General features: G+C 73.6%; 95 protein-coding genes and 1 riboswitch (2 of these 96 only partly in view). Of the genes, 52 read left to right on the top strand and 43 right to left on the bottom strand.

Annotation, left to right across the window (positions count from 1 at the left end; translation table 11 throughout):
• Positions 1 to 415: the 5' portion of a TetR/AcrR family transcriptional regulator gene (locus tag HD597_RS13270; protein WP_253742326.1), read on the bottom strand. 218 nt of this gene lie to the left of the window's left edge; the window shows 415 of its 633 coding nt (coding positions 1-415); its start codon is at positions 413 to 415; its stop codon lies beyond the left edge, outside the window.
• 90 nt (positions 416 to 505) lie between these two features.
• On the opposite strand from HD597_RS13270, the gene HD597_RS13265 reads away from it, so the two are divergent.
• The 3 genes from HD597_RS13265 (at position 506) to HD597_RS13255 (ending at position 2536) form a co-directional block, all read left to right on the top strand.
• Complete coding sequence (locus HD597_RS13265) at positions 506 to 1594, top strand: aldo/keto reductase (protein WP_253742325.1); 1089 nt, start codon at positions 506 to 508, stop codon at positions 1592 to 1594.
• Positions 1595 to 1645: 51 nt separating this feature from the next.
• The gene (locus HD597_RS13260; RefSeq protein ID WP_253742324.1) at positions 1646 to 2023 is read left to right on the top strand and encodes a hypothetical protein; all 378 of its coding nucleotides are present in this window, start codon (positions 1646 to 1648) and stop codon (positions 2021 to 2023) included.
• Between the two features lie 171 nt (positions 2024 to 2194).
• Positions 2195 to 2536 carry a TraR/DksA family transcriptional regulator gene (locus HD597_RS13255; RefSeq protein ID WP_253742323.1) on the top strand — a complete coding sequence of 114 codons (342 nt, stop codon included), beginning with the start codon at positions 2195 to 2197 and terminating at the stop codon, positions 2534 to 2536.
• On the opposite strand, the gene HD597_RS13250 is transcribed toward HD597_RS13255, so the two are convergent.
• The 3 genes from HD597_RS13250 to HD597_RS13240 form a co-directional block, all read right to left on the bottom strand.
• The gene (locus HD597_RS13250) at positions 2533 to 2970 is read right to left on the bottom strand and encodes a helix-turn-helix domain-containing protein (RefSeq protein WP_253742322.1); all 438 of its coding nucleotides are present in this window, start codon (positions 2968 to 2970) and stop codon (positions 2533 to 2535) included. The genes HD597_RS13255 and HD597_RS13250 overlap by 4 nt on opposite strands.
• 54 nt (positions 2971 to 3024) lie before the next feature.
• On the bottom strand, positions 3025 to 3831 hold the full coding sequence (locus tag HD597_RS13245; RefSeq protein ID WP_253742321.1) for a class I SAM-dependent methyltransferase: 807 nt from the start codon (positions 3829 to 3831) through the stop codon (positions 3025 to 3027).
• A 98-nt stretch (positions 3832 to 3929) separates the two neighbouring features.
• Complete coding sequence (locus tag HD597_RS13240) at positions 3930 to 4613, bottom strand: hemerythrin domain-containing protein (protein WP_253742320.1); 684 nt, start codon at positions 4611 to 4613, stop codon at positions 3930 to 3932.
• A gap of 177 nt (positions 4614 to 4790) precedes the next feature.
• On the opposite strand from HD597_RS13240, the gene HD597_RS13235 reads away from it, so the two are divergent.
• The gene (locus HD597_RS13235) at positions 4791 to 5243 is read left to right on the top strand and encodes a DUF6220 domain-containing protein (protein ID WP_253742319.1); all 453 of its coding nucleotides are present in this window, start codon (positions 4791 to 4793) and stop codon (positions 5241 to 5243) included.
• A 2-nt stretch (positions 5244 to 5245) separates the two neighbouring features.
• On the top strand, positions 5246 to 7543 hold the full coding sequence (locus HD597_RS65795; protein ID WP_253742318.1) for a multicopper oxidase family protein: 2298 nt from the start codon (positions 5246 to 5248) through the stop codon (positions 7541 to 7543).
• Between the two features lie 74 nt (positions 7544 to 7617).
• Here HD597_RS65795 and HD597_RS13225 read toward each other — a convergent pair whose 3' ends face one another.
• Genes HD597_RS13225 through HD597_RS13205 form a run of 3 tightly spaced genes read right to left on the bottom strand, consistent with a single transcriptional unit; the run spans position 7618 to position 14455 of the window.
• Positions 7618 to 11451, bottom strand: coding sequence for an ATP-binding protein (locus HD597_RS13225; RefSeq protein ID WP_308210604.1), 3834 nt, complete (start codon positions 11449 to 11451; stop codon positions 7618 to 7620).
• 53 nt (positions 11452 to 11504) lie between these two features.
• Positions 11505 to 12140, bottom strand: a complete 636-nt coding sequence (locus tag HD597_RS13210) for a response regulator transcription factor (protein WP_253742316.1) — start codon at positions 12138 to 12140, stop codon at positions 11505 to 11507.
• Complete coding sequence (locus tag HD597_RS13205; RefSeq protein ID WP_253742315.1) at positions 12137 to 14455, bottom strand: histidine kinase; 2319 nt, start codon at positions 14453 to 14455, stop codon at positions 12137 to 12139. The genes HD597_RS13210 and HD597_RS13205 overlap by 4 nt, the downstream gene beginning before the upstream one ends.
• Before the next feature lie 112 nt (positions 14456 to 14567).
• Here HD597_RS13205 and HD597_RS13200 point away from each other — a divergent pair, with 112 nt between their 5' ends.
• The 4 genes from HD597_RS13200 (at position 14568) to HD597_RS13185 (ending at position 18442) form a co-directional block, all read left to right on the top strand.
• Positions 14568 to 15140 carry a hypothetical protein gene (locus HD597_RS13200; protein ID WP_253742314.1) on the top strand — a complete coding sequence of 191 codons (573 nt, stop codon included), beginning with the start codon at positions 14568 to 14570 and terminating at the stop codon, positions 15138 to 15140.
• Between the two features lie 63 nt (positions 15141 to 15203).
• Positions 15204 to 16280: a threonine aldolase family protein gene (locus tag HD597_RS13195; RefSeq protein ID WP_253742313.1), complete on the top strand. Its 1077-nt coding sequence runs from the start codon at positions 15204 to 15206 to the stop codon at positions 16278 to 16280.
• A gap of 104 nt (positions 16281 to 16384) precedes the next feature.
• Entirely contained in the window at positions 16385 to 17260 is an 876-nt protein-coding gene (gene sigJ / locus HD597_RS13190) for an RNA polymerase sigma factor SigJ (protein ID WP_253742312.1), read from the top strand.
• Between the two features lie 57 nt (positions 17261 to 17317).
• Complete coding sequence (locus HD597_RS13185) at positions 17318 to 18442, top strand: NAD(P)/FAD-dependent oxidoreductase (RefSeq protein ID WP_253742311.1); 1125 nt, start codon at positions 17318 to 17320, stop codon at positions 18440 to 18442.
• A 58-nt stretch (positions 18443 to 18500) separates the two neighbouring features.
• Here the strand turns inward: HD597_RS13185 and HD597_RS13180 are convergent, their stop codons facing one another.
• Positions 18501 to 19901, bottom strand: coding sequence for an aldehyde dehydrogenase family protein (locus tag HD597_RS13180; RefSeq protein ID WP_253742310.1), 1401 nt, complete (start codon positions 19899 to 19901; stop codon positions 18501 to 18503).
• A 9-nt stretch (positions 19902 to 19910) separates the two neighbouring features.
• On the bottom strand, positions 19911 to 21470 hold the full coding sequence (locus HD597_RS13175) for a GMC family oxidoreductase (protein WP_253742309.1): 1560 nt from the start codon (positions 21468 to 21470) through the stop codon (positions 19911 to 19913).
• 123 nt (positions 21471 to 21593) lie between these two features.
• On the opposite strand from HD597_RS13175, the gene HD597_RS13170 reads away from it, so the two are divergent.
• On the top strand, positions 21594 to 22058 hold the full coding sequence (locus HD597_RS13170) for a GbsR/MarR family transcriptional regulator (RefSeq protein WP_253742308.1): 465 nt from the start codon (positions 21594 to 21596) through the stop codon (positions 22056 to 22058).
• On the opposite strand, the gene HD597_RS13165 is transcribed toward HD597_RS13170, so the two are convergent.
• Positions 22055 to 22561 carry an Lrp/AsnC family transcriptional regulator gene (locus HD597_RS13165; RefSeq protein WP_253742307.1) on the bottom strand — a complete coding sequence of 169 codons (507 nt, stop codon included), beginning with the start codon at positions 22559 to 22561 and terminating at the stop codon, positions 22055 to 22057. The genes HD597_RS13170 and HD597_RS13165 overlap by 4 nt on opposite strands.
• A 116-nt stretch (positions 22562 to 22677) precedes the next feature.
• Between HD597_RS13165 and HD597_RS13160 the strand changes: the two genes are divergently transcribed.
• Genes HD597_RS13160 through HD597_RS13145 form a run of 4 tightly spaced genes read left to right on the top strand, consistent with a single transcriptional unit; the run spans position 22678 to position 27395 of the window.
• Positions 22678 to 23736, top strand: a complete 1059-nt coding sequence (locus HD597_RS13160) for a histidinol-phosphate transaminase (protein ID WP_253742306.1) — start codon at positions 22678 to 22680, stop codon at positions 23734 to 23736.
• A gap of 8 nt (positions 23737 to 23744) precedes the next feature.
• Positions 23745 to 24851, top strand: coding sequence for a pyruvate dehydrogenase (acetyl-transferring) E1 component subunit alpha (gene pdhA / locus HD597_RS13155; RefSeq protein WP_253742305.1), 1107 nt, complete (start codon positions 23745 to 23747; stop codon positions 24849 to 24851).
• Between the two features lies 1 nt (position 24852).
• Complete coding sequence (locus tag HD597_RS13150; protein WP_253742304.1) at positions 24853 to 25869, top strand: alpha-ketoacid dehydrogenase subunit beta; 1017 nt, start codon at positions 24853 to 24855, stop codon at positions 25867 to 25869.
• Positions 25866 to 27395, top strand: a complete 1530-nt coding sequence (locus tag HD597_RS13145; protein ID WP_253742303.1) for a dihydrolipoamide acetyltransferase family protein — start codon at positions 25866 to 25868, stop codon at positions 27393 to 27395. The genes HD597_RS13150 and HD597_RS13145 overlap by 4 nt, the downstream gene beginning before the upstream one ends.
• 8 nt (positions 27396 to 27403) lie before the next feature.
• Here HD597_RS13145 and HD597_RS13140 read toward each other — a convergent pair whose 3' ends face one another.
• On the bottom strand, positions 27404 to 27772 hold the full coding sequence (locus HD597_RS13140; protein ID WP_253742302.1) for a bleomycin resistance protein: 369 nt from the start codon (positions 27770 to 27772) through the stop codon (positions 27404 to 27406).
• A gap of 220 nt (positions 27773 to 27992) precedes the next feature.
• Here HD597_RS13140 and HD597_RS13135 point away from each other — a divergent pair, with 220 nt between their 5' ends.
• Together HD597_RS13135 and corA are read left to right on the top strand one after the other, a co-directional pair.
• Entirely contained in the window at positions 27993 to 29624 is a 1632-nt protein-coding gene (locus HD597_RS13135; protein ID WP_253742301.1) for an ATP-binding cassette domain-containing protein, read from the top strand.
• Between the two features lie 91 nt (positions 29625 to 29715).
• Positions 29716 to 30708, top strand: a complete 993-nt coding sequence (gene corA / locus HD597_RS13130) for a magnesium/cobalt transporter CorA (RefSeq protein ID WP_253742300.1) — start codon at positions 29716 to 29718, stop codon at positions 30706 to 30708.
• Between the two features lie 10 nt (positions 30709 to 30718).
• On the opposite strand, the gene HD597_RS13125 is transcribed toward corA, so the two are convergent.
• The 3 genes from HD597_RS13125 to HD597_RS13115 form a co-directional block, all read right to left on the bottom strand.
• Positions 30719 to 31846 carry a sensor histidine kinase gene (locus tag HD597_RS13125; protein ID WP_253742299.1) on the bottom strand — a complete coding sequence of 376 codons (1128 nt, stop codon included), beginning with the start codon at positions 31844 to 31846 and terminating at the stop codon, positions 30719 to 30721.
• Positions 31847 to 32033: 187 nt separating this feature from the next.
• Positions 32034 to 33185: a hypothetical protein gene (locus HD597_RS13120; protein ID WP_253742298.1), complete on the bottom strand. Its 1152-nt coding sequence runs from the start codon at positions 33183 to 33185 to the stop codon at positions 32034 to 32036.
• Between the two features lie 127 nt (positions 33186 to 33312).
• Entirely contained in the window at positions 33313 to 35133 is a 1821-nt protein-coding gene (locus tag HD597_RS13115; protein ID WP_253742297.1) for a glycoside hydrolase family 35 protein, read from the bottom strand.
• A 74-nt stretch (positions 35134 to 35207) separates the two neighbouring features.
• Here HD597_RS13115 and HD597_RS13110 point away from each other — a divergent pair, with 74 nt between their 5' ends.
• The 8 genes from HD597_RS13110 to HD597_RS13075 all read left to right on the top strand — a co-directional run bounded on the left by HD597_RS13110 (position 35208) and on the right by HD597_RS13075 (position 44523).
• Positions 35208 to 36224: a LacI family DNA-binding transcriptional regulator gene (locus tag HD597_RS13110; protein ID WP_253742296.1), complete on the top strand. Its 1017-nt coding sequence runs from the start codon at positions 35208 to 35210 to the stop codon at positions 36222 to 36224.
• Positions 36225 to 36334: 110 nt separating this feature from the next.
• Complete coding sequence (locus HD597_RS13105; protein WP_253742295.1) at positions 36335 to 37660, top strand: carbohydrate ABC transporter substrate-binding protein; 1326 nt, start codon at positions 36335 to 36337, stop codon at positions 37658 to 37660.
• A gap of 3 nt (positions 37661 to 37663) precedes the next feature.
• Positions 37664 to 38569 carry a carbohydrate ABC transporter permease gene (locus tag HD597_RS13100; protein WP_253742294.1) on the top strand — a complete coding sequence of 302 codons (906 nt, stop codon included), beginning with the start codon at positions 37664 to 37666 and terminating at the stop codon, positions 38567 to 38569.
• 10 nt (positions 38570 to 38579) lie between these two features.
• The gene (locus HD597_RS13095; RefSeq protein ID WP_253742293.1) at positions 38580 to 39446 is read left to right on the top strand and encodes a carbohydrate ABC transporter permease; all 867 of its coding nucleotides are present in this window, start codon (positions 38580 to 38582) and stop codon (positions 39444 to 39446) included.
• A gap of 7 nt (positions 39447 to 39453) precedes the next feature.
• A complete protein-coding gene (locus HD597_RS13090; RefSeq protein ID WP_253742292.1) occupies positions 39454 to 39633 on the top strand; it encodes a DUF6903 family protein in 180 nt (59 codons plus the stop codon).
• Positions 39630 to 41123 (top strand): alpha-L-fucosidase, encoded by a 1494-nt coding sequence (locus HD597_RS13085; RefSeq protein ID WP_253742291.1) that lies wholly within the window; start codon positions 39630 to 39632, stop codon positions 41121 to 41123. The genes HD597_RS13090 and HD597_RS13085 overlap by 4 nt, the downstream gene beginning before the upstream one ends.
• Positions 41120 to 42217, top strand: coding sequence for a hypothetical protein (locus HD597_RS13080; RefSeq protein WP_253742290.1), 1098 nt, complete (start codon positions 41120 to 41122; stop codon positions 42215 to 42217). The genes HD597_RS13085 and HD597_RS13080 overlap by 4 nt, the downstream gene beginning before the upstream one ends.
• Positions 42214 to 44523, top strand: coding sequence for a discoidin domain-containing protein (locus tag HD597_RS13075; RefSeq protein WP_253742289.1), 2310 nt, complete (start codon positions 42214 to 42216; stop codon positions 44521 to 44523). Before HD597_RS13080 ends, HD597_RS13075 begins: the two co-directional genes overlap by 4 nt.
• A 90-nt stretch (positions 44524 to 44613) precedes the next feature.
• Here HD597_RS13075 and HD597_RS13070 read toward each other — a convergent pair whose 3' ends face one another.
• A complete protein-coding gene (locus tag HD597_RS13070; RefSeq protein WP_253742288.1) occupies positions 44614 to 46269 on the bottom strand; it encodes a peroxidase family protein in 1656 nt (551 codons plus the stop codon).
• An 83-nt stretch (positions 46270 to 46352) separates the two neighbouring features.
• The gene (locus HD597_RS65790; protein ID WP_253742287.1) at positions 46353 to 49100 is read right to left on the bottom strand and encodes a CHAT domain-containing protein; all 2748 of its coding nucleotides are present in this window, start codon (positions 49098 to 49100) and stop codon (positions 46353 to 46355) included.
• A 105-nt stretch (positions 49101 to 49205) separates the two neighbouring features.
• On the opposite strand from HD597_RS65790, the gene HD597_RS13060 reads away from it, so the two are divergent.
• Genes HD597_RS13060 through HD597_RS13050 form a run of 3 tightly spaced genes read left to right on the top strand, consistent with a single transcriptional unit; the run spans position 49206 to position 51617 of the window.
• Complete coding sequence (locus HD597_RS13060; RefSeq protein ID WP_253742286.1) at positions 49206 to 50534, top strand: S8/S53 family peptidase; 1329 nt, start codon at positions 49206 to 49208, stop codon at positions 50532 to 50534.
• Positions 50535 to 50563: 29 nt separating this feature from the next.
• Entirely contained in the window at positions 50564 to 51160 is a 597-nt protein-coding gene (locus tag HD597_RS13055) for an RNA polymerase sigma factor (protein ID WP_253742285.1), read from the top strand.
• Positions 51153 to 51617: a PDZ domain-containing protein gene (locus HD597_RS13050; RefSeq protein ID WP_253742284.1), complete on the top strand. Its 465-nt coding sequence runs from the start codon at positions 51153 to 51155 to the stop codon at positions 51615 to 51617. The genes HD597_RS13055 and HD597_RS13050 overlap by 8 nt, the downstream gene beginning before the upstream one ends.
• Positions 51618 to 51639: 22 nt before the next feature.
• Here HD597_RS13050 and HD597_RS13045 read toward each other — a convergent pair whose 3' ends face one another.
• Complete coding sequence (locus HD597_RS13045) at positions 51640 to 52254, bottom strand: TetR/AcrR family transcriptional regulator (protein ID WP_253742283.1); 615 nt, start codon at positions 52252 to 52254, stop codon at positions 51640 to 51642.
• 89 nt (positions 52255 to 52343) lie between these two features.
• On the opposite strand from HD597_RS13045, the gene HD597_RS13040 reads away from it, so the two are divergent.
• Positions 52344 to 53549: a cytochrome P450 gene (locus HD597_RS13040; RefSeq protein WP_253742282.1), complete on the top strand. Its 1206-nt coding sequence runs from the start codon at positions 52344 to 52346 to the stop codon at positions 53547 to 53549.
• Here HD597_RS13040 and HD597_RS13035 read toward each other — a convergent pair.
• On the bottom strand, positions 53539 to 54582 hold the full coding sequence (locus HD597_RS13035; protein ID WP_253742281.1) for a hypothetical protein: 1044 nt from the start codon (positions 54580 to 54582) through the stop codon (positions 53539 to 53541). The genes HD597_RS13040 and HD597_RS13035 overlap by 11 nt on opposite strands.
• 287 nt (positions 54583 to 54869) lie before the next feature.
• Between HD597_RS13035 and HD597_RS13030 the strand changes: the two genes are divergently transcribed.
• Genes HD597_RS13030 through HD597_RS13005 form a run of 6 tightly spaced genes read left to right on the top strand, consistent with a single transcriptional unit; the run spans position 54870 to position 61075 of the window.
• Positions 54870 to 55061, top strand: coding sequence for a CbtB domain-containing protein (locus HD597_RS13030; protein ID WP_185103800.1), 192 nt, complete (start codon positions 54870 to 54872; stop codon positions 55059 to 55061).
• 11 nt (positions 55062 to 55072) lie between these two features.
• Positions 55073 to 56008 (top strand): CbtA family protein, encoded by a 936-nt coding sequence (locus tag HD597_RS13025; protein ID WP_253742280.1) that lies wholly within the window; start codon positions 55073 to 55075, stop codon positions 56006 to 56008.
• Between the two features lie 5 nt (positions 56009 to 56013).
• Complete coding sequence (locus HD597_RS13020) at positions 56014 to 56664, top strand: histidine phosphatase family protein (RefSeq protein ID WP_308210603.1); 651 nt, start codon at positions 56014 to 56016, stop codon at positions 56662 to 56664.
• Between the two features lie 3 nt (positions 56665 to 56667).
• Positions 56668 to 59064 (top strand): VWA domain-containing protein, encoded by a 2397-nt coding sequence (locus tag HD597_RS13015; protein WP_253742278.1) that lies wholly within the window; start codon positions 56668 to 56670, stop codon positions 59062 to 59064.
• A 2-nt stretch (positions 59065 to 59066) separates the two neighbouring features.
• A complete protein-coding gene (cobO, locus tag HD597_RS13010) occupies positions 59067 to 59669 on the top strand; it encodes a cob(I)yrinic acid a,c-diamide adenosyltransferase (protein WP_253759341.1) in 603 nt (200 codons plus the stop codon).
• A complete protein-coding gene (locus HD597_RS13005; RefSeq protein ID WP_253742277.1) occupies positions 59663 to 61075 on the top strand; it encodes a cobyrinic acid a,c-diamide synthase CobB in 1413 nt (470 codons plus the stop codon). Before cobO ends, HD597_RS13005 begins: the two co-directional genes overlap by 7 nt.
• Here the strand turns inward: HD597_RS13005 and cobN are convergent.
• Positions 61030 to 65106: a cobaltochelatase subunit CobN gene (gene cobN / locus HD597_RS13000; RefSeq protein ID WP_253742276.1), complete on the bottom strand. Its 4077-nt coding sequence runs from the start codon at positions 65104 to 65106 to the stop codon at positions 61030 to 61032. The genes HD597_RS13005 and cobN overlap by 46 nt on opposite strands.
• A gap of 31 nt (positions 65107 to 65137) precedes the next feature.
• Positions 65138 to 65339: riboswitch (cobalamin riboswitch) on the bottom strand.
• 17 nt (positions 65340 to 65356) lie between these two features.
• On the opposite strand from cobN, the gene cobG reads away from it, so the two are divergent.
• From cobG to cobJ, 3 genes are read left to right on the top strand one after another with little or no spacing between them, the layout of a single operon-like run.
• Positions 65357 to 66700, top strand: a complete 1344-nt coding sequence (gene cobG / locus HD597_RS12995) for a precorrin-3B synthase (protein ID WP_253742275.1) — start codon at positions 65357 to 65359, stop codon at positions 66698 to 66700.
• Between the two features lie 37 nt (positions 66701 to 66737).
• Positions 66738 to 67385, top strand: coding sequence for a precorrin-8X methylmutase (locus HD597_RS12990; protein WP_425572332.1), 648 nt, complete (start codon positions 66738 to 66740; stop codon positions 67383 to 67385).
• Positions 67386 to 67390: 5 nt separating this feature from the next.
• Positions 67391 to 68893 (top strand): precorrin-3B C(17)-methyltransferase, encoded by a 1503-nt coding sequence (gene cobJ, locus HD597_RS12985; protein WP_253759339.1) that lies wholly within the window; start codon positions 67391 to 67393, stop codon positions 68891 to 68893.
• Here the strand turns inward: cobJ and HD597_RS12980 are convergent.
• The 5 genes from HD597_RS12980 to HD597_RS12960 all read right to left on the bottom strand — a co-directional run bounded on the left by HD597_RS12980 (position 68884) and on the right by HD597_RS12960 (position 73122).
• Complete coding sequence (locus tag HD597_RS12980) at positions 68884 to 69828, bottom strand: cobalt-precorrin-6A reductase (RefSeq protein WP_253742273.1); 945 nt, start codon at positions 69826 to 69828, stop codon at positions 68884 to 68886. The genes cobJ and HD597_RS12980 overlap by 10 nt on opposite strands.
• 115 nt (positions 69829 to 69943) lie before the next feature.
• Positions 69944 to 70699, bottom strand: coding sequence for a precorrin-4 C(11)-methyltransferase (gene cobM / locus HD597_RS12975; RefSeq protein WP_253742272.1), 756 nt, complete (start codon positions 70697 to 70699; stop codon positions 69944 to 69946).
• Positions 70696 to 71907 (bottom strand): precorrin-6y C5,15-methyltransferase (decarboxylating) subunit CbiE, encoded by a 1212-nt coding sequence (cbiE, locus tag HD597_RS12970; protein ID WP_253742271.1) that lies wholly within the window; start codon positions 71905 to 71907, stop codon positions 70696 to 70698. Before cbiE ends, cobM begins: the two co-directional genes overlap by 4 nt.
• Positions 71904 to 72293, bottom strand: a complete 390-nt coding sequence (locus HD597_RS12965; protein WP_253742270.1) for a pyridoxamine 5'-phosphate oxidase family protein — start codon at positions 72291 to 72293, stop codon at positions 71904 to 71906. The genes cbiE and HD597_RS12965 overlap by 4 nt, the downstream gene beginning before the upstream one ends.
• Before the next feature lie 91 nt (positions 72294 to 72384).
• Positions 72385 to 73122 (bottom strand): TetR/AcrR family transcriptional regulator, encoded by a 738-nt coding sequence (locus HD597_RS12960; protein WP_253742269.1) that lies wholly within the window; start codon positions 73120 to 73122, stop codon positions 72385 to 72387.
• A gap of 511 nt (positions 73123 to 73633) precedes the next feature.
• Here HD597_RS12960 and HD597_RS12955 point away from each other — a divergent pair.
• Complete coding sequence (locus HD597_RS12955) at positions 73634 to 75877, top strand: arylsulfatase (RefSeq protein WP_253742268.1); 2244 nt, start codon at positions 73634 to 73636, stop codon at positions 75875 to 75877.
• Positions 75878 to 75983: 106 nt separating this feature from the next.
• On the opposite strand, the gene HD597_RS12950 is transcribed toward HD597_RS12955, so the two are convergent.
• From HD597_RS12950 to HD597_RS12935, 4 genes are all read right to left on the bottom strand, one after another.
• Positions 75984 to 76925: a ThuA domain-containing protein gene (locus HD597_RS12950; RefSeq protein ID WP_253742267.1), complete on the bottom strand. Its 942-nt coding sequence runs from the start codon at positions 76923 to 76925 to the stop codon at positions 75984 to 75986.
• Positions 76926 to 77055: 130 nt separating this feature from the next.
• Complete coding sequence (locus HD597_RS12945; protein ID WP_253742266.1) at positions 77056 to 77976, bottom strand: citryl-CoA lyase; 921 nt, start codon at positions 77974 to 77976, stop codon at positions 77056 to 77058.
• A complete protein-coding gene (locus HD597_RS12940) occupies positions 77973 to 79130 on the bottom strand; it encodes a CaiB/BaiF CoA transferase family protein (protein ID WP_253742265.1) in 1158 nt (385 codons plus the stop codon). Before HD597_RS12940 ends, HD597_RS12945 begins: the two co-directional genes overlap by 4 nt.
• A 15-nt stretch (positions 79131 to 79145) precedes the next feature.
• A complete protein-coding gene (locus HD597_RS12935; protein WP_253742264.1) occupies positions 79146 to 79931 on the bottom strand; it encodes an IclR family transcriptional regulator in 786 nt (261 codons plus the stop codon).
• Positions 79932 to 80086: 155 nt separating this feature from the next.
• Here HD597_RS12935 and HD597_RS12930 point away from each other — a divergent pair, with 155 nt between their 5' ends.
• The 7 genes from HD597_RS12930 to HD597_RS12900 all read left to right on the top strand — a co-directional run bounded on the left by HD597_RS12930 (position 80087) and on the right by HD597_RS12900 (position 89952).
• Positions 80087 to 81535, top strand: a complete 1449-nt coding sequence (locus HD597_RS12930) for an aldehyde dehydrogenase family protein (RefSeq protein WP_253742263.1) — start codon at positions 80087 to 80089, stop codon at positions 81533 to 81535.
• Positions 81532 to 83247, top strand: coding sequence for a thiamine pyrophosphate-binding protein (locus tag HD597_RS12925; protein ID WP_253742262.1), 1716 nt, complete (start codon positions 81532 to 81534; stop codon positions 83245 to 83247). Before HD597_RS12930 ends, HD597_RS12925 begins: the two co-directional genes overlap by 4 nt.
• Positions 83248 to 83357: 110 nt before the next feature.
• Positions 83358 to 84500 carry an ABC transporter substrate-binding protein gene (locus tag HD597_RS12920; RefSeq protein WP_253742261.1) on the top strand — a complete coding sequence of 381 codons (1143 nt, stop codon included), beginning with the start codon at positions 83358 to 83360 and terminating at the stop codon, positions 84498 to 84500.
• A gap of 1 nt (position 84501) precedes the next feature.
• Positions 84502 to 85371 carry a branched-chain amino acid ABC transporter permease gene (locus tag HD597_RS12915; RefSeq protein ID WP_253742260.1) on the top strand — a complete coding sequence of 290 codons (870 nt, stop codon included), beginning with the start codon at positions 84502 to 84504 and terminating at the stop codon, positions 85369 to 85371.
• Entirely contained in the window at positions 85368 to 87173 is a 1806-nt protein-coding gene (locus HD597_RS12910; protein WP_253742259.1) for a branched-chain amino acid ABC transporter ATP-binding protein/permease, read from the top strand. Before HD597_RS12915 ends, HD597_RS12910 begins: the two co-directional genes overlap by 4 nt.
• A complete protein-coding gene (locus HD597_RS12905) occupies positions 87170 to 87871 on the top strand; it encodes an ABC transporter ATP-binding protein (RefSeq protein ID WP_253742258.1) in 702 nt (233 codons plus the stop codon). Before HD597_RS12910 ends, HD597_RS12905 begins: the two co-directional genes overlap by 4 nt.
• Before the next feature lie 14 nt (positions 87872 to 87885).
• Positions 87886 to 89952, top strand: coding sequence for an outer membrane protein assembly factor BamB family protein (locus HD597_RS12900; RefSeq protein WP_253742257.1), 2067 nt, complete (start codon positions 87886 to 87888; stop codon positions 89950 to 89952).
• On the opposite strand, the gene HD597_RS12895 is transcribed toward HD597_RS12900, so the two are convergent.
• The 4 genes from HD597_RS12895 to HD597_RS12880 all read right to left on the bottom strand — a co-directional run bounded on the left by HD597_RS12895 (position 89942) and on the right by HD597_RS12880 (position 94772).
• Positions 89942 to 90727, bottom strand: coding sequence for an N-acyl homoserine lactonase family protein (locus HD597_RS12895; protein ID WP_253742256.1), 786 nt, complete (start codon positions 90725 to 90727; stop codon positions 89942 to 89944). The two genes, HD597_RS12900 and HD597_RS12895, sit on opposite strands and share 11 nt — an antisense overlap.
• Positions 90724 to 92028: an MFS transporter gene (locus HD597_RS12890; protein WP_308210601.1), complete on the bottom strand. Its 1305-nt coding sequence runs from the start codon at positions 92026 to 92028 to the stop codon at positions 90724 to 90726. The genes HD597_RS12895 and HD597_RS12890 overlap by 4 nt, the downstream gene beginning before the upstream one ends.
• A 96-nt stretch (positions 92029 to 92124) precedes the next feature.
• The gene (locus tag HD597_RS12885) at positions 92125 to 93891 is read right to left on the bottom strand and encodes a bifunctional sugar phosphate isomerase/epimerase/4-hydroxyphenylpyruvate dioxygenase family protein (RefSeq protein ID WP_253742254.1); all 1767 of its coding nucleotides are present in this window, start codon (positions 93889 to 93891) and stop codon (positions 92125 to 92127) included.
• A 35-nt stretch (positions 93892 to 93926) separates the two neighbouring features.
• Positions 93927 to 94772: a shikimate dehydrogenase gene (locus HD597_RS12880; protein WP_253742253.1), complete on the bottom strand. Its 846-nt coding sequence runs from the start codon at positions 94770 to 94772 to the stop codon at positions 93927 to 93929.
• Positions 94773 to 94923: 151 nt separating this feature from the next.
• On the opposite strand from HD597_RS12880, the gene HD597_RS12875 reads away from it, so the two are divergent.
• Positions 94924 to 97014: an oxidoreductase gene (locus tag HD597_RS12875; RefSeq protein ID WP_253759337.1), complete on the top strand. Its 2091-nt coding sequence runs from the start codon at positions 94924 to 94926 to the stop codon at positions 97012 to 97014.
• A gap of 99 nt (positions 97015 to 97113) precedes the next feature.
• Here the strand turns inward: HD597_RS12875 and HD597_RS12870 are convergent, their stop codons facing one another.
• From HD597_RS12870 to HD597_RS12860, 3 genes are all read right to left on the bottom strand, one after another.
• Complete coding sequence (locus HD597_RS12870; protein ID WP_253742252.1) at positions 97114 to 97506, bottom strand: hypothetical protein; 393 nt, start codon at positions 97504 to 97506, stop codon at positions 97114 to 97116.
• Complete coding sequence (locus HD597_RS12865) at positions 97503 to 97871, bottom strand: SgcJ/EcaC family oxidoreductase (protein ID WP_253742251.1); 369 nt, start codon at positions 97869 to 97871, stop codon at positions 97503 to 97505. Before HD597_RS12865 ends, HD597_RS12870 begins: the two co-directional genes overlap by 4 nt.
• 121 nt (positions 97872 to 97992) lie before the next feature.
• The gene (locus HD597_RS12860) at positions 97993 to 98595 is read right to left on the bottom strand and encodes a PadR family transcriptional regulator (RefSeq protein ID WP_253742250.1); all 603 of its coding nucleotides are present in this window, start codon (positions 98593 to 98595) and stop codon (positions 97993 to 97995) included.
• 97 nt (positions 98596 to 98692) lie between these two features.
• On the opposite strand from HD597_RS12860, the gene HD597_RS12855 reads away from it, so the two are divergent.
• Complete coding sequence (locus HD597_RS12855) at positions 98693 to 99289, top strand: NAD(P)-dependent oxidoreductase (protein ID WP_253742249.1); 597 nt, start codon at positions 98693 to 98695, stop codon at positions 99287 to 99289.
• Positions 99290 to 99452: 163 nt separating this feature from the next.
• On the opposite strand, the gene HD597_RS12850 is transcribed toward HD597_RS12855, so the two are convergent.
• The 3 genes from HD597_RS12850 to HD597_RS12840 form a co-directional block, all read right to left on the bottom strand.
• The gene (locus HD597_RS12850; RefSeq protein WP_253742248.1) at positions 99453 to 101045 is read right to left on the bottom strand and encodes a DUF6055 domain-containing protein; all 1593 of its coding nucleotides are present in this window, start codon (positions 101043 to 101045) and stop codon (positions 99453 to 99455) included.
• Positions 101046 to 101253: 208 nt separating this feature from the next.
• On the bottom strand, positions 101254 to 102525 hold the full coding sequence (locus tag HD597_RS12845; RefSeq protein ID WP_253742247.1) for an MFS transporter: 1272 nt from the start codon (positions 102523 to 102525) through the stop codon (positions 101254 to 101256).
• Between the two features lie 43 nt (positions 102526 to 102568).
• Positions 102569 to 103453, bottom strand: a complete 885-nt coding sequence (locus HD597_RS12840; protein ID WP_253742246.1) for an NmrA family NAD(P)-binding protein — start codon at positions 103451 to 103453, stop codon at positions 102569 to 102571.
• Between the two features lie 264 nt (positions 103454 to 103717).
• Between HD597_RS12840 and HD597_RS12835 the strand changes: the two genes are divergently transcribed.
• Both HD597_RS12835 and cobF read left to right on the top strand, forming a co-directional pair.
• Entirely contained in the window at positions 103718 to 104491 is a 774-nt protein-coding gene (locus HD597_RS12835; protein ID WP_253742245.1) for an RNA polymerase sigma factor SigF, read from the top strand.
• Positions 104492 to 104554: 63 nt separating this feature from the next.
• A complete protein-coding gene (gene cobF, locus HD597_RS12830; protein WP_253742244.1) occupies positions 104555 to 105298 on the top strand; it encodes a precorrin-6A synthase (deacetylating) in 744 nt (247 codons plus the stop codon).
• A gap of 22 nt (positions 105299 to 105320) precedes the next feature.
• Here cobF and HD597_RS12825 read toward each other — a convergent pair whose 3' ends face one another.
• On the bottom strand, positions 105321 to 105818 hold the full coding sequence (locus HD597_RS12825) for a GbsR/MarR family transcriptional regulator (protein ID WP_253742243.1): 498 nt from the start codon (positions 105816 to 105818) through the stop codon (positions 105321 to 105323).
• Positions 105819 to 105881: 63 nt separating this feature from the next.
• Between HD597_RS12825 and HD597_RS12820 the strand changes: the two genes are divergently transcribed.
• Positions 105882 to 106724, top strand: a complete 843-nt coding sequence (locus HD597_RS12820; protein WP_253742242.1) for a class I SAM-dependent methyltransferase — start codon at positions 105882 to 105884, stop codon at positions 106722 to 106724.
• A gap of 68 nt (positions 106725 to 106792) precedes the next feature.
• Positions 106793 to 107617 (top strand): hypothetical protein, encoded by an 825-nt coding sequence (locus HD597_RS12815; protein ID WP_253742241.1) that lies wholly within the window; start codon positions 106793 to 106795, stop codon positions 107615 to 107617.
• A 92-nt stretch (positions 107618 to 107709) separates the two neighbouring features.
• Here HD597_RS12815 and HD597_RS12810 read toward each other — a convergent pair whose 3' ends face one another.
• From HD597_RS12810 to HD597_RS12795, 4 genes are all read right to left on the bottom strand, one after another.
• The gene (locus HD597_RS12810; RefSeq protein ID WP_253742240.1) at positions 107710 to 109422 is read right to left on the bottom strand and encodes an N-acyl-D-amino-acid deacylase family protein; all 1713 of its coding nucleotides are present in this window, start codon (positions 109420 to 109422) and stop codon (positions 107710 to 107712) included.
• A gap of 112 nt (positions 109423 to 109534) precedes the next feature.
• Positions 109535 to 111487, bottom strand: coding sequence for an ABC transporter ATP-binding protein (locus HD597_RS12805; RefSeq protein WP_308210600.1), 1953 nt, complete (start codon positions 111485 to 111487; stop codon positions 109535 to 109537).
• On the bottom strand, positions 111484 to 113220 hold the full coding sequence (locus HD597_RS12800; RefSeq protein ID WP_253742239.1) for an ABC transporter ATP-binding protein: 1737 nt from the start codon (positions 113218 to 113220) through the stop codon (positions 111484 to 111486). Before HD597_RS12800 ends, HD597_RS12805 begins: the two co-directional genes overlap by 4 nt.
• The gene (locus HD597_RS12795; protein WP_253742238.1) at positions 113220 to 113843 is read right to left on the bottom strand and encodes a TetR/AcrR family transcriptional regulator; all 624 of its coding nucleotides are present in this window, start codon (positions 113841 to 113843) and stop codon (positions 113220 to 113222) included. Before HD597_RS12795 ends, HD597_RS12800 begins: the two co-directional genes overlap by 1 nt.
• A gap of 98 nt (positions 113844 to 113941) precedes the next feature.
• Between HD597_RS12795 and HD597_RS64405 the strand changes: the two genes are divergently transcribed.
• On the top strand, positions 113942 to 115343 hold the start of the coding sequence (locus tag HD597_RS64405; RefSeq protein ID WP_276082898.1) for a methyltransferase. The gene runs 1442 nt beyond the window's last position; only the first 1402 of its 2844 coding nucleotides appear in the window; it begins with the start codon at positions 113942 to 113944; its stop codon lies off the right edge, out of view.

Genomic DNA, 115343 nt, shown 5'->3' with positions numbered 1-115343 from the left:
CGGCGGCGATCTCGGACTGCCAGCGCCCCATCAGCTCGGTGACCACCGCCTGGGCTCCGGGCGTGCGGTCGCCGAGGTGCGAGGTGACGGCGTTGAGCGGGCACAGGCGGCCCTGCCGCCGGTAGCGGTCGACGACCTTGTCGCGCCAGGCGTCCCAGGCCGGCCAGGAGGTCAGCTCGTCGAGCTGCGGCCGCTGGTCCTCCAGCACCCGGCCGGCCTCGAACCGGGCCACGGCCAGCAGCAGCTCCTCCCGCCCGCCGGGGAAGTAGTGGAAGAGCTGGCTCTTGCTGGTCGAGGTCGCGGACAGCACGTCGTCGAGGGTCGTGGCGGCCACGCCGTGCTCGCGGATGAGCTCGCCCGCGCCTTCGAGGATGCGCTGCCGCGTCGCGGCTCCCTTGCGGGTCAGCGTCTGCATGGTCGGCCTCCGCCCCTGATCGGACTCGTGTGACCCACCCTACCCACTTTTGGACTTGCGGGTCCATTTTTCCGGGCGCAAGCTGACCGCATGTCCATGGATCAGTACTTCCTGCTGGGCCGCTCCGGCCTGCGCGTCAGCCGCCTCGCCCTCGGCACGATGAACTTCGGCACCGGCGGCTTCCACGCCGCGTACGGCAGGACCGAGGACGAGGCCCGCCCCATATTCCGCCGCTACCTCGAAGCCGGGGGCAACTTCATCGACACCGCCGACTTCTACACCGCCGGGGAGAGCGAGACCATCCTCGGCAACCTCGTCGCCGAGGCCGGGGTGCGTGACCGCGTGGTGCTCGCCACCAAGTTCACCAACAGCGTGGACCCCGGCGATCCGAACGCCGGGGGCAACGGCCGCAAGCACATGATCAGGGCGCTCGAGGCGTCGCTCCGCCGCCTGCGCACCGATCACGTCGATCTGTTCCTGCTGCACACCTGGGACCGGATCACCCCGGTCGAGGAGGTCATGCGCACGTTCGACGACCTCACCAGAGCCGGCAAGATCCGGTACGCGGGCCTGTCGGACGTGCCGGGCTGGTACGCGGCCCGGGCCCAGACCCTGGCCGAGGCGCACGCGCTCGCCCCGCTGGTCAGCCTGCAGCTCCCCTACTCCCTGGTGGACCGGGCGATCGAGCGCGAGCACGTCCCCATGGGCCAGACCCTGGGCCTCGGCATCACCGCGTGGAGCCCGCTCGGCAGCGGCTTCCTCACCGGCAAGTACCGCCGGTCCGGCCAGGGCGTGACCGGCGAGGGCCGGCTGAGCGGCGCGGGCGGCGCGTGGACCGACAGGGAATGGCGGCTCCTGGCGACCCTGGAGCAGGTCGCCGCCGAGACCGGCAGGCCGATGGCCCAGGTCGCGCTCAACTGGGTCGCCACCCGGCCCGGCGTGGCCTCGGCGATCATGGGGGCGAGCAGCGTCGGCCAGCTCGACGCCAACCTGTCGGCCCTCGACTTCGAGCTGCCCGCCGGGCTGCGCGCCCGGCTGGACGAGGCGAGCGAGGTGCCCGCGGAGTCGGTGTACCGGATGTTCACCCCGGGTTACCAGAGCCGGCTGGTCAACCCGGGCGCCAAGGTCGCCGACAAGCCCGCCGGGTACGTCCCCGCCGTACGGAACTGGGCGGCCTGACCCCGAAGTACCGAAGTGCCCTTTGTGGGGTTCTGGGCTATGGTCGCCCGTATGACGGGACCGTGGAGAACACCACGAAGGTCCATCGCGTTCTCCGGCGTGATGGGCCTGGTCCTGCTGTCCCTGCTGCTCGTCGGAGCCTCATGGGGCTCCGGCAGCGGGGGCGCCGGCCTGCGGGCCGGCATGCCGTACTGGCCGGCGTGGAGCCTGGACGACCCGGGCGCCGAGCTCTCCACCCTGCCGCCCCAGGCCACCGGCGTGCGCGAGCACCACGTGCTGTCGCTGTGGCCGCCGCTGCGGGGCGAGCGGCAGGCCGAAGCCGGCCATCTGGCGCTGCTGCCGTCGCCCGGCCACGACGAGGCCGCGATCCGCGACCCTCAGCAGTTCGCCCACCTCGCCACGGGGTCACGCAGCCCGCCGCTGATCTAGCCGCCGCCTTTCACCACCCCAGGAGCTCTACGGCCGTGCCGTGGGGCCTTGCCGCGCGCGTCCGCCTTCCCGGCGATGCCATCGCGCGCCCGGCGGCCAGCCATGACGACCGGTCCGGTGTGTGCCGGTCGTCCCGTCAGCGTGCTCATCCCCGACAAAGGATCTCTGATCATGACCGACACCCACGGAGCCTCACACCTCAGCACCGTCCAGCTCCAGACCCTCCGCCAGGACCTCCAGGAGCAGCTCGAACGGCGCAGCCGCCACCTGCTCGGCCTCCAGGACGAGGCGCGGCAGAGCACCGGCGCGGACGACACGTGGCAGGAGCTGCTCGTCTCCCTGACCACCGCCGACCGCGCCATCGCCGAGCTCACCCAGGCCCTCGACCGGCTCGACACCGGCGGCTACGGCCGCTGCGGGCACTGCGAGGCGGGCATCCCGTTCGAACGGCTCAAGATCCGCCCGCTGGCCCGCTACTGCATCGGCTGCCAGCGCCGGTTCGAGGCGGCCTAGCCGCTTCGGATCACGCACCCGTCCTCACGCAGGCCCCGCAGGCCGGCGGCGCCCTCGACGATGCGCCGGTAGGACGGGCACTGCGTGAAGTCCTCGGCGGTGCACTCCATGAGGTGCTCGATCAGCCGCTTGGACGCCGTGATCTCCTCCAGCCGCCGCTCGAGGTCCGCGTGATGTCGTTCGAGGAGTGCTCGGCGCTCGGCCTGGCCGGCCGCGCCGAGCACGTCCCTGATCTGGTCGAGGCTCATCCCGCCGCCCTTGGCCCGGATGATCGTCATGACCCGTACGACATGGTCGCGGGTGTAACGGCGGCGGCCGTTCACCCGGGTGGCGGGGGTCAGCAGGCCCATGGCCTCCCAGTGGCGCAGCACGTGCGGCGCCAGGTCGAACCGTTCGGCCAGCTCGCCGATGCGCATCGAGTCGCTCGACTTCATGTTCACATTAACTTGCGGATGCGCCCCGGACGTCAAGGCGGCGACGGGCAGCCGCTACGTCGTCACCTCGTACACGCGCGTGGTGCCGAACACGCCCGTGTCCCTGCGCCGCCGGGGCGTCACCGTGCGGAGGTGGCGGAAACGGCCGGTGCCCAGCAGGTGCGCCTCCTCGACCGGGTTGAAGTAGATCAGCGTGATCGGGCGCGGGTTCCTGTCGGCCGAGCCCAGCAATCGTTCCATGGCGGCGGCGAACGTCCGCCCCCTGAACGGGTTGTTGAGGAACACCACGCTGACGTCGTCGGGAATGTCGTAGTCGAGCACGTCCGACTGCACGAACCGCACCTCACGCGCGCGCAGCCGCAGCCTCGTGGCGGCCAGGTTGGCCCTGGCCACCTCGGTCAGCTCGGCCGACAGCTCGACGCCGATCACCTGCTTGAACGGGTACGCGCCCGCCGCCTCCAGCACCATCCTGCCCTTGCCCGCCCCGAGGTCGAGGAACACGTCCTGGCCTCCGACGTCCCTGACGGGCAGCGCCCGGCGCAGGGTGCCCCAGTGGGCGGGCGAGTAGTAGACGCGTTCCGGGTGGTCGAGGCCGAACTCCGCGAGGTCGGCGAAGTCCGCGGTGCTCACGCCGTACCGCTGGTCGTACAGGAGCCTGGCCAGCCGGCGGCGCAGGGAGCGCAGCCGTACGGGCAGGCCGCCGCCCATCATGAGGACCTCTTCCGCCTGCAGCACCGCCTCGCACCCCAGGGCGATCGGCGCGCCCGTCACGAGGGCGCCGAGCAGCAGCGGCATCCTCTCCCGTACGGCCGTGCGAGGGCTGCCGGGCGGCGGGGCGGCCAGGTCGTCGATCACAGTCACAGGCGTCTCCTCGGAAGGTGGCCGGCGCTGACGGTGGCCGGCTACGGCCCGAGTGTGACAAGTCAGGGCGGGGTCAGGACAGCCCTTGACAAGCCGCCCTACCGCCACAGGTGGGCGGTGCGGCGGCGGTAGGCCGGGCGGGCGAGGGCGGCCACGGCCCGCATGCCCAGCGGTGACCTGCCGCGCAGCTCGTCCAGCGCGGCGGCGGGCAGCCCGTCCAGGAGCCAGCCGACCAGGGTGAACATCTGGCGCGGGCCGTACTGGCGGCGCACGTCGTCGTGTCCTCTGGCGTCCTCCGCCGCAGTGATGTGCGCCTGCATGAGCGGGATCGCCATCGTCTCCTCGTGGGCCAGGTGGGCGCCGATCGTGGCGGCGAGCGCGCGCAGGGCCTCGGCCAGGCGTTCGCGGGCGGGCTCGGCCGGGTCGGCGGCGAACGCGTCGAACGCCTGCTCGCTGCGGGCGATCCCCTCGGCCGCCGCCGCGTGCTCCGCCTCCATCACGTCCATGATCTCGGCCGCCTCGGGAGCGCGCTCGCGCAGGACGGGCCAGACGGTGTCGTCCTCGGCCGTGTGGTGGTGGTGCAGGACGAGGAGCACCCAGGACAGGTGGCGGCGCAGGCCGGTGATCCTGCGCCGGTCGCCCGCGCTCACCTCGCACACCGCCGTGATCAGGCGGCCGAGGTCGCGGCGGAAGCCGTGGTGGGCGAGGTACATGTTGGTCATGTCCAAGGGGCCGGGGGCCGCGGCGGCCTGGCCGGGGAGGTGGATCTGCGGGACGTCCATGGGGGGAGGGTGGGCGGGGGTGATTGGGAATCGCTTGGAGGCCCCGGGGCGGAGGCCCTGTGCCGGGGCCGGGGTCGGAGGCCGGGTTGGAGGCGGGCCGGGGGCGGGCGGGGGCGCCGTCCAAGCGGGGTCCAACGCGGACGGGGCACCGTGGGGCTTCCCTCTGGAAGGAGTCTCGTGCGCAAGATCCTGATCGTTCTGGCCGCCCTGCAGGTGGGAGCGGTGCTCGTGCAGTTCTACCTGGCGACGTTCGGCGCGTTCCACCGGCCGCAGCCGGCGCCGATGGCCGGGCCCATCGTGCCGCACATCATCAACGGCACCATCGTGATTCCCGTCCTCGCGCTGGTGGTCACCCTCGTCGCGGCGCTCGCCCGGGCGGGGGGCAGGCTCGTCGGGCTCGCCCTCGTGCCCGTCGGCGTCGTCGTGGCGCAGTTGTTCGTCGTCTTCCCGCTGGCCGGGATGTTCGGGGAGCCCGGGGTGTCCACCACGGGGAGCAACGCGGTCCTGGGCTTTCACGCCGTGCTGGGGCTGGTGTTGTTGTGGGCGGTCGTGGCGGAGTACCGCGGGGCGCGGGCGCTGCTCCGGCACGCGGGCGCCGAGGCCGCCGCCGTGGCGCCGGTCGGGCGCTGACCGTGTCGACCGGGCGGCTGCTGGCCCTGGACGACGTCGTCCTCGCCGCCGTCGCGGCCTGCTGGGTCGCGGCGGCCATCGCCGCGCTGGCCGCCTCGCGGACCGCCTCGCGGACCGCCTCGCGGACCTCCTCGCCGGTGACGCTCACAGGAGGCGGCCCCTCCCGAACGGCGGGCGCCTCCTCGGTCACGCCCTCGCGGGACAGCTCGTCCCGTACGGCGTGGGTCGCGGCGGGGCTGCTCGGGCTGGCGTTGCTGGTGACGGCGCTGCGGGTGGTGCTGGTGGTGGCGCTGGCCCAGGCGGGCTGGTGGTTCGCCGCCGATCGGCTGCTCGTGGCGCTGCCGATGGTGGCCGGCCCGGGGCTGGTGGCCGCGATCGTCACCCTGCCACGCCCGCTCCGCCTCGCCTCGACCGCCCGGGCCTCGACCGCTCACCCCTCCGCCGCTCACCCCTCCGCCGCTCACCCCTCCGCTGCTCACGCCTCCGTAGGTGGGGTCTCCTCAGGTGGGGTCTCCGTCGGTGAGGACTCCGCCGATGCGGCCGCCTTTCCCGGTCGCGTCGCTGGGGAGCGCGCTGTCGGGCCGGTCATCGTGGCCGGCTATGGCGGCCTCGGCGGCGTTCTGGTGGCGATGACCGTGTCCTACCCGGTGCCTCCGGTGGCGGCGGGCCTGATCGCCGCGCTGGTGGCCGGGGCCTCCGCCGCGACCTTGCGGTTGAGCGCAGGCAGGCACGCGGGTGCGGTCGGCGGGCCGCTGAGCGCGGGTGGCGAGCCGACCGGCGCAGACGGCGGGCCGCTGGACTCGGTCGGCCCTCGGGTGAGTACGGGCGGCCCTCGGGTGAGTACGGGCGGTGGGCGGGTGAGTGCGGTCGGCGGGGTCGTCGTGCTGTGCTTCGCGCTGGTCTGGGGTGGCGCGTCCATGTGGTCGAGCCGCCTGCCCGCCCACCTCCACCTGGGCGCCCCCGGCGATGCCCGGGCGGCCGGGGTCGCCGTGACCGAGCTGCGCGAGAGCGGCCGGCCCGACCGTACGTTCACGCTGACCGCCCGCCCCGCCACTGTCACGCTCGCCTCCGGCCGGAAGGTGGAGGCGTGGACGTTCGACGGCCGGGTGCCGGGGCCGACCCTGCGCGTCCGGCAGGGCGAGCTGGTCGAGGTGCGCCTGCGCAACCGGATGCCCGACCTGGCCGTCACCCTGCACTGGCACGGCTACCACGTGCCCGCGGGCGACGACGGCGTGGCGGGAGTGACCCAGGACGCGGTGCGGCCGGGCGGCGAGTTCGCCTACCGCTTCCGCGCCGACCGGCAGGGCAGTTACTGGTATCACAGCCATGACATGTCGGATCCGGCGGTCCGGATGGGCCTGTTCGGCATGTTCGTCGTGGACCCGCCCACCGGCCCGGTCTCCCCTGGTGACTCGACGGCCGAGAACGTGACCGGCCATGACGGCGCCGATCACACGGTGGCGGTGCACACGCTGGGCGGCGTGCCGACCGTGGCCGTGGACGACCGGCCGCCCGCCGACGGCCTGGCCCGCCTGCCCACCGCCCCCGGCACCTCCGTACGGCTCCGGATCGCCGCCACCGACAACACGCCCGTCACCCTCGCCCTGACGGGCACCCCGTACCGGCTGGCCGCGGTGGACGGCCACGACCTGGAGCGGCCCGGCGCCCTGCGCGGAAGGCGGTTGCGCCTGGCGGCGGGAGGCCGTTACGACCTGACGTTCACCATGCCCGCCCGGCCCGTCCTGCTGACCGTCAACGACCGTCCCGACCTGGGCCTGATGCTGGGCGACGGGCCACCGCCCGCGCCCCAACGCGGCCCGCTGCTCGACATCACCGCCTACGGCGCCGCCCGCCCGCTCCCCCAGGCGTTCGACCAGCGGCTCACGTGGGTGCTGGACCGCAGGCTCGCGCTGCTCGACGGCGCCCCCGCGATGGCGCACACGGTCAACGGCCAGGTGTGGCCGGGCATCGAGACCCCCGTCGTACGCCGCGGCGACCTCATCAAGATCACCTTGGTGAACCGGGGCAAGGAGACCCATCCCATGCACCCGCACGGCCACCACGTGCTCGTGCTGTCCCGCGACGGCCGCCCCGCCACGGGCCCGCTCTGGATGGACTCCTTCGACGTGGCCCCGGGCGAGGTGTGGGAGGTGGCCTTGCCCGCGGACAACCCCGGCATCTGGATGTCGCACTGCCACGACCTCGGCCACGCCGCCCTCGGCATGACCTTCCACCTGGCCTACGAGGGGGTGACCACGCCGTTCGACGCGGGGGCCGACTCCGGCAACCATCCGGAATGAGCCGCCCTGCCAACCCGGGACGAGCCTCCGGCTACCGGGGTGAGCCGCCCTGCCAACCCGGGACGAGCCCCCGGCTACCCGGGGCGAGCCGCCCTGGCGCTCACGCGGGCGGCGGCCCGCGCGGCGATCGTGCGCAGCCCGGCGGCCCGCCCGGTCTCACCGCGCTCCTCGCAGGTCCCGGCCAGCTCGCCGGCGATGAGGGTGATCAGGCTGTCGGCCCCGAGCGCCGTGGCCGTCTCCAGGGCGTGCTCGCCGTGCAGCACGGCCGCGTCCAGGTCGCCGAGCGCGCGGGCGAGCTGGGCCAGCGAACGGCTGAGCGGCCACAACGGCAGGCCGACGCCCGCCATGGACAGGCGGCCCGCGTACGGGAGGATCATCGTGTACAGGTCGGCGCAGGCACGGCGGTCGCCGAGCCGGGACCAGACGTCGGCACGCAGCGCCACCTCGTGCGGCCACAGGAAGCCGCGGGCGATCGACTCCGGCCCCGTCCACGGGCCGATCAGGGCGAGCGCCTCGTCGTGCCGCCCGGCAGCGGCGAGGAACGGCGCCGCCCACTGGCCGCTGCCCGCCTCTCCCCCGTACGCGGTGAACCCTGTCAGCACGTCCAGGTCCAGCCGCCCGTGCCGCTGGTCGTGCAGCGCGAGCAGCAGCATGCCGCCGAGCACGCTCTCCTCCGCTCCCCACATCGAGGTGAGGCGGTGCTGCTGGGCGGTGGCGTGGAAGAGCCGTTCCGCGGCCGGCCGGTCGCCGGCGAGCAGCGCGAGGCCCAGCCGCAACCAGCCGATCATCACGCTCACGAACGGCGTGCGCAGCCGCTCCGCCAGCGCGGCGGCCTCCTCCACCAGAGCCAGCGCCTTCGGGGACGGGTCGGCTTCGAGCAGCGCGGCGCCCAGGTAGGTCAGCCCGACGGTCAGCATCTCGTCGTCGCCGGCCTCCCTGCCGGTGCGAACGATCTCCTCGGCGGCGGCCAGCCGGTGGCCGAGCGCGTCAGGCGCGTACAGGGCGACGTAGCGGGTGTTCAGCGCCCAGGCGAGCAGCTCGGGGTCGCCGTCGCGGCGGGCGCACGCGACGGATTCGCGGGTCAGCCGCTCGCGTTCCGCGAGCTCGGAGCCCGGCCGATGGTACGACTCCGCGGCCAGGCTGCCCAGCACCCTGGCGCGTTCGGCGTCGCTGAGGCCGGGGTCGGCGGCCAGGGCGCGCAGGTCGCGGGTCAGGTCGGGGTCGTAGGCGTCGGGCGGGCCCCACGGGCGGATGATGCGCCCGCCGTAGCCCGTGGCCGCCGCGATGAGGCGCGGCCGGTCGTCCGCCTCGCGGGCCAGCCGCCTGGCGCGGTCGAGCGTCTCCACCTGCCCGCGCAGGTCGCCGGCGCCGATGAGCGCGTCCGCCAGGGCCAGCAGCAGGTCCACGCGCTCGGACGGCGCCACGTCCGGATCGGCGTCGGCCACCTCGGCGGCGCGGGTGAGCAGGCCGGCGGCCACGTCGTGGGCGCGCAACCGCACGGCCTGGCGCGCGGCGGCGGCAGCGGCCTGCCAGGCGCGGCGCGCGTGCCCGGCCGGCGCGGCGAGCAGCCAGTGGTGCGCGGCCGTGGCCAGCCGGTCCGCGGCGGGCACGTGGCCGCGGGCCTCCACCGCCGCGGCGACGGCGGCGTGCAGCCTGGCCCTGCGCATCGGGGTGAGCGCGTCACTGAGCGCCTCCTGCACCAGCGCGTGCGCGAACCTGAGCCGCCCCGGCCGCCCCTCCACGAGCAGCGACGTGCGCACGGCCGGCTCCAGGACGTCCAGTGTCTCGTCCAGGGAGAGCCCGGCCGCCTCCGCGGTGACCGCGGCGTCGAACTCCCGTCCCGCCACGGCCGCCACGCGCAGCAGCTCGCCGGTCGCGGCGGGCAGGCGGCCCACCCGGCCGAGCACCACGTCCTTGACGCCCAGCGGCAGGGCCTCGCGGGGGTCGGCGCCGCCGATCATGAGGCGTACCAGTTCGGTCACGAAGAACGGGTTGCCGCCTGTCCTGTCCCGCAGCACGCGCAGGATCTGCGGCGAGGCCACCTCCCGCGGCACCAGTCCGGCCAGCTCGCCGAGATCGAGGCCGGTCAGCGCCAGCCGCACGGCCCCGCGCCGCGACAGGGCCGCGAACGTGTCGGTCAACGTCGCGTCGGACGCCGTCTCGCGGGCCGTGCAGATCATCAGGACCGGGCCCTCGATCAGGACCTCGGCCAGGTAGGCGAGCAGCCGCAGCGAGGAGTGGTCCGCCCACTGCAGGTCGTCCAGGGCGATGGCGACCGGCCCCCTGGCCGACGCTGCCGACAGGACCTCGGCCGTGGCCCGGTAGGCGCGGAAGCGCGCGCCCTCGGGGTCCGCCCGCTCGCCCATGCCGGCGCCGGGCAGGTCGTCGCGCACGTCGGCGGGGACGGCGGGCAGGGCGGCGGTCAGTCGTTCCAGCAGGGTCGTCCAGGGCCAGAACGCGGGCGCGCCCTCGATCGCGGCGCACCGCCCGACGGCCACCTCGAAACCTCGCGCCTGCGCGCGGGCCACGGCCTCCTCGGCGAGTCGCGTTTTGCCGACGCCCGGTTCGCCGGTGATCAGCAGGAACCCCGGACGTCCTCCGGCCACCTGGCCGAGCGCCTCCTCGACGGCGGCCAGCTCGGCGGCCCGCCCGGCGAGCGCCGGACGGGTGAAGGCAGCCGACGGGCCAGCGGAAGGGGGCGGGCCGACGGGAGCGGGCGAGCCGATGGGAGCGGGCGGGCCGGCGGCGGGCTCGGACGAGCCGGTGGCGGCAAGCCCGGCGGTGGGCTCGCGCCGGGCGGAAGCGGGTCCGTCCGCGACAGCGGGGCCCGCCTCGGGAGCGGCCTGGGCGGCGGAGGAGTGCGCCGGACGCGGGGGCGTGTCGTCGGCGTGCGATGCCCCGGACGCGGGCGCGGCCACCGTGTGCGCCGACGCAATGCCCGGTGGAGGCGGTGTCGCGGCGGACGGATGACGAGGTGCGGCGGCAGCCGGCGGGCCCGGCGCCGTGGTGGCCGGGTGCGGCGGTACCAGAGCGGGCGGCGGGCCCGGGTGAGGGGCGGTGGCGGGATGACGCGGTGCCGTGGCGGGCGGCGGGCCCGGGTGAGGCGTGGTGGCCGGGTGGGGCGGCGGTGGGGTGGGGGGTGTGGGTGGGCGTAAGGCGGGTGATTGGGTGAGGATGTCGCGTTCCAAGGCGCGCAGTTCGTCGCCGGGGTCGATGCCGAGCTCCTCGGCCAGCACGCGGCGGGCGGTGCGCAGCGCGTCGAGCGCGTCGCCCTGCCGGCCGCTGCGGTACAGGGCGAGCGCGCGCAGGCTCCACAGCCGTTCGCGCAGCGGATGCTCGCGGGTCAGCGCCTCCAGCTCGCCCAGCATCTCGGCATGCCGCCCCTGCTCCATGCCCGCCGTGATGAGCAGCTCGCGCGCCCGGTCCCGGAGCTCGACCACGCGGGCCTGCGCCGCCATCGCGTACTCGCGCCCGTCGAGCTCCGCGTACGGCTCGCCGCGCCACAGCGACAGCGCCCCGGCCGCCGCCCGCTCGGCCTCCCCCGGCTCCCCGCCGCCGAGGGCGCGCTCGGCCCGTGTCACCAGCCGGGCGAAGCGGGTGACGTCCACGGTGTCGGGGGCGATGGCGAGCCGGTAACCGGCGGTCCCGTGGCTGAGCAGGCTGGGGGTGCGCGGCCTGCGTTCCGGCTCCAGGGCGCGGCGCAGGTTGGACACGTACGCCCGCAACGAGACGAGCGGCTCCGGCGGCGGGTCGTCGCCCCACAGCCGGTCGACCAGCACGTGCGGCGAGACGGCCCGGCGGTCGGCCAGCACCAGCAGGCACAGGAGCGTGCGCTCCTTGAGCGGCCCCAGCTTGCGTGGCCGCCCCGCCTCCACGACCTCCACCGGCCCCAGCACGCGGATCTCCACGGGCTCAGTATGAGGTCCGGCGATCACGTCAGCCACCCAGGACGGCGATCACGTCAGCCACCCAGGCCGGCGTCGCGGGCGCGGGCCACGGCTGCGGCCCTGTCGGAGACGCCGAGCTTGGCGAAGATGTTGGTGACGTGGTTGCGCACGGTCTTCTCACTGAGGAACAGCCGCTGGGCGATGGCGGTGTTGGTGAGGCCGGTGGCCAGCAGGCCCAGCACCTCCAGCTCGCGGTCGGTCAGCTCGGGCAGCGGCCGGGGCCGTACGTGCGGGGACGCCAGCGCGTCGAGGACACGGCTGCCGGCCGCGGCGCTGAAGACCACCTGCCCGTCCGCCACGGCCTCCAGGGAGCGGGCGATCTCGGCGGGCGTGGCCTCCTTGAGCAGGTAGCCGCGGGCGCCGGCGCGCAGGGCGGCCAGGACCGTGGCGTCGTCCGACATCATGGTCAGCGCCAGCACGGCCACGCGCGGGTGGACGGCGGTGATACGGGCGGTGGCCTCGACGCCGTCCATGCCGGGCAGGCGCAGGTCCATCAGCACGACGTCGGGCAGGGTACGGGCGACCAGCTCCACGGCGGCCTCGCCGGTGGCGGCCACGCCGGCGACCTCCACGCCGGGCAGGTCGGTGAGCAGCGCGACGAGCCCTTCGGCGAAGACGGGATGGTCCTCGACCACCACGACGCGGGTCACCGGGCGTCGTCCCGCGGGAGGCGGGCGTTCTCCCGCGAAGGGCGGGCGCCGGCGGGCCTCAGCGGGCCGGAACCGGGGCTGGGACCGGGGCCGGAGCCAAAGCCAGCGCCGGAGCCGCCGGGCGACAGGGGGATCAGGACGCGCACGCTGGTGCCCGCGCCGCCCGTGACGAGGTCGAACGTGCCGTTCAGCTCCTCGGCGCGGCGCCGCATCGAGGTCAGGCCGAACCCGCGGCGGGCCGGCGAGCCCACGCCTGCTCCGTCGTCGTCCACGGTCAGCTCCAGGTCGTCGTGCGCGCGCAACCGTACCGTACAGAGGGTGGCGCGGGCGTGCCTGGCCGCGTTGGTGAGCGCCTCGGCGGTGATGCGGTACGCGGCCAGCTCCACCGCCGCGGGCAGCTCGGGCAGGTCGGGCGGCGCGTCGAGCTCGACCGTCAGGTGGCCGGCGAAGGTGTTCCCGAGCTCGGCCAGCGCGCCGGTCAGGCCGAGCTCGTCCAGCGGCGGCGGGGCCAGGTCGTGCACGATCGCGCGGACGGTGTCCACGGTGCTCCGGGTACGGGACGCCAGGTCGCCGAGCAGCTCCTTGGCCTGGGCGGGATCGGTGTCCACGAGGCGGCGGCCCTTGTCGATGTGCAGGGCGAGCGCGGCCAGGGTGGGCCCGAGGCCGTCGTGCAGCTCGTACATCAGGCGGTCCCGCTCCTCCTGGCGGGCGGCCAGCAGGCGGCGGTGCGAGCGTTCGAGGTCGGCGTCGAGGCGGTGGGCGTGCACGGCCACCGCCAGGTGCGGGGCCAGCTCGGCGAGCCTGGCGCGGTCGGCGGGGCGCAGCCGCTCGCCCACCAGCAGCGTGCCGACCTGCTCGCCCGCGTGGTGCAGGGGAACGGCCTCCGCGTCGGCGCCGGGCTCGCCCCATCTCGCCACGATCACCCCGGACTCCTCCACGGCGACGTGGTGCACGCGCAGGCTGCGGGCCAGCTCGGCGGCCATGCGGTCGAGCAGCCGGCCGGGCGGCTCCGCGCCTGCCAGGCGGGCGCCCAGCCGGCGCAACGTCTGGCCGGGGTCGTCGCGGTCGCCGTAGACGAGCTGGTTGGCCTTGGCGCGGGCGCGGGCGTACAGGGGATGGACGGCGAAGGCCGCGAGCGCGGCGCCGGCCGTGGCGCCGACCACCCGGCCGAGCGCGAAGACCGCCACCGCGTACGCGGCCAGCAGCAGCGCGCTGACGCCGGCGAAGGCCAGCGCGCGGGAGAGCAGCAGGTCGAGGTCCCACAGGCGGTGCGCCACCACGGCGATGGCCACGGCCACGGGCAGCGGCACGGGGGTGAGCGCGACCAGCAGCGGCCCGCCCACCGGCAGCACCTGGCCCGCGGCCAGCAGCACCGCGGTCACCAGCGCCGCCGCCAGCACCCACTGCAGCTGGCGGCGCTCCGCCTCCTGCGCCCGCCGCTCACTGGCGGCGAGAGAAACCCCTCGGTCACTGACCGCTTGGAGATCCCCCTGGTCACCGCCCGTGGGGGAAGGCCTCCGGTCACTGGCCGGGGCGTGGACACCCTGGCCACCGGCCGCCGGAAGGGCGCCCGGGCCACCGGCCGCCGGGAAGGCGCCCTGGCCACCGGCGGCGGGAAAGGCGCCCTGGTCGCCGGCCGCCGGAGGGACGCTCTGGGTGCGGGCCGCGAGGGAGGCGCGCCGGTAGCGGACCGCGAGGGAGGCGACGGCCAGCGCGGCGGCGACGGCGGCGCACGCGATGCCCGCCACGCGCAGCGCGGGCGGGAACGGCGGCAGCCCGGCCAGCACCCCGGTGTAGCCGGGCGGGTAGAGCCCGGCGATGTCCACGACGGTGACGGGCCGCCATGCCCAGTCGGCGGTGTTGACGGCGATGCCGGCCAGGGCCAGGGCCGCGACGGGCCGCCAGCGCCGCGACGGCAGCCGCCCGTCCGGGAAGATCAGCGGGAACAGGGCCGGCACCGCCAGGTAGGCGGGCATCCACAACCAGTTCGACAGCCACATCGCCCAGTCGTCGCCCGGCAGGCCCCGATCGTTGATGCCCAGCAGCCCGTACGCCGACAGCGCCACGCCCACGGCCTGCGCCGCGCCCACCGCCGCCATCAGCAGCCCGACACGGGAGGCGGGCCGCTGCGCCAGCACGAACACGCCGGGCAGCCCGAAGGCCAGCCCCGCCACCGCCCGGAAGCCGTCGAACCGCTCCACCAGCCCGGTCACGCCCAGCTCGCGGAGCCGGGGCTCGGCCGCGAGCGCGCCCGCCACCAGGCACAGCAGAGCGATCCCGGCGGTGGTGGCCCATCGGATCGAGGTACGCGTCACGCCAGGAATGGTGCCATCGGCGATGTCCCGCGGTCATGGGGCTATATGTCCCGGATTTCGGGTGACCTGCGCATCATGACGCCCGGCCGGCCCGCCGGTGATGGTGTCCGTCATGAGAAGAACCGTTTCACCGTACGTGACCCTGTACGCGACCCTGGCGGTCGCCAGTGCCGCCGGCTGGGCGGCGCTCGCCGTGGAGTCGTTCCTCACGCCGCCGCCGCGCGACTACCGGGACGCGCTCGTCCTCGTCCCCTGGACGCTGTACGCGGTCGTCGTCGCCGGAGTGCACCGGATCCAGCGCGAGCGCACCGGCGCCCTCGCCACCGCCGGGCTGGCCGGCACCCTGGCGGGCATGGCCGTCTCGGCCGCCGGCAACCTCGGGGTCCTGCTGGGCGGCGACGCGATGGTGGCCATCGCCTTCCCGGTGGGGCCGGGCCTGTTCTCGCTCGGGCTGCTGCTGTTCGGCGTGGCCACCGCGCGGGCGGGGGTACTGCCCCGTTACGCGGGGGTCGCGCTGGCCCTGTCGCAGCCGATGGCGATCGCGATCGGGCTCTCCCTGTCCTGGCACGTGCCGGTGCACCCGCACGGCAGCTACACCGGCGGCCTCGGCCACGGCATCGCCGTGCTCGCGCTGGCCGCGGGGCTGGCCGCCACGCGGCGCACCGACCGGCTCCCGTCCGGATGACAGGCGATACATTCGGCAGGGCAACCCTTGCGGAGCGCACGACACACGCGTTGGGAGCCGATCATGGCCGATGGCGACCCGCCCGTACGACGGGCCCTGTTCCTGCACGCGCCACTCCGGCGCAGGCCCCGCGCGGTGCTGGAGCGGATGCTGGAGCTGGTGGACGACGACACCCCGCCGGACGGCCCCGACGGCCCGGTCGCCGTGCTGGAGCGGCGCCTGGCCGGGCTGCTCGGCAAGGAGCGCGCGCTGTTCTTCCCGAGCGGGACGATGGCGCAGCAGGCGGTGCTGCGCGTGTACGCCGACCGCAGCGGGCGCCGCACCTTCGCCGGGCACCCGTTCACGCATCTGGACGTGTGGGAGGAGCAGGGCTACAACGCCGTCCACGGGCTGGGCTTCCGCCGCACCGGTGACATGCACGAGCTGATGACGGCACGAGACCTGACCGCGATCGGCGAGCCGCTGGCGGCGGTGGTGTGGGAGCTGCCGCAGCGTGACCTCGGCGGCCTGCTCCCGGAGTGGGACGAGCTGGGCGAGCAGGTCGGGCTGATGCGGGCCACCGGCGCCGCCGCGCACCTCGACGGGGCGCGGCTGTGGGAGGCCCAGACGTACTACCGGCGGCCGCTCGACGAGATCGCCGGCCTGTTCGACTCCGTGTACGTCTCGCTCTACAAGAGCCTGCAGGGCGTACGGGGCGCCGTGCTCGCCGCCGACGCGGGCACCGTGGCCGCGGCGGCGGTGTGGCGGCAGCGGCTCGGCGGCGGCATCGCCGACGCGTGGCCGCTCGCCCTGGCCGCCCTGACCGGCCTCGACACGGTCGCGGAGCGGATGCCCGCCTACCGCGAGCACGCGATCGCCATCGCGGCCGCCGTCAACGCCGACGGCGCCGCCCGCACCCGCCCGGACCCGCCGCAGACGCCGCTGTTCCACGTGCACCTGCCCGCGTCCCGGCGGGCCGTCGAGCAGGCCGGCCGGGCGTTGCTGGAGGAGCAGGGCGTGCAGCTCTGGGGCCGGGTGCGCAGCGGGCCCGACCCGTCCCGCTGCAGCTTCGAGGTCACCGTCGGCGAGAACGCGATGGACTTCACCCCCGAGGAGGTGGCCGCCCTCATCCGCGACGTGCTGACCCGCACCGCCGAGTAGCCGTCCGGCGGACGGCGGCGCGGAGCCCCGCGGCGGTGCCCGGGCGGACGGCGGCGCGGAGCCCCGCGGCGGCGCCCGCGCGGAGAGTGCCTAGAATGCCCGGGATGGAGCTGAGCCCTCGTCTGGAGCAGGAGTGGGAGCTGCATCGGCCGGCCGTGTTCGGCGCGGCGTACCGGCTGCTCGGCAGCGTGGCCGAGGCCGAGGACGTGGTGCAGGAGGTCTGGCTGCGGGCGGCGGGCGCCGATGATCTGGCGCGGGTGGCGGACCTGCGGGCGTGGCTGATCACGGTGGCGGCGCGCACGTCGTACAACGTGCTGAAGTCGGCCAGGGTGCGGCGCGAGGACTACGTCGGGCCGTGGCTGCCCGAGCCGCTGCTGACCGGGCCCGACGCGGCCGGGCCGGTGCTGGTGGACGAGTCGGTGGGCACGGCGATGATGGTGGTGATGCGGGAGCTGGCGCCGCCTGAGCGGGTGGCGTTCGTCCTGCACGACGTGTTCGGGCTGCCGTTCGAGCGGATCGCCGAGGTGCTCGGCAGGTCCGTGCCGGCCGCGCGCAAGCTGGCCTCCCGGGCGCGCGGGCGGGTGGCGGCCGCCCGCGGCAGGGAGCCGGAGATCGCGCGCGGCGAGCGCGAGCGGGTGGTGGCCGCCTTCCGCGCCGCCTCGCAGGCCGGTGACCTGGCCCGGCTGGTGGCGGTGCTGGATCCGGACGTGGTGTACGTCGCCGACGGCGGCGGCAGGACGAAGGCCGCCCGCGTGCCGGTCCGCGGACGCGACCGGCTGGCGCCGATGCTGGCGTGGATCGAGGGGCGGCGCCCGGCCGAGCGGATCGAGCCGATCGAGGTGGGCGGGCAGCCGGCGCTGATCACCTACCGGGACGGCGTGCCGGCGTGGGTGGACACGTTCGAGATCCGCGACGGCAGGGTCGTCACCATCTGGCGGGTGGTGAATCCAGAAAAGATCCGGCATCTCGGTCACCTTTGAGCGGGCTGTGTTGTCTGCCTGGCGTACGGGAGCACGTCACAGACTGAGGAGACACACATGCCGCACATCGTGATCATCGGTGGGGGTTTCGCGGGGGTGTGGGCGGCCGCCGCCGCCGCGCGCGTACGCGGCGGCGCCGACCTGGACGTCACGCTGATCTCGCCGGACGACGACCTCGTGCTGCGCCCGCGGATGTACGAGGCCGAGCCGGACCGCGCGACCGTCCCGCTGGCCGGGCTGCTCAAGCCCATCGGCGTCCGCCACCGCCGCGCCTGGGCCGAGCACATCGACGTGGCCGCCCGCCGGGTGCACGCCGGCGGAGACGTGATCGGCTACGACCGGCTGGTGCTGGCGACGGGCAGCCGGCTGGTGCGGCCCGACCTGCCGGGCGCCGGCCTGCTGTTCGACGTGGACACGCTGGCGGGCGCGCGGCGGCTGGCCGGGCACCTGCGGGGCAGGGAGGGGTTCACGGCCGTGGTGGTCGGGGCCGGGTTCACCGGCCTGGAGGTGGCCACCGAGCTGGCCGGGCGCGGCCGGGTGGTGCTCGTGGACCAGGCCGACGTCGTCGGGCCGGACCTCGGGCCCGCGCCGCGGCCGTACATCGAGGACGCCCTGGACCGGCTGGGCGTCGAGCTGCGGCTGGGCACCGGCCTGCGGGCCGTCGAGCCCGGCGGGGCGGTGCTGTCCGGCGGGACGCGGGTCGCCGCCGACGCGGTCGTCTGGACGGCCGGGGTGCGGGCCGACGCACTTACCGAGCAGATCCCGGGGCGGCGTGACCGGCTCGGCCGGCTGGCCGTCGACCGGTGGATGCGGGTCGAGGAGCCGTCCGGAGCCGTGTTCGCCGCCGGGGACGTGGCGGCGGCCCGCTTCGACGACGACCACGCCGTCATGCAGGCCTGCCAGCACGCGACCCCGATGGGCAAGACGGCCGGGCACAACGCCGCCGCCGACCTGCTCGGGCTGCCGCCGCTCGACTTCGCGCCCGCGCCGTACGTGACCTGCCTGGACCTGGGGGCCGCCGGCGGGCTCTACACGAAGGGCTGGGACCGGGAGGTCGCGCTCGCCGGGGAGCGGGGCAAGGAGGTCAAGCAGTGGATCATGCGGCGGATCCAGCCGCCGGTCGACGACGCCGATCAGCTCCTCGCCCTGGCCGGGATGGTGCGCCTGCCGATCCCGTTCTGACCCGCCGCGCCGCCCTGAGCGCGCGCTCGGCTGGTGGCCGCGCCGTCGTGGGCGGACATCAGGCGGTCGGGGCGAGGTGGACGGAGGTGGGGCGGGTGGCGGCGTCGTAGGCGGCGCGGGCTCCCGTGGCGCCCATGCCGCTGTCGCCCGCCGGCTCGTAGAGCCGCTCGGGGCCGCCGCCCTGCCACTGGTTCACCCAGACGACGCCGGCCGGGATGCGGCGCGCCGCGGCGACGTGTGCCGGGTCGGCGGTGTAGACGGTGGCGGCCAGGCCGTACCGGGTGGCGCTCGCCCGCTCCACGCCCTCCTCGAAGGAGGAGACGACGGCGACGGGGGCGACCGGCCCGAACGTCTCCTCCGTCATGATCAGCATGGACTCGTCCACGTCCGTGAGCACGGTGGCGGGGTAGTAGAAGCCCTTGCCCTCGGGCACCACCCCGCCGGCGCGGACGGTCGCGCCGCGCTCGACGGCGTCGGTGACGTGCCGGACGACGACGTCCCGCTGCCGCCGGTCCACCAGAGGCCCGAGCACGTCGCCGGCCGGGTACGCTCCGGCGGCCTCGACGAGCGCGGCGATGAACGGCTCGGCGACGTCCCGGTGCACGTAGACGCGTTCCATGGAGGTGCAGATCTGCCCGGTGTTGGCGAACGCGCCGAACGCGACCGCGGCGGCCGTCGCCACCGGGTCCACGCCCGCGTCCACGATGACGGGGTCCTTGCCGCCGAGCTCCAGGATCGAGCGGTGCAGCAGCCCCCCGCTCCGCGCGCCGACCTCGCGTCCCGCCTCGACGGAGCCGGTGAAGTGCACGAGGCCGATCCGCTCGTCGGCGGTCAGCGGCGCGCCGGCCCGCGAGTCGCCGAGGACCAGGTTGACCACGCCGGCCGGCAGGTCCATGAGCTCCAGCAGCCGCACCGCCGACAGCGGCGAGCGCTCGGACGGCTTGAGCACGACGGTGTTCCCGGCTGCTAGCAGCGGGCCGAGCGCGCCGAGGGTCATCGGCACGGGGAAGTTCCACGGCACGATGACGGCGGTGGCGCCGAGCGGGTGGCGCACGATCGTGGTGCTGCCGCCGTCCTGGCCCGCGATCGTCTCCTCGAACGGGTAGTCCAGGGCCTCGGCCACCGCGACCTTGAACGCCTGCGCGGCGCCGCCGATGAACGCGGCGCCGAGGGCGACCGGCTTGCCCATCTCAAGGCACTCGGCCTCGGCCAGCTCCCCGGCGTGCGCGGCGACCGTGTCGGCCCAGCGGGTCAGGCGGGCCACGCGGTCGGCGACGGGGAGCGCGGCCCAGGCGGGCTGCGCCGCCACGGCGGCGTCCACGGCCAGGCGCGCGTCCTCGGCCGAGCCGCTGGGGCAGCGGGCGACGGCCTCCTCGGTCGCCGGGTTCACCACGTCGTGGAAGCGGGTGCCGCGGGCGTCCTGCCAGACGCCGCCGATCAGGTTCTGCAGGGTCTTCAAGGGGTCCTCCTAGAGGCGGTCGGCCATGAGCTCGCCGGCCATGATCGCTGTCAGGTTCGTGTTGGCCCGCGGCACGGACGGGAAGATCGAGGCGTCCACCACGCGCAGCCCGTCGAGCCCGAGGACGCGGCACGCCGGGTCGACCACGGTGGTGGCGTCGCCCGGGTCGCCCATGCGGCAGGTGCTGGTGCCGTGCTGGGCGTCCATGGCGGTGGCCAGGAGGTGCTCGCCGAGCGCGGCGTCGTCGTCCAGCACCTCGAACAGCCGGGCGTTGGCGGCCTCGGCGGAGGCGGCCAGGATGCGGGCGACCTCGGGCCCGCGGGCGAGCTCGGCCAGGGCGCGCACGCCCAGGCGCAGGCGCTCCAGGTCGCGCGCGTCCGACAACATGCGCTCGCGCACCTCGGGCTGCGCCTCGGGGTCGGCGGAGCGGAGGGTCAGCACGCCGCGCGAGTGGTTCTGGTTGAGCCACACGCCCACGCCGCCGGCGGGCAGCCGCTTGTCGGCGGCCTCCATAGACAGCACGTTCTGGTTCAGCGAGACGAACATCATGTCGTGCGGCAGGCCGCCGGGGCCGCTGGTGTAGCGGACGCAGACGTTGGTGTGGCGGTCGTCGGCGGTGCGGATGGCGGCGTGTTCCGCGAGGAGCAGGCTGATGACGATCATCGGGTGGTCCTGCATGCCGTGGCCGACGGGCAGGTCCTGCCGGACCTCGATGCCGAGCCGTCCGAGGTCGGCCGCGGGCCCCACGCCGGAGCGCAGCAGGATGGCCGGGGAGTGGATGACGCCGGCGCTGAGCACGATCTCGGCGGCGTGCTCGGTGGTGACCGTGCCGTCCTCGACGACCCGTACGCCGACGGCCCGGTTCCCGGCGAACAGCACCCGGTCGACCAGGGCTCCGCCGCGTACGGTGAGGCCGGGCAGGGATCGGGCGGGCTCCAGGTAGCCGTCGTTGACCGACACCCTGCGCCCGTCGCGGGAGTTGATCGGGTACGGCGAGACGCCGCTCGCGCCCGGCGCGTTGACGTCGGGCGCCCAGGGGTGCCCGGCGGCCAGCGCGGCGTCGCACAGGGCGGAGTCCACCGAGCCCCACCGCTCGCGCGGCGTGCGGAAGATCGGGGTGGGGCCGCCGCGCCCGTGGTAGGGCTCGTCGCCGAACTCCTCGTCGTCCTCCAGCCTGGCGAAGTACGGCAGCACGTCCTGCCAGGACCAGCCGGCGCAGCCCGCGGCGGCCCAGTCCTCGAAGTCCTCGGCCGGCGGGCGGATCGCGATCTGCCCGTTGATCGAGGAGCTGCCGCCCACGCCCCTGCCACGCCAGTACGGGGCCTGCGCCTGCCGGTCGGTGCGCGAGGACTCGACGCCCGGCCAGACCATGCCCTCGACCGCGGCGGGGTCGAGCAGGGCGCGGACCGGGTTCGGCGAGCGCCACGCCTCGTGCGTCTGCGCCGATCGGAAGTCGGGGCCCGCTTCCAGGAGGAGGACGCGCCTGCCTCGTCCGGCGGCGCGGGCGGCGAGCGCCGCGCCGGCGGAGCCCGCGCCCACGACGATGATGTCCCAGCCCGTGTCTGTCACGGCGAACCTCCTGCTCAGGGCGGCCGGAAAAGTCCGGACCGCGGCTAGCCGGTAGACTGCCGTGAGCAAAAAGTTCAGTCAAGAGTGAAAGTTCATTTTTTTCTGACCGTTGGGAGACGGGTGGTGTCCAGCCTGGCCGGCGACCTGAGCCCCTTGATCGACGACTTCGGCCTGCGCATCGGCCGTGCCATGGGCTGGCCGCCCATGGCGGGGCGCGCCGCAGGCGTGCTGATGCTCAGCCCCCGGCCCATGACGACGGCGGAGCTGCAGAGCGCGCTCGACGCGAGCAAGGGCTCGGTCTCCGAGATCACCCGCCTGCTGGTCGACAGCGGCACCGTGCGGCGCTTCAAGGAGCCCGGCTCTCGCCAGTACGGCTACGAGTGGCGCCACGACGCCTGGATCGGCTGCCTGCAGCACGTGCTGGAGCAGATGAAGGAGCTGCTGGCCCTCGCGGAGCACGCGCGGTCGCGCGGCGACGAGCTCCCCGAGCCGCAGCGCGGGCGGCTGCACGAGATGCACGAGTACTACACGTTCATGGTCCGGCACATCGAGGCCGTCTTCGAGGAGTACCGGACCCTCAAGTCCTAGTCCGGCGCCCCCCACTGCGCGCCACTGCCCCGCGCCTCGTCGAACACCAGCCACGTGCGCGTGGACAGCACGCCCGGCACGTCCTGCACGCGCTCCAGCACCACGTGCCGCAGCGTCTCGTTGTCCGGTGTCCTGACCAGGACCAGGATGTCGTAGTCGCCGCCGACCATGGCGAAGTGCTCGACGAACGGGATCTCCCTGAGCTGGGCCAGCACCGCGCGCCAGGAGTTCTGCTCGATGGTCACCGACACGTACGCGCTGGTGCCCAGGCCGGCCTTGTGCGGGGCGAGCTCGACGGTGAAGCCCGTGATCACGCCGTCGTCCACCAGCCGGGTCAGGCGGGCGTAGGCGTTGGCCCGCGAGATGTGCACCCGCTCGGCGAGCGTGCGCACCGACATCCGGCCGTCGCGCAGGAGCTCGGCGATGATCGCGCGGTCCACCGCGTCCAGCCCGGTGGCCGAACGTCCCGGCCAGCCGTTCCCAGGGGCCTCTTCAGACGACAATTGGCCCTCCAAGAGCCGGTTTCGAACCATTTGTCGCTCATTATCCATCGTGTCTTGAACGGATGGCCAGCTGGACGGACGCTTTCTGTGACAAATGTCCGCAGGAAGGATCGCCGATGGTGCACGTCCGTTCGTCGCTGGCCGGGCTCCGGTCGTACGTGCCGGGCAGGAAGGTGCCCGGAGCGGCGGTCCTGGCCAGCAACGAGTCGCCGTACGGGCTGCTGCCCGGCGTGGCCGCCCGGCTGGCCGAGCTCGCCGGCGGCCTGGCGCGCTACCCGGACATGGGCGCCGGCCGGCTCGTCGACGCGCTCGCCGCACACCACGGCGTGGCCGCGGGGCGGATCGCGGTGGGCGCGGGCTCCTCGGAGGTCTGCGCGCAGCTTCTGCACACGGTGGTCGATCCGGGGTCGGAGGTGGTCTTCGGCTGGCGCTCGTTCGAGGCGTACCCGATCCTCACCGCCGTCGCGGGCGGCGTCGCCGTACGGGTGCCGCTGCGTGACCACGCGCAGGACCTGCCCGCGATGGCGGCGGCGGTCACCGGCCGGACGCGCCTGATCTTCGTCTGCAACCCCAACAACCCGACCTCGACCGCCGTCGGGGCGCGCGCCCTGCGCGACTTCGCCGACCGGGTGCCCGAGCACGTGCTGATCGTCGTCGACGAGGCCTACCGCGAGTACGCGGACCCGGCCGCGGACGCGCTGGACCTGCTCGGCGACCGGCCCAACGTCGCCGTCGTGCGGACGTTCTCCAAGGCGTACGCGCTGGCCGGGCTGCGCGTCGGCTACTGCGTCGGCCCCGCGGACGTCATCGCGCAGGCGCGCAAGACGCAGATCCCCTTCAGCGTCACCGCCCTCGCCCAGGAGGCCGCCGTCGCCGCGCTCCTCGACCGGGCCGAGGTGGCCAGGCGCTGCGCCCTCACCGTCGCCGAGCGCGAGCGCGTCACCCGCGAGCTGCGCGCCCTCGGCCATGACCTGCCCAGCTCGCAGGCCAACTTCGTCTGGCTCCCCCTCGGCCGGGACAGCGACGCCTTCGCCGCCCACTGCCTCGGCGAGGGCGTGGTGGTGCGCGCGTTCCCCGGCGAGGGCGTGCGCGTGACCATCGGCCTGCCGGAGGAGAACTCCGCCTTCCTCGCCCTGGCCGAAGCCTGGGCGAGCGCTCCGACCAGCAGAAAGTGAGTGTCTTCATGTCCACGAAGACGTCGGCGAAAGCCGTGCGGGAGCTGCTGCCCTCGCAGGCGCCCATCCGGTTCGTCGATGAGGACGGCTCCGCCGTCAAGGCGCCCGCGGGGTACGCGGCGCCACCGGACGACCTGCTACGCGCGGCGTACCGGTGGATGGTCGTGGGACGGCGCTTCGACACCCAGGCGACGGCGCTGACCAAGCAGGGCCGGCTCGCCGTCTACCCGTCCAGCCGCGGCCAGGAGGCCTGCCAGGTCGCGGGCGTGCTGGCGCTGCGCGAGCGGGACTGGCTGTTCCCCACCTACCGCGACTCGGTGGCGCTGGTGGCGCGCGGCCTCGACCCGGTCGAGGTGCTGACGCTGCTGCGCGGCGACTGGCACTGCGGCTACGACCCGGCCGCGACCCGGGTGGCGCCGCAGTGCACGCCGCTGGCCACGCAGGTGCTGCACGCCACCGGCATGGCCGAGGCGATGCGCCGCAAGGGCGAGGACGGCGTGGTGATGGCCTTCATCGGGGACGGTGGCACCAGCGAGGGCGACTTCCACGAGGCGCTCAACTTCGCCGCCGTGCTCAAGGCGCCGGTCGTCTTCTTCGTGCAGAACAACAAGTACGCCATCTCCGTGCCGCTGGCCAAGCAGAGCGCGGCGCCGGCGCTGGCGTACAAGGGCGTCGGGTACGGCGTGCCCGCCGAGCAGGTGGACGGCAACGACCTCGTGGCGGTGCTGTCCGTGCTGGGCGCGGCCGTCGAGCACGCGCGCTCCGGGAAGGGCCCGTTCCTCGTCGAGGCGCACACGTACCGGATGGACGCGCACACCAACGCCGACGACGCCACCCGCTACCGCGACGACGACGAGGTGCGGCGCTGGAGCGCGGCCGACCCGCTGCCGCGGCTGGAGGCGTACCTGCGCGGGCGCGGCCTGCTCACCGACGAGGACGTCGAGTCCGCCCGCGCCCAGGGCGAGTCGTTCGCCGCGGACCTGCGGGCGCGGATGAACGCCGACACGGAGCCCGACCTCCTCGAGATCTTCGACCACGTCTACGCCGAGCCCACCCCCCAGCTCCTCGAACAGCGCGAGCAGCTGCGGGCCGAGCTGAACGCACAGGAGAGCTGACATGCCCACCCTCTCGATGGCGCAGGCCCTGAACACCGCCCTGCGCGACGCGCTGCGCGACGACGAGCGCGTGCTGGTCTTCGGCGAGGACGTCGGGCCGCTCGGCGGCGTCTTCCGCATCACCGACGGGCTGACCAGGGACTTCGGCGAGGAACGCTGCTTCGACACGCCGCTGGCCGAGTCGGGCATCGTCGGCCTGGCGGTCGGCATGGCGATGGGCGGCTACCGGCCGGTGGTCGAGATGCAGTTCGACGCCTTCGCCTATCCGGCGTTCGAGCAGATCGCCTCGCACGTCGCCAAGCTGCGCAACCGCACCCGGGGCAGGCTGTCGCTGCCGATGGTGATCCGGGTGCCGTACGCGGGTGGCATCGGCGGGGTCGAGCACCACTGCGACTCCAGCGAGGCGTACTACGCGCACACGCCCGGGCTGAAGGTCGTCACCCCGGCCACCGTCGAGGACGCCTACTGGCTGTTGCGCGACGCCATCGCCGACCCCGATCCGGTGGTGTTCCTGGAGCCGAAGAAGCTGTACTGGGCCAAGGCGGAGGCCGCGCTGGAGCGGCGCGCGGCGGCGCCGTTCGGGCGGGCCATGATCAGGCGGCCCGGCCGTGACGCCACCCTGGTCGCCTACGGGCCCTCGGTGCCCGTCGCGCTGGAGGCCGCCTCCGCCGCCGCCGAGGACGGGCTGGACCTGGAGGTCGTGGACCTGCGGACGATCGTGCCGCTCGACGACGAGACCGTGGTCGAGTCGGTGCGGCGCACCGGGCGGTGCGTGGTCGTGCAGGAGGCGCAGGGGTTCGCGGGGGTGGGGGCCGAGATCGCGGCGCGGGTGCAGGAGCGGTGCTTCCACTCGCTGGCCGCGCCCGTGCTGCGGGTGGCCGGCTTCGACATCCCCTACCCGCCGCCGAAGCTGGAGCACGCGCATCTGCCCGGGGTGGACCGGGTGCTGGACGCCGTCGACCGGCTCCAGTTCGACGACCGGCCCGACGTGCGGCACCTGACCAGGGGGGCGGCGTGAACACCCTTGAGGCGCAGCTCTTCCGGCTGCCCGACCTCGGCGAGGGGCTGACCGAGGCGGAGGTGGTGATCTGGAAGGTCGCCGCCGGGGACACCGTGGAGATCGACCAGATCGTGGTGGAGGTGGAGACGGCCAAGGCGGCCGTGGAGGTGCCCGTTCCCTACGCGGGCACCGTGCTGGAGCTGCACGCCGAGGCGGGGACGACCCTGTCGGTGGGCGATCCGCTCATCTCGGTCGGCGCGAGCGCCCCCGTCCCCGATCGGGGTCCTGGCACGGCAGCGGAGGCCGGGCCGGACGTGGCGGCGGAGCGTTACCGGGAGGAGGAGCGGGCCGGATCCGGCAACGTGCTGATCGGCTACGGCACCGGCCACCTTCCGGGGCAGCGCCGCCGGCGCCGGGGCCGCCCCGGCACGGCCTCGTCGCACACCGCCGCCCGCGCGGAGGCGGCCCCGGTCGCCGCCCGCGTGGAGGCTGGCTCGGCCGGGACCGGCCGCCTCGGTGTGGCCGTTCCGCCGGTCGCGGTCCCGGCTGCCGGGACCGGCCGCGGGCAGGCGCCTCGCGTCATCTCGCCGCTGGTCCGCAGGCTGGCGCAGGAGAACGGCGTCGACCTGGCCGGTGTCACCCCCAGCGGGCCCAACCGGGTCATCCTGCGCCGCGACGTCGAGCGCGCCATCGCGGAGCCCCGCGAGCCGGCCGCTGAGCCGCGCCCCGGCAGGCCCGCCGCCATCACCGGCCGCACGCCGCAACCCGACCCGCCCGCCCCCTCCCCGCAACCCGACCCGCCCGCCCTCTCCCCGCGCCACGGCGCGCCCGCCGCCGCGGCCTCGGCCCAGGAACCGGAGCGGATCCCGCTGCGCGGGCTGCGCCGGGCGGTGGCCGAGAAGCTGTCCCGGAGCAGGAGCGAGATCCCCGACGCCACCACCTGGGTGGACGTGGACGCCACCGCCCTGCTGGAGACCAAGGACGCGCTGCGCGCCGCCGTCCCCGACCGGCGCATCGGCCTGCTGGCGCTGCTGGCCCGCATCTGCGTCGCCGGCCTGCGCCGCTACCCGGAGCTGAACTCCACGGTCGACCTGGAACGTGCCGAGATCGTCCGCTACCCGTGGATTCACCTGGGCTTCGCCGCCCAGACGGAGCGCGGCCTGGTCGTCCCGGTCGTCCGCGACGCCCACCGCATGACGCTGACGGAGCTGGCGGCGGAGCTGGCCCGACTGACGGCCCTGGCCCGCGAGGGCGCCCTGCCCCCGCAGGCCCTGACGGGAGGCACCTTCACGCTGAACAACTACGGCGTGTTCGGCGTGGACGGCTCCACCCCGATCATCAACCATCCGGAGGCCGCCCTCCTGGGCATCGGCCGCATCATCGACAGGCCGTGGGCGGTGGACGGCGCCCTGGCCGTCCGGAAGATCACCCAGCTCTCGTTCACGTTCGATCACCGCGTCTGCGACGGCGGCGTCGCCGGAGGCTTCCTCCGTTACGTGGCCGACTGCGTGGAGCGCCCGGCGACCCTGCTGGCCGACCTCTGAACGGGCGGTCAGCCGAGCGGCGACCCGACGCGGTGCAGGGTCCCGTCGGGATCGACGTAGGCGAACTCGCGCAGCCCGTACTCGGTGTCCTGGGGCCGTCCGAGCCGCCCCGGGACGCCGGCGGCCGCCCACTCGGCGTGCACCGCGCCCGCGTCGGAGACGTACAGGTAGACGACCGCGCCGGTGCGGCCGGGATCGTGCTCGGCCCACTCGTTCAGGTGCAGCGACACGCCGCCGCGCTCGACGAAGGCGTAACGCGCGCCGCCCTCGTAGGCGCGCACGCCGAAGCCGAGCCGGCGATAGCGTTCCATCGCCGCGTCCAGGTCCAGCACCGGCACCACCGGCGCCACGCTCTCGAACACCACCCCGTCCGCCACCGCGAACCTCCTCCTCCGGCCCTCCCCCCATGATGCCCCCGGTTTCCGGATAAACTACGTCCATGCATCTGTACTTCCTGTGAGGACGACCGCCTCGCCCCGCCCGTCACGGGCGCGGCCGGGCGCCTTCGCCGTCGTCTCTCACCCTCAGGTTCCCCGCCCCACGTCCCGGGGCGCGCGCGAGCCTGTCTTCGACAGGAAGCACATGTCTGCCATCGTCATGCCATCCGCTCGTTCGCGAGCCCATCTCAACGCCACCGGCCTGCACCTGTCGCGCGGCGGCCGGCCGGTCCTGACCGGCGTGGACCTCATCGTCTCCCCCGGCGACCGCCTCGGCGTGGCCGGCGAGAACGGCCGCGGGAAGACCACCCTGCTGCAGGTGCTCGCCGGCACGCTGACCCCCGACTCGGGAACCGTGCACCGGGCCGGCACGCTGGGCGTCGCCGACCAGGAGATGCCGGTCTCCGCCGACGGCACGGTCGGCGATCTCATCGACGTCGAGCTGGCCCAGGTGCGCGCGGTGCTGCGCGCGTTCGAGTCGGCCGCGCTCGACCTGGTCGAGGAGCGTCCCGGCGCCGGGGAGGCGTACGCCGAGGCGCTGGCCGCCGCCGAGTCCATCGGCGCCTGGGAGGCCGACCACCGGGTCGACGTCTCGCTCGCCGCGCTCAGCGCGGTCGGCGACCGTTCCGTGCCGCTGGCGGAGCTGTCCGTCGGGCAGCGCTACCGGATCCGGCTGGCCTGCCTGCTGGGCGCCGGCCACGACCTGCTGCTGCTCGACGAGCCCACCAACCATCTCGACGCCGGCGGCCTGGACCACCTGACCGCCGCGCTCCGGGCGCATCCCGGCGGCGTGGTGCTGGTCAGCCACGACCGGGCCCTGCTGTCGGACGTGGCGACCGCGGTGCTGGACCTCGATCCGACCAGCGACGGGCGTCCCCGCACGTACGGCGGCGGGTACGCGGGCTACCAGGAGGGCCGGCGGGCCGAGCGCGAGCGCTGGGAGACCGCCTACCGGGACCAGCAGCTCGAACACCGGCGCCTCGCCCAGGACCTCTCCGCCGCCCGGAACCGGCTGTCCACCGGCTGGCGTCCGGACAAGGGCACCGGCAAGCACACCCGCGCCACCCGCGCGCCGGCCCTGGTGCGGGCGGTGCACCGGCGGCAGGAGGAGCTGGATGCGCACCTCGTGGACGTGCCGGAGCCGCCGCTGCGCTTCCAGCCGCCGCGCCTGGACGCCCCCGCCGGGGTCACGCTGCTGCGCGCCGACGGCGTGACCGTCCGGGGCCGCTTCGACGCCCCTCAGTCGGTGCTGCTGCGCGCGGGCGACCGCCTGGTGGTGACCGGCCCGAACGGGTCGGGCAAGTCGAGCCTCCTGCACGTGCTCGCGGGCCGGCTCGCTCCCGACTCGGGCGCCGTGCAGGGCAGGCGGGGAGCGCGCGTCGGCCTGCTCGCCCAGGAGTCGCCGCCGCCGTCGCGGCGCCGCGCCTTCGAGGTGTACGAGGCCGCCGTGGGCAGGCTCGTCAGCTCGGGCGAGCTCGGCGAGCCGGCCCCGGTCGGGCTCGGCGAGCCGGCCGCCGTCGGACTCGGCAGGCTCGGCCTGCTCCCGTCGGAGGCCCTGCACCGGCCGGTCGCCGAGCTGTCGGTCGGGCAGCGGCGCCGGCTCGACCTGGCGCTCCTCCTGGCCTCCCGGCCGCAGGTGGTGCTGCTGGACGAGCCGACCAACCACCTGTCCATGGTCCTGATGGAGGAGCTGACGCAGGCGCTGGCCACGATGGGGGCCGCGGTGGTGCTGGCCACCCACGACCGCCGCCTCCTGCGCGACACGGAGTCGTGGCCCCGGCTCCGGCTCTGACGCCGCACGGCCACACCGCTCGCATGATCCGGCGTGTGTCCCGTGCGCTGCCGGGACGGGCGGCTTGTCCGAGTACGCGACAATACCGGGTGTGATAGTGGACCAGGCGATCTACTGCGGCGGCGTGCGTGAGACGATCACGGGAGACATCAGCGACGCGTTCAACGCGGCGCGGGCCAGGGGCGACTGCTTCCTGTGGATCGGTCTGCACGACCCGTCGCAGGAGGAGTTCGACCTGATCAGCCACGAGGTCAAGCTGCACCCGCTGGCGGTCGAGGACGCGATCCACGCCCACCAGCGGGCCAAGCTCGAACGCTACGACGACACCCTGTTCGTGGTGCTCAAGCCGCTGCTGTACGCGGACGAGACCTCCGACATCGAGGTCGGCGAGATCAACCTGTTCCTCAGCCCGGACTTCGTGATCAGCGTCCGGCACGGCCAGGCGGCGCCGCTCGCCGCGGTGCGGCGCCGCCTGGAGTCCGACCCCGACCTGCTCGCCGCGGGCCCGTCGGGGGTGCTGTACGCGATCTGCGACCAGGTCGTCGACGACTACGGCCGCATCACGCACGAGATCGAGAGCGACCTGATCGCGCTGGAGCGCCGGGTGTTCAGCGGCGAGTACGCCGACGCCACCGAGGACATCTACTCGCTCAAGCGGGAGGTCCTGGAGTTCCGCACCGCCCAGGACCCGCTGATCCCGGTGCTGGAGGAGATCGTCAAGGGCCGGGTGGAGCTGTGCACCGCCACCCGGGAGCAGTTCCGCGACGTGCTCGACCACCTGCTGCGCGTGGACTCGGCGGTGGACGAGCACAACGAACTGCTCACCAGCGCCCTGACCGCCCACCTGGCGCTGACGGGGCGGGAGCAGAACAAGGTGGCCATGCAGCAGAACGCCGACATGCGCAAGATCTCGTCGTGGGCGGCGCTCATCGCCGTCCCCACGATGATCGCCGGCATCTACGGCATGAACTTCGACCACATGCCCGAGCTGCACTGGGCGTTCGGCTACCCTCTCACGCTGGGCGTCATGGTCGTCGCCGTGATCGTGGTGTTCCGGCTGCTGCGCAGGAGCGGCTGGCTATGACGGGCCGCGCTCACCAGGTGCGCGGCAGCGGGAAGCGGGCGCGCACCGCGAAGCCGCCGTCCGGCTCCGGGCCGGTCTGCAGGCTGCCCTGCACCATCGCCAGCCGCTCGCGCATGCCGACCAGCCCGTGGCCCGGCCGCCTGCCCGTTTCGGCCGTGCCGGTCGTGGCGGGCCTGCCGCCGGTCGCGGGCGCGTTGCGCACCTCCAGCGTGAGCGCCTGCTCGGTGTAGCCGATGGCGACCGCCGTCGGGGCGGCGCCGGCGTGCCGCAGCACGTTCGTCAGGGCCTCCTGCAGCACCCGGTACGCGGTGACGTCCAGCACGGGCGGCAGCGGGGGCAGGTCGGCGGGGGCGTCCAGCGTCACGGCCAGGCCGGCCGCGCGCACGTCCGCGATCAGCTCGTCCAGCCGCACCAGCGACGACATCGGCGCCACCTGCTCGCCCTCGACGCGCTCGCGCAGCAGGCTGACCAGGCCGCGCATCTCCTCCACGGTCTGCCGCCCCAGCCGCTCCAGCCCGGCCACGACCTCCTGCTCGGCCGGCCGGTCACCGAGCAGCCGGCGCAGCGCGCCCAGTTGCAGGGTCATCACGCTGACGGAGTGCGCGACCGCGTCGTGCACCTCCCTGGCGATGTGCGTGCGCTCCTGGGCGACCGCCGCCTGGGCGCCTGCCTCGCGCTCGGCGTCGAGCGCGGCGGCCAGCTCCGCGAACTGTGCCGCCCGCTCCTCGCTGCGCCGCGCCAGCAGGCCCATGGACCAGCACGGCAGCAGGACCGCCGGGACGAACAGCAGCTCCCACGCCGACGCTTCGGACGGCGTCGTGACGGCGAACGACAGGGCGGCCAGGCCCAGCGCCAGGGCGGAGCGGCGGAGCGGCTCGCGCCAGCCGGCCCAGCTCACCGCCCCGATCATGCCGACCACCGCCGCGCCGGCGATCCCGGGGGCGCCGAAGAGCAGCATGCCCGCGGGCAGGCAGAGCGCCGCGACCAGGGTGCCGGCGAGCGGGTACCAGGCGGCGAGCGTCAGGCCGGCGCCCATCACGACCCCCGACACCCAGGTGGCCGTGGCGGCGGCGCCGAAGAAGTCGTCGAGCCGGGTCTCGGCCACGGCCAGCACGGCGACCAGAGGTCCGAACACCATGGGTATGAGGCGTACGTCCCTCAGCCGCGTCCACGTCATAGCCACCGATCGTAGGTGTGGAACCCGCGCGCCCGACTCCGCCCAACGGGGGATCCTGACAGCTCATCACCTCCCCCTGACAGTGGATCCGGGGCGCGCGGTGAACCGTTCGGCGGCCTCCCGGAGCGGCGGCCGGGCCCGGCGCGGGTCAGCTCGTGACGGTCACGTCCCGCAGCAGGAAGTAGCTCATGGCGTCGGCCTGGAGGTACAGGTGGAACTTGTCCGCCCTGGGCTTGGCCGTCCTGTCGGCGGTGACGATCGTGGCGATCACGTAGTTCTTGGCGACGTTGGCGCGGATCTGCCCGTACGCGAACGTGTCGAGGGTCATGTCGCTGCGGATGTTCACGGCGTTCGAGTCGAGCTTGGCCAGGCGCGTGGCGGCGGCCTTGGCCGCCTTGGCGGTCGGGAACGCCATCGTCACCTGCACCGCCCTGAGGTGCCCGCGGTACGCCGAGTAGGCGACCTGAATGGCGCGTTCGCACTTGTTCCTGGCCAGGACGCCCTCGCCGTCCACCGGGTCGCACGTGTCGTAGGACCAGCCGCCGACCTTGTTCGCCGAGAACCTGACGCTCTCGAAGCGGAAGTTCCAGTCGCCGAACTCGCTGTGCTGGATCGGCGATCCCGCCGCGGCCCGTGACGAGCCGGGGGTGGTGTCGGAGGGTTCGCCGGCCGAGTCCGTGGGCTCCTCCGCCGGCTCTCCCGACGGCTCTTCCGTCGGCTCTTCCGACGGTTCTTCCGACGGTTCTTCCGACGGCTCGGACGACGGGGGCTCCAGGGGCGCCGTCGTGGGGCCGGACGTGCCCGTGCCGGACAGGCCGGCGGCGGGCTGGGTGCGGGAGGCGTTGAAGTAGGCGACCGCGCCGGCCGTGCCGCCGAGGAGGAGGATCACGCCCAGGCCGGCGGACAGGCCGATGATCAGGGTGTTGTGGCGCTTGGGGGGCAGGCCGCCGAACTCGTACTGGCTCTGGGGCAGGCCGTAGGGGTCGTCCTGGTTCGCGTAGGTGGTCTGGAGCTCCGGACGGGAGGCGTAGGGGCCGGAGGACGGGCCGTAGCCGGGGCGGCGGCCCTGGGCGGGTAACGGGCCGTAGTCGGGGCGGCGGCCGTAGTCGGGGGGCGGGCCTCCCTGGCGGGGCTGGGGGCCGGGTTCGGGGCGGCCGGAGCCCTGGTCGTGGCCGGCGCCGCCCCATGCGCCGTACCCGGGAGGCGGGGTGGCCGGGCCGTACCCGGGCCTGCCGTCGGCGTGCGGTGCCTGCTGCCGGCCCCACGGGTCATCGGGGTGCGGCGGGGAAGGGTAGCTCATTGGCCCATTGTGGGGCGGCCCGAAGCCCTCGCCCGGGGCGCACCGCCAAGGGGCATGAGAGTGAACCGGGGCCGCGCGCCCGTACGTACCAGACGAAGGCCGCCGCGCCCGTGACTTCCCGGGACGGTCAGGAGAACTCTTCGACGTACTCCTCCGCCGGTCCGAGTTCCGGCCGGTCGCGCAGCTCCAGGACGTCGCCGAGCCGTTCCAGCTCCAGCACCGTCACCGTGTTCACGCCCGCGCGCAGCAGCGGCGCCGGGCAGTACAGCGTGACCTGGGGGCCGATCTCCCAGTGGCGGCCGAGCAGGAAGCCGTTGACCCAGACGAGACCGCGGCCGGATCCGGGCAGGGCGAGGTAGGTGTCCGCGGGTGTCTCGACCCGCAGGGTCGCGACGGCGAATCCACCAGGTACGGAACCCGGCGCGGGGGCGGTCGCGCGGGCGAGCTCGGTCTGCGTCCACTCCTGGAGCGCGATCGGCGTGCTGTCCCAGCCCTGCACCATGCGCCGATCCACCAGTACGGGACCGAGCAGGCCCTTGTGCCCGCCGACGCCGGGCCCGTAGTTGACCCGGCCGAGGCTCTCGACCAGGACCTCCAGGCGGACGACCGCGCCGGTCCCGCGTACCGTGAGCTCCGGCTCCCCGGGCCCGGCGACGCCGAGGAACGCGCCGTCGGCGAAGACCAGCGCCCGGTCGCGCACGTCGGTGAGGACCAGCCGGTGCTCGCCCGCCGGGACGCGCGGGTGAGCGGTGTGCAGCACCATGCCCGACTCCAGCCCGAGCCGCTCGAACGAGGCCGGGCGCGGCCCGGTGGAGGTGGGCGCGGGCACGGCCCGCAGGCCGGCGAGCAGGCCGGCGCGCGGGACGAGCGGCACGCGCGCGGGCGGCAGCACCGGCGGGCGTTCCGGCACCCGGAGGGGCCCGCGCGCTCCGAGCACCTCGCGCATGGCGTGGAACTTGGCGGTCAGCGTGCCGTCCTCGGCGACGGGCGCGTCGGAGTCGTAGCTGGTCACGGTGGGTTGCAGGCGGCCGTCCGCCTCGTTGGCGCCCGCCCAGAGGCCGAAGTTGGTGCCGCCGTGCGCCATGTAGAGGCTGACGCTGCCGCCGTCGGCGACGATGCCCTCCAGGGTGCGCACCGCGCTGTCCACCCCGCGGACGTGGTGCCGCTCGCCCCAGTGGTCGAACCAGCCGTTCCAGAACTCGGCCACCACGAACGGCTCGTCCGGGCGGCGGGAGGCGAGCAGCCGCCGGGCGGCGCCGGGCTTGGAGCCGAGGGTGACGGCCGTCAGGGTGCCGGGCACGGTGCCGCCGTCCAGCATCAGCTCGGTGGGGCCGTCGGCGGTGAACAGCAGCTCGGTGATGCCGCGGGCGGTCAGGGCGTCGCGGTTCCAGCGCACGTAGGCGTGGTCGTCGCCGAAGCTGCCGAACTCGTTCTCCACCTGCACGGCCACGATGGGCCCGCCGCGGGCGGCCTGGAGCGCGGCCAGGCGCGGGACGAGCTCGTCGAACCAGTCGCCGACCGGCCCGGTGAAGGCGGGGTCGGAGCTGCGGACGGCGACGTCGCGGCCGGTGAGCCAGCTCGGCAGGCCGCCGTTCGACCACTCGGCGCAGATGTACGGCCCCGGCCTGACGATGACGTCGAGCCCCTCCTCGCCCACCATGCGGATGAACCGCTCGACGTCACGCCAGCCGTCGAAGCGGGGCGGCTCGTCCTGGCGGGGCTGGTGGAAGTTCCAGGCTATGTAGGTGTCGATCGTGTTGAGCCCGAGGTCGGCGAGCCTGCGGATCCGGTCGCGCCACAGGCCGGGGTGGACGCGGAAGTAGTGCAGCGCGCCTGACAGGATCTGGTGGGGTGCGCCGCGCCGGTACAGGCGGCGGCCGCCCCACGTGAGCGCGGGGGACTCGCTGGGCTGTGCCGGGGACGCGTCCGGCGCGGGGAGCTCGATCACGGGGCGAGAGCTTATGTTATCGATGCCATGTGTAACAAGCGCGCTATGATCCAGGTCAGAACGAGAGGAGCGCCATGACCAAAGCCACCGAGCGGCCCGCGAGACAGCCCAGCATGGCTGACGTGGCCAGGACCGCCGGGGTCTCGGCGCAGACCGTCTCGCGCGCGCTGCGCGACTCGCCCAACGTCAACCCCGAGACGAAGAAGCGCGTGCTCGCGGCGGTGGAGCAGCTCGGCTACCGGTTCAACGCCGCGGCCAAGATGCTCTCCTCGGGCCGCAGCCACACCATCGGCCTGGTGCTGCTGCAGTCGGGCGGCTACTACTCCCGCTCGGCGGTGACCGCCGGCGTCGAGGCCGCCGCCGGCGAGGCCGGGTACGCGGTGAGCATCGCGACCATCGCCGGGCTCGACACCGGGCTGATGGAGCGGTCCCTGTCGAAGCTGGCCGACCAGGGCGTGGACGGCATCGTCATCGCGGTGCCGCTGATCTCGGTGACCCAGAAGATGGAGGACATCACCAGGGACATCCCCACCGTGACGCTCGACGGCTCGCGCACCGCCAGCGCCCGCGTGCTGGGCATCGACCAGAAGGAGGCGGGCCGGATCGCCACGCAGCACCTGCTCGACCTCGGTCACCACCAGGTGTGGCACGTCTCGGGCCCCGACGAGTGGATCGAGGCCCGGCAGCGCCGCCAGGGCTGGCAGGAGTGCCTGGCCGCGGCCGGCGTGGCGGCGCCGCCGCCGCTGGAGGGCGACTGGTCGCCCGACTCCGGCTACCGGCAGGGGCAGGTCCTGGCGATGATCCCGGACGTCACCGCGGTCTTCGCCGCCAGCGACGAGATGGCCTTCGGGGTGATCCGCGCGCTGCGCGAGCGCGGCAGGTCGGTGCCGGACGACGTGTCCATCGTCAGCGTCGACGACATCGCGCTGGCCGCCTACTGCAGCCCTCCCCTGACCACCGTCCGCCAGGACTTCTACCGATCCGGCGCGGCGGCGGTCGCGCTCCTGCTCGACGGGGCCGCCGACGGCGGATCCCTCGTCACCGCGTCGCTGTCGGTGCGCGCCTCCACCGCGCCGCCGCGCGTTTCCTGAGGCCCCATGGACGGCCGTTTGTGAAGTGCCACTTGCGCCGCTCATGTTATCGATGCCATCGTAACAACGCCCGCATCCAGGTGGGCAGTCGTCGGAAGGACCCAGAACCCATGAGGAGATCGCTCATCCTCGCGAGCGCCGTCACGGCGCTCGGACTGCTCACCGCCTGTGGGGCCGACGGGGGCGGCTCGGACGCCGGCTCCGGCAAGACGACCCTGAGCGTCGCCGCCCTCGAAGGCGGCTACGGCCGGGACATGTACACGCAGGTCATCCAGGCGTACGAGGCCAAGCACCCGGACGTCGACGTGCAGCTGCAGATCTCCAAGAGCATCGAGGACGAGATCACGCCGAACATGAAGGCCGGGCGCTTCCCGGACGTCGTGGTGCTCGGCCAGGGCCGCAAGGCCGCGCTCACCGAGACGCTGATCAAGGACAAGGCCCTCGAGGACCTCACGCCGGTGCTGCAGGCCAAGGTGCCGGGCGAGGACAAGACCGTGGGCGGCAAGCTCATCGACGGCATCGTGGGCAACCTCAACACCAACCCGTACGGCGACGGCAAGACGTACACGATGCCGATGTACTACGCGCCGACCGGGCTGTTCTACAACAAGGGCCTGTTCGACCAGAAGGGCTGGAAGGTCCCGGCGACCTGGGACGAGATGTTCGCGCTGGGCGAGACGGCCAAGAAGGACGGGATCTCGCTGTTCACGTACCCGACGGCCGGGTACCTCGACTCGTACTTCTTCGCGCTGCTGGCCGACGTCGGCGGCGAGCAGTTCTACACCGACGTCATGACGTACAAGCAGGGCGTGTGGCAGACGCCGCAGGCGCGGCAGGCGCTCGACCTCACCACCAAGCTGCTGAAGTACGCGGCCCCGACCACGGTCGGCTACGCCAACGAGCAGGACTTCACCAAGAACCAGCAGTCGATCCTCGACAACAAGACGTTGTTCATGCCGAACGGCACGTGGATCGTCGGCGAGATGAAGGACGCCCCGCGCGCCGACGGCTTCGCCTGGGGCCTGACGCCGCTGCCGGCGGTCACGGCGGGCGGCAAGCGCTACATCGCCACCTCCGTCGAGTCGGTCTGGGTGCCGAGCGGCGCCAGGAACAAGGACGCCGCCAAGGAGTTCGTCGCCTACCTGTACTCCGACGAGGCGGCGAAGATCTTCGCCAAGGCGAACGCGATCCAGCCGATCCAGGGCATCGCGAGCAGCCTGACCGAGGAGAACGCCGAGTTCTACCAGGTCTACGAGGACGCGTCGGTGACCGCGCTGGTCGGCGGGTTCGCCAGCACCGCGCCGGTCGAGGGCGTCGACATCAAGGCCACGCTCTTCGACACCGCCAACAGCATCATCAGCGGCGACAAGACCGGGGACCAGTGGCAGGCCGCGCTCGACGACGCCAGCGAGAAGCTGCGCCAGGCGGGGAGCTGAGCCGTGGCCAGACCCGCGGAACGGGGCAGGCGCGGCAACGGCCTGTTCGTGCTCGCCTGCCTCCTGCCCGCGCTCGTGCTGTTCGTCGTCTTCATGATCGTCCCGACCGTGAACGTGTTCCGGATGTCGTTCTACACCTGGAGCGGCTTCTCCCCGGACATGCGGTTCGTGGGGCTGGACAACTTCACCCGGCTCCTCGACGACGAGCAGTTCGTGCGCGCGTTCCAGAACACGGTGGCGCTCCTCGTCGTCGTGACGGTCGTGACGATGGGCATGGCCCTGTTCCTTGCCGCGATCATGACGAGGCAGAAGCTGCGGGGCCGGCCGTTGTACCGGTTCGTCCTGTACGTGCCGAGCGTGCTCTCCGTGGTCGTGATCGCGGCGGTCTTCTCCGCCCTCTACGACCAGGAGAACGGCCTGATCAACGGCACGCTGCAGGCGCTGTCGCTGGACGGCCTGCGGCAGGTCTGGCTGGGTGACCAGCAGCTCGTCCTCTGGTCCGTCGCGATCGCGATGATCTGGCAGTCGCTCGGCTACTACATGGTCCTCTACATGTCCGGCATGTCGAGCATCCCGGAGTCCCTCTACGAGGCCTCCGCGCTCGACGGCGCCTCCGCCGGACGGCAGTTCTTCGCCATCACGCTGCCTCTCATCTGGCAGAACCTGCGCACGACGCTGACGTTCTTCGTGATGAGCGCGGTCAACCTCAGCTTCGTCCTCGTCCGCGCGATGACCGGCGGCGGGCCCGACGGCTCCTCCGAGGTGCTGCTGAGCTACATGTACAAGCAGGCGTACACGAACTCGTCGTACGGCTACGGCATGGCCATCGGCGTCGTCATCTTCGCGTTCTCGTTCCTCGTGTCGCTGCTGGTCAGCCGTGCGACGCGGCGCGAGCCACTCCAGTTCTGAGGGCACTGCCATGACCAAGACACCGCGCGCCGGCCGGGCGCTGACCTACCTCCTCGTCACCGCGATCGCGCTGGCCATCGCGGTGCCGGTGGGCTGGGTGCTGCTGGCCTCGCTGAAGCAGAAGGGCGAGTTCTACGGCAGCCCGTGGACGCTGCCCGAGGGCCTGCACCTGCAGAACTACGTGGACGCCTTCGTCACCGCGCGCATGGGGCAGTACTTCTTCACCTCGGTGCTGGTGACCGTGCTCGGGCTGGTGTTCGTCATCGCGGTGTCGGTGCCGGCGGCGTACGTCATCGCCCGGTACGACTTCCGCGGGCGCGGCCTGGTGGAGGTCGCGCTGCTGGCCGGGCTGTTCGTCAACGTCAACTACATCGTGGTGCCGATCTTCCTCATGCTGGTGGGCTGGGACCGCGCGCTCGTGGACGTCTTCCCCGGCGGGTTCTTCATCGACAACCCCGGCGTGCTGTCGCTGGTGTACGCGGCCACGTCGATCCCGTTCACCATCTACCTGCTGGCGGCGTACTTCCGGTCGATCCCCGCCGACTACGAGGAGGCGGCGGCGCTGGACGGCGCGTCCCGCTTCCAGGTGATGACCAGGGTGATGCTGCCGATGGCGCGGCCCGCGCTGACCACCGTGATCCTGTTCAACTTCCTGGCCTACTGGAACGACTTCATCATCGCGCTCACCCTGCTCCCGGGGGAGGGCAAGACGCTGCAGGTGGGCCTGCTCAACCTGATGACCGCGCAGAAGGCGGCGGCCGACTACGGCCGCCTGTACGCCGGCATGGTCATCGTCATCGTCCCCGTCCTCATCTTCTACGCGTTCATCCAGCGCCGGCTCATCGAGGGCATGGCGTCCGGCGGCGTGAAGGGCTGATGCACACATGAAGGACTCGACGCGCGGTGCGCTGGTCGTCACCGCCCGGACGCTGGTCGCGGCGGTCTGCGTGGCCGTCGTGATCTCCGCCCGCACCCCGGTCGGGTGGGGCAACCTCGCGATCATGCTCGCCGGCCTGGCCGGGCTCCTGGCCGTGCTGGCCTCCTACAACCGGAAGTGGCGATGAACGGCAAGGCTCTGGCCCAGGTACGGCCGAGCGCGCGGCAGCTCGCGTGGCAGGCGATGGAGTTCTACGGGTTCATCCACTTCGGCATGAACACGATGACCGACCGGGAGTGGGGCCCCGGGCACGACGACCCCGCCCTGTTCGACCCGGCCGCGCTGGACGCCGACCAGTGGGTCGCGGCGCTCAAGGCGGCCGGGATGACCGGAGTGATCCTCACCTGCAAGCATCACGACGGGTTCTGCCTGTGGCCGAGCGACGTGACCTCGTACACGGTGGCGGCCTCGCCGTGGCGCGGCGGCCAGGGTGACGTGGTCGCCGAGGTGGCTCAGGCGGCGCGGCGGCACGGGCTCAGGTTCGGCGTCTACCTGTCGCCGTGGGACCGTACCGAGGCGTCGTACGGCGGCGGCGCCGCCTACGACGACTTCTACGTCGCGCAGCTCACCGAGCTGCTCACCCGGTACGGGCCCGTCTTCTCCGTCTGGCTGGACGGCGCGAACGGCGAGGGCCCGAACGGCAGGCGGCAGACCTACGACTGGGAGCGCTACTACGCGGTGGTCCGCGAGCTGCAGCCGGACGCGGTCATCAACGTGTGCGGGCCCGACGTGCGGTGGTGCGGCAACGAGGCCGGCGACACCCGGCCGGACGAGTGGAGCGTGGTGCCGCGGGCGCTGCGGGACGCCGAGCGGATCGCGGACCGGTCGCAGCAGGCGGACGACGGCGCCTTCGCGCGGCAGGCGATCCGCAGCGACGAGCGCGACCTGGGCAGCCGGGCCGCGCTGGCCGGGCACGAGGACGACCTGGTCTGGTACCCGGCCGAGGTGAACACCTCGATCCGGCCCGGCTGGTTCCACCATCCGGCGGAGGACGGGGCGGTGCGGCCGGTGGAGGAGCTGTTCTCCATCTACCTGCGGTCCGTCGGCGGCAACTCGTGTTTCCTGCTCAACGTGCCGCCGGCCCGTGACGGGCGGCTGCGGGAGGCCGACGTGGCGGTCCTGGAGGGGCTGGGGCGGCGCATCTCGGACTTCCGGGCGCGGCGCGTGAAGGCGGCCGTGACGGTGTCGTCGGGGTCGGCGGGCGACCTCGCCACGGCCTGGCCAGGCGACGCCACCTGGCCGGGCGACGCCGCCTGGTCCTGGGACACCACCCGGCCAGGGGACGCAGCCGCCTCGCGAGGTGCGGCCCCGCGGGCGTGGCGGCCTGACGCGGCCGATCCCCTGCCGCGGGCGACGCTGGAGTTCGACCGGCCGCGCCGGATCGAGGCGGTCTGCGTCGGCGAGGACATCACGCAGGGACAGCGCGTCGAGCACGTCGTCGTGCGCGGGCGGCTCGGGGACGGCCGGTGGGCGGCGCTCGGCGAGGCGAACGCGGTGGGCTACCAGCGCATCCTGACGTTCGAGCCGGTGGAGGTGGACGCCGTGCGGGTCGAGGTGCCCGAGACCCGGGACACGCCGGTCATCGCCCGCCTGGCGGCGATCGAGGCGACCTCGTGAAGCGCACCGCCGCGAAGCGCACCGCCGCGAAGCCCGCCGCCGCGAAGCCCGCCGCCGCGAAGCCCGCCGGGCGCGGCCCGTCGCGCCGGGCGCTCGCCCTGATCGCGGGCATCGTGACGGCCCTCGCCGCCGTGGTCGGCGCCGGCGTGGCGCTGGCCCGTCCCGACCGGGTCGCCGCCGTCGACGGCCACCCCGTCACCCGCGACGAGCTGCTCTTCCACCTGCACCGCCTCGCCCCTGCCGTCCAGAACGAGTTACGCAACCAGTACCACCTCCAGGGCGCCATCGACTGGACCGCCAGGACCGGCGACCGGACCGCGTTCCAGCGGCTCACCCGGCGCGCCCTCGACGAGATCCACCGCGACAAGGCCACGCTGATCCTCGCCCGGGACAAGGGCCTGATCGACTCCCCCGACCACGCGGACTTCCTCGCGGACCTGGACGCCGAGAACGCCCGCCGCGCCGACGCCATCGCCAGGGGCGAGGTCGTCTACGGCCTGGCCGAGTTCTCCCCCGAGGAGTACTACTCGCACCGCCTCACCGAGATCACGACGGCGCTGAGGCAACGCCTGGAACCCGAGCTCGGCGTCACCGACGCCGAGGTGCGGCAGGCGTTCGACGCCGACAGGGAGGCGTGGAGCGCCAACGCCACGACGTACACGTACTCCAAGCTCGTCGTGCCCGTCCCGGACGGCGCGCCGGCCGCCTACGGACAGGCCCTGCGACGGCGGGTGGCCGAGGCGGGCGGCCTGGCCGAGGTCGCCGAGCGCGAGCCGGGCGCCACGCTCACGACCGCCACCTACCAGGGCGGCGGCCCGGCCGCCCACGACCGGGACCTCACGGCGGTGCTCGGCGGGCTCAACGAGGGCCAGATCTCCGCCCCGGTGCCGGGCACAGGACAGATCACCTACTACGAGCTCGACGGCAGGACCGTCGACGAGCAGGCCGCGTTCGCCGGGTACGCGCGGCGGATCCGGCAGTCGCTCATCGAGGAGAAGTTCACCCAGTTCCTCCAGCGCCGCGTGGCCGACGGCCACGTCGAGGTCGACGCGGCGGCGGTGGACACCATCAACGCAGAGGATGCACGACTTTGACACGTACCGCACCCCCCGTCGCGCGGGCGCTGCGGCTGGGCCTGACGGCCCTGCTGGCCGCGCTGCTCGCGGGATCGCTCGCCCCGGCCCCCGCCACGGCCGCGGCGCACTCCCCCGCCGCCGCGCGGAAGGACCTGCCGGGCAACTCGCCGAACAGGACCGGCGGCAAGGACTACTACCTCGACGCCACGAACGGCCGCGACGACGCCGCGGGCACCTCGCCGAGGACCGCCTGGCGCACGCTGGCCAGGGCGAACGCGACCGCGTTCGCGCCGGGCGACCGCATCCTGCTCAAGGCCGGCGAGCAGTGGCACGACGAGCAGCTCTGGCCGAAGGGCTCGGGCAGCGCGGGCCGGCCGATCACCATCTCGGCGTACGGTGACCCGAGCGCCCGCCGCCCGTACATCGCGACCAACGGCAAGGTGCCGAGCCCGTTCAAGGCGGACGGCACGAAGAACCCCGAGACGGTCGGCCTGACCGGCGCGATCGTGCTGCGCAACCAGCAGTACTTCGAGATCGACCACGTCGAGCTGTCCAACGACGACGACTTCGCCACGGACATCACCACGGGCTCGTACGTGCGCGACGGCATCGCCGTCTCCATCAACGCCGACCTGCTGGAGCCGGGCGCGGACAGCGTCATGGACCACTTCCGCGTCACCGACGTGCACGTGCACGACCTCGACGGCCCGAGCACCTGGCAGAAGATCCACTACGGCGGCGTCAACTTCCAGGTCTTCGGCTCCAGGAGCTACAAGGAGTACGGCACCGGCGGCCACCACTTCCGGGACGTCAGGATCGAGCACAACACGTTCGTGAACGTCGAGCTGCACGCGGTGCAGTTCGCGTTCAACTGGTTCGCCGCCGACGGCAGGGACGCCGGCCAGTACGACGAGAGCGGCAAGTTCCATGAGGGCTGGGAGCAGCTCTGGGTGCGCACCCGCGACCTCTACAGCCGCGACGTCCACATCAGCCACAACTACGCCGAGAGCATCGGCCAGGGCGCGTTCCAGTTCGCCAACAGCAAGCACATGACGGCCGAGTACAACGAGGTCAACGGCTTCCTGGAGCGGTACGACGCGGTGTCGTGCGGGCTCTACCTGTGGGCCGGCGCCGACTCGGTCATGCAGTACAACGAGGTGTACGGCGGCCCGGACAACGAGTACGACGGCACCCCGTGGGACCTGGAGTACACCAACTTCAACGTCACCTACCAGTTCAACTACTCGCACGACAACGCGGCGGGCTGGATGGCCTACATGGGCAACAGCTCCAACTCGGTCGCCCGCTACAACCTGAGCGTCAACGACAACGGCGTGCTGGTGAAGAACATGTTGTCGACGAACTACTCGCCGACGTACTTCGTGAACAACACGTTCGTCTACGACGGCGCGGACCTCGACCACGTGCACGACGAGACGTTCCTGAGCCGGGTCTACTTCCTGAACAACATCTTCTACAACACCTCCAAGACCGAGCCGACGCCGTGGTACCGCCGCACGGGGGCGCTGCGGCAGGCGGTCTTCTCCAACAACGACTACTTCGAGGCGGGCGGTGTGCACTCCGGCCAGGAGCCGGCCGACAAGGCGGGGCTGCGCGCGGACCCGAGGTTCGCCGGCGACCCGGCGAAGTACGTCACCGGCGCGGGCGTGGACCGGATCAGGAAGTCCGCGGCGCACTTCGCCCTGCGCGCGGACTCGCCGCTGATCGACGCCGGCCGCTACAACCCGCACCTGGGCACGGAGGACTTCCTCGGCACCCACGTCTACCATGGCGAGGCGCCGGACATCGGCATGGCGGAGCGCCGGGCCGGCAAGAAGGTCAGGAACCCGGTGGACATCGACCCCATCGAGGAGGAGGGCGACGGGCGGGTCAACCTGGCCCTCGGCAAGCCGGCCACGGCGAGCTCGACGCACCCGGGCGCGAACGGCACGCTCGGCGCGGTGAACCTGACCGACGGCGACCCGGCGACCCGCTGGGCGGCGGCGGACGACGCGGCGTACCCGATCACGCTGGACGTCGACTTCGGCGCGGACACCACGTTCGACGAGGTGTACCTGGACGAGTACACGGACTCGGGCACCAACCCGCGGGTCAGGACGTTCGAGCTGCAGCGGTGGGACGCCGGGGCAGGGGCGTGGGCGACGTTCGCGAGCGGCGCCGACGGCATCGGGCACGACCTGTCGGTGACCGGGTTCGGCGCCGTGACGACCGCCAGGCTCAGGGTGGCGCTCACAGGTCAGCAGCCGTCCGAGGTCTACACGCCGACGCTCACGGAGGTCGCCGTCTACCGCGGCGGCGCGTGACCGGCTGAGGGGGCGCGCGGGCGCCCGCGCGTGACCGGCCGAGGGGCGGGCGCCTGGGCGCCCGCCCCTTTCCGGTTCACTGCACGCGGTTCACTGCACGCGGTTCACCTCGACGGGGTCGTTGTCGAAGGCGTGCAGCAGGAGGTGGGCCATGGTGAACCGGCCCGACGGCGAGAGCAGGTCCGGCTTCCAGTCGGGCCGGCGGACGATCGAGTGCCGGCTGCCCTCCATGGCGCGGTGCATGACCTCGGCGACGATCCGGCCGCCGACGCCGGTCAGCACCCCGTTGTTGAGCTCCGCCTCGCGCAGGACGTAGAACCACAGCGGCGTGTGGTCGACGATCCGGCTCTTCTCGCCGTCGCTGAGCCCGCCGAGGTCGGCGCCCCCTTCGCCGGTGAGGATGTCCCGGGTGCTCAGCGGGCTGAGCTTGGTGAACTGCTGGATGAACTGCGCCGCCTGCTGACCGCTGGCGAGCCGCACCATGTCGGCTCTGACCAGGTTGCGGAAGGCCAGGTTCCGCTGGAGGCCCGGCGGGATGCCGTCCGTGAGCCGGCCGCCGAACGTGCCGGGCGGGAGCTCGCCGAGGAAGTGGCCCAGCAGCGTGTCGATGCGCTTGGCGCGGTTGAGGCCGCTCGCCGGGGGCGCGAACGCGGGCCCGGCTTCGCCGTCCCCGGCCAGGTCGAACAGCCGCCGCCAGTCCGGGATCCAGTTGGACGGCAGCCGGTTGTCGCCGTTCAGGTCGCCGCCGGTGCCGGAGAACGTGAAGAGCAGCTCCAGGGTCGCCGGGATCCCGGCCGAGTTGAAGACGCTGTTCCACTCGTAGGTGTCGCGCACCATGCTGTGCCCGAGCCGGAACGCCGCGATCGAGAACTCGATCGGCATCGTGGGCAGCCGTCCCGGCACCACGGTGGCGTACCGGTTGCCGTTCGCGCCGCCGTTGCCGTACGCGTCGTGGTACGGGTCGACCGGGACCTCGAAGATCTGGCGGCCGCGGGTGAAGACCTCGTCGACGATGGCGGGGTCCACGATCCTCGGCAGGTAGTCGTGGCGCAGCACCCACTGGTAGTGCAGGACGACCTTCTCCCGCGCCTTGTCGAACAGCAGCGCGCTGGAGGTGCCCCGCCGGACCAGGTCGTCCACGATCCGGTTGTGGAAGCGGATGAAGGCCAGGTGGATCTGCGCCACCGCGAGGTTCTCGTCGTTGCGCGGGTCCGGGATCAGCGCCTCGTCGCTGCCCTGCATCCTCGCCAGGTCGAACCCGTCGAAGTCCCGCAGGTCGCCCACGCCGGCGGTGGGGCCGGTGCGCAGCCGCATGCCGTCCGGCTCGTAGCACCTGACGCTGTCGGGGTGGCCGGGGCCGAAGCCGTACAGGGAGTCCAGGTCGAGAGCCGGCGAGCGGCCCTGCATGAGCTGCTCGACGGTGACCTGCTCACCGAGGAGCCTGTCGGTCCGGTCCATGGTGAGGTCGTGGTCGACGAACTGGCCGAGGTAGGTGTAGCCGGCGGGGATCTCGGAGTCCGGCTGCCCGGTCTCGCCGGCCGGGACCATGGCCGCGGCGATCCGCCCGGCCAGCGACGTGTCCACGGTGCCGCCGGCCGGAGGGGCGCCGTCCTGGGGCACGAGACGGGAGAAGCGGAAGTGCCGCAGCTCCTCCCACGTCGAGGGCCGCCGGCGGCCTGCCCCCGCGTCCGGCTGGTAGATGCCCTCGTCGGTGAGGTAGTACTCGGTGCGCTGGTGACGGTTCATGTGCGGTCGGCTCCTTCTGAAGGTCGCGGTCGCGAGCGCCTAACCCGCACCAGAGCGAACGGGTGCCACCTTGATACCGGCGGTCAGGACGGCAGGGTCGTGTCCGCCCCCATGCAGACGAACCCGGCCGCCACGGCGTAGGCCGCCAGGTCCTCCCCCGCCACCTGCTGCTGCGCCTGCGCGAGCGCGGCGGCCGTGGAGTGACCGGCGGCCAGCAGCTTGTGCAGGGCGATCATGAGGGTGGTGCTCTCGAGATCCAGGATCGACAGGACGGGGGCCACGATGGTGCGGGTGCCCAGGGCCAGGAACGTGGCGCTGAGCCCGAGCAGCTCGTCCCCGGGGCGGACGACGAAGCGGCCGCTGTCGCAGGCCGCCAGGATCACGATCTCCGGCGGGTGGCGCAGGCGTTCCACGTCGTAGACGGTGAGCGGGCCGTCGGCCAGGCGGAGGGAGGAGAACAGGGGGTTGGTGGGGTGGACGTGGCCATGCGCGGCGATGTGCGCCAGCCTGGCGCCGTCCAGCGCGGCCAGCACCGCCTCCGTGCCGGCGGCCGCGTCGACCAGGGCGGGCACGGAGTGGATGGAGGCGACCCCCTCGGCCTCCGCACGGGCGCCGGGCAGCCCGGGCCCGGCCGCCGCCAGCACCCGCCCCGGCCCCCGCACCCCGGCGCCCGCCTGCCCTCCAGCCGGCCTCGGCATCTCACCTGCGTGGTCTCCACCCGGCCTCGGCGCCTCACCTGCCTGTTCCCCGGCGAGCCGCGGGGTCCCGCCCGCCTGGTTTCCGGCGTGCCACAGGGTCGCCGAGGGTGACAGGCACAGGGGGCGGCCCGCGCACGACGGCAGCACCGACCACGGCAGCGCCTGGACGGGACCGCTCGGCACCAGCACCAGCGGCCGGTCCCCCACGTCGGCGGCGAGGGGCCGCATCAGCAGCGCGTCGAGCCGCTCCGCGCTGGCACGCAGCAGCAGCTCCGCGGCGTCCTGGCTACCTGGGAGCGACTGCCGCCTGGCCATCCGGCGCAGGGCGAACGGCACGCGTTCGACGAGCGCGCGGATCGGCCCCAGCGGCCCGAGCTCCCGCAGCCGGACCCGGCCGTCCACCACCGTGATGGCGTGCACCACCTCGTCGACGTGCACGAACTCGACGAGCGCCCGCTCCCCCAGCGCCCGCCCCAGCTCGCGGTGCGGCACCGGCGCGGCCAGCGCGGCCCCTTCGGCGTGGTGGCGGCAGTAGTCGCGGATCTCCCGCTCCAGCTTCACCTGCCGCTCGGTCAGGGCGGCGAAGTCCTCACCGGCGCCGCGCCGCCTGGCGATGTCGGCGACCACGATCCGGAGCTCGGCCAGCGCCCCGGCCAGCCGCGGGTCGTTCGGCGGCCGGGCCGGCTTCATCAGCAGGTGCCTGGCCCGGCCCTGCTCCGCCCAGGCCAGCACCTCCTCCGGCCGGCCGTCGCTCAGCGCCATCCGCAGGCCCAGCTCGGCCGCCTCGACCCGGAACCCGGACGCGTGCGCCCGCAGATCGGTCGCCCCCAGCGTGGCCCGGTGCTCGTCGTGCACGCGTAACGCGGTGCGCAGCGCGCTCCTGGCGCCGCGCCGGTTGCCCCGCGCGAGCCGTACCAGCGCCTCGGCGTGCCAGGCGGGCACGCGCTGGATGGCGGGCCCCCGCAGCCGCCGCCGCGCCGCGAGCTCGAGCTGCCGCTGGGCCCGCTCGTCCCAGCCGCGCTCCATCGCCAGGCTCGCGGCCAGCATGCGGGCCTCCACCTCGGAGGAGAGCAGGCGGGCCGCGGCCAGCTCGGCGGCGCACCGCTCCACCCGCTCCACGCTCACCCGGGGAGTGCCCGCCGCGGCCGACGACCTCAGCGCCACGAACCTGGCCGCCACCGCCCACTCCGGCCGGTGCTGCCGGCCGAAGCCGAGCGCCGCGCGGCGGGCCTCGCGGACCGCCTGCTCGTGGTCGCCTTCGAGGTAGGCCGTGCGCGCGAGCAGCAGCCGGGCCTCGGGCACGCCCACCGTGCGCTTGCGCCGCCCGAACTCGGCCAGCGTCTCCTCGGCCGCCTCCCTGGCCTCCGCGATGAGCCCGGCCGACAGCAGCAGCTCGGTCCTGTCGGCCAGCGTCCAGCAGAGCTGGTGCGTGTCGAGCCCGCGGAAGCGCTGCTCGGCCATGTCGAGGTAGCGCAGCGCGGCCGGCACCTCGCCGCGCAGGGCGCTGAGCCAGCCGAGGTTCTGCCAGGCGATGGCCAGGGACAGGTCCAGGCCCAGCCGGCGGCACAGCCGCTCCGCCTCGTGCAGGTCGTGCTCCGCCGCGCCGAACTCGTTGCGGAAGCCGTGCACGATCCCGCGGTTCGACAGCACCCGCTGCAACCACAGGTGGTCCCCGGCCTGGAGCAGCGCGGGCACCGCGAGGCGGTAGGCGGCCAGCGCCTCGTCGGGCCTGCGCAGATGGTTGTAGATCACGGCCCGCTGGGCCTCCGCCCTGGCCCTGCCCGCGCCGCGCAGGTCGCGCAGCGCCCGGTCCACCTCGTCCAGCGCCTGCTCCATGCGCCCGCGTACGCACCAGACGAAGGACAGGCGCAACCGCGCCTCCGCGGCCAGCTCCGGCGACCCGGCCCGCTGGGCGAGCCGGATGGACTCACGCAGGTGCCGGGCGGCGACGTGCAGATCCGTCACGTGCAGCGCCGCGATGCCCAGGGCGCGCGCCGCCACGGAGGCGAGCGCGAGGTCGCCTTCGTCCCGCGCGCGCCGCGCCGCGCCGGCGGCCACGACCATCAGGCGGGCAGGGTCGGACTCGGCGAGCCGCAGCAGCTCCGCGCCCGGATCGGAAGGGCTCTGACTCACTCACGGGAGTGTGCCGCGAAATCGGCCCCGTGTGATGTATCAACCCGGCGACAACTGCTCTCTGTTTTTCGGCGCGCGCTATCACCACACCCCAAGGAGACAGCGATGGCCGACTACAACGTGGTCAGGCGCCGGATCGAGGCGTTCCGCAGCGACGAGATCGTGCTCGACCCGAAGGACCTGCGACAGGTGCGTCAGAGGCTCGACGCGCTCCGGATCACGATGACGCCCCTCGCCACCAGCACGCGGCTCGGCCTGCACCGGTACAGGCTGGGCGGGCTCGCCACGGGCGTCGAGTCGCTCGATCCCGGTCTCGTGGCGCGGGTCAGGGCGGCGGCCGCGGGCACGTACATGGAGGGCGAGACGCCCGCTCCCCTGGACCTGCTGCTGTTCCATCTCCGTGAGGCGTCGGCCGCCGGGCACCGGGGCTACCAGCCGGTGGTGGCGAAGGTCCGGGTCTACGAGAACATCGAGGGCTCGCCGTACAGCGGGGGCAGCGCCGGCGATCCGCAGCCCATCCCCGCGTTCGAGCTGCGCCCGCCGTCGGAGAGCACCCGGCGGCGGCCCCGCATCGGCATCCTCGACACTCCGCTCCATCCGCACCCGCAGCTCGCCGGGCGGTACCTGCTCGGGACCCCCGACGCGCTGCTCCCGGAGCAGGAGCAGCAGGTGTCCTTCAGCGGGCACGCCCTCTTCGTCGCCTCGGTGGCGGCGCGGCAGGCGCCGGACGCCGAGTTCGTCATCTATCCCGTGCTGGACGCCAAGACGCTGACCACGGGCTCCTGGGAGCTGGCCACCACGATGGTCGGCACGCTGGACGACGACCTGGACATGATGATCATCGCGCTGGGCGGCGCCACGGCCGACGGACGGGAGCCGCTGGTCCTGGCCCGCGCCTGCGAGCGCACGAGCGGCATCGTCAAGGTCGCCGCCCTGGGCAACAACGGCCAGAACAGGGCCGCGGCGCCCGAGGGCACCCAGTTCTCCGAGCTGCCCCCGAACACGCCGATCTGGCCGGCCGCCAGCTCCACGGTGATCGCGGTCGGCGCCCGGAACGAGGCGGGCGACGCGGCGGCGTACTTCTCCCCGACACTGGAGGAGGCGCCCTGGACCGACTGCACCGCGCCCGGCATGCACCTGCCCGGGCTGTTCCTGCCCGGCAGGGTGTGGATGGCCGACCTCGACGTGGTGGCGGGGGTGGTCAAGGTGACGGACCGGTGGGCCGACTTCCCCGCCCCGGGGCACGCCACGTGGAGCGGCACCTCGTTCGCGGCCGCGTACGCCGGCGGCGCCATCGCCCAGAAGGCCTACGAACAGGGAGTGTCCGTCCGGGAGCTGGCGGACGAGCTGTTCTGGGAGGACCCTGATAGGGCCCCGACAACGTTCGACTCCGCCGCACCCGCCGGCATCGACATCGTGCGGTTCATGAAGTGACGGCGGAGGCGTCTGCGAAGGACCTGCCCATGCCGGAGGATTTCGCGGTGGACGCCCTGGTCGTCCGCGCCCGCTCGGGTGACCAGCGGGCGTGGGACCGGCTCGTCGAGCGGTACGCGCCCATGCTCTGGTCGATCTGCAAGGCGTACGGCCTGGACCGGCGGGACATCGACGACGTCGCCCAGCACGTGTGGATGCGGGCCGTGGAACACCTGTCGCGGTTGCGGGACCCGGAGCGGCTGGGCTCCTGGCTGGCCACCACGACGAAACGCGAGTGCGTCCGCGTACGCAGGGCCAGGCGCAGGCAGGACACCGCCGAGTACCCGCTCGACACCGCCACCACCGCGGACGACCAGGGCGACGACATCACGCGGGCGGTGGAGGAGGCCGAGCGCAACGCCGTGCTGCGCGCGGCCTTCGCCGAGCTGCCGCCCGGCTGCCAGCGGCTGCTGGCGCTGCTCATGCTGGAGATCCCCTATGCGGAGATCTCCGCGCGGCTCGGCATGGCCGTGGGCAGCATCGGCCCCACCCGGTCGCGCTGCCTGGCGAGGTTGCGCGCCAACGCGGCGCTGTCCGCCCTGATGGGGGCCGACATGGATGTGCGGGAAGGTGATAGCCATGTCTGAGGCGTGGGACGACCACGAGCTTGTTTCCCGGCTCCGCGCGGCCATCAGGGCCGCCGAAGCCGTCCCACGCGATTTCGTCGAGGCGGGGAAGTCGGCGTTCGCCTGGCGTGACCTCGATCTCGACGTGGAGCTGGCCGAGCTGACCTACGACTCGGCCATGCACCGCGAGGAGGAGGCGGCGGCGCTGCGCGCGGACTCCGCCGTCCTGCGCGCGCTCACGTTCGCCGCCCACCAGCTCACCATCGAGCTGGAGATCACCGAGGGCGCCCTGCTCGGCCAGGTGGTGCCGCCGCAGGCGGGAGAGATCCGCGTGCAGGGCGGGTCGGGGAACGGGGGGCCGCTGGAGATCGACGACATGGGGGTGTTCGTCATCCGCGGCAAGCCGGACGGCCCGTTCCGCCTGCACTGCCGCACCCACACGGGGCTGGACGTGACGACGAGCTGGTTCACGCTGTAGGCCGTCCCTGCCCGCGCGGAGGTCAGGCGGGCAGGCCGGGCTCCTCGCGGTAGAGCGCCACGAGCAGCGGGCGGGTCAGGGCGGCCATCTCGGCGGGCGGGCAGGGGCAGCCGCGCCGGAGCCAGTCGGTGGCGACGCTGAGCAGGGCGCCCGCCGTGAAGGCGGCCGGGACGTCGTGGGGGATGTCCGCGGCGCGGTCGGGGAGGCCGGCGCCGGTGCGGTTGGCGTAGACGGTCGCGGTGGCGCGGTGGCGGAGGTGGTCCATGACGCGGGCGCTGCCCTGCGGGCCGAGCACGCTGCGGTAGAGGCCGGCGTGCTCGGCGAGGTGCGCGAAGAAGGTCAGCAGCGTGTCGGGCGACGCCCCGGCCGAGCCCGTCCCGTCGCGGCCGGGGATGGCGTCGATGAGCTCGTCGATCATGGCGGTGCAGGCGGCCGCGGCCAGCTCGTGCACGTCGCGGTAGTGGTCGTAGAAGGTGGAGCGGCTGATCCCGGCCCGCTCGGCGACGTCGGCCACGCTGATCCTCGACAGGTCCCGGTGCTGGACGAGCTCGATCAGGGTGGCCCGCAGGGCCGCCTTGGTGCGACGCACCCTCGGGTCGGCCTGATCCTCACCGCGGTCTCTGGTGCTCGTCGTCACGCATGTCAGTGTAGTGTCCCGGACAATTGAAGGTTAGGCTACAGGTGTAGGGAAGTTGTGCTGTTGGACACCATGGTGATGGGAGAGCCTTGACCACTGATTCCACCGCGACGCTCCAGACCGCCCGCGGCTGCCCGTTCGCACCGCCGGATCAGCACCTGCGGTTCCTGCGCGAGCAGCCCGTCGCCAAGGTCGCGCTGGCCACGGGGCGGGAGGCCTGGGTGGCCACGCGCTACGAGGACATCCGGAAGATCCTGAGCGACCCGCGTTTCAGCGCGGACCGCCGCCACCCCAACGCGCCGCGGCTGAGCAGCGCCGACGGGCAGATGGCCGACTCGCCGCTGCCGAAGATGTTGCTGGAGATGGACCCGCCCGAGCACACCCAGGCCCGCCGCATGGTGATCGGCGAGTTCACCGTCCGCCGCATGGCCGCGCTGCGGCCGCGCATCCAGCAGATCGTGGACGAGCACCTCGACGCCATGCTCGACGGCCCGCGCCCCGCCGACCTCGTGACGGCGCTGGCGCTGCCGGTGCCGTCGCTGGTGATCTGCGAGCTGCTCGGCGTGCCGTACTCCGACCACGACTTCTTCCAGGTCCACTCGGCGCAGCTGCTCAACCGCGCGGCCACCGAGCAGGAGCGGCAGCACGCCGTGATGGAGCTGGTCGTCTACCTCGACAAGCTGATCACGGCCAAGGAGCAGGAGCCCACCGACGATCTGCTCGGGCGCCAGATCGTCAAGCAGCGCGAGAACGGCGAGGCCGACCACCTGGCGCTGCTCAGCCTGGCCTTCCTGCTGCTGATCGCGGGGCACGAGACCACGGCGAACATGATCTCGCTGGGCACGTACATGCTGCTGCGGCACCCGGAGTCGCTCGACGCGCTGCGCGCCGACCCGGACAAGGTCGGCAACGCCGTGGAGGAGCTGCTGCGGTACTTCACCATCGCCGAGCTGGCGATGGCGCGGGTGGCGCTGGAGGACGTCGAGCTCAGCGGCACCGTGATCCCCGCCGGGTCCGGCGTCCTCATGCTGGCCAACGCCGGCGACCGCGACCCCGAGGCGTTCGAGGACCCCGAGCGGTTCGACATCGACCGTGACGCCCGCAGCCACCTCGCCTTCGGCTTCGGCCCGCACCAGTGCCTGGGGCAGAGCCTGGCCCGGGTGGAGCTGGAGATCGTCTTCACCACGTTGTTCCGGCGCGTGCCCGGGCTGCGGCTGGCGGTGCCCGCCGAGGAGCTGTCGTTCAAGGACGACTCCACCGTGTACGGCATGAACGAGCTGCCCGTCACCTGGTAACGCCGTCCGTCCACCCGGAGCCCGCCCCGCTGTCACCGAGCCGGGCGGGCTCGCCCGGCTCGGTGACAGCCTCGCCGCCTCGGCGGGCGACCGCCAGCACGGCGCCGCACGCCAAGGTGGTGAGGCCGGCCAGCAGGGCGGCGGCGCCCAGGGTCAGCAGGTCGGGGCTGGTGAGGGGCTGGGCGCGGAAGGCCTGCCAGGTGACCAGGGCGACGAGGCCGGCGTACCCCAGGGCGGCGACGCCGATCAGGCGGGCCCGGGTGCGCTCGTCGCGCAGGATCGGGTGGCGGGCGGCCAGCCAGGCCAGCAGGAGCGCGAGGAGCAGCATCGCCTGGAAGCCGTGCAGGGCGACGAAGTGGGGGACGCGCAGATCCCCGCCGGTGGTGCTCCACTGGGTGATCGGCAGGCCGGTGCCGCCGTCCGGCACGCCCACGCTGTGGCCGCTCGTCAGCGGCACCGGCAGGCCGCCGGTCGTCAGCCCCGTGTGGGGCTTGCCCTGGAACGGGATGAGGAAGCCGAGGAACATGCCGGCGACGGCCAGCGCGAGCCCCGTGTGGATGGCGCGGCTCGCCGCCCGGTCGGGCCCCACCCGCTGGACGGTCAGGACGATCGCGAGCACCAGGTTGGCCAGCATCATGCTCATCACGCCCATGCCGAAGACGCGCTGGATCGCCTCCTCGAAGGGCTCCGTCGAGTCGTTGAAGTGGCTGAACGTGCCGCGCGCGGCCTGCACCGCCACGATCCCGACGTCGACGAACGCGGCGACCGCGAAGAGCGTGGCCATCCCCGAGGTCCACCGCCTGCCCCGGTGCGGCAGGGACAACATCCAGGCCAGGGTGGTCCCGTAGACGGCCAGCGACACCGCGAACTTCAACGGCTTGAGCCAGACGGGCGCGCCCTGCAGCACCCGGTCGTCGAGCACGAGCCCGGCCAGCGAGACGACGAGCAGGGCCAGCATCGAGGCCACCATGAGCATCAGCGGCCGGTGCCACTGCGTCACCCGGCGGCGCAGCTCGAACGGTGCGGCGGACATGGGGGCCTCCTGGGGGGCGCGGTGATGTCCGCTCCAGGGTCCGGCTCAGGGTGCCGCGGTCACATTCCCGCGCGCACCCCAGATCGTACGGGGGTCAGCACCACCATGATGTTGACGCGAACCGGATGAAAGGATACGTTCCGGTAGATTTCACGGTTGTCCAAGGGAAATCCGGTGAGATGCCGGTGCGGACGCGCCACTGTATCCGGGACGTAGATCCCGGGAGCCAGGTCGCTTGGTGGCCGTGACCTCGCTGAATGGGACGCGTCAACCCTGAGGAGGATCAGATGAGTGGACTCACCACTCCTTCCGCCGCCATTCCCTTTCCGCGCCTGCGCCTCTGGCTGCCGGCCGTGCCCGTGCTGCTGCTCGTCGCGTACCTCGTCCTGATGGACAACGGCGCCGTCTCCCAGACGGGGGCGTTCCTGCACGAGCTGATGCACGACGGGCGTCATCTGCTCGGCGTGCCCTGCCACTAGAGGGCGGGCGCATGGTACGCACCCTGCTGGTCAGGGGCCTGTGGGTGGGCCTGCTGGCCGGACTGGTCGCGGGCGGCTTCGCCTTCGTCTTCGGCGAGCCGCACGTGGACAGCGCGATCACCCTCGAAGAGGCGGCGGCTCCGGCCGCGCCCGGCCCGGGCCCGGCCGCCGCGCCCGGATCGGGCTCGCCCGCCGGGCACGCGTCCGGCGAGCCCGGCGGGCATGCGTCCGGCCAGGCGGACGGGCACGGCGAGGCGGCACCGCATGCTCATGGACATGATCACGGCGAGGAGGCCACGGTCTCCAGGCCGGTGCAGAAGGCCGGGATCTTTCTCGCCACCGGCCTGTACGGGCTGGCCATGGGCGGTGTCTTCGCGCTCGCGTTCGCGGGCCTGCGGGGACGGGTCGGGCCGCGCCCGGACGGGCGGCTGGCCCTGGCCACCGCCGGGGCGGCCTTCACCGCCGTCGTCCTCGTACCGTTCCTGAAATATCCCCCTAATCCACCCGGCGTGGGAGATCCCGGGACGATCAACGACCGCACGCTCCTGTACGTGGTGATCGTGCTGGTCGGGCTGGCCGCCACGGCGATCGGCGTGGCGACCGCCCGGCGCGTCTCCTCGGCGGACCCCTGGATCCGGTGGGCGTCGGCCGCGGGCGGCTTCCTCGTGCCGGTGGTCGCGGCGTGGGTGCTGCTGCCCACGGTCGACGAGGTTCCCGGCGGGTTTCCCGCGACGCTGTTGTGGGAGTTCCGGATCGCCTCGCTCGGGACGCAGCTCGTGTTCTGGGCGGCCTTCGGGGTGCTGTTCGGCTGGGTGAGCGACCGGGCAGCGGCCCGGCAGGCGACGGCCGCGCCAGCGCCGCCACCGCTTCCGGTCCCGCCCACGTCTCCGCCTCCGCCCACGTCTCCATCTCCGCCCACGTCTCCGTCTCCGGCCTCGCCGGGCTGAGCCGGGTGTTGTTCATCCGGCACGCGACGACACCTGTCATGCGCGCGGCCTGTTTCCCCGGCGACGTGGACGCGGATCCCGCGAGCCTGGCCAGGGCCGCCGCCCTGCGCCCGCTGTTCGCGGGCCGGGCGGCGTGGGTCTCCCCCGCCGGGGCGGCACGGCGGACCGCCCTGGCCATGGGGTTGGAGCCACGGGTGTGCGCCGCGCTCGGGGAGGCGGACTGCGGGCGGTGGCGCGGCCTGCCGTACGAGCGGGTCGCGCTGGAGGAGCCGGAGGCGCTGGCACGCTGGCTGTCCGACCCGCACGCCGCCCCTCACGGCGGCGAGAGCCTGGCCGCGCTCACGTACCGGGTGGCGGCCTGGCTCGACGCGACCCGAGAACCGGCCCGGCACGTCGCCTCCGCCTCCGCATCCTCATTCGCATCCTCATTCGCATCCGCCGGGCGGCATGCCCCTGCCTCCGTGCCGGCCGGACAGCATGTCCCCGTGCCGGGAGTCGTGGTCTGTGACGTCGGGGTCATCAGGGCGGCGCTCGGGCATGCACTGGGCCTGGACCCCGTGGCCGCCGCTCGCTTCGATCTCGCGCCCCTGTCCGCCACCGAGCTGATCGCCGCGCAGGACGGCTGGCGGATCGCGTACGTCAACCGAAAGGTCTGAGTCTTGATCGTCACCTATCCGTTCAGCGCCGTGGTCGGCCTCGACGACCTGAAGCTGGCGCTGGTGCTCAACGCCGTCTCCCCCCGGGCGGGCGGGGTGCTCGTGCGCGGCGAGAAGGGCACCGCCAAGTCCACGATCGTGCGGGCGCTCGCGGCCCAGTTGCCCGCCGTGGACGCGGTGCCCGGCTGCCGGTTCGCCTGCGACCCGGCGGCGCCAGCGCCCGAGTGCCCCGACGGCCCGCACGACGCCGGGGCCGAGGGGGTCAGCCGGCCGGCCGCGCTGGTGGAGCTGCCGGTCGGCGCGTCGGAGGACCGGCTGGTCGGCTCTCTCGACGTGGAGCGGGCGCTGACGGAAGGGGTGAAGGCGTTCGAGCCGGGCCTGCTGGCCGCCGCGCATCGCGGCGTGCTGTACGTGGACGAGGTGAACCTCCTCCACGACCACCTCGTCGACCTGCTGCTCGACGCCGCCGCGCTGGGGACGTGCTACGTCGAGCGCGAGTCCGTGTCCGTACGCCACGCGGCCCGCTTCCTGCTCGTGGGCACCATGAACCCGGAGGAGGGCGAGCTGCGCCCTCAGCTCCTCGACCGCTTCGGGCTGACGGTCGAGGTGAAGGCCTCCCGCGACCCCGCCGAACGCGCCGAGGTGGTGCGGCGGCGGCTCGCGTTCGACCTCGACCCCGGGGCGTTCGCGGCGCGGTGGGCCGGTGAGGAGGCGGCGCTGGCCCGGCGGATCGCGGCCGCCAGGGCCCGGGTGGCGGAGGTGCGGCTGCCGGACGCGCGGTTGCGGCAGATCGCGACGGTGTGCGCGGCGTTCGAGGTGGACGGGCTGCGGGCCGACCTCGTCACGGCGAACGCCGCCATCGCCCACGCCGCCTGGCAGGGCCGGGACAGGGTCACCACCGAGGACGTACGCGCCGCCGCCCGGCTGTCGCTGCCGCACCGGAGGCGGCGGGACCCGTTCGACGCTCCGGGGCTGGACGAGGCTTTGCTTGAGGAGTTGCTGGAGCGGACCTCCGGCGACGATGACGACCCGGACGGGCCTGATGGCGGCCCGGACCGGCCCTCAGGACCGGACGGCCCGGACCGGGCCTCCGGACCGGACGGCGGGCAGGAGGACGCTTCCTCGCCTGACGGCAGGCGGGGCCAGGCTTCCGGGCCCGACGGCGCGCGGAGCCAGGCTTCCCGGGCTGACGGCGGCTGGAGCGATGGGTCGGGCGGCCAGGCGGGCGATGATCGCCGGCACGGCTCCGGACAGGACGACCGCGCGGATGACGGGCGGCGAGAGCGTGCCCGCGGCCAGTCGGACGACCGCCGACGGCCCCGATCCGGCGCGCCGGACCGGGCGTGGGACGGCGCCGGCCGAGTCCCGCCCGGCGGCAGCGCGCCAGAGGGAGCGGCCGGCGAGCGGCGGGGGGACGGCGGCTTGGACGCGGTGCGAGCGGACGGCGGGGCCGGGAAGAACGGGGCCGGGGAGGGCCGCGCAGGGGAGGGTGGTCTGCGGGTGGCCGGGGTGGCGCAGCCGTTCCGGGTGCCGTTGCTGGAGGTGCCGGGGATCGGTGAAGGGGCGGCCGGGCGGCGGTCCAGGTCGCGGGCGTCGCAGGGGCGGGGCACGGGGGCGCGCCGCCCGTCGGGGCGGGTGCGTGACCTGCACGTGGCCGCGACGATGCGGGCCGCGGCGCCGTACCAGAGGGAGCGCGGGCGCAGCGGCCCCGGACTGGTGCTGCGCGGGGACGACCTGCGCGAAGTGGTGCGGGAAGGCAGGGAGGGCAACCTCGTGCTGTTCGTGGTGGACGCGAGCGGCTCGATGGCGGCGCGCAAGCGGATGACCGCGGTCAAGACGGCCGTGCTGAGCCTGCTGCTGGACGCGTACCAGCGGCGCGACAAGGTGGGGCTGGTCACGTTCAGGGGCGCGGGGGCCGAGGTGGCGTTGCCGCCGACGTCGTCGGTGGAGGTGGGGGCGGCGCGGCTGCGCACGCTGGCCACGGGCGGGCGCACGCCGCTGGCGGCGGGGCTGGTGCGGGCGGCGGAGGTGCTGCGCGTCGAACGGCTGCGCGATCCCGCCAGGCGGCCGCTGCTGGTCCTGGTGACCGACGGGCGCGCCACCGCGGGCGGTTCCGTGGAACGGGCGGCGTCCCTGCTGGACGGCACGGCCGCGGTCGTCGTGGACTGCGAGAGCGGGCCGGTGCGGCTCGGCCTGGCCGTACGGCTGGCGGCTCGCCTGCGGGCGCGGCTCGTACCTCTCGACTCGCTGACCGACCTCGGGTCGGTCGTCCACGACCACAGGACACGGGACCCCAGGACACGGGATCCGAGAACACGGGACCCGAGAACGCGCGATCGCGAGGTGCGGGACCCCAGGACGCGTGACCGCGAGGTGCGGGATCGCAGGAAGGCGGGTTGATCGTGCCGCAGGGCAAGCCGACCGTCGTGCCCGACGACGGCCTCACCACCCGGCAGCGCCGCACCAGGCCGCTGCTGATCGTGCACACCGGCCCCGGCAAGGGCAAGTCCACGGCCGCGTTCGGGATGGCGTTGCGGGCGTGGAACCAGGGGTGGCCGGTCGGGGTGTTCCAGTTCGTGAAGTCGGCGAAGTGGCGCATCGGCGAGGAGCGGGCGCTCAAGGTGCTCGGGGACAGCGGCGAGGGCGGCCCCGTCACCTGGCACAAAATGGGCGAGGGCTGGTCGTGGATCCAGCGGCCGGGCGCCGAGGACGACCACGCGGCCGACGCCCGGGAGGGCTGGGAGCAGATCAAGCGGGATCTGGCGGCCGAGACGTACCGGTTCTACGTGCTGGACGAGTTCACCTACCCGCTGAAGTGGGGGTGGCTGGACCTGGACGACGTGCTGGCGGCGCTCACCGGGCGGCCGGGGAACCAGCACGTCGTGATCACCGGGCGGGACGCGCCCGAGCGGCTGGTCGAGGCCGCGGATCTGGTGACGGAGATGGGCAAGGTACGCCATCCCATGGACGCCGGGCAGAAGGGCCAGAAGGGCATCGAGTGGTGACGATCCCGCGGCTGGTCGTCGCGGCGCCGTCGTCGGGCAGCGGGAAGACGACCTTGGCCACCGGGCTCATGGCGGCGCTGCGGGCGCGCGGCCTGCGGGTCTCGCCGCACAAGGTGGGGCCCGACTACATCGACCCCGGCTATCACGCGCTGGCCACCGGGCGGCCCGGGCGGAACCTGGATCCGTGGCTGCAGGGTGAGGAGCGGGTGGTGCCGCTGTTCCTGCACGGGGCGGCCGGGTGTGAGGTCGCGGTGGTCGAGGGGGTGATGGGGCTGTTCGACGGCAGGGGTGACACCGACTTCGCGTCCACCGCGCACGTCGCCCGGCTGCTGGACGCGCCCGTGGTGCTGGTGGTGGACGCGGCCCGGCAGAGCCGGTCGGTGGCGGCGGTGGTGCACGGGTTCGCCACGTTCGATCCGCGGGTGCGGGTGGGCGGGGTGGTGCTCAACCGGATCGGGTCCGATCGGCACGAGGAGTTGTGCCGTTCCGCGCTGGCCGGGGTGGGGGTGCCGGTGCTGGGGGCGGTGCGGCGGGACGACGCCGTGTTCACGCCGTCCCGGCATCTGGGGCTGGTGCCGGCGGCCGAGCGGCAGGACGAGGCGGTGGACGCGGTGGATCGGCTGGCCGCGTTGGTGTCCCGGTCGTGCGATCTGGACGGGCTGCTGCGGCTGGCCAGGTCGGCGCCTCCGCTGAACGCGACCCCTTGGGACGCGGGCGCCGCCGTGGCGGACGAGGCCGGCGGCGCGCCGGGGATGCGGCCCGTGGTGGCGGGCGGGGCGGGGATGCGGCCCGTGGTGGCGGTGGCGGGCGGGGCGGCGTTCACGTTCGGGTACGCCGAGCACGTGGAGCTGCTGCGGGCGGCGGGCGCGGACGTCGTGACCTTCGACCCGCTGCGTGACGAGCGCCTGCCCGACGGCGCCGGCGCGCTGGTGATCGGCGGCGGCTTCCCCGAGGTGTACGCCGCGGAGCTGGCCGCCAACGAGCCCCTGCGCGCCCGGGTGGCGGCCTTCGACGGGCCGATCGCGGCCGAGTGCGCGGGGCTGCTGTACCTGTGCGACGAGCTGGACGGGCGGCGCATGTGCGGCCGCGTGCCCGGCCGGGCCTCGATGACGTCCCGGCTGACGCTCGGTTACCGGGCGGCGGTCGCGCTCGCGCGTACGCCGCTGACCAGGCCGGGCGAGCGTTTCCGAGGGCACGAGTTCCACCGCACCACGGTCGAGTACGCGGCCCGGCCGCTGTTCCGCTGGGACGACCACCCCCGCCTTACCGGCACAGGCAGGAGCGGCGCCGACGGGTACGGCGACGCTCTGGTGACGGCCTCCTACCTGCACCTGCACTGGGCCGGCACGCCGGGAACGGCTCAGCGGCTGGTGTCGTCCTCCAGGTCTCCCTCGGTCTTGAGGTAGACCTCCTGCAGCCCGCGCAGCACCTCGGGGTCCGGCCGCTCCCACATGCCGCGCTCGGCGGCCTCGAGGAGGCGCTCGGCGATGCCATGCAGGGCCCACGGGTTCGACTCGGCCATGAACGCCTGGTTCTCCGGGTCGAGCACGTACGTCTCGGTCAGCTTGTCGTACATCCAGTCGGCGACCACCCCGGTGGTGGCGTCGTAACCGAACAGGTAGTCGACGGTGGCGGCGAGCTCGAACGCGCCCTTGTACCCGTGCCGCCGCATCGCGGCCAGCCAGCGCGGGTTGACGACCCTGGCGCGGAAGATGCGGGCGGTCTCCTCCGAGAGCGTCCTGGTGCGTACGGCGTCGGGACGGGTGCTGTCGCCGACGTACGCGGCCGGGGCCCTGCCGGTGAGGGCGCGGACGGTGGCGATCATGCCGCCGTGGTACTGGAAGTAGTCGTCGGAGTCGGCGATGTCGTGCTCGCGGCTGTCGACGTTCTTGGCCGCTACGGCGATGCGGCGGTAGGCGTCCTCCATCTGCGGGCGGGCGGCCACGCCGTCGAGGTCACGGCCGTAGGCGAAGCCTCCCCAGACCGCGTACACCTCGGCCAGGTCGGCGTCGTCGCGCCAGCTGCGGCTGTCGATCAGCGGCAGCAGCCCCGCGCCGTACGCGCCGGGCGCGGAACCGAAGATGCGCATCGTGGCCTGCCGCTCGTCGCCCGCACCCCCCGCGGTCTCGTCCGTGGTCCGGGCCCCGCCCGCGCCCCCGGACCCTGTCTCACCCGTGGACCCTGTCTCACCCGTGGACCCTGTCTCGCCCGTGGACCCTGTCTCGCCCGTGGTCCTGGCCACCGTCTCGGCCACGTGGGCGCGCACGTAGTTGTGCTCGTGCGGCTCGTCCAGGGCGGCGACCAGGCGTACGGCGTCGTCGAGCATCGCCACCACGTGCGGGAACGCGTCCCGGAAGAAACCGCTGATCCGGACCGTCACGTCGATCCTGGGCCGGGCCAGCTCGGCGAGCGGGATCGGCTCCAGGCGGGTGACGCGGCGGGAGGCCTCGTCCCATTCGGGGCGGACGCCGAGCAGCGCCAGCACCTCCGCCACGTCGTCGCCCGCCGTCCGCATGGCGCTGGTGCCCCAGACGGACAGGCCCACGGAGCGCGGCCACTCCCCCGTGTCGGCGCGGTAGCGCTCCAGCAGCGACTCGGCCATCGCCTGCCCGGTCTCCCAGGCCAGCCTGCTGGGCACCGCGCGGGGGTCCACGGAGTAGAAGTTGCGGCCCGTCGGCAACACGTTGACCAGCCCGCGCAGCGGTGACCCGCTGGGGCCGGCGGGGACGTACCCGCCGTTCAGGGCGTGCAGGACGTGGCCCAGCTCGTCGGTGGTGCGTGCCAGCCGGGGGACGACCTCGGTGGCGGCGAAGGTGAGGATGCGGGTGACCAGGTCGGGGTCGGCACCCTCGCCCACGACTCGCGCGGGCGCGCCTGAGGCCCCGGACGCCCCCGAGGCCCTGGGCGCCCCGGACGCCCCGGACGCCCCGGACGCCCCGGACGCCCCGGAGGCATCGAAGACCCCGGACGCCCCGGATGCCCTGTCAACGGGCGCACGCAACGATGCATCGGGCGCCGCCGACACGACCTCCGGCGCCGCGGCGGCGAGGACCGCACGGGCGACCTCAGGGGCCGCCTCGGGGGCCCAGCCGCGTTCCTCCATCCCCTCCACCAGCGCACGCGCGACCGCCTCGGCCCGATCCACGGCCGTCAGCCCCGCCGTACCGTCCTCGACCAGCCCGAGCGCCTCACGCAACCCCGGTAGCGTCTCGCGCCCGGCCCACAACTGCCGCGCCCGCAGCATGGCCAGCACCAGATCGACCCGCACCGGCCCCACCGGGGCCTGCCCCAGCACGTGCAGCCCGTCACGGATCTGCGCGTCCTTCACCTCGCACAACCACCCGTCCACATGCAGCAGGAAGTCGTCGAACTCGCTGTCGTGCGGCCGGTCCGCCAGCCCCAGGTCGTGGTCGAGCCGGGCGGCCTGGATGAGCGTCCAGATCTGCGCCCGGATCGCGGGCAGCTTGGCCGGGTCCATGGCGGCGATGGTGGCGTGCTCGTCCAGGAGCTGCTCCAGCCGCGCGATGTCCCCGTACGTGTCGGCCCTGGCCATCGGCGGCACCAGGTGGTCCACCAGCACGGCGTGCGCCCGCCGCTTGGCCTGGGTGCCCTCGCCGGGGTCGTTCACCAGGAACGGGTAGACCAGCGGCAGGTCCCCGATCGCCGCGTCGGTGGCGCACGCGGCGGACATCCCCGCCGACTTGCCCGGCAGCCATTCCAGGTTGCCGTGCTTGCCCACGTGCACCATCGCGTGCGCGCCGAACTCGGCCGACAGCCAGCGGTACGCGGCCAGGTAGTGGTGGCTGGGCGGCAGGTCGGGGTCGTGGTAGATGGCGATCGGGTTCTCGCCGAAACCGCGCGGCGGCTGCACCATGACGACCAGGTTCCCGGCGCGCAGCGCGGCCAGCACGATGTCCCCGTCGTGGACGAACAGCTCGCCGGGCGGCGGGCCCCAGTGCCGCTCCGTCGCGGCCCGCAGGTCCTCGGGCAGCGTGCGGTACCACTGCTCGTACGAGGCGGTGGAGATGCGTACCGGGTTGCCCGCGAGGTGTTCCTCCGTCAGCCAGTCCTGGTCCTGGCCGCCGGCCGCGATCAGGGCGTGGATGAGCGCGTCGCCGTCCTGCTCGGCCACGCCGGGGAAGCCGTCGCCCAGGTCGTACCCGGCCTCGGCGAGCGTGGCGAGCAGCCGCACGGTGCTGGCCGGGGTGTCCAGGCCGACGGCGTTGCCGACGCGGGAGTGCTTGGTCGGGTACGCCGACAACATCACGACCAGGCGCCGCCCGGCGGGCGGGACGTGGCGCAGCAGGCCGTGCCGTACCGCGATGCCGGCCACCCGGGCGGCCCGCTCCGGGTCGGCGGCGTAGACGGTCAGCCCGTCCTCGTCGATCTCCTTGAACGAGAACGGCACCGTGATGATCCGCCCGTCGAACTCGGGGATCGCCACCTGCGAGGCGGCGTCCAGCGGCGACAGGCCGTCGTCGTTCTCCTCCCACGCCTGCCTGCTGGTGGTCAGGCAGAGGCCCTGCAGGATCGGCACGTCGAGCGCGGCCAGCGCGCCCACGTCCCAGGCCTCGTCGTCGCCGCCCGCCCCGGCGGTGGCGGGGCGCGCGCCGCCCGCGGCCAGCACCGTCACGACCAGCACGTCCGCGGCCCGCAGGGCGTCGAGCAGGTCGGGCTCGGCGGTGCGCAGTGACGAGCAGAAGATCGGCATCGGTCGGCCGCCCGCGTCCTCGATCGCCGAGCAGAGCGCCTCCACGAACGCGGTGTTGCCCGCCAGGTGGTGCGCCCGGTAGTAGAGCACCCCCACCACGGGCTCACGCCCCGGCGCCCCGGAACGCTCCGCGACGAGCCGGCCCGCGGCAGGCCGGCCTCCACCGGACCGACCCGCGCCAGGCCGACCCGCGCCGGGCCGGTCAGCGCCGGGAGCTTCTGCAGCGGGGTGGTGCGCGCCGCTGCCGGGCGCGGCGGACGCGGCACCGCTGCCCGTCCCGGCCTCCCGTTCCAGCCTCCCCCAGGACGGCGTCCGCGCGGGCGGCGCGAACCCGTGCCCGGTCAGCAGCACGGTGTCCGACAGGAAGGCGTGCAGCTCGGCCAGGTTCGCCGGCCCGCCGTGGGCCAGGTACGCGTGCGCCTCGGCGCAGACGCCGCCGCTGACCGTGGACAGCTCCATCAGCTCGGCGTCCGGCGCCTGCTCCCCGCCCAGCACCACCACGGGCCGGGGCCCTGCCAGCAACGCGTCGAGCCCCTCCGCCCAGGCGCGCCGCCCGCCGAGCAGGCGTACCACGACCAGGTCCGCCCCCTCCACCAGCGCGGGCAGGTCGTCGGGGATCAGCCTGGCGGGGTTGGCCAGCCGGTAGGGAGCGGCGCTCGCGCGGGCGCTCAGCAGGTCGGTGTCCGATGTCGAGAGCAGCAGGACGGTACGGCTGTCGCCAGGCACGGCGCATTCCTCCCTCGGGGTCCTCGCCCCGGTCGCGGGTGATGCGACGGCAGGAGTCTCCTGGCTCCCGGATCAGCGCTCACCCCGGCCTTCCCACCCGTCTCCGGGCAGTGGCCTGCGGTGGGGTTCGCTCCCCGGTCACAGTGGCGGGACCGCGCCGGTTTCGCACCGGCTTCCTCCCATTGCCATCGCCTACCAGGAGCGTACGGCAAGACCGACCTCCACCAGAACTGGCGTTACCATCCTCTTCGTGTCCATAGCCGACTTTTCCGGACGGATCCGTCCCGACGCCTGTCCGGGCGCGCTACAGGTACACGAGGCCGCGGACGGCCCGCTGGCCAGGGTCCGCCTGCCCGGCGGCGCGGCCTCCGCCGCCCAGCTCCACGCGCTCGCGGACTGCGCCGAGACCTTCGGATCGGGCGTGATCGAGCTCACCTCACGCGCGAACGTCCAGGTGCGCGGCCTCCACTCACCCGCCGCCTTCGCCCAGCACCTCGCCGCGGCGGGGCTGCTGCCGTCGGCCGGGCACGAGCGCGTCCGCAACATCGTCGCCTCGCCCCTCAGCGGCCGGGGGGACGGCGGGGTGCTGGACGTGGTCGCGCTGGTGGAGGAGCTGGACCGGGCGTTGTGCGCACGTCCGCGGCTGGCGGAGCTGCCGGGGCGGTTCCTGTTCGCGCTGGACGACGGCTCGGGGGACGTGGCCGGGCTCGGGGCCGACGTGACGTACGCGGGTGAGGACTCCCGCGGCGGGCGGCTGTTGCTGGCCGGGGAGGACATGGGCCTGCGCTGCGGCCCGGAGGCTGCGGTGCCTCTCATGATCGCCGCCGCGGAGGCGTTCCTCGACGAACGCTCCGGCGACGCTCCCCGCGCCTGGCGCATCCACGAGCTGGAGAACGGCCCCTCCCGCATCACCACCCGCCTGACCACCGACCTGGACACCAGATCAACAGTCCGGCGGCCGACCGCCGACCCGGTCACCGGATCAGCGGTCCACCACGAGCCGGCGTTGCCGGAGCGTGTCGGCGTGGCGGCGCGGCGGGCCGGGCGGCGCGTGCAGCGGGACGGGCGGGTGGCGCTTGAGGTGCTGGTGCCGCTCGGCAGGCTGACCCCTGCCCAGCTCCGAGCCCTCGCCGACACCGGCCCCACCGTACGGCTCACCCCGTGGCGGACCGCCGTGTCGCTGGACCTCTCCCCCGCCGAGGCGGACCGCGCGGAGCGGGCGCTCTCCGGTGCCGGCCTGATCACGGACCCGGCGTCCCCGTGGGCCGGAGTCACCGCCTGCACCGGCCGGCCCGGGTGCGGAAAGGCGCTGGCGGACGTGCAGGCGGACGCGCGGCGCTGGGTGGAGGGCCTGACCCCTCCGGCCCTCGCCGTGAAGGGCACGACCCCTCCGATCCCCGGCGTGGAGGGTCTGGTCCCTCCTAACTTCGGCGTGGAGGCCACGGCCCCTCCGGACCCCGCCGTGGACGGCCTCGACCGCATCCCCGGTACACCCGTCCACTGGGCCGGTTGCGAACGGCGCTGCGGCCTGCCCCGCGGCCGGGTCGTCGAGCTGATCGCCACCGGCGACGGCTACCGGCGGCAACCCGAGTGATCACCACCGGCAGCGGCCACCAGGCAAGGCGACCGTGATGACCCAGCCACCGAGAAAGGCACCCGTGACCGACTACATCCGCGACGGCGCCGAGATCTACCGGCGCTCGTTCGCGACCATCCGCGCCGAGACCGACCTCACCGGCCTACCCCCCGAGGTGGCCCAGGTGGCGGTGCGGATGATTCACGCCTGCGGCATGACCGACCTGGTCACCGACCTGGCCTGGTCCCCCGGAGTGGTGGTACGGGCACGCGAGGCGCTGCGCCGGGGCGCACCCGTGTTGTGCGACGCCATGATGGTCGCCTCGGGCGTGACCAGGCGCAGGCTGCCCGCCGGCAACGAGGTGCTGTGCACCCTGCCCGACCCTCGCGTCCCGGGCCTGGCGGAGAAGCTGGGCACCACGCGCAGCGCCGCCGCCCTGGAGTTGTGGCGTGATCGTCTGGACGGCGCGGTGGTGGCCATCGGCAACGCCCCGACCGCCCTGTTCCGGCTGCTGGAGCTGGTCGGGGAGGGCGCGGGGCGGCCGGCGGCGGTGCTGGGGATCCCGGTGGGGTTCATCGGCGCGGCCGAGTCCAAGCAGGCGCTGGCCGGCAGCGACCTGGAACACCTGGTGGTGCACGGCCGCCGCGGCGGCAGTGCGATGACGGCGGCGGCGATCAACGCCATCGCGGACGAGACGGAGTGAGCGCGTTGCAGGGACGCCTGTACGGGGTCGGCCTCGGCCCCGGTGACCCGGAGCTGGTCACGGTCAAGACGGCCAGGCTGATCGGCGAGGCGGACGTGATCGCGTACCACGCCGCCAGGCACGGCCGCAGCATCGCCCGCTCCATCGCCCTGCCGTACATGCGGGAGGGCCAGATCGAGGAGCTGCTCCTCTACCCCCTGACCACGGAGACCACCGACCACCCCGGCGGCTACCAGGGCGCGCTCGACGACTTCTACGCCGACTGCGCGCAGCGGCTGGCCGCGCACCTGGACGCGGGACGGACCGTGGTGGTGCTGGCCGAGGGCGATCCGCTGTTCTACGGCTCGTACATGCACATGCACAAGCGGCTCGCCCACCGCTACGAGACCGAGGTGGTGCCGGGTGTGACGTCGGTCAGCGCCGCGTCCGCGGTGCTCGGCCGCCCGCTGGTGGAGCGGGACGAGGTGCTGACCGTGCTGCCCGGCACGTTGCCGGCGGACGTGCTGGCCGACCGGCTGCGGGAGACGGACTCGGCGGCGGTGCTCAAGCTGGGCAGGACGTTCGAGAAGGTGCGTGAGGCGCTGGCCGAGGCCGGGCGGCTGGACGACGCCTGGTACGTCGAGCGCGCCACGATGGGCGCCGAGCGGGTGGCGCCGCTGAAGGACGTGGACGCCGGCGGCGTGCCGTACTTCTCGCTGGCCCTGCTGACCAGCCCGGCCGAGCGCACGTTCGTGCCGGAACGTCCGGCGGCCGAGACGCCGGGCGCGGGGCCGGGCGCGGGGCCCGGCGAGGTGGCCGTGGTGGGGCTGGGGCCGGCCGGGCGGCCGTGGCTGACGCCCGAGGCGCAGGAGGCGCTGGCCGCCGCCACCGACCTCGTCGGGTACGGCCCGTACGTGGACCGGGTGGCGCCGAACCCGCGCCAGCGCCGCCACCGCACCGACAACCGGGTGGAGGCCGAACGCGCCAGGCACGCGCTGGAGCTGGCCCGCGACGGCGCGCGGGTGGCGGTGGTGTCGTCGGGGGATCCCGGCGTGTTCGCCATGGCCAGCGCGGTGATGGAGGCGGCGGCGGACTTCCCGGACGTGCCGGTGCGGATCGTGCCGGGACTGACGGCCGCGCAGGCGGTGGCCGGCCGCGTGGGGGCGCCGCTGGGGCACGACTACTGCGTGGTTTCGCTGTCCGACCTGCTCAAGCCGTGGGAGGTGGTGGCCGGCCGGCTCACGGCGGCGGCCTCGGCCGACCTGGTGCTGGCGATCTACAACCCGGCCTCCCGCAGCCGTACGTGGCAGCTCGCCGCGGCCCGTGACCTGCTGCTGGAGCACCGGGACGCCGCCACCCCCGTGGTGATCGGGCGGGACGTGGGCGGCGAGCAGGAGAGCGTGACCGTCACGACGCTGGGCGACCTGGATCCGGGGCAGGTGGACATGCGCTGCCTGCTGATCGTCGGCTCCTCGACCACCCGGGTCACCGACCGCGGCCTGGTCTACACGCCCCGCCGCTATCCCTGAGCCGCCGCCCAGGCCGTCGCCGCCGCCACGGTGTCCACCAGGCGAACGCCGGGCGGGAGTGGCGGGCGGTCGACCATGATGACCGGCAGGCCGAGCTCGCGGGCGGCGGTGAGCTTGGCTGCGGTCAGTTGTCCGCCGCTGTCCTTGGTGACCAGCACGTTCAGGCGGTGCTCGCGGATGAGGGCGCGTTCTCCCTCGACTGTGTACGGGCCTCGGCCGAGCAGCACGTGCACGTGAGGGGGCACGGGCGGCTCCGGCGGGTCCACCGACCTGGCCAGCAGCCACACCCCGGGCAGGCCGGTGAAGAGCGGGAGGCTCCTGCGGCCCGTGGTGAGGAACACCCGTGCCTCCGCGGCACGCACCCCACCGGCCCGGCCCCGCGCGGGCCCGGCCGTGCTTGACGCTGGCCCGGCCGTGCTTGGGGCGGCCCCGGCCGTGCCTGGGGCGGCCGTGCTTGACGCGGAACCGGCCGTGCCTGGCGCGGCAGCGGTTGTGCTCAGCGGGGCCGCGCTCGTAGCGGGTGCGGCCGTGGTCGGCGCGGCGGCCGGCCAGGCAGCGGTGGGGAGCAGGGCGGCGGCGTCGTGCAGGGAGGGCACCCGCTGCCAGGCGTCGCCCGGCCCCTCCCGCCAGCCCGGCCGCCGCAGGACCAGCAGCGGCACTCCGGTGGCGGACGAGGCGGCGGCCGCCGACGCGGTCATCCGCTCGGCGAACGGATGGGTCGCGTCCACCAGCGCGTCGATGCGCTCCCCGGCCAGGTAGGCGGCCAGGCCCCCGGCTCCGCCGAACCCGCCTTCCCGCACCTCCCCGACCGGCAGGCGGGGGTTGCTCACCCGCCCGGCCAGCGACGAAACGACCCGCAGGCCGGGACGGGCGGCGAGCTCGGCCGCCAGCGCCCGCGCCTCGGCCGTGCCACCCAGGATCAGGACGCGCCGCATGCCCGCCCCCGGTCCGCGCCACCGCCCAGGCCCACGACCGGCCGAAGGCCCCAGACCGTGCCACCCCTCATGCCCAGGACCGGACGCAGGCCCCGGTCCGCGCGGCCGCTCCCGGTCAGGACCCGTCGCACGAACGCTCCCGATCCACGCTGTAGAGATGGCTGTCGGGAAACTGCGTGGCCGACAGCACACGTCCGACGACGATCACCGCGGTGCGCCGGATGCCGGCCGCGTGCACCCGCTCCCCGATGTCCGCCAGCGTCCCCCGGAGGATCACCTCATCGGCCCTGCTGGCCCGCGCCACCACCGCGACGGGACAGTCGGCCCCGTACGAGGGCAGCAGCTCGGCCACCACCTCGTCGATCCGCTGCACCGCCAGATGCAGCACCATCGTGGCCCCGCTGGCCCCCAGCGTCGTGAGGTCCTCGCCCTCGGGCATCGGCGTGGCCCGCGCGGAGGTGCGGGTCAGGATGATCGTCTGGCCGACGCCGGGCACGGTCAGCTCCCGGCCCAGCGCGGCCGCCGCCGCCGCGAACGCGGGAACGCCCGGCACCACCTCGTACGGCACGCCGAGCGCGTCCAGCCGCCGCATCTGCTCGGCCACGGCGCTGAAGACGGACGGATCGCCGGAGTGCAGGCGGGCGACGTCGAGCCCGTCGCGGTGGGCGGCGAGCAGTTCGGCGACGATCTCGTCGAGGGTGAGGTTCGCGGTGTCGACGAGCCGGGTGCCGGGCGGGCAGGAGTCGAGCAGCTCGCGGGGCACCAGCGACCCCGCGTACAGGCACACCGGAGCCGTCTGCAGCCGGCGCAGCCCGCGCAGGGTGATCAGGTCGGCGGCGCCGGGGCCGGCACCGACGAAGTACACGGTCACGTGTCGTCCTTCCTGGTCAGGGACCATACGGTCACGGGCATCGCCGGCCGCCATCCGGTGAATCCGCCCACGGGCGAGGCCCGCTGCACGGCCAGGCGGACGAGGTCGCCGCCGAGCCGGCCGTACCACTGGCCGACGAGGGCCTCGGATTCGAGGGTGACGGCGTTGACGACGAGCCTGCCGCCGGGGCGCAGCTGCGACCAGCAGCGTTCGAGCACGCCGGGCGCGGTGACGCCGCCGCCGACGAACACCGCGTCCGGCGCGGGCAGGTCGTCCAGGGCCGCCGGGGCCTTGCCCTCGACGACGCGCAACGCCGGCACGCCGAGCCGGCCGGCGTTGCGGCGGATGGCGGCGGCCCGGTCGGGCCTGCTCTCGACGGCCACGGCGGCGCACGACGGGTGGCTGCGCATCCATTCGACGGCGATGCTGCCCGCGCCCGCGCCGACGTCCCACAGCAGCTCGCCGGGGCACGGGGCGAGCCGCGACAGGGTGACCGCGCGGACCTCGCGCTTGGTGAGCTGGCCGTCGTGCTCGTACGCGGTGTCGGGCAGCCCCGGCACGAGGGCCAGCGGCTCGGCGCCGGGGCCGGGCACGCACTCGACGGCGATCACGTTGAGCGGGGACGCGGCGGGTCCGGCCCACGCTTCGGCCGTGCCGTGCTGGGCCGTCTCGGTGGCCGCGCCCAGGTCCGACAGGGCCGTCATGGGGCTGGGGCCGTACCCGCGAGTGGTCAGCAGCGCGGCTACCTGGGACGGGGCGTCGCGGCCCGCGCCGAGCACGACGATCCGGCGGCCGGGGAGCGCGAGGGCGTTGAGCGTCTCGGGCGGGCGGCCGACGAGGCTGACCGTCTCGACCTGCTCGACCGGCCAGCCGAGGCGGGCGCACGCCAGGGACAGCGACGACACGTGCGGCAGCACGCGCACGTTCGGCGCGCCGAGGAGCCGGACCAGCGTGGAGCCGATGCCGTAGAACATGGGGTCGCCGCTGGCCAGCACGCACGCCTCGCGGCCGGCGTGCCGTTCCACGAGCGCGGGCAGCTCCGGCAGCAGCGGCGAGGGCCAGCGCACGCGCTCCGCCGCGGCCGACGCGGGCAGGAGCTCCAGCTGCCGGGGGCCGCCCATGACGACCTCGGCGGCCTCCAGCGCGCGCCGCGACGTCTCGGGCAGTCCGTCCCAGCCGTCCGCGCCGATGCCGACGACGGTGATCACACGTTGCCCAGGACGCGGGTCACCTGGATCTCGATGACCACGCGGGCCGGGTTCGCGCGGGGCGGCTTGTAGCGGGCCGTGTAGCGGCGCTCGGCGTCGGCCACCTCGTCCGGCGAGGTGCGTACGACGGCCCGTCCTTCCAGCGTGGACCACCGCCGGCCGTCCACCTGGCAGAGCGCGACGGGGGCGCCGCCGGACGCGGCGATGAGCCTGGCCTTGGCCGAGGTCCCGGAGGTGATCACCCGGGCGATGCCGGTCTCCAGGTCCAGCGTCGCGCCCACCGGCACCACGTGCGGCGGGGCGTCGGGGCGGGCGGTGGAGAGCGTGCACAGGTGCCGCTCCTGCCAGAAGGCGGCGAAAGCGCTGCCCTGCTCGGCCAGGTTCACGATCCTCCTCGGGTGATTTGTGCCAGGCAATCGTATATCGCGCCCTTTGCCGTGGCGGGGCGCCAGGTTGCGCGGGTGGTCGTCCTCGCGCTCACCGCGGAGGGTCGTCCGGGGCGGTGAGGATGGCGAGGGCGGTGCGGCGCAGGTCGGCCACGGCCGCGACGGCCTCGGCCTCGCCGAAGACCGCCTCGTCGGGATCCGGCCCGCCGCCGTCCGGCGCCGCCGATTCCGGCTCATCGGACGCGTGCGTCTCGGACGCGGGCGTACCGGACTCACGCGCGGACGCGGGTACGCCGGACTCGGGTGTGCCGGACTCGGGTGTGCCGAGCCGCTGCTCGATGTCGGCCAGGACCACGACGACGTGCAGGCTGAGAACCCTGAGCCGTTCCTTCGTCAGGGCGGGCAGGCACGCGAAGAGCAGCCCCACGACCTCGTTGACCCCGGGATGGTGCTCCCTGGAGTAGGGCCAGGACCGGTAGCTGCCCGACAGCACGTACCGGCTGGTGAAACGCACGTACCAGCTCGCCCCCCGGTGAGCGAGCACGTGCTCGGCCAACGGCGCCACGTAGGCCTCGACGAGGGCGGGCAGGTCCCGTTCCAGGCCGTGCGCGCGCAGGTCCTCGATCAGCTCGCGGCGCCGCCGGTCGAGCGGCGTGATGCGGTACTCGTACAGGGCGTCGATGAGCCCCGCCTTGTCCCCGAAGTGGTACTGCACCGCCGAGTGGTTGCGCTGGTCCGCCGCGACGGCGATCTCCCGCAGGGACACCCCGAAGCCGCGTTCGGCGAAGAGCCGCTCGGCGGCGAGAAGGATCTTCTCCTTCGCCCGCATTCTTGTCTATCCCTACCAATTCGCCATAGAATCGCCCGGATTAAGACACCTTGCCTTAATCCGTTCCATCGTAGTAAGGAGAGCACCGTTGCTCACGGTCTCCGAAGGGATCGGCGCGTGAACGGAGCCATGCTGCTCGTCGTCGCCTCGCCCGGCGGCCCGCTCGCCGGCATGCACTCCCCGCTCTTCGCCGGCGACGTGGCCTTCAACCTGACGCTCACCACCGTCGGCTCCGTGCTGTCGGTCGTCACCCTGACGGTGATCACCAACCTGTCGCCGGCGCACTTCCTGCCCGCCCAGGAGGGCATCGGACTGCAGGGCGGGGAGATCGACGACCTCACGTCGGTGCTCCCGGCCGTCGTCCTGTTCGCCCCGGCCAGCCTCACCGGGCATCCACGGCCTCACCATCATGATCGTCGCAGCGGGCTTCGGCCTCCTGCTCAACCGTGTCCTCGCCCCGCGCGCCGTCACGCCCACGCCGGCCGCGAGCTGAAATCCTGGAGTGACCGCCATGACCGCCGAACCGATCTTCCGCAGCGCCGCCCGCCCGCCCGACGCGGCGCCCAACGTCCTGGCCATCGTCCTGGACGACACCGGCTTCGCCCAGCTCGGCTGCTTCGGCTCCGACATCGCCACACCCAACATCGACCGGCTGGCCGCCGGCGGGCTGCGTTACAACCGCTTCCACGTCACCGCCCTGTGCTCCCCGTCGCGGGCCTCGTTCCTCACCGGCCGCAACCATCACGCCGTCGGCATGGGCTTCCTCGCCGACATCCCCCTCGACCACCACGGCTACACCGCCCGCATCCCGCGCTCGGCCGCCACCCTGCCACGGATCCTGCGCGACCACGGCTACTCCACCCTGGCCGTCGGCAAGTGGCACCTCACCCCGCGCTTCGAACGCTCCGCGGCGGGCCCGTTCGGCCACTGGCCCCTCGGCCTCGGCTTCGAGCGCTACTACGGCTTCCTCCAGGGCGACGCCAACCACTACGCGCCCAACCTCGTCGAGGACAACCACTACGTCGACCCGCCCGCCACCCCCGAGGAGGGCTACCACCTCACCGAGGACCTGACCGGCCGCGCCATCCGCTACCTGGACGACCAGCGCCACGCCGCTCCCGGCAAGCCCTTCTTCCTGTACGTCGGCCTCGGCGCCACGCACTCACCGCACCACGTGACCCCGGAATGGGCCGAGCCCTACCACGGCCGCTTCGACCACGGCTGGGACGCCTGGCGGGAGGAGATCTTCCAGCGCCAGCTCGACGCCGGCCTCGTCCCGCCCGGCACCACCCTCACGCCGCGCCCCGGCTGGGTGCGCGCCTGGGACGACCTCACCGCCGACGAACGCCGCCTGTACGCCCGCCAGCAGGAGGTCTTCGCCGGCTTCCTCACCCACACCGACGCCCAGATCGGCCGCCTGCTCGACCACCTGGAGGAGACGGGCCGGCTCGACGACACGATCGTCGTGCTGTTCTCCGACAACGGGGCCAGCGCCGAGGGCGGCGTGCACGGCAGCGTCAACGAGCACCGCTTCTCCTCGGCCATCCCCGAGTCCCTGGAGGACAACCTCGCCCACTACGACGACTGGGGCGGCCCCGCCACCTACAACCACTACGCGTGGGGCTGGGCGTGGGCCGGCAACACGCCGTTCCGCCTGTGGAAGCGCTACACCTGGCTCGGCGGCACGCGTACCCCGCTGATCGTGCACTGGCCCGCCGGGATCCGCGCGCGCGGCGCGGTCCGCGACCCCGTCCTGCACGTCAACGACCTGTTCCCCACGCTGCTGGACACGATCGGCGTCGAGGCGCCGGACGTCGTGGACGGCGTCGAGCAGCAGCGGATCGACGGAGCCAGCTTCCGCGCCACCTTCGACGACCCCGGGGCGCCCGCGCCGCGCGAGACGCAGTACTTCGAGATGCTGGGCTCCCGCTCCCTCATCCACGGGCGCTGGAAGGCCACCACCGACCACGTCTCCACCGGCATCCTCGACGAGCAGGAGCTCCTCACCGGGAGCCGCGCCTTCGACGACGACCACTGGGCGCTGTTCGACCTGTCCGCCGACTTCTCCGAGGCCACCGACGTGTCGGCCGGGCATCCGGAGGTCGTCGCGGAGCTGCGGCGCCTGTGGGACGAGGAGGCCGGGCGCAACCACGTCCTGCCGCTCTACGACAACCTGGTGGACCGCATCGGCGCCCTCATCGGGCCGGCCTGGCCGCCGGGCGACGACCGCACCTACCGGCCCGGCGCCTCACCGATCTGCGACGAGTCCCTGCCCCTGCTCTTCGGCGGCTTCCGCATCACGGCCGAGGTGGAGGCGGGCGACGCGCCGGACGGGGTGCTGCTCGCCCTGGGCGACCTGCACGGCGGCCTGGCGCTCCACGTCGCGGACGGCCGGCTGGTGTTCACCTTCTCCCGGGCCGGGGAGATCCTGGAGGTGGTCGCGGACCGTCCCGTACGGCCCGGCCGCCAGGCCCTGGGCGTCGCCCACCTCACCGGGCCGGACGGCTCGGCCTTCCATCTCCTGTACGACGCCGCCGTGGCCGGCTCCCTGGCCTTCGACGGCATCCTGCCCGTCGCCCTCCAGCACGGCGGCGCCGGGCTGCGGCTGGGGCACGACGCCGGGTTGCCCGTGTCGGACCGTTATCGCGTCCCGGCCGCCTGGAACGGCCGGCTGGTCTCCGTCCGCGTCCAGACACCGGGCTACGCCGAACCGGACCCGCTCGCCGACCTCAGGACCGCCCTGCACGCCGACTGACCGCACGACCGCCGACGGCAGCCCGGCCGTGCGACCGCTCGTGGCCCGGCCGAGCCGCCGCCGGCCACCCAGCCGTATGACCGCCGGCGGCCTGACCGCGCGGCGGTCAGCGGCAGAAGGGGGCCATGCCGAGCACGGACTTGACGCCGCCCAGCAGGTGCTGCACGAAGTACTGGTCGCCTTCCATGGGCTCGTCCGTCCAGGCCTTGACGTCGTGGCCGAGGGTGGTCAGCCAGGCCTTGCCGCCGTCGTAGTACTGGCACCAGCTCACCGGGTGGTGCTCGCCGTGGCCGGGGTGGCCGAGGTTGCCGCGCACGCCCTGGGGCAGGGTGCGCTCGTCCACCTCGGCCAGGACGCGGACGCGGGTGGGCGCGGGGATGAGGTTGTACCACTCGTCGGAGAAGGCCCAGGTCCTGGGCAGGCCCTGGGTGGAGGCGTCGCGGCGGTTCACGGTGACGACGGTGCCGGGCTGGTTGGCGCCGTGGTCGTAGAAGTTGGCGTTGCCGAGCAGGCCTTCGTACCAGGGCCAGTTGTACTCGGTGCCGAAGGCGTTGTGCACGCCGACGAAGCCGCCGCCTGCGCGGATGTACTGGCGCAGCGCGGTCTGCGCGGCGTCGTCGAGGGTGTCGCGGGTGGTGCTGAGGAACATCACGGCGTTGTAGTTGAGCAGCCGTCCGGCCGAGGAGAGCTGGGTGACGTCCTCGGTGTAGTCGACGGTGAAACCGTTCTCCTGGCCCAGCTTGAGGACCGCCTTGACGGCGACGTTGTTGTCGTTGAGCGGCGGGTTGAGGCCGGGGCCGAGCGGGGTGCCGAGGTGGGCGTGGCGGGGGCCGGCGGTACGGCTGTAGACGAGCAGCTTGTAGCCCTCGGCGGGGTCGAAGTTGCCCCAGTCGTGGTAGCAGCGGGGGTCGGTGCCCCGGCAGACGCCGTAGTCGGGGTCGCCGAGGTTCCTGGCCGGTTCCGGGGAGGCGGCGGAGCTGGGTGCGGTGGCGGTGAGCAGCAGGAGCGCTGCTCCGGTGGCTGCGGCGATGGACAGTTTGCTGCGCATGGGCACCTCGCGAAGGGGTCCACTAGGTGGACTGCATGGTCCACTCGGGGGATTGAGCGTAACTGCGGATCTTCGTGGCGACAAGCTCTCGCCTATCGCCTGCGGGGCCCCGCCGTCCGGCGGGGTCTTCTCACAACCAGGTCGGCAGGATGGACGGTGGGATCGGGCCCTTGTTGCGCCGGCCCTGGCCGGTCTCCTCCCAGGCGTGGGCCAGGATCCCGACGGAGCGGCTGAGCACGAACAGGCCACGCGCGAGCGGCGCGGGGAAGCCGAGCTCGGCGTAGACGACGGCGGTCGCGCCGTCGATGTTCATGGGCACCGGGGCGATCAGGCGCTCGACCTCCAGCGCGGCCCGCAGGTGCGCGCCCGCCACCACCCCGTCGCGGGCCGCCTCCGCCACGAGGCCGAGCAGCGGATCACGGCGCGGATCGCGGGTGTGGAAGCGGTGCCCGAAGCCGGGCAGGTAGCGGTCCCGCGCCCGCCAGCGGGCGACCACGGCAGCGGCATCCACGTCGCCACCCGGGTCACCGCTCGCATCACCGCCCGGGGCACCCCCGGCGTCGCCGCGCGGGCCGTGGCCGGCGACCACCTCCTCCAGCAGCCTGACGCACTGCTCGCCCGCGCCCCCGTGCACGTCGCCGAGCAGGTTGACCCCGGTGGCCACGGCGTTGTTGAGGCCGACGCCGCAGGTGACCGCCATGCGGGCGACGGCGATGGACGGCGCGTGCGGCCCGTGATCGACGGAGGAGACCAGGGCCGCCTCCAGCAGCGCGGCCCGGCGCGGGTCGGGGCGCTCGCCGCGGAGCATCAGCCAGATCATCTCGGCGAGGCCGATCCGCCCGATGAGCTCCTGGACCGGCTGCCCGCGCAGCTCGATGACGTCGGGCTCGACCTTCGAGACGCCGGTGGCCCACCAGTCGGCCGCGGCACTCGCGACCGGATCGTGCCCGCTCGCGGCCCCTGCCGCCGCCCCTGCCGCCGCCCTTGCCGCCGCCTCGGCATCACGCCCGCTCATGGCCTGGGCCGCATTCTCGGCATCACGCCCGCTCATGGCGCCGCCTCGATCTCGGTGTTGTGCTCCCCGAGCAGCGGCGCGGGCCCGCGTGGGCGCAGCGCGGCGCCGTCCACCATCACGCCGTTCCCGGTGACGGTGACCTGCCGCTCCCCCGCCCCCGGGAACGGCAGCTCGGTGAGGAAGCCGCGATGGCGTACCTGGTCGAGGGCGAGCGCCTGCGGGACGGTGAGGATGCGGGCGGCGGGCACGCCCCCGGCGGCGAGCATCTCCTCCCACTCCAGCGCGGTCTTGGCCCGCAGCGCCGAGTTGAGCTCCTGGTTGAGCTCGTGCCGGTGGGTCTTGCGCGACTCGCGCCCGGCGAAGCGCGGGTCGGCGGGCAGGTCGGGCCGCCCGACGAGCCGGCACAGCGTCTCGAACTGGGCCTGCTGGTTGGCGGCGATGTTGAGCGGCCCGTCGGCGGTCTCGAAGGTGCCGGACGGGGCGGCGGTGGCGTTCTGGTCCCCCATCGGCTCCGGCTCGACCCCGCTGACCAGGTAGTTGGAGACGGTCCAGCCCATCGCGGAGATCGACGCCTCCAGCATGGACAGGTCCAGGTAGCAGCCGCGCCCGGTGCGGTGCCGTCCGGCCAGCGCGGCGGAGACCGCCAGGGCGGCCATCAGCCCGCCGACGGTGTCGCAGATGGGGAAGCCCACGCGCAGCGGGGCGGTGTCGGGGGTGCCGGTGACGCTCATCATGCCGGACAGCCCCTGGATGATCTGGTCGTAGGCGGGCGCGCCGCTCATCGGGCCGCTCTGCCCGAAGCCGGAGATGGCGCAGCAGACGAGGCCGGGGTTGAGCTCGCGCAGGCGGTCCCAGCCGTAGCCGAGCCTGGCCAGCACGCCGGCTCTGAAGTTCTCCAGCAGGACGTCGGCGCCGGCGATCATCGACTCGAACGCGGCCCGCCCGTCCCGGCTCTTCAGGTCCAGCTCGACCGACTTCTTGCCGGCGTTCTGGGCCAGGAAGGAAGCACCCATCCGGGCCTCGTTGAGCTCGGGGTCGGGGCCGAGCCGCCGGGCGAGGTCCCCGGTGCCGGGCAGCTCGACCTTGACCACCTCCGCGCCGAACAACATCAGCTGGTAACTGCAGTACGGCCCGGCCAGCACGTTGGTCAGGTCCACGACCTTGACGCCGTCCAGTGGCAACTGCTGCATGCACGCTCCATTGAGTCAAGTCAGAGGGTGGTCGAACCCGCGCTCGGACATCCGCTCGGCCGCCTCGCGCAGGTCCGCGGCGAACTCCCGGACCCGGTCCCCGGTGAAGCGGACGGTGGGGCCGCTCAGCGTCAGCGCCGCCACGGTCGCCCGCGTGCCGCCGCCGGCGAACCCGGTGATCGGGCCGTTGATCGGAACGGCCACGGCGGACAGGCCGGGCTCGCGCTCGCCGTGGCTGGCCGCGTGCCCGTCGTGCGCCGCCTGGCCGATCCAGGCCCGCAGCGTCGCCACGTGGGCCTCGCCGTACGGGGAGGAGCGGGCCACCCTGACGAGCAGCGGCTCCGGCGCCCCGATCAGCAGCACCTTCGAGGAGGCGCCGGCCCACAGGGGCAGCTCGTCACCGACGCGCACCACGTGGCGCAGCGGTTGCGGGCTCTCCTGCTGGGCGACGCAGACGCGGCGCACGTCGCGCGGCACGTAGAGGTTGACGGTCTCCCGGTGCCGCGCCCCCAGCTCGCGCATGAGCTGGACGGTCTCCGGCGGCAGCTCCCACGCCGAGCGCGCCAGGTGCGCCCAGCGCCACAGCGCCGGACCGGCCGCGAACCCCTGCGGCGTGGCCCACAGCAGCCCCATGTGCTCCAGGCTCTGCAGCAGGCGCAGCGCCGTGGTCTTGGCCAGGCCGGTCTCGTCGACGACCTCGCGGATCGTCAGCGTCCGCCGGTCCTCGGAGAGCAGCGAGAGGATGCCGAACGCGCGCTGGACGCTGCGTACGCCCCCGCCCTCCCCAATGTTCGAAGGCATGGCCGCACGCTAACATCGAGTCCGCTTGGTGGTCCATACGCTCCGCCAAGCGGTTTATGCGACACCCTTGCCATAACGTTCGCCCGGCTCATACCGTGAGGGCAATCCACACTGCGGATTATCAGAACCGCTGAGCGGATCCAGTGGGAGTCATCATGAACACCATCCACGAAGCCGGGTCCCTGGTCGCCGGGCAGTGGCTGACCGGAGGCCCGCATGCCGACCGCATCGGCCCCTACCTGCGCGAGCCGGTCAGCCGGGCCCGCACCGCACAGGACGAGGACGTCACCGCCGCGCTCGCCTACGCCCGGCGGTCCGCCAAGCGGATCGCCCGCCTGGCGCCGGCCACCCGGGCCGACGTCCTGGAGCGGGCCGCCGCCGCGGTGACCGCGCAGGGCGACCGGCTGGCCCGGCTGCTGGCGCTGGAGCTGGGCAAGCCGCTCAAGGACGGGCGCGGCGAGGTGTTACGGGTCGCCGACACCCTGGCCGTCGCCGCCGCCGAGGCGCGGATGATCGGCGGCGAGGTGCTGCCGGTGGCCGGCTGGGGCCGCGGGGTCGGCAACACCGCGATCACGCAGCGCGCCCCGGCCGGCCCGGTGCTGGCCATCACCCCGTTCAACGCTCCGGCGAACCTGCTGGCCCACAAGCTCGCCGCCTCCTTCGCGGCCGGCAACACCACGATCGTCAAGCCTCCGCCGCAGGCGCCCGCGGTCTCCACCGCGCTGGTGGAGCTGCTGCTCGAGGCCGGGATGCCGGTGGAGGCGGTGCAGGTGCTGCACGGCGGCGGCGAGGTGGGCGCGCGGCTGTGCGCCGCCCCGGAGATCGCCGTCGTCAGCTTCACCGGCGGCGTCCCGGCCGGTCACGCCGTCGCCCGCGCCGCCGGGCCGAAGCGGGTCATGCTGGAGCTCGGCGGGAACGCCGCCACCATCGTCTGCGAGGACGCCGACATCGCGCGGGCGGCGCTCGCGTGCGCCCGCACCGGCTACAGCAACTCCGGGCAGAGCTGCATCTCCGTCCAGCGCGTCTACGTGCACCGCAGCCGCTTCGAGGAGTTCGCGCAGGAGCTGACCGCGCACGTCAAGGGCCTGGTCGTGGGCGACCCCCTGGATCCGGCGACCGACGTGGGCTCCATGGTGGACGACGACGCGGCCGAGCGGGTGGTCCGCTGGACGGCCGAGGCCGCCGGCCAGGGCGCCCAGGTGACGGCGGGCGGCACCCGCGAGGGCGCGGTGATGGCGCCGACCGTCGTCGTCGCGCCGCCCGCCGAGGCCAGGGTCGTGCGCGAGGAGGTGTTCGGCGCGCTGGTGGCCGTGCTGCCCTACGACGGCTTCGACGAGGTGCTGGAGGAGTGCAACCGCAGCTCGTACGGGCTGCAGGCCGGGCTGTTCACCCACGACGTGCGCCGCATCGTCACCGCCTGGCGCGAGCTGGAGGTCGGCGGCCTGATCGTGAACGGCTCGTCCAACTTCCGCCTCGACCACGTGCCGTTCGGCGGCGTGAAGGACTCCGGCATCGGCCGCGAGTCGCCGCGCTGGATGATCGAGGACTTCACCGTGACCAAGACCCTCATGCTCAAGGGCCTGACCATCTGGGGAGACGAGTGACCAGGACCGCCGCCCACGCCCTTGTCGAGCAGCTCGAACAGCTCGGCGTCGAGTACGTCTTCGGCACCTGCGGCCACACCAACATCGCCGTCCTGGACGCGCTGGCCGACAGCCGGATCCGCTTCGTCATCGCCCGCCACGAGCAGGCCGCCGCGCACGCCGCCGACGGCTACGCCCGCGCCTCCGGCAGGCCGGGGGTGCTGCTCGTGCACGTGGGCCCCGGCCTGACCAACGCCGCGACCGGTGTCATGACGGCCGCGCTGGACTCGGTGCCGCTGGTGGTGATCTCCGGCGACATCCCGTCCTACTACCACGGCCGGCACCCGCACCAGGAGATCAACCTGCACGCCGACGCCGACCAGGCGAGCGTGTTCAGGCCGTTCGTCAAGCGGGCCTGGAACGTGCACCGGGCCCAGGACCTGGGCCGCTTCGTCGAGCGCGCGTTCTGGACGGCCACCTCGGGCCGCCCGGGCGCGGTGCTGGTCAACGTGCCGATGGACGTCTTCTCGCGGCCCGCGGCGCCGTACCCGCCGCTCAGCCACGCGGCCCCGCCGGGGCTGCCGGAGAGCACCGCGGAGCTGATCGCCGCCCGGCTGGCCGGCGCCGAGCGCCCGCTGATCTACGTGGGCGGCGGCCTGCGCGAGGACCCCGGGCCGCTGATCCGCCTGGCCGAGCACCTCGACATCCCGATCGCGCACTCGCTGATGGCCAAGGGCACGGTCCCGGACGCGCATCCGCTGGTCATCGGGATGCCGGGCTTCTGGGGGCTGGAGCTCACCAACGCCTGCGCGCGGGAGGCGGACGTGGTGCTGGCGCTGGCCACCCGGTTCGCCGAGACGGACGCCAGCTCCTGGGATCCGCGCTTCACCTGGGACCTGTCCGGCAGCACGCTGATCCAGATCGACATCGACCCGGCCGAGATCGGCCGCAACTACCCGGCGGAGATCGGCGCCGTCGCCGACGTGCGGCTCGCGGTCGAGGCGATCGCCGACGCGGCGGCGGCCCACCCCGCCCGCGACAGGACCGGCCTGCGCAAGCAGATCCTGGAGGCGCGGACGGAGCTGTTCGCGGCCAGCCGGGAGCGGGGCCGGAGCGAGGACTTCCCGCTGCGCCCCGAGCGCATCCTGAAGGACCTGCGCGACGCGCTGCCGCCGGACACGGTCCTGGTGACCGACGTGGGGTGGAACAAGAACGGCGTCGCGCAGTGCTACGAGCTGCCGGCCGGGGGCCGCTTCATCACCCCGGGCGGGGCCTCCACCATGGGATTCGGGCCGGCCGCGGCCGTCGGCGTGCAGCTCGCGCAGCCCGGCAGGACGGTGGTGGCGCTGATCGGCGACGGCGGGATGAGCGCCCAACTGCCCGCCGTGCCGCTCGCCGTCGAGCAGGGCGCCGCGGTGATCTTCGTGGTGATGAACAACCGCGCCCACGGCACGATCTCCGACCTGCAGTCGGCGCACTTCGGCCGCAGCCACGGCTGCGACTTCACCGACCCCGCGGGCCGGCCCTACAGCCCCGACTTCGCCGCGCTCGCCAGGGCGTGCGGCGCCGACGGCCACACCGTCACCGCGCCGGCCGAGCTGGGCACGGCACTGCGCGAGGCCGTCGCGAACCGGCGCCCCGCGGTGATCGACGTGCCGATGGTCAACGAGCCGGTGCCGACCCCCGGTCACTGGAACATCAAGGACATCTACCAGGGTCTGTTCACCGACTGATCCCGGGCGGAAACCGTTGCACGTTCGAGATTCCCTCAGCCTGTCCCGTCGCTTATAACGAACGTACTAGTCCGTGAATTAACCTCACCCACCCCCCTAGAGGTGAACCCGTGCATTTCACGAGATTCTCCATCGCGGCCGCCGCCCTGATAGCGCTCGCCGCCTGTGCCCCTCCCGGCCAGCAGGCCGAGTCCGGCGCCACCGCCACCGGCCCCATCAAGATCGCGAACGTCAACGCGCAGAGCGGCCAGCTCAGCTCGCTCGGCCAGTGGGAGCACAAGGGCGTCAAGCTCGCCATCGAGGAGGCCAACAAGGCCGGCGGCGTGGGCGGCCGGCAGATCCAGCTCGACCTCTTCGACAGCCAGGGCGACCCGACCGTCGGCACCAACGTGGCCAGGAAGATCTCCGCCGAGGGCTACGTCGCGATGCTCGGCACCGCCGAGAGCGCGGTCACCCTCGCCATGGCGCCCATCCTCAAGGACGCCAAGATCCCGAACATCACCTCCGGCCAGTCGCCCAAGCTCGCCGAGCTGAAGAGCCCGTTCCTCTTCCTGAACGCGCCGACCAGCGTCACCTTCGACGAGACGCTCGCCAAGTACCTCGTCGACGACAAGGGCATGAAGAAGATCGCGCTGATCAGCAACAACGGCGCCTACGGCTCCGGCGAGCACGACGCGTTCCTCAACTCGCTCAAGACCAGGAACGTCACCCCGTCCGCCGACGAGATCGTCACCCCCGACCAGAAGGACTTCAACTCCAACCTGGCCAAGATCCGCGAGCAGGACCCGGAGGTGCTGTTCATCGGCGCCGAGGAGGTCCAGTCAGGGCTGATCGCCAAGCAGGCGCGCGAGCTCGGCATCAAGGCCGTCTTCGCCGGCGGCGCCCCCGTGGGCACCGACGTGTACGCCACCACCGCCGGCCTGGACAACGCCGAGGGCACCATCGTCAGCTCCCCCTACCTGAGCAACGAGGCCACCCCGGAGATCAAGGAGTTCGCCGCCAAGTACAAGGCCGCCTACAACGAGGACGCCCGCATGCACGTCGCCAAGGCCTACGACGGGGCGTCCATCCTCATCGAGGCGCTCAAGCAGACCAACGGCGAGGGCGGCCAGAAGCTGGCCGACGCCATCCGCGGGGTCAAGCGCGCCGGGCTGCTCGGCAGCTACAACTACGACGCCAACGGCGTCGGCATCCACGAAACCAAGATCGGCCTGGTCAAGGACGGCAAGGTCGTGCCCGAGGCCGCGAGCTGACGTGCAGGTCTTCCTTCAGACCCTGATCGGCGGGGTCACGTTCGGAGCGGTGTACGCGCTGGTGGCGATGGGGTTCTCGATCGTCTACCGCACCATGGGCCTGGTCAACTTCGCCCACGGCAGCGTCGTGATGATCGGCGCGTACGCCGCCTCCACCTTCTACATGGCCAGCAAGCTGCCCTTCGCGGTGGCCGTCGTGGTCGCGATCGCGGTCACCGCGCTGATCGGCCTGGTCATCGAGCGGTTCCTGCGCCCGCTGGAGAACAAGGACTTCACGCTGATGCTGATCGGCACCATCGGCTTCGGCGCGGTGCTGGAGGCGGGCGCGGTCCTGGTCTGGGGGGCGACCGGGCACGCGGTGCCGTCGCCGGTCGCCACGGGGCCGATCGACGTGGCCGGGATCCGCATCCCCACCTACAGCCTGCTGGTGATCGCCGTGGCCGCCGCCGCGACCGGGCTGCTGGCGCTGTTCCTGCAGCGCACGAAGCGGGGCGCGGCCATGCAGGCGGTCGCCATGGACCACCAGGCCGCCACCGCGGTCGGCATCCACGTCGGCCGCAGCAACGCCATGGCCTTCGCCATCGGCGCCGGCCTGGCCGCGCTGGCGGGCAGCCTCATCGGCCCCATGCTGTACGTGAACCCGACCATGGGCGGCACCCTGGGCATCAAGGGCTTCGCCGCGGCCATGCTGGGCGGCTTCGGCAGCATGCCCGGCGCGATCGTCGGCGGCCTGGCCTTCGGGCTGCTCGACTCCTTCGCCGCGGGCAACTTCCAGGAGTACTCCGAGCTGGTCACGTTCCTGGTCTTCGCCGTCATCGTCATGATCCGCCCCACCGGCATCTTCGGAGAGGCAACGGTGAACCGCGCATGAAACGAGTGGCGCTCATCGCCATCGCCGCGATCGCGGCCTGGCTGCTGCCCTACGGCCTGGGCGGGTACGCCATCCACGTCGCCGACGTCGCGATCATCTTCGCGATCCTGGCCATCGGGCTCGGCCTGACCATGGGCGTGGCCGGGCAGATCAACCTGGCCCAGGTCGCCTTCTTCGGCGTCGGCGCGTACACGGTGGCCATCCTCACCACGGAGGCCGGCTTCGGCTTCTGGACCGCCTCCGTGCTGGCCGTCCTCACCGCCGTGGTGTTCGGCGTGCTGGTCGGCATCCCCGCGCTGCGCATGCAGTCGCACTATCTCGGCATCGTCACGCTGGGGCTGGCGCTGGCGTTCACCAACTGGGTGACCAACGCGCACATCGCCGGGCGGGCCGAGGGCATCAGCGACATCCCGGTGCCGCCGATGTTCGGCATCGACCTGTCCAGCGGTTACCTGTTCTACTACGTCGAGCTGATCGTCTTCGCGATCGCGCTGGCGTTCGCGCTGCTGGTCACCCGCTCGCCGCTGGGCCGCCGGCTGCGCGCGATGCGGGACGACGACCTGGCGGCCGGGGCCCTGGGCGCGGAGATCCCGCTGCTGCGGATGACCGCGTTCGTGCTGTCCGGCCTGTACGGCGGCCTGGCCGGCATCCTGTACGCGGGGCTGATCCGGTTCGTCGCCCCCGAGTCCTTCAACATCGCCAACATGTTCCTGCTGCTCGCCATGGTGATCATCGGCGGGCGGAGCAGCATCCTGGGCTGCGTCGTCGGCGCGATCGCGCTGGCGCTGGTCAGGGAGGCGCTGCTGGACGCCTCGGGTTACGCGCAGCTCGGCTACGGGCTCGTCGTGGTGCTCGTGGTGGTGTTCGCGCCCAAGGGGCTGGCGGGCCTGCCCGGGCAGCTCCGGGCGCTGCTGCGCCGGCGGACCGGCGGCTCGCGAGCCCAGCTCGGCGCGTTCCGGCCCTACGACCCCGCGCCCGCCTCCGCCGAGGAGGTCGCGCTGGACGTGCGGGAGGTGACCAAGCGGTTCAAGGGCCTGGTGGCGCTCGACAAGGTGTCGCTCACCGTGCCCACGGGCCAGATCCGCGGCATCGTGGGGCCGAACGGCTCCGGCAAGACGACGTTGTTCAACGTGATCAGCGGCTTCTACGACCCCACCGAGGGATCCGTGGTCCTGGCCGGGCGGGAGGCGACCGGGATGGCGCCGTACCGGCTCTCGCTGCGCGGCGTGGCCCGCACGTTCCAGAACCTGCGCCTGTTCGAGGATCTCAGCGTGCGCGAGAACCTCCTGCTCGCGCTGGACCGCACCCGCACCACCTGGATCTGGCGCTACGCCGTCCTGCCGTGGAAGGTGCTGGGCTACGAGCGGGCGCTGCACCGGCGGACCGCGGAGCTGCTCGAACGCTTCGGGCTGGCCGAGGTCGCCGACGCCGAGCCGCGCTCGCTGCCCTACGGCATCCAGCGCCGCATCGAGCTGGCCCGCGCCATGGCCATGTCCCCCGCCCTGCTGCTGCTGGACGAGCCCGCCGCCGGGCTCAACGGGGAGGAGGTGCGCCAGCTCGCCGACATCGTCCGCTCGATCAGGGACTCGGGCGTCACCGTGATCATCATCGAGCACAACATGGGCCTGGTCATGTCCCTGTGCGACCAGGTGACCGTGCTGTCCAGCGGCAGGGTGATCGCCGACGGCCCGCCCGCCGAGGTCGCGGTGCACCCGGACGTCGTCGCCGCCTACCTGGGCGACTCGATGGCCGCGCCGACCGAGGAGACCGCCGAGGCCGCTGTCGAGGAGGCGACCCGATGACCACCCTGACCGTCGAGGGGCTGTCGGTGCACTACGGCGGCGTCCGCGCCGCCCACGACGTGTCCTTCACCGTGGAGCCGGGCCAGTCGCTGGGCATCATCGGCGCGAACGGCGCCGGCAAGTCCTCCACCCTCAAGGCGATCATGGGGCTGGCGCCCCGGCAGGCCGAGGCGATCCGGTTCGGCGAGCGCGACCTGCTGCGCGCGCCCGCGCACACGCTGGTCCGGCACGGCATCGGCTACGTGCCCGAGGGCCGGCACGTCTTCCCCGGGCTCACGGTGGAGAAGAACCTGCTGCTCGGCGCGTACACCAGCAGCTGGAAGCGCACCCCGATCGACGAGGTGTACGAGCTGTTCCCGGTGCTGGGCGAGATGCGCGGCCGGCTGGCCGGCGCGCTGTCCGGCGGGCAGCAGCAGATGCTGGCCGTCGGCCGCGCCATGATGTGCCGGCCCAAGGTGATGCTGCTGGACGAGCCGTCCATGGGGTTGTCGCCGAAGCTCGTCGGCGACATCGCCGGCGTGCTGAAGAAGCTCAACGCGGGCGGCCTGGCCATCCTGCTCGTCGAGCAGAACGCCAAGCTCACCTTCGACGTCACCACCACCTGTCTGGTCATGGAGAACGGCGAGATCGCCGCCAGCGGCACCTCCGCGGAGCTCCGCGACGACCCCCAGGTCCGACGCATCTATCTCGGCCTCTAGAGAAAGGACGGTCCATGGTCCGTCGCAGAGAGTTACTCGCGGGCGCGGTCGCGGCGGTCGCGCTCGCCGGAGCAGGTCAGAGCCCCGCCGCCGCGGTCACCCGGCGTGCCGATCGGAACTTCCCGAAGGTCGGCGGGAACCTGGCGAACCAGAACTACACGGCGCTGCGCGGCCTGCACCGCGGCAACGTCAGGCGGCTGCGGGCCGCGTGGGTGAACCACATCGAGGGCGGGCTGATGGCGGGCAACAGCCAGAGCACCGCCGTGGCCGTGGACGGCGTCCTGTTCGTCGAGTCGGCCCTGGGCAACGTCGTGGCGGTGGACGGCCGTACCGGGGCGACGATCTGGAAGTACGAGCAGACGCGCGGGGCGGTCACCCGCCGCGGCGTCGCGGTCGGCGACGGCCGGGTCTACACCTGCGCCAACGACAACTGGCTGATCGCCCTCGACCAGCGCACGGGGCAGGTGGTCTGGGAGCGGCAGCACAACGGGTACGGCAACCTGGAGAAGGTCGCGGTCACCTACCACGACGGCATGCTCTACTGCGGCACCAACGACGGCCCGCGCGGCGCCGCGCTCGCCTTCGACGCCGCGACCGGTGACCTGGCGTGGCACTTCTGGGGCACGGCCGCCCCCGGCGAGATCGGCGGCGACACCTGGGAGGGCGACTCCTGGCAGGTCGGCGGGGCCACGCCGTGGATGCACTGCGCGATCGACGCGGAGCTGGGGCTGGTCTACTGGACGTTCGGCAACGCCCGGGGCAGCAAGTCCTCGCAGGACGGGTCGGAACGCGGCGGCCAGAACCTGTTCGCCAACTCGATCGTGGCCATGGACCTGAAGACCGGCGCCTACCGGTGGCACTTCCAGTCCGTCCACCACGACATCTGGGACATGGACAACGTCATGGCGCCCGTGCTGGTCGACGCCCGCGTGCGCGGCCGGCAGCGCAAGCTCGTCGTGTACGGCAGCAAGACCGGCATGTACTACATCCTCGACCGCGCCGACGGCTCGGCCCCGCTGGGCATCGACGAGGTGCCCGTGCCGCAGGAGCCCCGGCAGAAGACGTGGCCGACGCAGCCGTTCCCGCGCCAGGGCGGCTGGACCGAGCTGCGGCCGGTGGCGCAGCCGCTGGGCACCGAGGTGCCCGGCCTGCCGCACCGGGCCGTGCCGAACTACACGATCGGCTCCCTCTACACGCCGCACTGGGACGAGCCGATCCTCACCATCCCCGGCCACGGCGGCGGCGCCGACTGGAACCACCAGTCCTACAGCCACAGCACCCGCCTGGTGTACACGGGCTTCGGCTACGTGGCCGCCGCCCACTCGCTGACCGAGTCGTCGAACGGGCTGCGCCCGCCCGGCGAGTACATGACCGGGGGCGTGGTGGCCGTGGACCCCTCGACGAACCGGGTGCGGTGGAAGCGGAACCTGCCGTACTCGCTGGCCCACGGCAACGGCATCCTGACCACGGCCTCCGACCTGCTGTTCATCGGCCAGCCCGACGGCAACCTGCTCTGCCTGGACGCCCGCGGCGGGCGCGAGCTGTGGCGCTGGCAGACGGGCGCCGGCGTCAGCAGCAGCCCCATCGCCTACGAGGTCGACGGCGAGCAGTACGTCGCGGTCTACGCGGGCGGCACCGGCATCCCGTACGGCAACTCGGCGCCGCGCGGCGACCACCTGTGGGCCTTCAAGCTCGGCGGCGCCGTCCCCCCGGCGCCCGCCCCGCCCCCGCCGGTGGTCCGCCGCCCGGTCTCCGGCCAGCCGGTGGACGGCGCGACGGTGAACAACACGGTCGTGCTCGCCCGGGTGTACGAGAACGGGCAGGTCGGCGCGGTGGAGTCCACCGCCGTCAACGCCATGGCCCCCACCCATCTGCGGGTGCCGGTGGGGACCACGGTGACGTTCGTCAACCCGCCCGGCAACGTGCACGTGCACGGGGCCACCCAGTTCTTCGAGGGCCTGTTCGACGTCAGGCTGAAGCCGGGCGAGTCCTTCCAGTACACGTTCACCAAGCCGGGCGAGTACTTCTTCAACGACTCCTACAGCCCGCGGCCCACGGGCAAGATCGAGGTCACGGGCTGATCACCGCGACGTCGGGGGTGCGGAGCGGGAACCGTTCGAGCACCAGCGGGTCATGGCCGGCGACCACGAGCCCGGGGCCGCCGGCCAGCTCCTTGATGCGGTCGAAGGCGCCGTACATGCCGGTCATGCTGTGCAGGATCGGGAAGGGGCGGTCGCTCTCGATGTTCTCGTAGAAGTGGCTGGCGTCGGAGGCGAGCACGACGGGGCCGCGGGCCGTCTCGACCCGCACGACCTGCATGCCGGCCGTGTGCCCGCCGACGAGGTGCACGCTCAGGCCGGGCAGCAGGGCCGCGTCGCCGTTCAGCACGAGCGCCCGCCCGTCCTTCGTGGCGGCGGTCAGGTGGGCGAGGTCGTCGTCCTCGAGCAGCCAGCGCTCGCGGGTGATCCGCTCCGCCCAGGGGCCCGTCCAGTAGTCCAGCTCGGCCTGCTGCACCACGTAGCGGGCGCGGGGGAAGTCGCGGGCGGTGCCGGTGTGGTCGTAGTGCAGGTGGGTGAGCACCACGTGGCCGACCGAGTCGGCGGCGATGCCCAGCTCGGCCAGGGCCTCGACGGGCGAGCAGCGGTAGTCGAGGCCCTGGACGCGAGCCGCCCGCTCCGGCGCGATGCCGGTGTCGACGACGACCGTGTGCTGCGCGGAGACGGCCGCCCAGACGTAGTAGGAGGTGGGGTGGGAGCTCTCCCCGCCGGGCTCGTAGCCGTGGAAGTGCTCGCCGCGCCGGGCGTCGCGCTGCGCGTAGCGCACGGCGTAGACGGTGTAACGGGGGTGTGTGCTCACACCTTCACCCGTCCGTCGAGCGGCTTGAGCCCGAGCTGGTCGGTCGGCACCTTGTACGTCTCCCTGGCGGTCGCGACGGCGGCCACGTTGATCAGGCAGACGACCGCGGTGATGACCGAGACGCCGAGCCAGCTCTCGGGGCCGGTGCCGGCCACCGCGGTGGCCACGGTGGGCGCGAACCCGGCGATGGCGAAACCGATCTGGGTGCCGATCGCCATGCCGGACAGGCGGACGCGGGTGGTGAACATCTCGCCGTAGAAGGAGGGCCACACGGCGCTGGTGGCGCTGTGCACCACGCCGAACATCAGGATGCCGGCCAGGAAGATCAGGAAGTAGTTGCCGGCGGAGATCGACCACAGGTAGGCGAACATCAGCACCGCGCAGCCGAGCGAGCCGCCGATGAAGACCGGCTTGCGGCCGACCCGGTCCGACAGCTTGCCCCACAGCGGGATCGTGATCACGGCGGCGACGTTGGCCAGCACGCCGACCCACAGCATCGGGCTGCGTTCCAGGCCCATCGTGTTGACCGCGTACGACAGGGCGTGCACGGTGAAGATCGTGCTGACCGAGGCGATGACCGCCGCGACGACGACGCGCAGCACGTCGCGCCACTGCTCGCGGAAGAGCACGGCGAGCGGCATCTTCGCCACGGTGTTGGTGGCGACCTCCTGCTCGAACGCGGGGGTCTCCTCCAGCGTGCGGCGGATGACGACCCCGACGACGGCCACGAAGACGCTCAGCCAGAACGGCACCCGCCAGCCCCAGCTCAGCAGCTGCTCCTCGGGGAGGGCCGCGATGGGCAGGAAGATCGCGGTGGCGATGATCTGGCCGGCCTGAGTGCCGTTGAGGGTGAAGCTGGTGTAGTAGGCGCGCCGGCCTTCGGGCGCGTGCTCCAGCGTCATGGAGTTGGCGCCGGCCTGCTCGCCCGAGACGGAGAAGCCCTGCAGCAGGCGGAGCACCACGAGCAGGATGGGCGCGAGCACGCCGACCTGGTCGTAGGTGGGCAGGCAGCCGACCAGGAAGGTGGAGCCGCCCATCAGCAGCAACGTGGTGACCAGCACGCGCTTGCGGCCGAACTTGTCACCGATGTGCCCGAGGACGAACGCGCCCACGGGCCTGGCGAGGTAGCCGACGCCGAACGTGGCCAGCGCGAGCAGCGTCCCCGTGGCGGGCGAGGAGGACGGGAAGAAAATCTTGTTGAAGACCAGCGCGGCGGCCGTGCCGTAGATGAAGAAGTCGTAATACTCCAAGGCACTGCCTATCCAGGCAGCAACGGCCGCTTTACGCGGTTTGCCCTGCACCGTCACAATTTTGCTCCTCACGGTGACGTCGGGGGGTAGTGCGGTGACAGGAAACTAACTCACCGGTTCGTACATTACAAGGGTGTTGCCGCAGGATTAAGCACCCGCGTGCTGGACGGCGAGCCGGATGGGGGCGTTGCCGGCCCCGTAACCCTGGTACCCGCCGATCCGCTGGACGAGCTCGAAGAACACCCGGCCCGCGGTGACCGTGTACAGGTGCAGGAACTCGCCGCCGTGCCCGTCGCGGTCGTAGAGCACGCCGAGGTGGCGCAGCTCGGGATCGACCTCGTAGCGGGCCTCCAGGTCGTCGTAGTAGTTGTCCGGGATGGGCAGCAGCAGGTCCGGGTGCTCATCCCGGAGCCTGCGGGCCACGGCCACGACGTCGTCGCAGGCCAGCGCGAGGTGTTGCCAGGGGTGCTGGCCGGCGCCGACCTGGGCGATGTTCACCACCATGCGGACCGCGCCGTCGGGGGCCGACATCGCCTTGCTGCGCAGCAGGCCGTACGGGTCCGGCAGCTCCAGGCTCTCCTGCGGGCGCAGGCCGAGCACGCTGCGGTAGAACAGGGCGGCCTCGTCGAAGTAGTGCAGCGGCTGGGTGAGCGCCACGTGGTCGATGCGGGTGATCCCGCCGTCGGCGGGCGCGCCCTGGCCGGGGCCGGCTACGGCGGGTGCGCCCTGGGCGAAGTCGGCGAGCCAGGCGGTGTCGCAGAAGAAGATCTCGGTGCCGTCGGGGGCGGCGATCGCGTCCAGCGGCGCGTCCTCCGGGGCGCGCTCGCGGGGCAGGACGGGTGACAGCAGCGAGCCGGCGTGCTTGACGGCGCCACCGGGGTCGGGGCTGTCCAGGCCGATCGCGACCAGGGCCGGGCCCTCGTGGGAGGCCTGGCCGCCGGCGTTGAGCAGGATCCTGGCCTCCCCCTGCGACCACAGCTCGACCGGCTTGCTCGCGTGCGCGCCCGCCCGGGCGAAGCCGAGCGCGCTCAGCAGCCCGCCGAGGGTGCCGGTGTCGGCCAGCTCGGCGAAGGCGAAGCCGGCGGGCACGGCGGGGTGGCTCACGCCGTCCAGGCTCTGCTCCAGCGCGATGAGCGAGCGCATGCCGTCCAGCGCGGTACGCTCCACGGACGCCTGGCGGAAGACGTCGTTGAACACCTCCAGCGACAGCGGCCCCGTGTATCCCGCCCGCAGCACGCTGGCGGTCAGCCCGGCCAGGTCGAAGTTGCCCTGCCCGGGGAAGCAGCGGTAGTGGCGGCTCCACTGCAGCACGTCCATGGCCAGCAGCGGCGCGTCAGCGAGCTGCAGGAAGAAGATCTTCTCCCCCGGGATGGCCTCGATGCCGATCGGGTCGGAGCCGCGCGACAGGATGTGGAAGCTGTCCAGGCAGGTGCCCAGGCCCGGGTGGTCGGCCATGCGCACGATGCGCCAGGCGTGCAGGTACTCGTTGACGTGCCGGCCCCAGGCCAGCGCCTCGTAGGCGATGCGCACGCCGTGCTCGGCGGCCCGCTCGGCCAGCAGCCGGAGCTGCTCGGCGGCCAGCTCGTCGTCGCCGATCGCGCCCGGCGAGACGTTCGAGCAGACCAGCAGCAGGTCCGCGCCGAGCCGCTCCATCACCCTGAACTTGCGCTCGGCCCGGCGCAGGTTGCCCGCGAGCACGTCGGCAGGCACCGCCTCGAAGTCGCGGAACGGCTGGTAGAGGTCGATGCCGAGGCCGAGGTCGGCGGCCCTGGCCCGGACCTCCTCGGGCGAGAGCGGGCAGGCCAGCAGGTCGTTCTCGAAGATCTCCACCCCGTCGAACCCGGCGGCGGCGATCGCCTCCAGTTTCTCCGCGAGAGTGCCGCTCACCGACACGGTGGCGATGGACTTACGCACGATTCCTCCTTGGACGGCGCTTCGGGACGGTGATGTCAGACGGCGATGAGATCGGTCAGGTGGGCGAACATCCGCTCGGCGTCCGGCTCGCGGCCGGTGAACAACCTGAACGCGTGCACGGCCTGGAAGACGACCATGCCGCCGCCGTCCAGCGTCCGGCAGCCGATCGCCCGCGCCTGCCTGAGCAGCTCGGTCTCCAGCGGCCGGTAGACGATGTCGGCCACCCACAGGCCGGGGTGGAGCAGCTCGGCGGGCAGCGGCAGGCCCGGATGGTGGGCCATGCCGGTCGGGGTCGCGTGCACCAGCCCGTCGGCACCGGCCAGCAGCCCGGGCAGCTCGTCCGTGCCGGCGGGGCGGGCCCGGCCCGCGCCGAAGCGGGCGGCCAGCTCGCCGGCGAGCGCGCCCGCCCGCGCCGGATCGGCGTCGACCAGGGTGATCCGGTCGGCGCCCATCGTGAGCAGCGCGTGCGCGACCGCGGCTCCCGCGCCGCCGGCGCCGAGCTGCACGATCCTGCGGGTGGGCACGTCCGGCAGGCCCCGCGCGAACGACTCGGCGAAGCCCGTCCAGTCCGTGTTGTGGCCGACGGCCCGCTCGCCGTCGAACACCACGGTGTTGACCGCGCCGAGCATGCGGGCGTCCGGTGACAACTCGTCCAGGTGCGGGATGACGGCCTGCTTGCAGGGGTGGGTGATGTTGAGCCCGTCGTAGCCGAACCTGCGCGCCGTGCGGACCAGCTCCCCCACCTCGCCGCCCATCCGGTCGGTGTCGAGCAGCCGGTAGACGTAGTGCAGCCCGTGGTGCACGGCCTCCTGCTCGTGCAACGGCGGGCTCCAGGAGGGCCCGATGCCCGAGCCGATCAGCCCGACCAGGAATGAGTGCATCACATCGTCCTTTCAAGCAGGTGCTGCGGTTTTCTTAATGTACGTACTAGTGAGTTAGCTGGCTAGACATGACTCTTGACTTCACGGCGCCGCGCGTGGAGCCTTGTGGACTATCTAGTCCGTACTCTAGGACGGAGCACGGTTGTCACTGGTGAGCGAGGGCGGGCCGGCCGTGGGCCGCCCTCTGACCCTGGGTCCCGTACGGCTGCGCAACCGGTTCGTCGCGGCCCCCATGGAGCGCAACTACTGCGAGCCCGACGGCGCCGTCACCGGCCGCTACACCGCCTACCTCGCCCGGCGGGCGCGGGGTGGCGCGGCACTGGTGTTCGCCGAGGCCGCCTACGTCCGCGCGGACGGCAAGGGACGGCTGCGGCAGCTCGGCGTGGACACGGACGCGTGCGTCCCCGGGCTCGCCCGGCTGGCCGGGGCCGTGCACGACGGCGGCGCCCTGCTCGGCGTCGAGCTCAACCACGGCGGCCGCACCGCCCAGAGCGCGGTCAGCGGCTTCCAGCCGGTCGCGCCCTCCCCCGTCCCGTGCCTGCCCGCCGGCGGCGAGCTGCCGCGGGAGGCGCCGGCCGCCGAGGTGTACGAGCTGGCCGCCGCCTACGGGCAGGCCGCGCGGCGCTGCCGTGAGGCGGGGGTGGACGTGATCTCGATCCACGGGGCGCACGGATACCTCGTCCACCAGTTCCTCTCCCCCGCGTTCAACCTGCGTGCCGACGAGTTCGCCCACCCTCTCCGCTTCCTCGGGCTGGTCGTCGAGGCCGTCCGCGAGCAGGCCGGCCCCGGGGTGGCCGTCGGCCTGCGGCTGTCCGCGCACGAGGGGTTCGAGGGCGGGCTGACCGCGGGGCGCACGTTCGAGCTGATCTCACGCACCCGCCTGGACCTGCTGGACTTCCTCGACGTCTCGGCCGGGTCGTACGAGGCGGGGCAGTGGAGCATCCAGCCCGCCGAGTGGGAGCCCGGGCTGCTCGCCCCGTACGCCGGGCGGTACCGGGCGCTCGGGCTGCCGGTGGGGGTCGCCGGGCGGATCAACACGCCGGAGAGCGCCGAGGCCGTCGTGGCGGGCGGGCTGGCCGACTTCGTCTCCCTGGCCCGCGCCCTGCACGCCGATCCCGACTTCCCCCGCCACGCCCTCGCCGGCCGCGGCTACCGGCCGTGCATCGCCTGCAACCTGTGCATCGACCGGCTCGGCACCGGGGAGCCGATCCCGTGCGCGGTCAACGTGCGGGCGGGGCGCGAGTACCTGGGCCCGGTCACCGCGCCCGCGAGGCGGGATGTGGCGCCCGCCCTGCCCGCGCCGCCGGACGCGCCGCCCGACACACCCGCGGACCACGGCGCGCCCCTCAGGCGGGGCACGCCGCCCACCACGGCTTCCGGCCAGGGCGCGGTGCTGGTGATCGGCGCGGGACCGGCCGGGCTGGAAGCGGCACGGTTGCTGGCCGGGCCGGGGTATCGCGTCCAGGTGGTGGAGCGCGAGGAGCGGGTCGGCGGGCGGCTGGCGCTCGCCGGGCGGCTGCGCGCGTACCCGGAGCATCGCCGCCTGCTGCAGTGGTACGTCGCCGAGCTGGACCGGCTCGGCGTGAGCGTGCGCACCGGCGTCGAGGCCGCCCGCGGCAGGCTCGCGCCCACCGCCTACCTGCCCGAGGCGGACGCGATCGTGGTGGCCACCGGCGGCGTCGGCCGGATGCCCGACGTTCCCGGTGTCCGGTCGCCGCACGTCCACGACGTGCGCGACTGGCTCACGCTGGGCCTGGAGGCGCCCCGCTCCTGCGTCGTGTGGGGCGCCGACCGCGAGGGCGTCGCCGTGGCGGACCACCTCGCCGCCGGCGGGGCGGAGGTGCTGATCATCGGCTCCCAGCCGAGCCTGGCCCCGGAGGTCGGCCGCCGCGCCAAGATCCTCCTGGTGCCGCGGCTCACGGAGAACCCCAGGGTGCGCATCCTGCTGGAGTCCACGATCTCGGCCATCGAGCCCGAGCGCCTGCTCGTACGCTCGGGAGACCACGCGGAATGGCTGCCCCTGCCGGGCCCGCTGCCGGGCCCGCTGCTGGTCTCCCACGGTGTCGTCCCGCCCTCCCGCCCGCTCTCCACCCTGCTCGCGGCCTTCGAGGAACTGCGGCCACGCCTCGGGGTGCACGTGATCGGGGACGCGGGAGACAGCGGCGGCTCGCTCCATCGGTGCCTCGTCGCGGCGGAGGAGGCGGCCGGCGCCATCGCGCGGGCATCCGCTCGTCCCCGGTGATCGGCGAGCGACCTCGCCACGCCTCAGGCCGGGCGGGCCCCGTCACGGCCCGAGGCCGGGCGGTCCCGGCAGCCCCGGGCCGGACGGGCCCGCCGCAGCTCAGGCCGGGCGGGTCGTGGCCTGCGCGCGGCGTCCCACCTTCGCGAGCAGCTCCGTGAACGCCTTCCGCGTGCTCCCGGCGAACCCCACGAACATCCGGTTGGCCGGCGGCACCGCCCACCGCATCCACCGCGCCACGTTGAACACCCGGTGCACGACCAGCGCCCCGTGGGGATGCGGCTCGACGCTCCACTCGCCGCGGTACCACCAGCCGCCCTGGATGGCGATCGTGTGTCCGGCCACCTCCACGGTGGAGGTGTGCCCGGGGGCGTCCTCGACGGTGAAGCGGCCGGAGCGGCGGCCTCCGGGCAGCAGCTCCTCGGCCAGGGCGTCCCACACCCGGGGCGCGGGCGCCTCGACGATCCCGGCCGCCTCGGCGATCAGCTTCCTCATGACGCCACCCGGGTGTTCTGGAAGGAGGCGAAGCGCCAGCCCTCGGGGGTGCGGACGGCGGTGAAGGAGACGATGGAGGCGCGCTGCCGGCCGTCCACCGTGGTGCCGCCGGCGGCGATCACCAGGACCGCGCCGTCGGCCAGCGCTTTGACCGTGTGGTCGCCGCCGGTGGCCATGGTGGAGCCCTTGAGCGGGCCTTCGAAGAGCCACCGGTGCATGGACTCGACGGCCTGACGTCCCCGGGTGTGGGTGCCGTCGAAGGTGATGTAGTCGGCGTCCTCGGTGAAGAGGGCGGCGTAGGCGGCGGCGTCGCCGCGGTTCCAGGCCTCGGCGAGGCCGGCCAGCAGCTCGGCGATCTCGGACATGGCGCAACTCCTCGTGGTCGCGGCGCCTATCCTGGGTGTGCGACTCCAGGCAGGGCAGGCGCCTTGTTCTCGGATGTCCGGCTGCCAGGGTGTTGGCGCACCCTGGCAGCCGCTTCTCACCTCACGGCTCGCCGAGCATCCCTTCCAGGAGCTCCCGTCTGACGGTGCTCGGCCAGTCGAGCTCGCCCGACTCCAGCCGGGCGATGAGTTTCCTGAGCCAGGCCAGCTCGGTCTCGCTCAGGGCCCGCTCGTAGTCGACCTCGATCATCAGGACGTCGGGCAGGCCGTTCTCCCGCAGCGCCTTGAGGTGGGCGTTCATGGAGGCCAGTGATCCTTCGATGGAGGCCGCCCTGGTGCGCAGCGCCCGCAGCGCGTCGGGCACCGGCAGGACGCCCATCAGCGAGACGGCCGCGGTGAACGTGCGGCGCTCGGCTCCCGGGCTCTCCAGCAGCGCCCGGAGCCTGGTCGCCAGCTCGCGGCGGCCCTCGTCGGTGATCTCGTAGACCGTGCGCTCCGGGCGCCGGCCCTCCCTGCTGGTCTCGACCGGCACGATCAGCTCCTCGCCCGCCAGCCTCTCGACCGCGTGGTAGAGGCTTCTGGGCAGCCCCGTCACGTAGTCCTTGTGCGTGTCGACGATGAAGCGGTGCAGCTCGTACGGATGGCCGGGACGTACCGACAGCATGGCCAGCACGGTGAGGCCGACCAGGTCAGGACGCCGCGCCATGAATCTCCCTCCCCTAGTGCAGTTCGCACTATAGCCGAGAAGCCGTGCGAAAGCAGCTCGCTATAGTGCAGACTGCAATATAGAAGGAGGCATCATCATGAAGATCTTGGTCATCGGTTCGACCGGCCGCACCGGCCGGCACGTGCTCACGCAGGGCGTCCGGCGGGGGCACGAGATCACCGCGTTCGCCCGCCGCCCCGAGCTCCTCCCCGGCGGCGCCGGCCTGGCAGCCGTGCACCAGGGCGACGCCTGCGACCTGGCCGCCGTCCGCGCGGCGGTGCGCGGCCAGGACGCCGTCATCGCCGCCGTCGGCGGCAGCGAGATCGCCCGCACCCTCATCGCCGCGATGCGCGAGAGCGGGGTGCGGCGGCTGGTGATGACCAGCAGCCGCTCGGTCTCCGCCACCCGCCCGCGCCTGCCGGTCACCCTGGCCTGGCTGTTCTTCCGCGACGCCTACGCGGACCTGGCCAGGGCCGAGGGCATGCTCCAGGTCAGCGGCCTCGACTGGAGCATCGCCCGCGGCACCATGCTGACCGACAAGCCGGGGGCCGGGCGGGTGCACATCGACTTCGAGGCCAACGCGACGGGCGGGGCCATGCGGCTCTCACGTGCCGACTACGCGATGGCCCTCCTCGACACCGCCGAGGAGCCGTCGCTGATCGGCAGGGCCCTCGGCGTCTGCGGCCCGAAGTAGCGCGCGGGCCGGCCGCGCCTACGGGGTGCCGAAGGCGAGGTCGGCGTCGCTGAAGACGGGATGCGGCGGGTTCACGTCCGTCTCGCCGCCTCCGCCGTCGCACCGCCGGTCCGGGTTGAACATCAGGTACGTCCCGGCCCCGCAGGCCGTGGCCGGTTCGGCGTCACCGCCAACGACGACGCTGCCGCTGAGATTGGCCCCTCCCTGGACGAGCGCGTTGTTCCTGACCACGGCGTTGCCGGTGACGGTGGCGCCGCTGTTCACCCAGGCCAGGTCCTCGATGCGGGCGTTGCCGCCGACCGTGCTGTTGCCGTACACGGCCGCCCGGGGGCCGACGTAGGCGGTGGCGGCCACGTTCGCCCGGTTGTCGACCCAGCCGCCGCCGTTCGCGTGCCAGTGCCCGTTGCCGGGCGCTGCCGGACGTACGTGGCCGGGCTCGAAGCCCCACGGCGTGGCGCCCTGGAGGCGGAAACTGGTACGGGTAGCGGTGGTTGCGCGGGTAGCCGTCGAGGTAGGCGTACTTGTGCACGGTGCCGGGCGCGCCGAGGACCACCAGGTAGACGTCCTTCTCGCCGGGCTGGGTCTGGAAGGTCACCTCGCCGTTGGCGGAGCTGTGCACGGGCCCGTAGCGGGGGACCCCGTTCCTGACCGCGACGAAGCCGTACGACCAGCCCGATTGCGCGGCGGCGTTGACGTGGCCCCTGAAGCGCATCCGGATGAGGGCGCCGTCGCTGCCGGGGACGAGCCGGATCTTGTTGTAGCCGTAGTCGGAGGGAGCGAGAGCGTCGGAGATGCGGAAGTGGCCGGCGGCGGCGTTCACCGGCACCACCGCGACGCCGTTGTAGGCGGTGACGAACGGATAGAGGCTGTTGACGAACGGCATGAAGTCGGCGCGGTTGGAGTAGTCCCAGGTGACGTTGCGCTGGGCGTACTCGCCGAGGCGCCGGTTGAGCTCGGCCTGGTCGATGCCGGCGATCCGGCGGTAGACCTCGAGCGGGTGCTCGGTGTTCCTGGCCTCGTTCCAGATGCGGTTGAACATGGCGAGCCCGTCGCGGTCCTTGATGTACTGCAGCAGCATCCAGGCGCCGTAGTGGTGGCGGCTGCTGCTGTAGGCGAGGTTCTCCGTGCGGATGAACCGGGTCAGGTCCCCGGCGGCGGTCCTCGGGTAGACCTGCATGGCCATGAACTCGGCGCTCGCCTCCCAGAACGTCCCGGCGCCCGGATGCGTGAAGCCGTAGCCGGGCCTGCCGAGGAACGTGTAGTTCTGGAACACGTGGCCCAGCTCGTGCGCCAGCCCCCAGGAGCCGGGGCGCGCGGCGGCGGGGGCGATGTTGATGACGCCCACCCTGCCGTCCGTCGAGCCGCCCGTCGCCCAGGCGTCGAGCGGCGCGTTCGACCAGGTCGTGGTGATGATCACGATGATCTTGTGCTGGGCGAGGAGGCCGGTCTCCGGCGTGAACCGCATGGTGCCGATGTAGAAGGAGTAGAGGCTTTCGAGCTGCCCGAGGATGTTGTCGGGGTCGAAGCGGTACTGCGAGGGCGCGCTCCTGGGGTCCGTGCCGGATCGATCGCCCCACAGCAGGATGAAGTTGGCCGATTCCTTCGTCCGCGCGGGCACCCACGGCACCTCGCCGGTGGTGGCCCAGCGCGCGGGGATGTACACGGTCTTGGCCGCCGCGGTCGCGGGCGCCTGCCCGGCGAGCAGGGCGGTGAGCAGCAGTAACAGGGCGACGAGGGCCGCCCGCGTTCGTTTCATCCGGTCACCTCGGAGTGTTAGCGTTAACAGCCGGTGCCGCCCGATCGGGTGGCGACCGTGCCGGAGCCGCACGAGTGTTGGCGTCCCGACAGATGGCTGTCAAGACCGTCCGGATGGCGGGTGAGGCCGTGCGGTCACCCCGCGCGGGCCTCACCGGCGTCCTGCTCCCGGACGTCCCGCCCGCGCCGCGTCCGGGGCGGTGAAAGTTTCACCCGTCGGCGCGCGCGAGATCCCGGACGGCGGGGACGGCGAGCAGCAGGGCGGCGACGACCAGGACCATGGCCGAGGCCGCGAACAGCAGCGGCACCGTGCCCAGCACCAGGGCGAGGGGCCCCGCCAGCGCCTGGCCGACGGGTTTCATGACGAGCGAGCCGGCGGCGTCGTAGGCGTGCACCCGGCCGAGGAACTCCTGGGGGACGTGGGTCTGCACGCTCGTGTGGAACATGACCACCCAGAAGGTCATGCCCATGCCGCCGATCGCGTAGCACACGGCCAGCGCGACGGGCGGCCAGCCGAGCGCCACGCCGAGCGGCATGAGCGTGCCGCACGTCAGGGCGACGGCGCCGGCCCGCAGCGGACGTCCCGGTTTGATCCGCATCGCGGCGAGCCCGCCGAGCAGGTTCCCCACGCCGAGGGCGGACATGATGAGGCCGAGCGCGGACGCGCCGTACAGGGTGATGATCGTGCTGTGACCCAGGGTCAGCGTCGGGCCCGACGAGGTGACCTGCCAGACGAACCAGATCACGATCACGGCCCACAGCCAGGTCCGCGACCTGAACTCCCGCCACCCCACCACCAGGTCGAGCCGGAAGGTCGAGCCCCGCACCCGGGCCCCGCCCCCCGGGAGGCGGAGCAGGAACAGGCAGGCGCCGCTGGCCGCGAACGTCGCCGCGTCGATCGCGAAGACCGTCCACGGCTCGGAGACGGCCAGGAGCAGCCCCGCCAGGGAGGGCGCGACCACACTCATGATCGACTCGGAGACGCGCAGCGTGGCGTTGGCCCGCTGCACGTCCCTGGCGATCTGCGGGGTGATGCTGGCGACCCCGGGCTGGAAGGTGGCGCCGCCGGCGCCGACCAGCGCCAGGAGCACGAGCACCTGCCACAGCTCGGGCGCGCCCAGAGCGAAGAGCAGGGCGAGCAGCGACTGGAAGACCAGGCGCACGACGTCGGAAATGATCATCATGCGCCGTGCGCCGAACCGGTCCGACAGGACCCCGCCGAAGATCATCAAGATGGCGAAGGGCGCCAGATGGGCGGCCAGCGCGTAGCCGACCCCGCTGAGGCCGTACCCGCCGTGGATCATCGCCGCCGAGATGACGACCGGCAGCATGTGGTCACCCAGCAGGGACGTGCTGCGAGCCGCGAAGAACAGGCTGAACCCGCGGGTCCAGAGCCGTTGCCCGCCCCGCTCCTCTAACACGGCGACCCGCTCGCCCGGCAGGTGGCCGCCCCCGTTTCCCCCATCTGCCCAAATGATCACAGCCGGGACGACGGTGTCAAACCTCGCCCGCCCGGCCGCCGGCTCAGCGAGGCGCGGGCAGGAAGTGATGGGCGTGCTCGGCCGCCCACTGGGCGAACGTGCGCGGGGGGCGGCCGATGATCTTCTCCACCTGGTCGGTGAGCATGGTGCCGTACTCGTTGGGGGTGCCGTACATCTGCAGCAGGATCTCCACCAGGTCGGCCTCGCCGAAGCCGGCCGCCTGCGCGAACGCGTCGAAGATCGACAGCGGCGGCCTGCCCCCGGGAACGCTCCATTCGCGGCGCACCTGCTCGGGAGTGAGCTCCTCGAAGCGCAGGTCGCGGCCGGTCACCTCGGCGATGATCCCGACCATCCGGCGCGCGGTGAGCACCTCGGGGCCGGTGAGGTGGTAGGACCGGCCGCCGTGGCCGTCCTGGGTCAGCACCGTGGCGGCGACGGCGCCGATGTCGTGCTCGTCGACCGGCGGGCTCTGGCGATCGCCGTACGGCTCCCGCACCCGGCCGGTGGTGCGCAGCGGCTCGCCCCAGTCGGCCAGGAAGTTGGCCATGAACTGCACGGGCTCCAGGAACGTCCACTCCAGGCCGCCGCTCGCCCTGACGGCAGGCTCCAGCGTGCCCTCCTGCCAGCCGGCCAGCACGGTCACCTTGCCGACCCCCGCCCGTTCCGCCAGGTCCACCAGGTCGCGGCCGTTGGCCAGCGGCCGGTAGCCCTCGCCGAAGGTGATCAGGTGGGCGGCGGTGGCGCCGTCGAAGGCCGCCTCCAGCCCGCCGGCGTCGGCGAGGTCGCCCCGGATCACCTCGACGTCTTCCGGCAGGTCCGCGCGGGCGGGGTCGCGGGTCAGCGCGCGCACCTTCCGGCCGCGGTCGAGCAGGCTCCGGACGACCTGCCGGCCGACGGTGCCGGTCGCTCCGGTGACGAGAACGGTCATGATGTTCCTCCCTTGGTCATGCCTCCTGAGAGGCACGGCGGGAGCGGGAACGTGACGTGCCGCCGGACGATGTGGCGCACGCCTCAGCCCGTTCCAGGCGGTTGTAACCTTTTCGTGACCCAGAACAGGTGAATACCTGAAATTTACGGGCATTTTCGATCTCGAAGTCCAGCAGAGGGCTTCGTCTCACGCGAATCACCGAAGCGTGCCTCTGCCTGGGCTTTTTGTCATGGGCGGGGCCGCTGGCACCTTTGGAGCAGCAACATGCCTGTCCTGAACCTCGCTTTCGAGCAGCTCACCGCCGAGGACCTGCTGGCCGAGCTCGCCGATCCGCAGATCTCGGAGATGCATGCCGTCCGCATTCGCGAGCGCCTGGTGGAGATGCACGACGGGCTGGTGACCGAGGTCACCCGCCGCTACCGGTACCGAGGCGAGCCCATGGAGGACCTGCGCCAGGCCGCGTACGTCGGGCTGATGAAGGCCGTCAACGGCTACGACCCCGAGCTCGGGCACGAGTTCAGGGGCTACGCCATGATCACCATGATGGGCGAGGTCAAGCGCCACTTCCGCGACCGCACCTGGGCGATCCGGGTGCCGCGCGTCTACCAGGAGCGGCGCATCGAGCTCAACAAGGCGACCGCCGAGCTCACCCAGAAGCTGGGCCACTCGCCGACCGTGGCCGAGCTGGCCGAGAAGATGGGCATCTCCGAGGAGGACGTCCTGCTCGCCCTGGAGGCCTCCACCGCCTACAGCACGCTCTCGCTGGACGCCCCCGTCAGCAGCGGCGACGACGACGCCGCCGAGCTGAGCGACTTCATCGCCGACCAGGACGGCTCGCTCGACACGCTGGTCGACAGGCACGCGGTCAAGCCCCTCATCGACGCCCTGCCGCCGCGCGAGAAGAACATCCTGCTCATGCGGTTCTACGGGAACATGACCCAGTCGGAGATCGCCCAGGAGTTCGGCATCTCGCAGATGCACGTCTCCCGCATCCTGCGCGCGGTCCTCACCAAGCTCCGCACCGCCCTGTCGGAGTGACGGCCGGGGGGTGACGGCCGGGGTGACGCCGGCGCCGCGCACCGCTCTGGCAGACTTCCACGGGTGAAGCGGCTACTCCTCATCGGCATCGGCGCCGGCCATCCCGACCATCTCACCCTCCAGGCGGTCAAGGCCATCGGCGCCACGGACGTGTTCTTCATCGTGGACAAGGGCGAGGTCAAGCACGACCTCGTCCAGCTCCGGCTGGACATGATCGCCGAGCACGGGCGGGCGCCGTACCGGATCGCCGAGGCGCGGGATCCGGAGCGCGACCGCGACGCCGCCGCGTACCCGGCCGCCGTGGACGACTGGCGCTCGCGGCGGGCGCTGGCCTGCGAGGCGCTCGTCCGCGACGAGCTGGCCGACGGCGAGACCGGGGCGTTCCTGGTGTGGGGCGACCCCGGCGTGTACGACAGCACGCTGGCCGTCGTCGAGGAGATCCTCCAGCGGGGGAACGTCCGCTTCGACTACGAGGTCGTCCCCGGGATCAGCAGCGTGGCCGCGCTGACGGCCGCCCACCGCACCAGCCTGACGCGGGTCGGGCGGCCGGTGCACCTGACGACGGGCCGCCGCCTGGCCGAGGGCGGCCCGACGGCCGACGACGTGATGGTGATGCTCGACGCCCACTGCTCGTTCGCCGGCCTGGACGGTTACGCGATCCACTGGGGCGCCTACGTGGGCACCGCCGACGAGATCCTGGTGTCGGGGCCGGTGGCGGAGGTGGGCGAGCGCATCAGGCAGGTCCGGGCCGAGGCGCGGGCCCGCAAGGGGTGGATCATGGACTCGTACCTGCTGCGGCGCCTGTGACCCGGCGGGCGGGCCGGCGCCGCTAGCCCCGGGCGCGCAGGGCGGCGAGCCGTGCCTGCCACTTCTCCAGCAGGATCGGGATCTCCTCGCGCATGAGCTGCAGGAACTCCCACGTCTCGCGCAGCCGGGCCGCCGCCTGGCTGTCCTCGCCGACGGCTTCGAGGCCCTCGCGCAGGGTCCGCTCCCACTGCGTGATCAGCGCGTCCTGCTGGAGGATCGCCTGGTACCACTGGTCCGCGGTGACCCGGTAGTGGTCGCGGCGCGCGCCCGGCTCGCGTTCGCGGGTGATCAGGGCCACCTGCGTCAGATACCGTACGGCGCCCGACACGGCGGCCGGGCTCACCCGCAGGAACTCCGCCAGGTCGGCCGCGGTGCCGCGGCCCTCGTCCGCCACCAGGAGGGCCGCGTAGATCCGGGCCGGCATCCGCGGGATGCCGGTGGCCACCAGGTCGAGGGCGAGGCGCTCCACGAAGCGGCGCACCGCCTCCTCGTCGCGCCCCCGGTCGATCTTCCTCTGCACCCGGCTCATCCTACGGTATTCATAACTTTCACGAAGTTGTGAAATCTGTGTAGTCTGCTGGCCATGGAACGCGAGAAGGTCGAACTCACCACCGTTCAGGGGACGATGCTCGCCACCCTGTACGCCAGGGCGCTGGACAGCCGCGCCCCGTACTCCATCCTCGGCGACCGCACCGCCGACGAGGTGGTCAGGCGCCTGGACCACGACTGGCGCAGGACCGGCACGCGGGCGCCGTGGGACGCCGCCACCCTGGCGCTGCGCGGGCGCGAGCTGGACCGGTGGACCGGCGAGTTCCTGACCGCCCGTCCCGGCGAGGTCACCGTCCTGCACCTGGCTTGCGGGCTCGACACCCGGGTGCACCGGCTCGGCCCGCCGCCACGGGTGCGGTGGGTGGACGTCGACTTCCCCGACGTCATCGAGCTGCGGCGGCGGCTGCTGCCGGAGCCCGGCGGGGACTACCGGATGATCGGCGCCTCGGTGACCGAGGAAGAGTGGCCGGCGGAGGTCCCCGGTGACCGGCCGGTCGTGGTCGTGGCCGAGGGGCTGACCATGTACCTGCACGAGGAGGAGGGGCGGCGGCTCGTCCAGCGGATCTGCGGGCACTTCCCCGGCGGGCAGCTCCTGTTCGACTGCTTCAGCAAGCGGCTCGTCCGGCTGGCGCGGAAGATGAGCTGGATGGGGATGGGCATCGCGCCACGGGCCGTGCTGGAGAGCTGGCACTGGGGGATCGACGATCCGCGCGAGCTGGAGCGGTGGCAGGACGGGCTGGAGTTCGTGGACGACCTGTACGTCGTGGACGTGCCCGACCTGGACAGGCTGCCGGCGGCGGCACGGATCGGGCTGCGGCTGGGGGCGCGCCTGCCCGGCGGGCGGGACTCCGGGCGGTTGCTGCGGTACCGGTTCTGAACGGGACGCCTCGGCGTTTCGCTAGGGTGAGGCGTTCGAATCCGATCTTGCCCCCCAGGAAGTGTCCCGTGCCCCGTCATCACCGATTAGGCGTCCCCGCGCTGACCGTCACGGCCCTGTACGCCGCCGCGCTCCTCATCACCGCCGCCATCGCCCTGACCACCGGCGACGTCGCCCCGCTGTGGCGGATCACGGCGTTCGCGGAGGTGGAGGAGACCGTCGAGGCGACCCCGGCGAACGTGGCCACCCTCGTCCTGATCGGCCTGCCCTGGGCCTGCGCGCTGTGGGAGTGCCTGCGCGGGCCGCGCGCCGGGCGGCCTCCCGAGCTGACCGCGCAGGAGCGGCGGCTGCGCGTGGCGCTGTACGCGGCGGCGGCCTCCTGGCTCCTCTACCCCCTCGTGCCGGACCGGCCATGGTGGTCGCTCGTGCTCGACTCCCTGCTGATGCTCGCGGTCGCGGTGCTGTTCCAGCCCGTGCTGGGAGAGAGCCTGGAGTACGCGGGCCTGGGGCTGGCCGCCGGCGTGCTGGCGTTCGGAGGCGGCGCGGTCGTCGCGGTGTCCGACGAGTTCGACCTGGGCATGCCCGGCGGGCTCACCCTGATCTGCGCGGTCGGCCAGCTCGTGTGGATGGTGCTGGTCCTGCGCGCGCAGCGGTGGGACGACCGCTGGCCGTTCGTCACCTACCTGTACGGCATCACATCCCTGGTGCTGCCGATGCTGGTCATCGCGCTGGGCTGGCTGCTCGTCGACACCGGCAGCCTCTTCTACAGCCTCTCCGCCGCCACCGGCGTGCTGTCGGCCGCCTGGCTGGCCCGCTCCGCCCACGACCTCGCCGCCCCGCGCGCCCGGCCGGTCACGCCCGTGCCGCTGCCGACGGAGCCGGGAACGCCGTGAGGCGTTCTGGCGTTCCGGCGGTCCGCTCGACGCCCCACGTGCACCGGCAGTCCGACTGACGCCTCACGCACGCCATCGGTCCGCCTGACGCCTCACGCGCACCGCCGGTCCGCCCCCAGGAACGTGCCGGTGCGTCGCGCGCTGCCGTAGCCGGCGGCGAAGGCGCCGCGCTCGAAGACCGGCTCGCCCGCCACGCACACCGCCCTGACGGCGGCGTCGCTGCGGTTCACCATGCGCCGCACGCCGCCGAAGTCCGGCATGGGCGCCTCGTGGTAGCCGGCCAGCCGGTCGTCGAGCCCGGCCGGGTCGACCACCACCAGGTCGGCCCGGTCACCCGCCCGCAGCGTGCCCGCCCGCAGCCCGAACCAGTCGGCCAGCTCGCCGGTCAGCCGGTGCACCGCCCGCTCCACCGTCATGAACGGACGGCCGTCCGCCTGCGCGGCCACCACGCGCTGCAGCAGCCGCAGCGGGAAGTTGTAGCAGGCCATGTTGCGCAGGTGCGCCCCCGACTCGGCGAACCCCAGGAGCACCGCCGGATCCCCGGCCAGCCGGTCCAGCACGTGCGGCCGCCCGCCCGCGACCGTCGTGCGCCAGCGCAGCCGCGAACCGTAGGCGACCACGAGATCGAGGAACGTCTCGGCCGGATGCCGTCCGCGCGCGTGCGCCACCTCCCCGAACGAGCGGCCCACCACCCCCTCGTCGGGGCAGGCCAGGATGTCGGCGTCGTACAGGTGCCGGAACCGGCTGTCGTAGTCGCGGCGGAACCACCGCCGGTACGCCCGCCTCGACAGCAGCCGCGCCCGCTCGGCCTCCTGCCGCAGGTGCAGCGCGGCCGCCGTGGCGCCGAACCCCTCGAAGATGGCCAGATCGATGCCGTCGGCGTACAGCTCGTACGGGATCGGCAGGTGCTGCCGGCGCACCTCTGCCCCCAGCAGCCGGTTGACCGGCGTGGTCAGGCGCGCCACCACGGGCGAGGCGCCGGAGTCGAGCGCCGGCAGCAGCGACGTCTTCAGCCGAGGCCGCACCCCCAGCCCGGCGCTGGCCAGGAAGAACAGCAGGCTGTCCCCCGGCCTGGCCGGGTCGGGGGCGCTCTGCAGCACCCGGCCGCGGGCACGCAGCACCCGGTGCAGCGCCCGGTACTCGCGCCAGCCCGCGAACGTGGACGGCAGCCGCGCCGAGCGGAACCGCTCGCCGTCGAGACGGCAGTGCGTGCTGGTCACCGTGGACAGGCCGAGGAAACCCGCGTCCAGGGCACGGCCGAGCAGCGCCGTCATCCGGTCGAGGTCCCTGCCCGACGCCGGATCGGCGCCCACCGCCCGGCCCAGCCCCATCACGTACGCGCGCAGGTCGGAATGGCCGAGGAAGGCGGCCACGTTCGGGCCGAGCGGGCGGGCCAGCAGCGCCCGCACGTACTCGTCGGCGCCCGACCAGCTCCGGTGCCGCTTCAGGGCGTCGAGCACGGCGGCGTGCGGCAGCGCCTCCACCCGGCTGAACAGGTCGGCCACGTCGTCGGCCGCGCAGTAGACGGCCGACAGCGAGCAGTTGCCGAGCACGACCGTGGTGACGCCGTGCCGGACGGACTCGGGCAGCCCGGGAGACAGCAGCACCTCGATGTCGTAGTGGGTGTGCACGTCCAGGAAGCCCGGCAGCACCCAGCAGCCGCCCGCGTCGAGCACCCGGCGGCAGCCCGCCTGCGGCAGCGGCTCGGCCGAGACGGCCGCCACCCGCCCGGCCCGCACCCCCAGGTCGCGCAGCGCTGACGGGCTTCCCGCGCCGTCGAACCAGCGGCCCCCCTTGATGATCAAGTCGAACATCGTGTCCTTCGGCTGTCGCGTACGGTGGGCGATCGTGCGATCACCCTACGACATGGGGCGGCGGCCGGACCGCGGCACGCCAGGCGTGTCCGGCCGCCGCCCCTCAGTCGACCTCCGCGACGGCCTGGGCGAACTGGGCCGAGTACAGCCGGGCGTAGGCGCCGCCCGCGGCCAGCAGCGACTCGTGCGTGCCCTGCTCGACGATCCGCCCGTCCTCCATCACCAGGATCAGGCCGGCGTCGCGGATCGTGGACAGCCGGTGGGCGATGACGAAGCTCGTCCGCCCCTCGCGCAACGAGCGCATCGCCCGCTGGATGAGCACCTCGGTCCGGGTGTCGACCGAGCTGGTCGCCTCGTCCAGGATCAGGATCGCCGGCTCCGACAGGAACGCCCGCGCGATCGTGATGAGCTGCTTCTCCCCCGCGCTGACCGCCGCGCCCTCCTCGTCGATCACCGTGTCGTAACCGTCGGGCAGCGTGTGCGCGATGCGGTCCACGTGCGCGGCCCGGGCGGCGGCCTCGATCCGCTCGCGCGTGGCGCCCTCCGCGCCGTAGCCGATGTTCTCCGCGATCGTGCCGCCGAACAGCCACGTGTCCTGCAGCACCATGCCGATGTCGGCGCGCAGCTCCTCCCGCGACATCCGCGCGATGTCGGCCCCGTCGAGCGTGATGCGGCCGCCCGTCACCTCGTAGAACCGCATGATCAGGTTGACCAGCGTCGTCTTGCCGGCTCCGGTGGGGCCCACGATGGCCACCGTCTGGCCGGGCTCCACGGTCAGCGACAGGTTCTCAATCAGCGGCCGGTCCTCGGCGTACCTGAAGGACACGTTCTCGAACGCCACCCGCCCCCTGACCGCCTCCGGCCGCACGGGCTCGGCCGGCTCGGCCGACTGCTCGGGCGCCTTCAGCAGCTCGAAGACCCGCTCGGCCGAGGCGGCGCCCGACTGCACGAGGCCCGCCATGCCGGCCAGCTGCGTCAGCGGCTGGCTGAACTGCCGCGAGTACTGCACGAACGCCTGCACGTCGCCCAGCGAGATCGAGCCCGAGGCCACCTTCAGCCCGCCCACCACGGCGACCAGCACGTAGTTGAGGTTGCCGATGAACATCATGGCCGGCTGGATGACGCCGGAGATGAACTGGGCGCGGAAGCTGGAGGCGAACAGGGCCTGGTTGTGCTCCTCGAAGGTCCCGGCCGCCTCCTTCTGCCTGCCGAACACCTTGACCAGCGTGTGCCCGCCGTACATCTCCTCGATGTGGCCGTTCAGCTTGCCCGTCGAGGACCACTGCTTGACGAACTGCGGCTGCGCCCGCTTGCCGACGGCCGCCGTCACGTACACCGACACCGGCACCGTCACCAGCGCGATCAGCGCCAGCACCGGCGAGATCCAGAACATCACCACCAGCACCGCCACGACCGTCAGCACCGACGAGACGAGCTGGCTCATCGTCTGCTGCAACGTCTGCGCGATGTTGTCGGTGTCGTTCGTGGCGCGGCTGAGGATCTCACCGCGCGGCTGGCCGTCGAGGTAGCTCAGCGGCAGCCGCGCCAGCTTGTCCTCGATCCGCTCGCGCAGCCGGGCCGCCGCCCGCTGCACCACCACCGTCGTCATCCGGAACTGCACGATCCCCAGCAGCGCCGCCACCAGGTAGAGCGCCAGAACCCAGCCCAGCACCTGGGCCAGGGCGGTGAAGTCGATGCCGCGGCCCGGCACGACGCTCATCGACGCCACCATGTCGGCGAAGGTGTCCTGGCCGCCGGCCCGCAGCCCCGCCACGGCCTGCTCCTTGCTGGCCCCCGCGGGCAGCTGCTCCCCGATGATGCCGGTGAAGATCAGGTCCGTGGCGTGGCCGAGGAGCTTGGGGCCGGCCACGGTCAGCGCCACCCCGGCCGTGCCCAGCGCCAGGATGACGATCAGCATCGCCCGCTCGGGACGCAGCAGCCGCATCAGCTCGCGCAGCGTGCCGCCGAAGTCGTGCGCCTTCTCGGCCGGCCCCGCCATCATCCGCCCGGGGCCGAACCCGGGCTGCGGGCGCCGCGCCGGCGCCTGTGTCGTCACGCTGCCGCCTCCTGTTCCGTGAGCTGCGACAGCACGATCTCCCGGTACGTCGGGCAGCCGTCCATCAGCTCCGCATGGGTGCCGCTGCCGGCCACGCGACCGTCCTCCAGGACGATGATGCGGTCGGCGTCGCGGATCGTGCTCACCCGCTGGGCCACGATCACGATCGTGGCGTCGGCGATCTCCGCGGCCAGCGCGGCCCGCAGCCGCGCGTCGGTGGCGTAGTCGAGCGCCGAGAACGAGTCGTCGAACAGGTAGATCTCCGGCCGGTGCACCAGCGTCCGGGCGATGGCCAGGCGCTGGCGCTGGCCGCCCGACACGTTCGTGCCGCCCTGGGAGATCGGCTCCTCCAGCCCGCCCGGCATCGCCTCCACGAACGCGCGGGCCTGCGCCACCTCCAGCGCCCGCCACAGCTCCTCGTCCGTCGCGTCCGGCCGGCCGTAACGGAGGTTCGAGGCGACCGTGCCGGTGAACAGGTACGGCGACTGCGGCACCAGGCCGACCGCCCGCGACAGCGCGGCCTGGTCGAGGTCGCGCACGTTCACGCCGTCCACCAGCACCTCCCCCGCGCTCGTGTCGAACAGCCGCGGGATCAGGTTGAGCAGCGTGGTCTTCCCGCTGCCCGTGCTCCCGATGATCGCCGTGGTACGGCCGGGCCGCGCCGCGAAGCTCACGCCGCAGAGCACCGGCTCCTCCGCGCCCGGGTAGCGGAAGTCCACCGACCGCAGCTCCAGCTCGCCGTCATGGCGCTCCGGCACGACGGGATCCGCCGGCCGGTGCACGGTCGGCTCGGTCGCCAGCACCTCCTCGATGCGCTCGGCGCACACCTCGGCCCGCGGGATCATCATGAACATGAACATCGCCATCATCACCGACATGAGGATCTGCATGAGGTAGGAGATGACGGCGGTGAGCGCGCCCACCTCCATGGCCCCGTCGGCGATGCGATGGCCGCCGAACCACACCACCGCGACGCTGGAGACGTTCACCACCAGCATGACCGTGGGGAACATCAGCGCCATCAGCCGCCCCACCCGCAGCGACACCTCGGTCAGCCGGTCGTTGTCCGCGGCGAACCGCTCGCGCTCGTACCGGTCGCGGACGAACGCCCTGATGACCCGGATGCCGGTGATCTGCTCGCGCAGCACCTGGTTGATGCGGTCGATGCGCTCCTGCATCGTCCGGAAGAGCGGCCGCATCCGCACGACGATCACCGCGACCACGACGATCATCACCGGCAGCGCCACCAGCAGCAGCGACGACAGCGTCACGTCCTGCCGCAGCGCCAGCACGATGCCGCCGACGCACATGATCGGCGCGGCCACCATCATGGTGAACGCCATCAGCACGAGCATCTGGATCTGCTGCACGTCGTTGGTGGTCCGGGTGATCAGCGACGGCGCGCCGAACCTGCCGACCTCCTGCGCGGAGAAGTCCTGCACCCGGTGGAAGATCGCGGCCCGCAGGTCCCTGCCCAGGGCCATCGAGGTACGGGCGCCGTAGTAGACCGCCACGGTCGCGCAGGCGATCTGGACGAGCGTCACACCGAGCATCACCAGCCCGATGCGCATGATGTAACCGGTGTCGCCCTTGACGACGCCGTCGTCGATGATGTCGGCGTTGAGTGCGGGGAGATAGAGCGTGGCCAGCGTCTGCACGAACTGGAAGAGCACGACGAGCGTGATCTCTCTCCGGTACGGCCTGAGCTGGACCCGCAGCAGACGGAGCAGCATCAGCAGGGGCTTTCTCGGTGGGGGTCTGGTAAGGGCCTGACGAGCAGCCCGTCGAGCAGCACGGAGACGATCTCCTCGTCCTCCATGTCCGCGAAGTCGCCGCCCTGGTCGAAACCGCGGTGCACGGACACCGCGGTCAGCATGAGCAGCAGCTGCGCCGCGGCCTCGGGCGAGCGCCGCAACCGGTCGCCGTCGGGCTCCATCAGGGCGGCCAGCGCGGTCTTGATACGGCGCCGGCCCTCCATCATCCGCTGCCCGAACTCGGCGTCCTCGGCCATCAGCTCCCGGGGCACGGCGAAGAGGTTGGCGTTGGCCGTCATCCCCGCCCGGAGCGTCGCGACCGCCTCGCGCAGCCGCTCCCGCAGCCCGGCCCGCGTGCCGATGGCCCGCAGCGCGTCCACGGCGTGCCGCGGGTCGAAGGCGCTCATCAGCGCCGCCCGCAGCAGCGTCGCCTTGTCGGGGAAGACGCCGAAGATCGTGCCCTCGGCCACGCCCGCGGCCTCGGCGATCTGACGGGTGCTCACCGCGGCGCCGTACTCCCGCAGCAGCGGGATGGTGGCGGCGATGAGCGCGGCCCGGCGGTCTTCCGGTGCCATCGCCGGCACCCTCCGCCTCTTGTTCATGCCCCGGAGCGTAATGAGCGAGTACTCACTCATTCAAGTGGTTTTATGGCGAGGACAGCGGGCGGGAATGTGGCCCTTTGGGCACGCACAGTAGTCATATGCGTTGCGAACTCGAGGCCGAGCAGCCGCCGACGATCACCCTGGGCCGCACCCGGCTCCGCGCCGCCCCGTACGCACCGGGCGGGGACGAGACGTGCGCGCTGCCCATGCCCGGCGTGATCCTCGCCCGCGCCGGCGAGCAGATCGAGCGGATCCGCGCGGCCTGGCGTGCCTCCCGCTACGAACGCTACCTCCCGGAGGCCCGCCACGCCCTGCTGCACCGCTTCTCCGCCGCCCTCACCCGCCTGCTCCCCGCCGCGGCCACCACCCCGTTCACCCTGGACGACCTCATCGGCGCCGGCGTCCAGCCCCGGCACCGCCGCCTCGTCACCACCCTCCTGCGCCTCCTGCACGAACACGACCTGGCCCGCCCCTGCCCGCCGGACAGGTGGCGTCTGACCGAACCGGCCGACCCCGACGAGCTCACCCGCGTCCTCCTCCAGCGGCACCCCGCCCACCTCGCCGAAGTGGTGCTCGGCGCCCGCGCCGGACGCCACCTGCCCGCCGTCCTCCGCGGCGAGCGCGACCCCCTCGACCTGCTCGGCGACGGCCTCCCGCAGCACCTGTACGACGTCGCGCCGGTGTGCCGCTTCACCAACCGCGTCGCGCGGGCCCTGCTCGCCCAGATCATCGCCGCCTGGCCCGGCGACCGCCCGCTGCGGGTGCTGGAAGTGGGCGCGGGCACCGGCGGCACCACCGCCGCCCTGCTCCCGCTCCTGCCACCCCACCTCACCCGCTACACCTCCACCGACCCCAGCCCCCTCGCCTGCGCCGCCGCCCGGCGCCGCTTCCCCGGCCACGACTTCCTCGACCACCATCGGCTCGACCTCGACGCCGACCCCACCTCCCAGGGCCTCACCACCGGCGGCCACGACGTCGTGATCGCCGCCAACGCCCTGCACACCGCCCGGGACCTGCCCGCCGCCCTGGACCGCGTACGCAGCCTGCTCGCACCCGGCGGGCACCTGCTGGCCGTCGAGACCCACGAACCCGGCCTGCTGCTCGGCGCCTTCGGCACGCTGGAGCACGCCTGGCCCGCCGAGGACGACCCCCTGCGGCCCCACACCATGCTGCTGCGCCGCGAGCAGTGGCCGCCGCTGCTGCGCGAGTGCGGCTTCACCCACATCGCCCGGGCCGGCGACGACACCCGGCCCGGCCGGGACACCTTCTCCGTCCTCCTGGCCGCCCGCCCCCGCGCCCGCACCCGTCCCCGCCCGCTCCCGGCCGCCGCCGCGAGGACCCGCTGGATCATCGCCGCGGAATCCGAGGACGAGCTTCCCCTGGCCGACGCGGTCGCCCGCCTCCTGACCGCACCGGACCTGGCCGCCGTCCCTGCCGAACCCGCCGCCACCGCCGCGACCGGCACCACCGGAGGGGGCACGGGCAACGCGGCCGGAAGCG

The organism is Nonomuraea thailandensis (assembly GCF_024172165.1).
In the GTDB taxonomy this organism is placed as follows: Bacteria; Actinomycetota; Actinomycetes; order Streptosporangiales; family Streptosporangiaceae; genus Nonomuraea; species Nonomuraea thailandensis.
This window is presented reverse-complemented; position numbering and strand designations above follow the sequence as displayed.

What these genes read in the sequence shown, in the direction of transcription:
- HD597_RS13265 (WP_253742325.1), top strand. Translation starts at nt 506, where the DNA reads ATGTCCATGGATCAGTACTTCCTGCTGGGCCGCTCCGGCCTGCGCGTC.
- HD597_RS13260 (WP_253742324.1), top strand. Translation starts at nt 1,646, where the DNA reads ATGACGGGACCGTGGAGAACACCACGAAGGTCCATCGCGTTCTCCGGC.
- HD597_RS13255 (WP_253742323.1), top strand. Translation starts at nt 2,195, where the DNA reads ATGACCGACACCCACGGAGCCTCACACCTCAGCACCGTCCAGCTCCAG.
- HD597_RS13250 (WP_253742322.1), bottom strand. Translation starts at nt 2,970, where the DNA reads ATGAAGTCGAGCGACTCGATGCGCATCGGCGAGCTGGCCGAACGGTTC.
- HD597_RS13240 (WP_253742320.1), bottom strand. Translation starts at nt 4,613, where the DNA reads ATGGACGTCCCGCAGATCCACCTCCCCGGCCAGGCCGCCGCGGCCCCC.
- HD597_RS13200 (WP_253742314.1), top strand. Translation starts at nt 14,568, where the DNA reads ATGAGAAGAACCGTTTCACCGTACGTGACCCTGTACGCGACCCTGGCG.
- HD597_RS13195 (WP_253742313.1), top strand. Translation starts at nt 15,204, where the DNA reads ATGGCCGATGGCGACCCGCCCGTACGACGGGCCCTGTTCCTGCACGCG.
- sigJ (WP_253742312.1), top strand. Translation starts at nt 16,385, where the DNA reads ATGGAGCTGAGCCCTCGTCTGGAGCAGGAGTGGGAGCTGCATCGGCCG.
- HD597_RS13185 (WP_253742311.1), top strand. Translation starts at nt 17,318, where the DNA reads ATGCCGCACATCGTGATCATCGGTGGGGGTTTCGCGGGGGTGTGGGCG.
- HD597_RS13160 (WP_253742306.1), top strand. Translation starts at nt 22,678, where the DNA reads ATGGTGCACGTCCGTTCGTCGCTGGCCGGGCTCCGGTCGTACGTGCCG.
- pdhA (WP_253742305.1), top strand. Translation starts at nt 23,745, where the DNA reads ATGTCCACGAAGACGTCGGCGAAAGCCGTGCGGGAGCTGCTGCCCTCG.
- HD597_RS13150 (WP_253742304.1), top strand. Translation starts at nt 24,853, where the DNA reads ATGCCCACCCTCTCGATGGCGCAGGCCCTGAACACCGCCCTGCGCGAC.
- HD597_RS13135 (WP_253742301.1), top strand. Translation starts at nt 27,993, where the DNA reads ATGCCATCCGCTCGTTCGCGAGCCCATCTCAACGCCACCGGCCTGCAC.
- HD597_RS13125 (WP_253742299.1), bottom strand. Translation starts at nt 31,846, where the DNA reads ATGGTGTTCGGACCTCTGGTCGCCGTGCTGGCCGTGGCCGAGACCCGG.
- HD597_RS13120 (WP_253742298.1), bottom strand. Translation starts at nt 33,185, where the DNA reads ATGAGCTACCCTTCCCCGCCGCACCCCGATGACCCGTGGGGCCGGCAG.
- HD597_RS13110 (WP_253742296.1), top strand. Translation starts at nt 35,208, where the DNA reads ATGACCAAAGCCACCGAGCGGCCCGCGAGACAGCCCAGCATGGCTGAC.
- HD597_RS13105 (WP_253742295.1), top strand. Translation starts at nt 36,335, where the DNA reads ATGAGGAGATCGCTCATCCTCGCGAGCGCCGTCACGGCGCTCGGACTG.
- HD597_RS13095 (WP_253742293.1), top strand. Translation starts at nt 38,580, where the DNA reads ATGACCAAGACACCGCGCGCCGGCCGGGCGCTGACCTACCTCCTCGTC.
- HD597_RS13090 (WP_253742292.1), top strand. Translation starts at nt 39,454, where the DNA reads ATGAAGGACTCGACGCGCGGTGCGCTGGTCGTCACCGCCCGGACGCTG.
- HD597_RS13085 (WP_253742291.1), top strand. Translation starts at nt 39,630, where the DNA reads ATGAACGGCAAGGCTCTGGCCCAGGTACGGCCGAGCGCGCGGCAGCTC.
- HD597_RS13070 (WP_253742288.1), bottom strand. Translation starts at nt 46,269, where the DNA reads ATGAACCGTCACCAGCGCACCGAGTACTACCTCACCGACGAGGGCATC.
- HD597_RS13060 (WP_253742286.1), top strand. Translation starts at nt 49,206, where the DNA reads ATGGCCGACTACAACGTGGTCAGGCGCCGGATCGAGGCGTTCCGCAGC.
- HD597_RS13055 (WP_253742285.1), top strand. Translation starts at nt 50,564, where the DNA reads ATGCCGGAGGATTTCGCGGTGGACGCCCTGGTCGTCCGCGCCCGCTCG.
- HD597_RS13050 (WP_253742284.1), top strand. Translation starts at nt 51,153, where the DNA reads ATGTCTGAGGCGTGGGACGACCACGAGCTTGTTTCCCGGCTCCGCGCG.
- HD597_RS13035 (WP_253742281.1), bottom strand. Translation starts at nt 54,582, where the DNA reads ATGTCCGCCGCACCGTTCGAGCTGCGCCGCCGGGTGACGCAGTGGCAC.
- HD597_RS13030 (WP_185103800.1), top strand. Translation starts at nt 54,870, where the DNA reads ATGAGTGGACTCACCACTCCTTCCGCCGCCATTCCCTTTCCGCGCCTG.
- HD597_RS13025 (WP_253742280.1), top strand. Translation starts at nt 55,073, where the DNA reads ATGGTACGCACCCTGCTGGTCAGGGGCCTGTGGGTGGGCCTGCTGGCC.
- HD597_RS12990 (WP_425572332.1), top strand. Translation starts at nt 66,738, where the DNA reads ATGACCCAGCCACCGAGAAAGGCACCCGTGACCGACTACATCCGCGAC.
- HD597_RS12980 (WP_253742273.1), bottom strand. Translation starts at nt 69,828, where the DNA reads ATGCGGCGCGTCCTGATCCTGGGTGGCACGGCCGAGGCGCGGGCGCTG.
- HD597_RS12960 (WP_253742269.1), bottom strand. Translation starts at nt 73,122, where the DNA reads ATGCGGGCGAAGGAGAAGATCCTTCTCGCCGCCGAGCGGCTCTTCGCC.
- HD597_RS12955 (WP_253742268.1), top strand. Translation starts at nt 73,634, where the DNA reads ATGACCGCCGAACCGATCTTCCGCAGCGCCGCCCGCCCGCCCGACGCG.
- HD597_RS12950 (WP_253742267.1), bottom strand. Translation starts at nt 76,925, where the DNA reads ATGCGCAGCAAACTGTCCATCGCCGCAGCCACCGGAGCAGCGCTCCTG.
- HD597_RS12945 (WP_253742266.1), bottom strand. Translation starts at nt 77,976, where the DNA reads ATGAGCGGGCGTGATGCCGAGAATGCGGCCCAGGCCATGAGCGGGCGT.
- HD597_RS12940 (WP_253742265.1), bottom strand. Translation starts at nt 79,130, where the DNA reads ATGCAGCAGTTGCCACTGGACGGCGTCAAGGTCGTGGACCTGACCAAC.
- HD597_RS12935 (WP_253742264.1), bottom strand. Translation starts at nt 79,931, where the DNA reads ATGCCTTCGAACATTGGGGAGGGCGGGGGCGTACGCAGCGTCCAGCGC.
- HD597_RS12930 (WP_253742263.1), top strand. Translation starts at nt 80,087, where the DNA reads ATGAACACCATCCACGAAGCCGGGTCCCTGGTCGCCGGGCAGTGGCTG.
- HD597_RS12910 (WP_253742259.1), top strand. Translation starts at nt 85,368, where the DNA reads ATGAAACGAGTGGCGCTCATCGCCATCGCCGCGATCGCGGCCTGGCTG.
- HD597_RS12905 (WP_253742258.1), top strand. Translation starts at nt 87,170, where the DNA reads ATGACCACCCTGACCGTCGAGGGGCTGTCGGTGCACTACGGCGGCGTC.
- HD597_RS12900 (WP_253742257.1), top strand. Translation starts at nt 87,886, where the DNA reads ATGGTCCGTCGCAGAGAGTTACTCGCGGGCGCGGTCGCGGCGGTCGCG.
- HD597_RS12880 (WP_253742253.1), bottom strand. Translation starts at nt 94,772, where the DNA reads ATGCACTCATTCCTGGTCGGGCTGATCGGCTCGGGCATCGGGCCCTCC.
- HD597_RS12870 (WP_253742252.1), bottom strand. Translation starts at nt 97,506, where the DNA reads ATGAGGAAGCTGATCGCCGAGGCGGCCGGGATCGTCGAGGCGCCCGCG.
- HD597_RS12865 (WP_253742251.1), bottom strand. Translation starts at nt 97,871, where the DNA reads ATGTCCGAGATCGCCGAGCTGCTGGCCGGCCTCGCCGAGGCCTGGAAC.
- HD597_RS12860 (WP_253742250.1), bottom strand. Translation starts at nt 98,595, where the DNA reads ATGGCGCGGCGTCCTGACCTGGTCGGCCTCACCGTGCTGGCCATGCTG.
- HD597_RS12855 (WP_253742249.1), top strand. Translation starts at nt 98,693, where the DNA reads ATGAAGATCTTGGTCATCGGTTCGACCGGCCGCACCGGCCGGCACGTG.
- HD597_RS12850 (WP_253742248.1), bottom strand. Translation starts at nt 101,045, where the DNA reads ATGAAACGAACGCGGGCGGCCCTCGTCGCCCTGTTACTGCTGCTCACC.
- HD597_RS12840 (WP_253742246.1), bottom strand. Translation starts at nt 103,453, where the DNA reads ATGACCGTTCTCGTCACCGGAGCGACCGGCACCGTCGGCCGGCAGGTC.
- HD597_RS12835 (WP_253742245.1), top strand. Translation starts at nt 103,718, where the DNA reads ATGCCTGTCCTGAACCTCGCTTTCGAGCAGCTCACCGCCGAGGACCTG.
- HD597_RS12820 (WP_253742242.1), top strand. Translation starts at nt 105,882, where the DNA reads ATGGAACGCGAGAAGGTCGAACTCACCACCGTTCAGGGGACGATGCTC.
- HD597_RS12800 (WP_253742239.1), bottom strand. Translation starts at nt 113,220, where the DNA reads ATGCTGCTCCGTCTGCTGCGGGTCCAGCTCAGGCCGTACCGGAGAGAG.
- HD597_RS12795 (WP_253742238.1), bottom strand. Translation starts at nt 113,843, where the DNA reads ATGAACAAGAGGCGGAGGGTGCCGGCGATGGCACCGGAAGACCGCCGG.